Origin of the sequence: Paenarthrobacter nitroguajacolicus, assembly GCF_051027655.1 — a bacterium.
GTDB lineage: Bacteria > Actinomycetota > Actinomycetes > Actinomycetales > Micrococcaceae > Arthrobacter > Arthrobacter nitroguajacolicus.
Genome location: NZ_CP073234.1, coordinates 2,736,274 through 2,851,049, shown reverse-complemented (window position 1 = coordinate 2,851,049; position 114,776 = coordinate 2,736,274). Strand labels below are relative to the sequence as shown.

The following is a 114,776-nucleotide window of genomic DNA, read 5'->3' as shown; positions in this document are numbered from 1 at the left end:
ATAAGCGTGCGCAGGTTCCTTGTAGTCGTGCTGGCTTTGTAGCGTGCCTTGGCCGAGAGCTTGCTGAAGGGGCTGTCCAGCGTCCCGCCGGCGGGAGCCAGCCACGCGGAGGCTTCCGGGCCCAGCCGCACTTGTTCCACGCCGTCCACCGCTTCGCCTGCCTGAAAAAGTTCATCGAGCATGGCTGTATCGGAGGTGAGGGTGATGTAGCTGTGCGTGGTTTTGTCGTCCGCCGGGTACGGGCACGCGTCCACCAATTCCGCTACCCGTGCGGCAGTAAGGACAACCACCCAGGCATCGTAACCAAAGGTTTCACGTAGGCACTTCTCGAACTGGGCCTTGACGTCCTTGGCGCTGAGTTCACTCTGAAGCACCACATTTCCGCTGGCCAGCAGCGTCTTGACCTTGGTAAACGGGTAGTCCTTGAGGGCTGATGTGAGATCGGCCATCTTGATGTTGATGCCGCCCACATTGATGCCGCGGAGGAATACTGCGTAGCTACTCAGGCTAGTCATTGTTCTTGCGCAGGGCTTCGGTCAAAACCCGGGCGGCGTTACAGACTACCTCGGCGTGAAGGCGGCCCGGCTGGCGGGTAAGGCGTTCAATCGGACCTGAAATGGACACGGCCGCGATGACCCGGCCTGACGGTCCGCGAACGGGGGCTGAAACCGAGGCGACCCCGGGCTCGCGTTCGCCAAGGCTCTGACCCCAGCCCCGGCGTCGTACGCCTGCAAGGACGGTGGGCGTAAAGCGGGCGTTTTGCAGCCCTTCGAGAAGGCGGTCGTGGTCTTCCCACGCCAGCAGGACCTGTGCGGCGGAGCCGGCCTTCATGGAGAGCTGGGTCCCCACCGGAATGGTGTCACGCAGGCCGATGGGACGTTCCGCGGATGCCACGCAGACACGCCAGTCGCCCTGGCGGCGGAAGATCTGCGCGCTTTCGCCTGTGGCGTCCCGGAGCTGAATGAGAACGGGTCCTGCGGAGGCAATGAGCCGGTCCTCACCGGCAGCGGATGCGAGCTCCACCAACCGGCTGCCCAGGACGAAGCGTCCCTGGATGTCCCGGCTCACCAGGCGATGGTGAACCAGAGCCAGCGCAAGGCGGTGAACTGTGGGCCGGGCAAGCCCCGTGGCCGCTACGAGTTGCGCGAGAGTCGTGGGCCCTGCCTCAAGGGCATCGAGCACTTGGGCCGCTTTATCAATGACACCGACTCCACTAGAATTGTCCATGTAATGATATTGCCGTCTCAATATCTGAGATGCAAGTTGTTTCGCTGGCCTATTTTGCGGCAGTGCTGCTTCAGTGGAACAAGAACAACGCAACAAGCCAACCGCAGTGAAGGGAGCAAGGCCGTGGGAAAGACACTGGCCGAGAAAGTCTGGGACGCGCACGTAGTGCGCAAGGGTGAGGGCGAAGGAGCCAATGCCCAGCCAGACCTTCTCTTCATCGACCTGCACCTGGTCCACGAAGTGACGTCCCCGCAGGCGTTTGAGGGCCTGCGCCTGGCTGGCCGGCCCCTGCGGCGCGTCGACCTGACCATCGCCACGGAGGACCACAACACTCCCACGCTGGACATCGACAAGCCAATCGCGGACCTGACCAGCCGCACGCAGATTGAGACCCTGCGCGCCAACTGCAAGGAATTTGGCGTCCGACTGCATTCCCTGGGTGACAAGGAACAGGGGATCGTGCACGTCGTGGGGCCGCAGCTGGGACTGACCCAGCCGGGCATGACAGTGGTCTGCGGCGACTCGCACACCTCAACACATGGCGCCTTTGGTGCGTTGGCCATGGGAATCGGCACGTCCGAGGTGGAGCATGTCATGGCCACCCAAACCCTGTCTTTGAAGCCATTCAAGACCATGGCCATCAATGTTGAAGGCACCCTGCGTCCCGGCGTCACCGCCAAGGACATCATTCTTGCCGTCATCGCCAAGATCGGGACAGGCGGCGGTCAGGGTTATGTCCTCGAATACCGTGGTTCGGCTATCCGTGCGTTGTCGATGGATGCCCGGATGACCATTTGCAATATGTCCATCGAAGCCGGTGCCCGCGCCGGCATGGTGGCTCCGGACCAGACCACGTACGACTACATGCAGGGCCGCCCCCACGCGCCGGAAGGCGCGGACTGGGATGCCGCCGTCGAGTACTGGAACACGCTCAACACGGACGCGGACGCAACTTTCGACGTCGAGGTTGACCTGGACGCCGATACGCTCGAACCGTTCGTGACCTGGGGAACCAACCCGGGCCAGGGCGTGTCGCTGTCCGCCAAGGTACCGTCGCCGGAAGATTTCGGTGACGAGAATGCCAAGGCAGCTGCCGAGCGCGCCCTGCAGTACATGGGCTTGGAAGCCGGCACTCCCATGAAGGACATCCGCGTGGATACCGTCTTTCTGGGATCCTGCACTAACTCACGCATCGAGGATCTGCGCGCCGCTGCGGACATCATTCGTGGCCGCGAAAAGGACCCCAAGGTCCGCATGCTGGTGGTACCGGGTTCCGCCCGTGTCCGCCTGGAGGCAGAGGCGGAAGGCCTGGACAAGGTCTTCAAGGAATTCGGTGCAGAATGGCGTTTTGCCGGTTGTTCCATGTGCTTGGGCATGAACCCGGACCAGTTGGAGCCGGGGGAGCGCTGCGCCTCAACATCCAACCGCAACTTTGAGGGTCGCCAGGGCAAGGGCGGCCGCACGCACCTGGTCTCGCCTGTCGTGGCTGCGGCCACTGCTGTCCGGGGCACGCTGAGTTCGCCGTCGGACCTCGAGTCCGCTGCCGCAGGCACACTGACCGGAATCGCAGTCTAGGAGGATCCCATGGAAGCATTCACTACCCACACCGGCATCGGCGTTCCACTGCGTCAGAGCAACGTGGACACCGATCAGATCATCCCCGCTGTGTACCTCAAGCGCATCACGCGCACAGGCTTCGAGGACGCTTTGTTCGCTGCTTGGCGGAAGGACGAGTCCTTCATCCTTAATCAGGCCCCGTTCAATGCGGGCTCAGTGCTGGTGGCAGGCCCTGACTTCGGTACGGGGTCATCCCGTGAGCACGCTGTCTGGGCATTGAAGGACTATGGTTTCAAAGCCGTCCTGTCTTCCCGGTTCGCCGACATTTTCCGGGGAAACTCCGGAAAGCAGGGGCTGTTGGCAGCCCAGGTGGCACAGGATGACATCGAACTGATCTGGAAGGTCCTGGAAAACCATCCGGGAACTGAGGTCAAGGTTGACCTGGTGTCCAAAACGGTTGAGTGCGGCAACGTGGTGGCGCCGTTCGAGATTGACGACTACACCCGTTGGCGCCTCCTGGAAGGCCTCGATGACATCGGCCTGACCCTTCAGTATGAGTCGGACATCACGGCGTACGAGGCCACCCGCCCGGCTTTCAAGCCGAAGACGCTCCCGGCGAAAGTTGATGCCCGGTAGCCCCTTGTCTTGAGCCGCAACCTGCGGATAAACGGACCGGCAGGCCTCCCTCGGGAGCGTCTGCCGGTCCTTTTTCGTCGGTGTGCGGCTGAAGCCGGATACGGGGTGTGTCGGGCGGTTCCATTTCGGATCGGTAAAGCGAGCTTCTATGCTTAGCTGGAGCCTTTGTAAGTTTGGGGGGCGAGTAGTCGTGAGGAAACCGGTATAGATGAGTAGTGTTCTGACAATCCGCGGTGGCGTCCCTTTGACCGGGCGAGTGACCGTTCGCGGTGCCAAGAACCTGGTGCCCAAGGCCATGGTGGCGGCGTTGCTGGGCAGCGAACCATCGGTGCTGAGGAACGTGCCGGAAATCAAGGACGTCGAGGTTGTCACCAGCCTGCTGCAGCTGCACGGCGTGACCGTTGTGAAGGATCCGGTATCGGGTGACCTCACCCTGGATCCCAAAGATGCAAAGACGGCCTCCAGCACGGCAATTGATGCGCACGCCGGTGATTCGCGGATTCCCATCCTGCTGTGCGGACCGCTGATTCACGCGATCGGCGAGGCCTTCATCCCGGATCTGGGTGGCTGCAAGATCGGCGACAGGCCCATCGACTATCACCTGAATGTCCTGCGGCAGTTCGGTGCGGTGGTGGAAAAGCGCCCGGGCGGCATCCACATCTCTGCCCCGAATGGCCTGCATGGAGCCAAAATTTCGCTGCCGTATCCATCGGTTGGCGCCACCGAGCAGGTGCTCCTGAGCGCAACGCGTGCCGAGGGCATCACTGAACTCATTGGCGCGGCCACGGAACCCGAGATCATCGACCTCATCGCGGTCCTGCAGAAGATGGGCGCCATCATCAGCGTCCAGACTGACCGGACCATCCGGATCGAGGGCGTCAAGGACCTTCGGGGTTACAACCACCGTGCGCTCCCGGACCGGAACGAATCCGCATCCTGGGCCTCTGCTGCATTGGTTACCCGAGGCGACATTTATGTTGAGGGTGCTTCGCAGCGCGACATGATGACATTCCTGAATACCTACCGCAAAGTTGGTGGCGGCATGGACATCGGCGACGACGGTATCCGCTTCTACCACCAAGGCGGTAAGCTGTCCCCGCTCGTCCTGGAGACGGATGTCCACCCCGGCTTCATGACGGACTGGCAGCAGCCGCTGGTGGTTGCCCTGACACAGGCCGAGGGCGTTTCCATCGTCCACGAGACTGTCTATGAGAACCGCTTCGGATTCACGGAAGCCCTTGCCCGGATGGGTGCGAATATCCAGGTGCACCGTGAGTGCCTGGGTAGTGTTCCCTGCCGGTTCGGACAGCGGAACTTCCTGCACTCAGCAGTGATTTCAGGCCCCACTCCGCTCAGGGGCACAGACATTGACATCCCCGACCTCCGGGGTGGTTTCAGCCACCTCATCGCAGCGCTGGCAGCTACGGGCACGTCACGCGTTACGGGCATCGACATCATCAACCGCGGTTACGAGCGCTTTACCGAGAAGCTGGCCGGCCTGGGCGCCGATTTCGATATCACCACCACCAAGTAGCGGGGGCTCCTTTGAAGGAATCGGCCAAGAGCCGTGCAACGTTCATGCTGCTGGCGGGTCTCGCGCGTCCGTTGATGAATGTCCTGATGGCCAGGAAGTGGGAAGGCGTGGAGAACCTTCCACCCGGCGGCTTCATCGCAGTACCGAACCACTGCACCGAGATCGACCCCATCGTCATCGGACACATGGTGTACAACCAGAAGCGGCCACCGCATTTCCTCGCGAAGACGGGCCTCTTCAAAGTGCCCGTCCTGGGTGCCCTGCTGCACGCCACCAAGCAGATACCGGTTGAACGCTCGACGGCGGGAGCGAACCGCTCGCTTCAAGTCGCCAAAGAAGTGGTGGACGCCGGTGGTGCCATCATCATCTACCCCGAGGGCACTCTCACGCGCGATCCCGATTTGTGGCCCATGAAGGGCCATACCGGGGCCGCCAGGCTAGCCCTGCAGACCGGAGCCCCTGTGGTGCCCATGGCGCATTGGGGTGCACAAGAGGTTTTCCCCCGGTATGCCAAGCGGTTCCATATCTTCCCGCGGAAAACCGTCCGAGTGCTTATTGGGAAGCCCGTTGATCTCAGTGCCTTCAGCGAACGGCCGCTGGATCGCACAACGCTGACTGCGGCCACTGAAGTCATCATGGATGCCATTACCGAACTCCTTGAAACCCTTCGAGGCGAACAGGCCCCGGCTGAACGCTGGGATCCGGCTGTGCACAAGCAGTCCAAGCACGGCCGCTTCATTCAGGGTGGTTCTCCTGATGCCCACGAAGGCGGGGACGGCAAATGACCACGGTGGAAACGAATGTCTCCACGCCGGACATCGTGGCTGTTTTGGGCGCGGGTTCGTGGGGAACCACGTTTGCCAAGGTCCTGGCCGATGCCGCTGCGGCTACCGGATCTGAACGTAGTATCCGGATCTGGGGTCGTCGGGCGGAGGTCGTGGAGCAGATCAACTCTTCGCACCGAAACGAGCAGTACCTCAAAGACATTGAGCTTCCACCATCCGTAACAGCATCCACGGATGTGGAGAAGGTGCTCAAGGATGCCACCCTGGTGATCCTCGCCGTACCCGCCCAGTCACTTCGGCCGCAGCTCGGGGAGTGGAAGGCCTTCCTTGCGCCTGACGCCGTGGTTGTCTCCCTGATGAAGGGCCTGGAACTGGGCACGGACGCCCGGATGAGCGAAGTCATTGCCCAGGAGTTGGGTCTTCCCGCACCGCGTGTAGCAGTAGTCTCAGGCCCCAATCTGGCCATGGAGATTGCCAGGGAACAACCAACAGCGTCAGTTGTTGCCTGCAGTGACGCAGACACTGCTGCTGCCATAGCGCTGTGCTGCACGGCTCCGTACTTCCGGCCGTACACCAGCACTGATGTTGTGGGCGTGGAAATCGGCGGGATCGTAAAAAATGTGATTGCGCTTGCTGTGGGCATTTGCGAAGGCCGGCAGATGGGCGACAACACCAAAGCCTCGGTGATCACGCGCGGACTCGCTGAGACGTCCCGGCTTGCCTTGGCCCTTGGCGGAGAAGCTCACACAATGGCCGGTCTTGCCGGACTCGGCGATCTTGTTGCCACTTGCTCTTCAGCCCTGTCCCGGAATCACACCGCCGGCAGGTTGCTTGGTGAAGGCCTCAGCCTCGAGCAAGTGGCCGAACAGATGACGCAGACAGCAGAGGGCATCAAATCCGGCCCCGCTGTGCACGAGCTGGCCGGCAAATTGAATGTTGAAATGCCCATTACGGCTGCCGTCGTGGCAGTGCTGGAAGGCAGAATGTCCGTTGATGACCTGGGACCACGATTGTTGGCCCGGGCACTGAAGTCCGAAGGCGACTACTGATGGTGACTGACCAATCCACCCCCTTGACGGGCCGCCCCCGCGTAGCGATTCTCTTTGGGGGTCGCTCCAGCGAACATGCCGTCAGCTGCGTGACAGCGGCTGGTGTCATGGGTGCGATCGATAAGAACAAGTACGAGGTCATACCGATTGGCATCGCCAAATCGGGGCAGTGGGTACTTGCCTCGGGTGACACCAGCGACTGGTCCTTGACTTCGGCAGCGCTTCCCGAGGTGGCGCCCTCAGGCAGGACCGTGACCTTGGCCGAAGTGGGTGGTGAGCATCAGCTCATCGTTACCGAGCCCAACGCGGTTCCCCAGGAACTGGGTTCCGTGGACGTTGTCTTCCCCCTGCTTCATGGGCCATGGGGCGAAGATGGGACCATCCAAGGCCTGCTGGAGCTTTCGGACACGCGGTATGTAGGCGCCGGTGTCCTGGCCTCGGCCGTGGGGATGGACAAGCATTTCATGAAGGTGGTTTTTGAATCCGCCGGACTGAGCGTAGGACCGTACGTGGCTGTCACGGACCGCGAATGGACCACGGACGCCGAGGCCGTCCGTAAGCGCGTGGACAAGCTCGGGTACCCCGTGTTCGTTAAGCCTGCCCGCGCGGGTTCGTCCATGGGTATCTCCAAGGTCGACTCGATGGAAGGGCTCGACGCTGCCATCGAGGAAGCCCGCCGCCATGACCTGAAGCTGGTCATTGAAGCCGGCATCGTGGGTCGCGAGATCGAGTGTGCTGTCCTGCAGGGTCGTGGCACGGATGCGCCCCGTACTTCCATGCCTGGTGAGATTGCGGTGGCAACCGGTGAGCACCAGTTCTACGACTTTGCTGCCAAGTACGTTGAGGACGGTGCCGCAGCCCTGAGTTGCCCGGCTGACATGCCGGACGAGGCAATCGCACGCGTGCGTGAACTCGCCGCCGTCGCTTTCGACGCCGTGGGGGCGGAAGGCCTCAGCCGTGTGGATTTCTTCTACACCCCGGCCGGTGAACTGATCATCAATGAGATCAATACCATGCCGGGCTTCACGCCCAAGAGCATGTACCCGCAGATGTGGGCGGCATCCGGGCTGGCTTACGGGGACTTGATCGACGAACTGATCCACCTGGCTCTGACCCGCAAGACAGGGCTGCGCTAAAGCACTACTGCGGGGATGGCAGGTTCTGCAGATCTTCCTGGCCCACGCACTTTCCGGTCGCCTTGATCTTGCCAACCGCGGCTGCCAACTCAGTCAGGACAGTTGCTGAACTGATGTTTGCCGCCTCCAGCTTGACTGGATCTATCAAGATCTCCGTGGCTGGTTCGCGGCCGAACGTGGTCAGGGTGTAAACGGGATCGCCTTCCTTGATGACCCAGTCGATGTCATTGACGCTCACACAACGGTCCGTGGTGGGTCCGGGAACGTTCACTCCGCATCGGAGAATGACCTGCGAAGGATCTCCCCAGGCAGCTGTCGCCTGGCTGTTGGTTTTGCGGAGGGCAGCATCACCGATCTGGTCCGGCAGAGCAACCATCATTGGCGCGCAGGCAGGATTGGCGGCGTCGGAGGCTGCCGTGACGTCCACCGTAGGCGCACAGGCCGACAAAGCGGTGACGGATGCGGAAGCCAAGGCCATGGCCAGGGCGGTCCGGGGAAGGGTCTTTCGGTGCATTTATCCAGCCTATCCCGCAAGCGCCGGCAGGCAGATTCGCGTTGCCCGGGTCACATTCCCGCTGGAACTGCCGTCCGGAGAGCCGCATTTTTCTGTCGGTGGATCGCGATAGCGTAGAGCGGTGCCATGAGAAGACGCAGGCGCCGTGCCAAGAGAAGAGTTGACAGCAGTGCCAGAAGAACCGTTGACCGTCCAACACCTGTCGGAGTCAGAGCTCCTCGCGCGGATTTTTCCGCGCCTGCACCATAGCCCAGGCGTTCTGCTGGGACCCGGCGACGACGCCGCCCTGATAGCAGCGCCGGATGGCAGGGCGCTCATCTCCATCGACACCCAAACGCAGGACCAGGACTTCAGGCTTGAGTGGCGTAACGGCTACCGGACCACAGGATTCGACGTCGGCTGGAAGGCCGCAGCGCAGAACCTCAGCGACATCAACGCCATGGGCGGCAGCGCCACGAGTCTCGTGGTGAGCCTGACCATGCCGCCGGAAACGGCTGTCGAATGGGTTGAAGCGTTTGCTGATGGGCTCACGGCGGCAATTGTTGGCTTGGGCGCTTCGGATTGCTCGGTGGCAGGCGGAGACCTTGGGAGGGGCCGCGAGCTGGCGGTGACTGTCGCCGTCGTCGGGACGCTTGCCGGTGTTGCGCCAGTGCTGAGGTCCGGTGCCAAAGCCGGGGACGTCGTGGCGGTTTCAGGGACCCTGGGAAGGGCCGCTGCGGGCTGGGCGCTGCTGGAAAGCGACATTCCGTTCGACAACCTGTCTTCTGAATTGCGGAGCCTGGTGGACAACCAATGCCGGCCGATGCCACCGCTGGCCGCCGGACCGCTGGCTGCGCGTACGGGTGCCACGGCCATGATGGACATTTCCGATGGCCTGCTGCGGGATGGCAGCCGCCTGGCCGGAGCGAGCAACGTGATCCTTGATTTCGATCCGGTTGCTTTGAAGACTTATGCAGCCTCACTGGAACCAGCAGCGGCCGTTCTGGGAAGGGAAGCCATGCGATGGGTGCTTGGCGGGGGAGAAGACCATGGTTTGCTTGCTACGTTCCCGGCAGGAATTCAGCTGCCGCAGGGCTTCACTGCGATAGGCTCGGTGCAAGCCGTTGTCGAGCCGCCAGGCAGTGGCGTCCGGATTGCCGGGCAAACTGCTGACACCGTTGGATGGGATCACTTTGCAGACTAAGATCGCCGCGAATGCACACGCCATGAAACGTTGGCTCGGCAAGGCGGAGGTGGTCCTCGGCAACCACAGTGACCGTCTCAATGCGATCAACATCTTCCCTGTCGCTGACGGAGATACCGGAACCAACCTTTACCTCACTGTCCGGGCAGCTGTGGCTGCCCTTGGCGGAACTGCGCCGGACTCCACTGAAACCGGCAACGACGTCGGCGCCGTACTGTCCCGTGCCGGGCAGGCAGCCATGGAGCAAGCCCGAGGCAATTCGGGCACACTCTTTGCAGTGTTCCTCTGCGCCGCTGCTGAGCCCCTGGCCGGGAAAACCCGCCTCAGCGCGCCCCTGCTTGCCACTGCGCTGAACAGGGCACAGATCCGTGCCTGGTCTGCCCTGAGTGAACCTGTGGCAGGCACCATGCTTTCGGTTTTGGAAGCGGCCGCCCATGCTGCTCAAGCCGTGGACGCATCCCAAAGTGGCGACGACAGCAACCATGCATTGGGGCTCTCGCTCGACGCCGTGGTGGAGGCCGCCTACCAAGCCGTCGTCCGGACAGAGGATGAGCTCGCACAACTCCATGAAGCACATGTTGTGGACGCAGGCGGCGTGGGGATGCTGCTGGTGCTTGATTGCCTCCGAGCCGCCGTCCTCGGGGAAGAACTCCAGGAGGAGCTGCTCGACGGCCTCCACGGCTACAAATTGCAGGATCCCCACATCCACGAGCACATGCCGGCCGACGACGGCGTGGAAGTCATGTGCACCATCAACCTCTCGCCCCTGAATGCGGCCATCCTTCGGCAACGCCTGGACGAGATGGGCGATTCCGTCATCATGAGCCAAGTCGGCGGTGCCCAAGGCGCAGATGATGACGACGACGAATCCAGTGTGGAGATCAGTTACCGATGGCGCGTCCATGTGCACGTCGCCGACCCGGAACCGGCCGTCGCATTCATTCGTTCGCTGGGAGAACCGACTGATATAGCAGTAAGCCAGTTGGCAATACCCCGTGATGACGTGCAGCGCCCGGCTGTCACACAGGAACCCGAGGGCAGCGAATCCGAGGGCATCAGTGAAGCTTTCAATGTCTCAGGCCAGTCACGGCATGAATACTGAGCTGGACCTGCCCCTCGAACGCAGGATTGGCAAGCGGTCTGCGGCCGTCATAGACAAGCACTTGGGCCTAAAAACGGCCGGAGCCTTGCTGAATTACTTTCCTCGCAGATACTTGAACCGCGGTGAGTTGACGCCCATCAGCAAGCTCCCGCTGGATGAAGAGGTCACGCTGATTGCCCGGGTGCTGTCCAACAGTACCCGCCAGATGAGGGCCCGCCGTGGTTCGATCACCGATGTGGTGGTGACGGACGAAGCCGGTGGTAGCGGTGTTCCAGGTACGTTGAAGGTCAGCTTCTTCAACGGGTTCCGGGCAAAGGCTGAACTCCTGGCTGGTCGTCGGGCCATGTTTTCAGGCAAGGTGTCCCGTTACGGTGGAGCCCTCGGCCTGACCAACCCGGACTTCCTTCTGCTGGACGAGGACCCGGAAGCGGAAGGGTCTGTAGACCCCGAAAAACTCGCAGCTATGCCCATCCCCATTTATCCGGCAACGGCCAAGCTGACCAGTTGGTCCATCCACAAAGTGATCACTGCCCTGCTCCAGACCATGGACCTTGATTCGCTGGAAGATCCGCTTCCGGCAAGCATCGTCCGAAGGGACGGCCTGCTCAGTGTCGCTGAGGCCTACCGCTTGATCCATTCACCCGGGATTGCCAAGGACTGGCAACGCGCTCAGGAACGCTTCCGATACCAGGAAGCCCTGGTGCTGCAAACGGCCCTCGCACGCCGGCGCGCCCAGCTGGCTGCAGAAGAAGCCACTGCGCGCCGTCCGCGCGTGGGAGGTTTGCTCACTAAGTTCGATCAAAACCTGCCCTTTACCCTGACTGCCGGCCAATCCGCCGTCGGAAAGACGCTGGCTGAAGAGCTCGGGCGCGACACTCCCATGAACCGTCTGCTGCAGGGTGAAGTGGGCTCGGGAAAGACGATCGTCGCCCTGCGGGCCATGTTGCAGGTAGTCGATGCAGGTGGCCAGGCAGCACTCCTGGCGCCCACGGAGGTCTTGGCGGCCCAGCATTTCCACTCCATCCGCAAGACGTTGGGTGCGCTCGCCCGCGACCACATCTTTGGCGGTGCCGGCATGCTTGGCGGCGACTCCACCCAGGAAGCCGTTCAAGTGACGCTCCTGACCGGTTCCATGCCCACTGCTGCCCGGAAACAGGCAATGCTGGACGCGGCCTCCGGAAATGCGGGAATTGTCATTGGCACGCACGCTTTGCTGAGCGACAAAACCAGCTTCCAAGACCTCGGGCTGATCGTGGTGGATGAGCAGCACCGCTTTGGTGTGGAACAGCGCGATGCCCTCCGGGCCAAGGCGCAGCGGCCTCCACATTTGCTGGTCATGACAGCCACGCCGATTCCCCGCACGGTGGCCATGACGGTATTCGGGGACCTTGAGACTTCCATCCTTGATGAGCTTCCGGCCGGGCGTGCGCCGATTTCCACTCACGTCGTGGGGCTCGCGGAAAATCCCGGCTGGGTGGACCGCATATGGAAACGTTCCCGCGAAGAAATCGATTCGGGTCACCAGGTTTATGTGGTGTGCCCCAAGATCGGCTCGGACGACGACGGTGACTTCAGTCCGGGCGAAGCGGAACCCAGCGATGCCGACCTGGCGGACGAAGGCCCGGCGCGGGAACTCGCCTCGGTAACCGCCGTCGTCGAAAGCCTCCTGCAGGAGCCTTCACTGGCTGGCGTCCCGGTAGCGCCGCTCCATGGGCGGCAGGATCCGCAGGTGAAGTCGGAGACGATGGCCTCCTTCGCCGCCAACAACACCAAAATGCTGGTGTCCACCACCGTTATTGAGGTGGGCGTCGATGTTCACAACGCCACCCTCATGGTGATTCTCGATGCCGACCGCTTTGGAATCTCACAGCTCCACCAGCTGCGTGGGCGGGTTGGCCGTGGAGGTTTGCCCGGCACTTGCCTGCTGGTGACCACGCTGGAACCCGGACACCCGAGTCGTCGCCGGCTTGATGCCGTTGCTTCAACGACTGACGGCTTTGAGCTGTCCCAGGAAGACTTGAAGCTCCGCCGTGAAGGCGACATTCTAGGTGCTTCGCAATCCGGCGGACGCTCCACCCTGAAGTTGCTCCGTGTACTTGAACACGAAGACATCATTGCCCGCGCACGTACCGACGCCCAAGGCCTGGTGTCGGAAGACCCTGCCCTGCAACAACAGCCGGCACTTGCCGCCGCAATAGATGATTATTTGAACCCGGAGAAGGAGGCGTTCCTTGAACGCGGTTAGAGATCCATGGAAGCGCGCTCATGGAGAATCCCTGTGAGCCGGATCATCGCCGGAGTTGGTGGCGGGAACCCGCTGGCCAGCGTCCCGGGAACGGCCACGCGTCCCACAACGGACAGGGTCAAGGAGGCGCTCTTTTCCCGCCTGGAATCCTTGGCAGTCATTGACGATGCCCGGGTCCTGGACCTTTATGCAGGCTCTGGATCCTTGGGAATCGAAAGTGCCAGCCGAGGGGCCCGGACCGTGGATCTGGTGGAGTTCGATGCCAAGGCTAGCGATGTCTGCCAGCGCAATGCGGATTTGGTGAACCAACTCCTGGGCGGGAAAAGGGTCTCAGTCCATCGGTCCAAGGTGGAATCATTCCTGGAGCGAGCGGGTAACGCAGACATGTGGGATCTCGTCTTCCTTGATCCGCCCTACCCCTTGGATGAGCCTGCCTTGAGTGCTGTGCTGGCAAAGCTGGGGCCGCATTTGGACGATGCGGCCGTTGTGGTGGTGGAGCGGAGTTCGCGGAGCCCGGAGCCTTTGTGGCCAGACGCCTTGGAAAGTTTCGCCGACAAGAAGTATGGCGAGACCAAGCTGTGGTTCGCTGAGCCGGCCTAGCGGACCATCTCGTTAGCCTGTAATGCCGTCCAGCTCAACGCCCGTGAGGACGGTGGCGGGGTGGGGGCCACGTGCCAGCAGTTGCGCCGTCCAGTCCGGGGACCACGGTTTGCATGTGCCTACCAGGACGATGTTGCCCGGGTAGCGGCCAGCGAACATTCCCGTTTCAGCGAAGGCGGCGACGTCCGGCATGGCTTGGCGCAGCGCTGCCACCTGGCTGCGGACGAGCGTCAGCGCAGGTTCGTCACCCACATTGACGATCAACACCCCATCCGGCCGGAGCCTACTTGCTGCTTCCTCATAGAATTCCCGGCAGGCAATATGGGCTGGGGCCTCCGGCCCGGAAAAGATATCGAGAATCACGACGTCGAACATCACCTGTGCGGGAAGCTCCGCCAGTGCGTCGCGGGCGTCACCGATGTGAGTGGTCAACGAGGTGCCGTCAGGCATGGGCAGCTTCTGAAGTACGAAGTCCAAGAGCTCACGCTCAAGCTCAACAGCGTATTGCTCCGAGCCAGGACGGGTGGCTTGGATATATCGCGCCAGGGTGAGGGCGCCGGCGCCCAAATGCAGGGCGCAGATGGGCATTCCGGGTGCTGCAGCCAAGTCCACCACGTGCCCGATCCTGCGGAGGTACTCGTAGAAGATCTCCGAGGGATCGGCCAGATTCACGTGCGATTGTTCGGCTCCGCCGATGCTGAGGATGAAGCCGCCCTCAACGAGGGTGTCGTTCTCGATGGTGGCGTGCTGTCCCGTGGTTCGGAGGAAGCGCGTTGCCTGGGGCTGGCCGGAGCCTCTGGCGTTCAGAGCCGGTCCTTCAGGGTGGCGAGGCGTTCGGCGGCTTCCTGCAGGACGCCGGTCTTCTTGCAGAAGGCGAAACGCAGCAGGCTTCGCGTACGCTCGGCTCCCTCCGGATGGCAGAACACCGGGACCGGGATGGCTGCCACGCCGACGAGCCCTGGCAGCCGCCTTGCGAGGTCAACGGAGTCGCGAATGCCCAGCGGTGCCGTGTCCACGTTGATGAAGTAAGTGCCGCTCGGGTTGTAGACGCCGAAGCCGGCTGCCCGGAGGCCTTGGGCGAGAATGTCCCGTTTGCGGCGCAGTTGATCGGCGATTCCTGTATAGAACTCATCGGGAAGGCCAAGGCCCACTGCGATGGCGCTCTGGAAGGGGGTGCCTGAACTGTAGGTCAGGAACTGCTTCACCGTGCGAACTGCAGCCACCAAGTGTGCCGGTCCGCTGAGCCAGCCGATTTTCCAGCCGGTGAAGGAAAACGTCTTTCCCGCGGATGAAATGGTGATGGTACGTTCGGCGGCGCCGGGCAGCGAAGTAATCGGTAGGTGCGGTGCGCCGAAGGTGAGGTGCTCGTAGACTTCGTCGCTGACGATGATGGCGCCGTACTTTGCGGCCAGTTCCACAATCATGGACAGGACGGATTCCGGAAAGACCGCACCCGTGGGGTTGTGCGGGTTGTTCAGGAGGACAACTCTGGTGCGGGTGCTGAAGGAGCTTTCCAACATCGCGAGGTCGGGAAGGAAATCCGGGGCCAGCAGGGGAGCGGTGACGTGTTTGGCGCCGGCCATGCCGATGATGGCCCCGTAGGAGTCGTAGAAGGGTTCGAAGGTCAGGACTTCGTCCCCGGGCTGGATGAACGCGAGCAGCGTCGCTGCGATCGCTTCTGTTGCGCCCGTCGTGACAAGGACTTCAGTATCAGGATCCGGGTTCAGCCTGTAAAAGCGCTGCTGGTGGGAGGCGATGGCTTCCCTCAACGCGGGAACGCCTTTGCCGGGCGCATACTGGTTGGCTCCCGCGGCGATGGCGGACTGGGCTGCCGCTTTGATTTCCGCGGGGCCGTCTTCATCGGGAAAACCCTGGCCGAGGTTGATGGCGCCGGTGGACAGTGCCAAGGTGGTCATTTCCTCAAAAATGGTCACTCCCAGCGTTCCTTCGGGGGAGAGCAGGTTGGCTCCCGTGGCCGCCCGCTGCCATGGTGTTGCGTTGGTACCTGCGGTGGTGCCCGCGCTCATATCAAGGGAAGAATTGCTGCCTGCGGATGCCATGTCAGACATGGTATCCCGGCAAAGCCATGGGGTAGGTTCGTCTCATGAGACGCGCGGTATGCCCTGGATCCTTTGACCCTATCCACAATGGACATCTCGAAGTCATCGCCCGGGCCGCCGGCCTGTTCGACGAAGTCATCGTGGCCGTGTCCACCAACTACGCCAAGAAGTACAGGTTCAGTCTTGAGGACCGAATGGAGATGGCGCGGGAAACTTTGGCCTCTTTGCGCGGCATCATCGTTGAGCCGATGGGTGAAGGGCTCCTGGCGGAGTACTGCCGCCACCGCGGTGTCTCGGCCATAGTCAAGGGCCTTCGTTCATCGTCGGACTTTGACTACGAGTTGCCGATGGCCACCATGAACCGCCAGTTGGCCGGCGTCGAAACGGTCTTCCTGCCTGCTGAAGCGCATTACGTGCACCTTTCCTCCACCTTGATCAAAGAGGTCAATGTCCTCGGGGGCGATATCTCCGATTTCGTCCCCAAATCGGTACTGAGGAGGCTCCTTGCTGGCGAGCCGCCAACAGAACCGCCGCGCAAGGGGTAGGCTTGTCGGGTACCTTGCGCCATCGCGCAGAGTTCCCCAAGCTGAAACCACTGCGCGTTCACGCGCGCCCGGCGTCGGTTTGAGTCCTCAAGCGTGATCAGGCTAAGATGGTACGTCGGTCATATGTTCTACAGGAGTTCTCATTAAGCGAGATGCAAGTTCGCCCTTGGCGCTGGTAGTCAAGGACCTTGGACGCAGTCCAGGGACCATGCGGACACTCAACGAGCATGTACCTGCGCCAAGTGACCTTGGTGTGGCGCTCATTGGCGTAAAGGAAGGCTCGGATATCGAGCTGGATCTTCGTCTTGAGGCCGTACACGAAGGAATTCTGGTATCCGGAACCGTAGTCGTCGAAGTAACCGGCGAATGCGGTCGATGCCTGGATCCCCTTGCGTATGACCTTGAGGTCAATGTGCAAGAACTTTTCTTCTATGAAGGTGTTGAGCTTTCAGGCGAAGAAGACGATGAAGAGCAACGTCGAGTCGAGTACGATCTGATCGATCTTGAGCCGGTGTTGCGGGACGCAGTTGTCACTATGCTGCCGTTCCAGCCGGTGTGCCGGGAAGACTGCCAGGGCCTGTGTTCCGAATGTGGAGTGCGCCTGGAAGACGAGCCGGGGCACCACCACGAGGTCATTGACCCTCGCTGGGCTGCCCTAGCTGATCTGGCTAAGACTGACCGGCAAACCGATTAGTAAGTGTTCGTCTAAGAGAGAAATGAGATAGCCGTGGCTGTTCCCAAGCGGAAAATGTCTCGCGCAAATACACGCGCCCGCCGTGCCCAGTGGAAGGCAACTGCCCCCAACTTGGTCAAGACCATCGAAAACGGTCAGGTTACCTACAGCCTGCCGCACCAGGCAAAGGTCGTCACTGACTCTGCCGGCACCGCGCTGTTCCTTGAATACAAGGGCCGCAAGGTCGCAGACGCCTAATCTGCCGTACAGGCTGACTAAGGATGTCTTCAACTGAAGAGCTTCTGAAGCGTCTCGGTGTCTCGATTGACACCGAGACGCTTCGTCTTGCTCTGACACATCGCTCATACGCGTATGAGAACGGCGGGATTCCCACCAACGAGCGCCTCGAGTTCCTCGGCGACTCCATTCTGGGCTTCTCCGTGACCGATTCCCTTTACCGTGAGAACCCCTCGCTGCCCGAAGGTGAGCTCGCAAAGCGACGCTCGGCCGTCGTCAGTACGCGCGCGCTGGCCGGGATTGGCCGGCAAATCGGCGTGGGCGAGTTTATATATCTCGGGCAAGGTGAGAAGCTCACCGATGGCAAGAACAAGGCCTCCATCCTGGCTGACACCATGGAAGCCCTGATCGGGGCCACGTATCTCTCGAACGATATCGAGACCGCGCGGCAACTGGTCATGCGCCTGGTAGGACCGCTCCTCAAGGATGCAGGCGCACTGGGGGCGGGAACTGACTGGAAGACGAGCATCCAGGAACTTACGGCCAGCCGGCAGCTGGGCGCCATTCACTATGCCGTCGAAGGTTCAGGGCCGGACCATGCCCGGACGTTCGAGGCAGTTCTGAACATCGGCGGAACTCCCTACGGTCGGGGCTCGGGCCACTCCAAGAAAGAAGCGGAGCAGGAAGCCGCCGCTGATGCATGGCGTGCCCTGACCGCCCTGGACCCCACTACTGCCGGTCCTGCTTCCTCTTGAACCCAAAATGCCTGAACTTCCCGAAGTAGAGGTAGTCCGCCGCGGCTTGGCCCGTTGGGTCCGTGGCCGAACAATCACCGGAGTGGACGTCGTCGATCCGCGCTCCATCCGGCGACACACACTCGGAACCGAAGACTTCATCGGGAATCTTGAGCAAGCCACTGTCCTGGACGTCGTGCGGCGAGGGAAATTCCTCTGGATGCCCCTGGCCATGTCGAACTCGCCCGAAACCGACCCCGGAATAGCGCTGGCCCTCACAGCAGATCTCCCTAAAGTGGCGCTGATGGCGCATCTGGGAATGAGCGGCCAACTGCTGATGCAGGACCCCGAAGTACCGGATGAAAAGCACCTCAAAGTCAGAATCCGGCTCAGTTCCGCGGATGGTATGCCGGAGCAGCTGCGGTTCGTGGACCAGAGAATTTTCGGCGGCCTGTTCGTGACGACCCTGGTGCCGACTGTCGACGGCGGCCCTGGCGGCTTGGGCGAAACGCCCCTGCCGGAGATCGCAGAAGAAGCATCGCACATCGCCAGGGATCCGCTTGACCCCTACTTCTCGTTCGACGCGTTCTATCGGAAGATCAGGAGTCGCAAGACAGGGCTGAAACGGGCGCTGCTGGACCAGGCGGTTATTTCCGGCATCGGCAACATCTACGCGGACGAAGCGTTGTGGCGCGCCCGGCTCCATTACGCCAGGGCCACGGACACGCTTCGCCGTGCGGATGCTGAACGGCTGGTTGAAGCCGTGAGAGAGGTCATGAACGCTGCCCTTGCCGCAGGGGGGACGAGTTTTGACTCCCTCTATGTGAATGTCAATGGCGATTCCGGGTACTTCGCCAGGTCGCTCAATGCCTACGGACGTGCCGGTGAACTGTGTGGCCGTTGCGAGGCAATCGGATTGCACAGCGTCATGAAGCGGGAACAGTTTATGAACCGTTCTTCCTATACCTGCCCGGTGTGCCAACCGCGGCCGCGGAATGGACGTTGGTAGGGCCAAAACTGTTCCGGAATCGGGGTCGCAATGGCAGACTGTCCCCATGAACAGCTTGGCGCTTCGAATCGCCATCGCAAGGATCAACGCCACCACGATGCGGGTGGCGTCAGTTCTATCCGCTCTCCTTCGTGAAAGCGCCTCCCAACCTTTCAGCAACCCAGTCACCCCGGGTATGCCATGATGGCGCGGCGGTTGGTCATCGCGGGCATTTGCCTTGCTGTGCTGATCGCCGCCGTCGCCATAGTTCTGGACCAGATGGCCGGGAAGCCAGGGCCGTCTGCTGCCCAAAGCACATTCTCTTCCGCTCCGAGTACTGGCTCCAGCATCACCCCATCCGGGGGAGCAAGCCCTGGCGGCACGGGAGATCCCACCGGCGATCCTCAGCCCGGCAGCCCGGCGTCGGGGACTGAAGGCAGCGGCAATGGTGACGGCAGCGGTGACGGCGATGATGGTCCGTCCACTGCCAAGCCGCTCGAAGTCCTGCCGCCGGTGACTGCCACCCCAACAGGGCTGCCTCAACCATCTGCCCCCGCACCATTGGTCACCACCTTGCCTGACCCCGGCAGCGCAGCCGGCGAAGTGGTTGACGGGTGGCCTGCCGACATTCTGACGTTGCCCGAAGGAACAACGATCGGTTCCACGTCAGTGTCGACGTCGGGTGATGTCCTCCAGGTGGCTGCTGATGGCATCATCGCCAAGCCACAGGCAGAGGTCTTGGCGTCCTTCCGCCAGTCGTTGGTTGCCCACGGGTTCTGGTCTGAGGCTGCGCCGGCCGCAGAGGGCGCACTGGCCGAACGATTCGTGCGAGGCGCAGACACGGTCACGGTTTCAGTGTCGACGACAGGCACAGGCAACTCACGCTTCCAGCTTTTGGGCAGCCTGCACACGGCGGCGGACTAGGGGCAGCGATGTACATTTCACTTTCGGACCGGGGCAAACGGGACAAGCCGGAGGGAACAAGAACGGCACTATCGAGCGAAGTGCCGTTCCGTTTGTCTCCGGTCATTCTGTGGCTGGGCATTGTGAGTATGGTCACCGATGTTTCTTCGGAATCAGTCACAGCGATCCTCCCGTTGTACGTGACCGGCTTCCTGGGGCTGTCCACCATTGCCTTCGGGTTCATCGACGGAATCAACCAGGGTGCCAGTGCAATCGTCAGAATCGCGGCCGGCTGGGCTGCCGACCGCAGCGGACACCCCAAACGAATAGCTTTGGCCGGATACGGATTATCAATGCTTGCGCGGATCGGTTTCCTCTTCGCGGGCGGATTCTGGGCCATTGCGGCGATAGTTACCGGGGACCGGATCGGCAAGGGCATCCGCACGGCACCGCGGGACGCCCTCATTTCAGTTTCAGCACAGCCTGAACACCTGGCCCGTTCGTTCGGCGCTCATCGCATGCTGGACAACATCGGCGCCGCAGCCGGGCCTTTGATCGCCTTCTTCGTGTTGTTGATGATTCCCAACGGTTTCAGCACGGTGTTTGTAGTGTCGCTGGCGTTCGCCGTGATCGGTGTTGCCGTCCTTGCCTTGGTGGTGCCTGACATTAAGGCACATGGCGTTAAGGGCATGGAGGAGCGTGAAGGCCGCCGTCTTTTCGCTTTCTCTTGGTCCCACCTGAAGGAACCGGGCCTCGGCAAGCTGCTGATCGCTGCCGGGTTGCTGGGCTTAGTGACCATCGGCGACGGCTTCATCTATCTGGTGCTGCAGGCGCGGGATTCTTTCGCAGTCCAGTGGTTTCCGCTGTTGTTCGTAGGCACAAACGTGGTGTTCCTGGCTTTCGCCATTCCGCTGGGACGGCTGGCTGACCGGGTGGGAAAAATCCCGGTGTTCGTGGGTGGGCATATTGCACTGCTGGCAACGTACCTTCTCGCGGCGGCACCTTTTGGTGGGCTGTGGGCGACCGTCGGTTGCCTCATCCTTCTAGGGGCGTTCTATGCAGCCACCGATGGCGTGCTGGCCGCCTTGGCCAGCCAGCTGACACCTCCGGGAAAACTTGCTACGGGCATCGCGTCCGCCCAGACCGTAGTGGCGCTAACCCGGATGTTGGCATCCGCAGGTTTTGGTGTTCTCTGGTATGCGGTTGGTGCCCCAACGGCCATGGTGGTGGCGGGTGGATTGCTCGCTTGTGCTGTCGTGGCTGTGGCCTTTATCCTGCGTGGCGCAGGGGTTGCACCGGCAGGGAACCCGGATGACTCGAGCAACGAGGCATGAGCGGCGCGCTCGCTGAAGGCAAGCTGCGGTGGGGTGCACTCCTGGCCGTCACGGCACTCGTCCTGGTGGCGGCCGGTATATACGCGGTGGCGGCCTACCAGCGCTTTGAAGAAAGCCGCACTGCAGCTTCGTCCGTGGGCATCACGGCGAGCCAGCCGCTTCCAGCAGCGCCCTTCATCCTTTTTCGCAACACAGCATCGGGCCAAGGCTATGGCAACGCGGCCACTGTTCCGTTGGCATCTCCCGATGGCAACCGGGCCGTCAGCGGGCAGGAGTGCGACCGCGTATACGGAACGTCTGAGAAGGTGGTGTGCCTGAAGACAAACCGTGGACTGGTGACGGCGTTTGAAGCTGCTGTCCTGGACCGCAACTGGGAGCAGCAAAGGGCATGGCCGGTCCCGGGAATACCCAGCAGGACCCGCATCAGCCCCGACGGATCCATGATAGCCACCACCGTGTTCGTCTCGGGCCACTCCTACGCCACGGCAGGCTTTTCCACGGCCACCGAGATCAGCCTTCCGGATGGCACATCAGGCAACCTCGAGGACTTTGCTTTGATGGTGAACGGCGAAAGGCTTCTGGCTACGGACAGGAATATTTGGGGTGTGACGTTCGCGCCTGGCCAGAGCGATGTTTTCTACGCAACGGCCGCTTCCTCCGGGCGCATCTGGCTGGTTCGGGGGAGCCTGTCCGCGAAGACCCTGACTGCCATTCACGACAATGTGGAGTGTCCGTCCATTTCGCCTGACGGCACGAGGATCGCGTTTAAGAAGAACGACGGCGGGGCGCTGGCCGCACACTGGAAAGTCGCAGTGCTTGAGCTCGCTACGGGACAACAAACTGTGCTCTCCGAGAAGCGCAGTGTTGATGACCAGATCGAATGGCTGGATAACCGGAACCTGCTCTATGGCTTGGCAGCCGATGGCGGTAACGGTGACAGCAACATATGGAAACTCGGAACGGACCCGACCTCACAGCCGCGCCTGTTCATCGCCCATGGGTGGTCTCCCAGCGTCGTCCGCTGAAGGTAGTCGTCCGCTGAAGGTAGTGGGCTCAGAATTGGCTGGTACGTGGAACCGCTGGCGCCCGGCCCGGAGTTCGGGGGTCGGACACCAGCGGAAGTCGCCGTTTACGGCCGGCCGTCAGCAGGCCCGCAGCAACCCGCAGAGAAGCCCGCCGGTTTGCGTGGGACTGGGCGTCGGACTCGGCGTCGGACTGGGTGTGGCGGTCGCCGTCGCCGTCGGAGTCGCCGTCGCTGTTGGTGACGGCGTTGCCGTGGCGGTGGCAGTCGGAGTAGCTGTGGCTGAAGGTGCAGCCTGCTGCTGGGCCGGCGCCGCCGTGGAGTACACGACGTCAACGAAGTAGTTCGTGGCGTTCCAGGAGTTGGTTGGCATCACACCGCCGGATCCGTACCGGTAACGGCCATTGTTCGGGCCAGTGGCCGTAAAGACTCCGCTCGTCCACGTCTGGTTGAAGAAGCCCTGCGTTGAGGAGTAGCGGCCGTTCGGCGCCCGGTAGGACACGACGTAGGTTTGGCCTGTCGCCAGTGCCACTGGTGTGGCCAGGGTGGCGGTCTGCCAGCCCGTTGCCGTCTCGTTGGTGAAGGTTACTTGAGCCAGGCGGGTGCCGGCCGCATTCCAGAGTGAGCCCACATGGGTTCCGGTGTTACCGGTCCCCTTGTAGAAGCGGATGCCGGTCACATTTCCCGCTTGGGAGACAGTGAAGGCAGTACCGAGTTCCACAGATAGGAAGTCGGAGTTTGCGGCCACCTGTGGCACCAGCGATCCAAAGATCGTGGATTGTTGCATGGTTGGGGCGGCCGTGGTGAATTGCCAATTGCTCGGGGGCAGCGTCTGCCCTTGTGGAGTTGCCACACCTGAGACGCTGGCGGAAATCGCAGTGTTGGCCGGCAGTGCAGCCGTCGGCGTGAAGGTAATGGTCTTCGCGTCGGCGGACAAGGCAGCCGTCCCGGCGACGGACGAGCCGTTCGCGGTCAAGGTGAACGAGGCACCGGGTTTTATGGCCGTGGAGAACGTGATGGACGGTTTCACGTCAGTCGGAATGGCCGTTGCACCGGGTGCCGGCACCTGTGCCACCACGCTCAGTGGCGGTGCCGCTACGGTAAATACCAAATCCACGAGGTAGCTTGCCGTGGATGCGGTATTCGGGAAATCCCCGCTGTAGGAGTAAGACCCGGAATCCGGCTCGGTCTTCAGCGGCCCCCGGGTGAAGCCTTCTCCGAATCCTCCGGCCGTGTATGAGTACTTACCTGTAGGCGTCTTGTAGGCGGCCACGTACTCCGTATCAGCCTGGATGTTCACCGGTTGGCTGAAGGTGGCCGTCTGCCAGCCGGTGCTGGATTCATTGGTGAAGGTGACGGTAGCCAAAACCTGGCCGGCCGACGTGTACAGGTAGCCGGTGTGGGTTCCGGTGTTCCCGGCGGACTTGTAGAAGCGCACGCCGGTCACCTGGCCGGCGGTGTCACTGCTGAACCGGACGCCCAACGTCAAAGGGACTCCATCATTGACTTCGACAGTGGTCGGCGTCACCGTGTCCTCGTACAGGGTGCAGGGGCACGAACCAGGCGTGCCGGCGGGCGGGACAGTGGTGAACTGCCAGGTACCACCGGACGACATCGGTTGTCCGGACGTCGCCGTCGCAGTCACCGTTGCCGTGTACGTTGTACCGGCCGCCAAGGGGGCCGCCGGAGTGAACGTGACCTTGCGCGTTGCCGTGTCGTAGGCGGTGGTTCCTGAAACCGCAACGCCGGCGGCGGTCTTGAGGGACAGAGTAACGCTTGAGGCAACTGCGGCCTCGGAAAGGACTGCGCTCACGGTCGAGTTCAGTGGGACGCTGGAGGCGTTCGGGATCGGGTTATGACCGCCGACCGTGAACGGTGGCGCCGAAACCATGACCACCACGTCCACCAAGTAGCTGGCGGACGACCGCGAACCCGGGAAATCGCCACTGTACGTGTACGCGCCCGCGTCCGACACAGTCCGCAGGGGTCCAACGCTCATGCCGGACCCAAAGCCGTTGGACGTGGCCGAGTAGGCGCCCGTGGGTGACTTGTAGGACGCAATATATTCCGTGTTCGCCGCAATCTGGACGGGCTGGCTGAACATTGCGGTCTGCCAGCCGGAGCTGCTCTCGTTGGCGAAGGTAACTGTTGCCAGCTGCTGGCCCGTGGCCGTGTAGAGGGCGCCCGTGTGCGTGCCCGTGTTGCCGGCTGACTTGTAGAACCGGATGCCGGTGACCTCGCCTGCCGAAACACTCGAGAACCGCACACCCAATGTCAGCGGAACGCCATCACGGATCTCGGCAATCCCTGGCGTCACACTGTCATCGTAAAGACTGCAGGGGCAGGAACCGGGAACCGGCACCGTGGACGCTGTGGTGAACGTCCAAGTGCCGCCTGAGGTTACCTGGCCGCCTACCGTGTCGGTACCGGCAAGAGTCGCCGTGTACTGCGTACTGAAGGCCAACTGCGACGTCGGAGTGAACGTGGCGCGGCGGGTAGCAGCGTCGTAGGTCGTGGTGCCGGCCACGGGACCGGAAGCAGACCGCAGCGTCAACTGGACGCTGGCGGCGGTGACCGGCTTGGAGAACACCGCGCTGACCTTCGTGGAGACCGCGACGCTTGACGACGATGGGATCGGGGAGTGCCCGGACACCGTCATTGGGGAATTGTCAACGGTGCTGAAGATGGCGTCGGCGAAGTAGTTGCCGCCGTTGAAGCTGGTGGTCGGGAAGCTCTGGGAGGTGCTGTAAACACCCGCGGGTTCAGCGCCAAAGCCCCCCGCAACCGTCAGCGGGGCAGCAGTGGACCCGAAGCTCACCCACTGGAAGTCCTTGGTGGCATAGTGCCCCCGTGGAGCCCAATACGAGACCGTGTACTTTTGCCCGGCGGCGACCGCTACAGGTTGGCTGAACAGCGTGCTCTGCCAACCGCTGGCAGTCTCATTGCTGAATGTGGCGGTGGCCAGGCGCTCGCCGGAGGAGCTCCAGAGTGAGCCCGTATGCGTTCCTGTGTTTGCGGTGCTCTTGTAGAAGCGGACGCCGGTGATGAAGCCATCCACTGTGGGAGTGAAACGCAGTCCCATTTCGTAGGCGCCCCCATCACCGGAGTCCTGGATCGCGGGAACCGTTTGGCCGAACACACTGTACGGTCCGCTCAGTACGAGGTTGCGGGTGGTCGGAGTTCCAATGTTGGCGCTGTCGTCAATCGCCCGAACCTGGATGGTGGCATTCGCCAGGCCCTGCTGGATGTAACTGTAGGTCCAGTTCTGCTTGCCCGCGGCGGGGTGCCAAGTGCTGCCGCCGTCCGTGGAAACCTCGACGCCGGCAACCACGCCGCCGGTGTCGGCTGCGGTGCCGCTTACTGTGACTTTGCTGCCATGGGGGATGGTGGCCCCATTGGCCGGGGCGGTAACAGCAACCGTCGGCGCTGTCCGATCGCTGCTGGCGGCCGCGGCCACAAGGCCTGCTGCCCGCGAAGCCGGCTGCGCCCCCATGTCGGCAAGAAGGTTGACTTGGGCTTGGCGCATCCTCGGGTCAGCCGGAGCCCCGTTGCCGTCGTGTTCCTGATCCAGGCCCCAGGTCCACTGCACGCTGCCGGCTGAGAACACCAGGGCACCGCTCGCAGCGCGATACAGCGTGACGTTATGGGTGGTGGTTCCGGGCTTCACCGTGTTCCCGTAGTCCTGCAGATATTCAGCTACGCTGCCTACCGTTGTGGACAGGCGGATGAGGCCCGCCGGACGGAAGCCGTTGTCGATGTCCTCATTTGACTCATACCCCACGGTGTGCGGAGCCAATGCCGCCGACGAGCCCGCCGGCAGGGAAGCCAGAGTGGTATTACGCCATAGCCGCGTCTTGCCTTCCTCGGAGCTGACGGTCACGGGAAGGTCGGAGTAGTTGGACATGTACAGGGTTCCAGTCAGCCCGTTCTCCGGGAGTCCGCCGCCATTGGCCTGTGACGCGAAACGCGGGTCCCGCCAGGTGCCTGTCCACTGCGGGCTGGGGTCGATCTTGCCGTTGGACCACGTCTCCTTGTAGGAGGTCAGCGTGCGCCCGGCAGCGCCATCCACGATTGAGGGTTCGAAACGGGTCCTCCAATACATCTCGTTGCCGGACAAGAACTGCAGGTTGACGCCCGCATCGCGTGCCGCTGCAACGTTGGCGCGCTGTGGGCCGGACCAGTATTCATCGTGCCCCACGGACAGGAACACTTTGTGATTGAGCAGCAAACTCCCGCTGCGGTCGGTGTCGAGCCCGCTGATGTAGCTGACGTCATAGCCGTTTTGCTCCAGGAAGCGGACCATCGGGTACTCGTTGGCGAAGTAAAAGTCCCTGCCATCGGGCCCGCCGCGGCTGTTCATGGGCCGGTTGTAACTGATCTTGTAGGCCCTGCCATTGTCACCGCCCTCATAGAAGCTGGAGCCTCCGTAAGTGTTGTAGGCCTGCCATGTGGTGTCACTGGTTTGGAAGACCACGTCCGAGTGGCTGGCGTCTTGACGGACAACGAACGTTATGTGGCTTTGGCCGCCAGTATCAGGCCTTGTCAGCAGGGCAACGTAAACACCGGACACTGCTGTTGCCGGTACTTGCCACGTTGCCGACACACCCCACGTGCCGCAGTCGTACAGCTCCGTGGCGAGGTCGCTCCGGCAGGCAGGTTGGTTCTGGCGCAAGACCGATGGCACAACATCCGCGATCTTGCGCGCTCCGTTGCCGCCGTACCAACCTGTGCGGTAGATCGCTATGGTGTAGCTCGGCGCATTCGTGGCCACCTTAAAGCGGATGGGCTGGCCGGCATTGACGCTGATCTCGGTCGAGAAGCCTTGAATGCTGTCATCCCCGGCTCCAAGGATGTCCCACTCCGATGGGGGGCTGCCTGGTTTGGAGTTCTCGCAGACCACAGGGTTAACCACGGGGTCGCAGGGCCCTGCCGCAACGGCTGCTGGTGCTGTAAGAGGCAGCAGGGCTGCCACCATGGCAAGCACCAAGGGCACAAGAAACCCTTTGAAGACCCGCTGCGGTTGGGTAGCTGAAGGACCGGGCATGAGAACTCCTGGAGTGGTACGCCGATTGCTAAGACGGGGCCACGCATTAAGCGCAGCCCCTGCTTGCCGCTCCCCAGCCAGGGTCAAACCAAGATCTTCAGTTATGAAATACAGGATTATCACGGATGGATGTTCCGAAGATCGGGACCGGATCCGGCAAAGACCGAACAGAAGTTCAAGCCGAAGCCGGATCACAGGAACGAATCCGCCAAGTAACCCTTGGCAGGAGTGTAGGGGCGTGGCTTGCCGCCCGCAAGGGCTTACGCCTTCAGATCCGCGGATTTCGCACAAACCGCAGTAGATTTAGTGGATACAGACACCCGGGCCACCCAGGAGAACCGAAGCGCCTTGCACCTGAAAAGTTTGACTGTCCGAGGATTCAAGTCGTTTGCGTCGGCCACGACCTTCGACTTTGAGCCGGGCGTCACTGCCGTCGTCGGTCCCAACGGCTCGGGCAAATCCAATGTGGTGGATGCCTTGGCCTGGGTCATGGGAGAGCAGGGCGCAAAAACCCTCCGCGGCGGCAAGATGGAAGACGTCATCTTCGCAGGTACCTCAGGCCGGCCTCCGCTGGGCCGAGCCCATGTAGCCCTGACAATCGACAATGCGGACAACGCACTCCCCATCGAGTACAGCGAAGTCACCATCTCCCGGACCCTCTTCCGTACGGGTGGGTCCGAGTACGCCATTAACGGCGCACCCTGCAGGCTACTGGACATCCAGGAACTCCTCTCCGATTCCGGCCTCGGCCGCGAGATGCACGTCATCGTCGGACAAGGCCAGCTGGACCGCGTACTCCATGCCACCCCTGAGGACCGCCGCGGCTTCATCGAAGAAGCCGCAGGCATCCTTAAGCACCGCCGCCGCAAGGAAAAGACTGTCCGCAAGCTGGAAGCAATGCAGGCCAACCTCGCACGGCTCGGTGACCTCACGGCAGAGATACGGCGGCAACTAACCCCCTTGGGCAAGCAGGCAGAAATAGCCCGCCGTGCCCAAACAGTCCAGTTCGATGTCCGTGATGCCCGCGCACGACTTTTAGCTGACGACCTCGTGCAACTGACCACAACCCTTGAAAAGGACGTCGCCGACGAAGCGGCGCTCAAGGAGCGCCGCCAGGTGGTTGAAGCGGAGCTGGGTGCGGGGAGGCGGCGCCAAGCTGCCTTGGAGCAACAGGCCACCGAAGCCACACCGCGACTCAACGCAGCACGCGACCATTGGTACCAGCTCTCAGCAAACAGGGAACGACTCCGCTCGCTCGGATCACTGGCCACCGAGCGCAGGAGGCTCTTGGGTTCCTCGGAGGTCAGCCCGGACACAGGACGCGACCCCGAGCAACTCGAACGCCAAGCCGCCAGGGTCCGTGAGGAACAGGCTGCCCTTGAGCACGACATCCTTGCAAAGCAAGCGGCACTCCTGGAGGCCACAGTTGCCAAGGACTCGGCCGAAGCGCTCGCAGCTGCGGAAGACAAACGCTTGACGGCCATGCTGAGGGCAGCCGCCGACCGTCGGGAAGGGCTGGCCAGATTGGCAGGCCAGGTGGCCGCGGCCAGGTCCCGGGCTGAAGCTGCCGAGGCCGAACGTGGTCGCCTCAGGGAATCTCTCGCTGCAGGTGATGAACGGCGCCGCAAGGCCCAGAGCGAGTTCACTGCCCTCGAGTCGCAAGTGGCCGGTGTCGAGGATGGCGAAGAGAGCCTTGACGCTGACTATGAGGATGCCAATGACGTCCTGGACGCAGTCCTCGCGGAAATCGAGGAGCTCAAAGCATCTGAGCGGGAAGCTGTCCGTGAGCGGGACGCGCTGACGGCACGTCGCGATGCCCTTCAGCTTGGGCTCAACCGCAAGGACGGGTCCGCAAGTCTCCTCACGGCCGATGGCGTGCTTGGACCTTTGGCCGCGCTGGTTTCCATCGAGCCGGGATACGAGGCCGCCATAGCTGCCGCCTTGGGGAGTGCCTCCGATGCCTTGGTGGTTGCCGATAGGGATATTGCTTTAGCAGCCATTGGATTGTTGAAGGATAACGACGGCGGGCGGGCAGCATTGCTTCTAGCCGGCGGTACCGCTGTCGATGCAGAAAGCCGTGCCAACCCCGCGCTTCCCGGTGGCAGCCGCTGGGCAGCGGATGTTGTCAAGATTGCTGATCCCGCTGCCCAAGGCGCGCTCGGGCTCTTGGCCCGGACCGCCGTCGTCGATGATCTGGAGGCGGCGGCAGCCTTCATCGCGGAACATCCCGACCTCAGGGCCGTCACCCGGGAAGGTGACATCCTGACCTCCCTGACCATTACAGGAGGATCGGCCAACGCGCCGTCGCTGCTTGAGGTCCAGGCAGCAGTTGACGACGCCGTTGCCCGGCTTCAGGAGGTCACGGCCCGTCTGGAACGTGGACGCTTCGCCCTGGCCGGGGCCCAGTCCCGCCGCGCTGAGGCGCAGGACCGCGCCGATGCCGCGTTGGAGAGGCTGCACGAATCGGACGCCCGGCTTGCGGCGGTAGCCGAGCGCTTGGGTCACCTTAATTCGGTTCTTCGCAGTGCTGTTGGAGAAAGCGAACGGCTCGCTGCTTCCATGGCCAAGGCTGAAGCCAACATCGCCGATGCTCAACTGGACCTCGAAGTTGCGGCGGAGCGCCTCGCCGCGGCCCAGGAAGCTCCGGACGAGGAACCGTCCACCGACCAACGGGACGAACTCGCTGCCAAGGCCAGAACCGCCCGGGCACAAGAAACGGAGGCCCGCCTTGCCCTCCGCACGTCCGAGGAGCAAGTGGGGGCCATCAGCAACAGGGCTGCATCGCTGGAGCGGGCAGCAGCGACAGAACGCCGCGCCCGTGAAGAAGCCGCCCGCCGGGCCCAACGCCGACGCGCCCAGGCCCAGCGTGCCGCGGCAGTCGCGTCAGCGGTGGAGCAGACCCTCCGGTTCATCGATATTTCGGTGGACTTGGCGGGCTATGATCGTGACCTTGCCGAGCAAAAGCGGGAGCAGCTGGAGAAGGAACTCACCGAGGTCCGCACTGGTAACGATGCCTTGGCCCGGGAGCTTGCCCAACTTACCGATTCCGTCCACCGGGACGAGATGGCCCGGACACAGCAGCGGCTCCGTATCGAGGCCCTGGAGACGCGGTCCATCGAAGAACTGGGCCTCTCCGCTGAACAACTCATCGCAGATTATGGTCCCGATCAACCGGTTCCGTTGACTCCTGGAACCACCACCGATAAGTGGGCTGAACTGCGGGCGCCCGTTGATGAGAATGGCGAGGCCATCATTGAGGGAGTTCCGTTCGTCCGGGCGGAACAGGAGAAGAGGCTCAAAAAGGCCGAGCGGGAACTCGCGGCGCTGGGCAAAGTAAACCCGCTCGCGTTGGAAGAGTTCGCCGCCCTGGAAGAACGGCATCAGTTCCTTAGCTCGCAACTCGAGGACTTGAAATCCAGCCGCAAAGACCTGCTGGACATCATCAAAGAGGTGGACAACCGTGTCCAGCAGGTATTCACTGAGGCTTTTGCTGATACTTCCGCCCAGTTCGACCACGTCTTTGCCCGGCTCTTTCCTGGTGGTGAGGGCAGGTTGGTGCTCACGGACCCTGACGACATGCTGAACACGGGAATTGAAGTAGAAGCCCGGCCTGCGGGAAAGAAAATCAAGAGGCTTTCGCTGCTCTCCGGCGGGGAGCGCTCACTCACGGCAGTGGCGCTGCTGGTGGCCATCTTCAAAGCCCGGCCCTCACCGTTCTATGTCATGGACGAGGTGGAGGCGGCGTTGGACGATACCAACCTGGGCAGGCTCATCACCATCTTCGAGGAACTGCGCGAGTCCAGCCAGTTGATCGTGATCACCCACCAGAAGCGCACCATGGAAGTGGCGGATGCGCTTTACGGAGTCACCATGAGGGGCGACGGCGTCTCTACGGTCATCAGCCAGAGGCTCGGTGCCGGGGCATAGCTTTATGAGAAGGTAGGGGAGTGAACGATTTCCTACCCATAATTCTGTCCATTCTCGCTGCGCTCGTAGTGGTCGGCGGACTCGTGCCGGTACTGATGAAAGCCCGGAAGACCGGAGCCAAGTACCCCGGAACACGCGACGCGAACGATCCCGTCCAGCCATCAGCAGCAGGCGGCGGAACCCTTGTGGAGGACCGCCCGGATGCGGTGACCGCTCCGGCCCCGACCTTCGACGGGACCGTGGAGGATACGGATGTCCCTGATGACGCCGCCGGGCTCGAAACCATCGCGATTGATACTCCGGCGCCGGTGGAAGGCAGGCTCACCCGCCTCCGCGCGCGTTTGATCAAGTCCAACAACATCCTGGGCAAGGGCCTCCTGGCTCTCCTGTCGGGCGACAAGATCGATGAAAACGTCTGGGACGAGGTGGAGGAGACCCTCCTCCTGGCCGATCTTGGCACCGAACCCACCATGCAGCTGGTCGATGCACTGCGTGAGCGCGTCAAGGTGCTGGGCACGCGCAGCCCCGAGGACGTCAAGGCAATGCTCCGTGAGGAGCTCATCAAGCTGGTCGATCCCTCCATGGACCGCTCCTTGAACGTCGAGCGCAAAGCTGACCGTCCCGCCGTCGTGCTGGTTGTCGGCGTGAACGGCGTTGGCAAGACCACCACAGTGGGCAAGCTGGCACGTGTGCTGGTGGCCGAAGACAAGGATGTCCTGTTGGGCGCCGCTGATACTTTCCGCGCAGCTGCTGCGGAGCAGTTGGCCACTTGGGGACAGCGCGTGGGTGTGCCTACGGTCAAGTCCGACATCGACGGCGCCGATCCCGCGTCCGTGGCCTACGAAGCCGTGAAGGCCGGTATCGATCAGGAAGTCGATGTGGTCATGGTTGACACCGCAGGACGCCTGCAGAACAAGACCGGTTTGATGGATGAGCTTGGCAAGGTCAAGCGTGTTATTGAGAAGCTGGCCGAAGTTGATGAAGTCCTGCTGGTCCTGGACGCCACCACCGGGCAGAACGGCCTCAACCAGGCCCGCGTCTTCGCGGAGGTGGTGAACATCACCGGCATCGTGCTGACCAAACTGGATGGAACCGCCAAGGGCGGCATCGTCGTGGCCATCCAAAAGTCACTGGGCGTCCCGGTGAAGCTCATTGGCTTGGGTGAAGGCCCGGACGACCTCGCACCGTTTGACGCCGAGAGCTTCGTGGACGCACTGCTCAACTAACGTCGTCACCGGAGGGGGAGTGCTTTGAGGGTTCGCGCGCCGGCAGCCATGCCACTGCGGTGAGGATGAGCACTCCTCCGGTGATGCCGAACGCCCATCCGTAGCCGAGGCGGTCAGCGAGCAAGCCGGCCACAATCGGACCGACAATCGCGCCCGTGTCGGCCGCCATCTGGAAGATGGCGAGTACTTTCCCTCCCGAGCGTCCGCGACCGATGACATCCGCGACGGCGGCTTGTTGCGCCGGGCCCAGCAATCCGGAGCCGAAACCCGCCACTGCGGATGCGATGAGGAATGCAGTCAGGTCGGTGGTGAGTCCTATAACGCCGGTGGCTGCGCCCGTGATGAGCAAGCCTGGGATGAGCAGGGGCTTACGTCCCCAAGCGTCTGCGAGCCGCCCACTGAAGGTCAGCGCCAAGGCGTTGCCCACAGCAAAAATGGCCAGCGCCCAGGCAGCGGTCTCGGGCGCTGACTGCAGGACGGCCACGGCGAACAGCGGGATGGTGGCCATTCGGACGCCGAAGGTCACCCAGCCGTTGCCAAAGCTCGAAAATACGGCGGCGCGGTAAGCGGAGTCCGCCAGGGCTTCCTTGAGCGTCATGGCCGGGGCAGGTGTAGCGTTCTCTGCTGCGTTGCCTTCTCCGCTGAGCATGGTGTGCACCACCAAGGCCGCCACCAACAAGGCTCCTGCGTAGGCAAGGAACGGTACCCGGAGGCCGAAGCCTGCCAGCAAACCGCCCACGACCGGACCCAGGACGCTTCCGATCAGGAATGCGGAGGCGTAAGCCCCGGACACGCGGCCCCGACGCTCGGGCGGTGCGAGGCGGATGAGCAGTCCCATGGCGGCAACGGTGAACATCACAGAGCCGGCCCCTCCGAGGCCCCGGAAGATCAGTAGTTGCCAATAGTCCTGCGCGAAAGCGCATGCCGCGGTGGAGACGGCCACGATCAACAAACCGGTGACGTAGACGTTCCGCTCACCGAACCGTCCAATCAAGGCGCCGCCTGCAGGGGCGAAGACCAACCGCATGAACGCGAAGATGCTGACGATCACCGCGGCGGCCGTGGCACCAACATCGAACGTCGTAGCGAACTGCGGCAGTACGGGGGCCACCAAGCCAAAGCCCAGGGCGATCAGGAACGCTGCAGCCAACATCACCTTGATGTCGCGCGGAAGGGGAGCCTTATCCGGCCTGATCCTTGGGGCTTTGACGGATCTGGGCGACTCGGTCATACGGTGCTGGTCCTTCTGGTGGGATTTCTGGTGTTACTTCCGGGATATCGAGGTGCGTGTGGTCCAAAACCGGCTATTTCCGGTGAAGTCCGACGCCTGAAACATATCCGTAACACCGGGGATATGCACCATTTACGTTGGGGAGGTTGTTGTAACGAGCCCGCAATGTAAAACCTGCGCAGGTGAAACACGGCGGCACAAAACTCTTAAGCAGGACGCAAACGGCGTCAGGACAGCGGTTGAACCGCAGATCTAGCAAGAGAGGAACGTGCACCATGGAACTTACCGCAGGTCACGTATGGGTCATGGTGGCGGCGGCGCTTGTGCTGTTCATGACACCTGGTCTGGCATTTTTCTACGGCGGCATGACACGCGCCAAAGCAGCCCTGAACATGATGATGATGAGCTTCATCTCCATCGGCATCGTGGGCGTCGTCTGGGTGCTGTGGGGCGCTTCCATGAGCTCCGGTGAAGGTTTCATGCAGATTGTGGGTAACCCCTTTGCTGCCTTCGGTCTTGCCGGAGTTGAAACCACGCCGGACGCGATGATCAAGATCGGCTACGCAGCCACCTTCGCCATCATCACCGTCGCCCTTATCAGCGGCGCAATCGCAGACCGCGCCAAGTTCGGCGCCTGGAGCATCTTCGTTCCGGTCTGGGTCACCCTGGTTTACTGCCCGCTGGCCTACATGGTCTGGGGCGGCGGCCTGTTCGGTCCCGAAGGCGCCATTGGCAAGGTCCTCGGCCCGGCCATCGACTTTGCCGGCGGCACCGTAGTCCACATCAACGCGGGTGTCGCGGCCCTCGTTCTGGTCCTCATCATCGGTAACCGCCGCGGATTCGGCAAGGACCCGAACCACCGCCCCCATAACATCCCGTTCGTGATGCTCGGCGCTGCGATTCTCTGGTTCGGCTGGTTCGGTTTCAACGGCGGCGCTGCAACCACCGCGGAACAGGCGGGCCTGATCTGGATCAACACCCTGGCAGCCCCTGCAGCAGCCATGATCGGCTGGCTCATCACCGAACGCATTCGTGACGGCCACCCGACGTCGCTCGGCGCAGCGTCCGGTGTTGTAGCCGGGCTTGTAGCCATCACCCCGGCCTGCGCAAACGTAGATCCCATTGGCGCCCTCGGCCTGGGCGTAGTTGCAGGCGTTGCCTCTGCCCTGGCAGTTGGCCTGAAGTTCCGTTGGGGCTTCGATGACTCCTTGGACGTAGTTGGCGTCCACCTCGTCTCCGGCATTATCGGCACCGTGGCCCTTGGCTTCATCGCCAAGTCCACTGACGGAGTCGGTGGCGGCCTCTTCTACGGCGGCGGCATGACGCAGATGTGGGCACAGCTCGCAGCGGCCGGCATCGCCATCGCTTTCTCCGCCATCATGACCGCCATCATTGCCTTCGCCATCCACAAGACCATGGGCTTCAGGGTCTCCACGGAGCAGGAGAACGTTGGCGTCGACCTCAGCCTCCACGCTGAGACGGCATACGAGTTCGGCGTCAATGGCCACGGTGGGAGCTTCCAGCCGCTGCACAATGCAGTGACTGGAAAGTCCGACCCCGCCGCAGCCAAGACCCCCGCAGAAGGCAAGGAGAGTGTCCAGGCATGAAGCTCATTACAGCGATCGTCCGTCCCGAAAAGCTTGAAGCAGTCCGGGAAGGCCTCGAGTCGTACGGGGTCCAGGGCCTGACGGTCAGCGCGGCCAGTGGCTACGGCCGTCAGCGCGGCTACACGGAGGTGTATCGCGGAGCCGAATACAACGTTGACCTGCTGCCCAAGATCCGCATCGAGGTCCTGGCCACGGATGAGCAGGCAGACGACATCCTGGATGTCCTCATCGCCAGCTCAAACACGGGCCGCGCCGGTGACGGCAAGGTGTGGACCGTGGATGTCTACGAAGCAGTCCGGGTCAGGACCGGGGAGCGCGGCGCAGCCGCAATCTAAGTCCTTCAGTCAACACACAGCGGGCCGGGTACCAGTTCAAGGTACCCGGCCCGCTTGCCGTGTTGGCGGTGACTCTCCTTTACACCTTCTTTAGTCCTCGACGACGGTGGGCCAGTCCGCCGGCCCGGCGCTGCCGGCGTCGTACTCCTGAAGCGGGACGTCGCCGCCCTCCCAAGCGCGAAGAGCAGGCTCGATGATCCGCCAGCAGTCTTCGGCGGTATCGCCCCGAACGGACAACAACGGGTCGCCGTTGAGGAGGCCCTCCAGCACCTCTCCATAAGGCAGCATTCCGGCTGCGTTGAGCTGGGTCACCAAACTAGCGCGGTCCAGCGTGAAGATGTCGCCGGGGCCGTTCACATCGACGTCGAGTTGGAGCACGTCCGGACCGAAACCGATCCGCAGCTGGTTGGGGGAGTCCACGCCCGAAAATCCTTTGGGCAGGTGGGGGACAGGACGGAAGGTGATCACGGCCTCCTTGCGTCGGCGTCCCATGGCTTTGCCGGAGCGAAGGATGAACGGGACACCCTTCCAACGCCAGTTGTCGATGTCCACCCGGACCTCTGCAAGGGTTTCAGTGTTGCGGGCCGGGTCCACGCCTTCCTCGGCAGCGTAATCCGGCACCGTTCGTTCTCCGAGGGTTCCCGTGGTGTATCGGGCCCGGCGTGTGGAATCGGTGTACGGGGCTTTGATGCTGCTGGCTCGCAGGACCGTCGCCACGGCGTCGCGCAGGTCCCGTTCTTCGATGGTGGCCGGCGCGTCGATGGCCAGGAAAGCCATGATGTGCAGGAGGTGGCTCTGGATCATGTCGCGGAGGGCCCCGGCAGTGTCGTAGTACCGGGCGCGGCCCTCAAGTGCCAGGTCCTCGTCAAAGATGACTTCCACTTTCTCGATGTGATCGCGGTTCCACACCGGTTCCAGGAACCTGTTGGCGAAACGAAGTCCCAGGATGTTGAGCACCGTGGCTTTGCCCAGGAAATGGTCCACGCGGTGGATGTGGTCCTCGGGCACCAGTGCGGCCAGCGTCTTGTTCAGCTCATGCGCAGATTCTGTTCCCGAACCGAATGGCTTCTCCATCACCAAGCGTGTTCCCGCGGGCAGCTGATCCTTGTGGAGAACCTCGCAGGCCTTCTGGCTGATGTGCGGCGGCAGGGCGAAGTAGATGGCAATCGGGCCCTCCAACCTGGCCAGCAGCTCCGCCAGAGGCCCGTCTGCCGTGACGTCGAGCTGATGGTATTCGGTTGCTGCGGCTACAGCAGCCAGAGCAGCGCGGGCTCCTGCGTCGGCTGCATCCGACGCCGCAGCAAAGGCGCCATGAACCCGTTCCTGCCACTGTTCAGGGGACCAAAGGTCGGAACCCGCCCCGACCAGCCGAAGTCCGGGCGCCCGGCCGGAAGCCAGGAGTCCGGCAAGTCCGGGCAGGAGCAGCCTGCCTGTCAGGTCCCCGGACGCGCCGAGGATGAGCAACGTTTTTACAGTTGTTTTGCTGGTCACTGTGCCAGCATGCCATCTTGCAGGTGCGACTTGGTACCCTAGATAGTCGAGTCCCGTAGTTGAGACATATTTGCCGGGGCAAGAATCGTCAAGACTATGGCGTGCCGTATTGGCCGCCATTCGTAGACCATCGAAAGAAGTGCACGGCGCGTGTTCAATTCACTCTCTGACCGGTTGACAGCAACCTTCAAGAACCTTCGTGGCAAGGGCCGCCTCACCGAGGCTGATGTCGATGCCACCGTTCGCGAGATTCGCCGTGCCTTGTTGGATGCGGACGTTGCCGTATCCGTGGTCCGCGAGTTCACTGGCCGTATCCGCGAACGTGCGTTGGGTGCCGAAGTCTCGGGAGCACTGAACCCGAGCCAGCAGATCGTGAAGATCGTCAACGAGGAACTCAAGGAGATCCTCGGTGGCGAAACCCGCCGCATCCGCCTGGCCAAGACCGGTCCCACCATCATCATGCTTGCCGGCCTCCAAGGTGCCGGTAAGACCACCCTCGCCGGCAAGCTGTCCAAGTGGCTCAAGGCCCAGGGCCACAGCCCCATGCTGGTGGCATGTGACCTTCAGCGACCCAATGCAGTGACCCAGCTCCAGGTTGTTGGTCAGCGCGCGGGCGTCCCCGTATTCGCTCCGCACCCCGGTGCTACGTCCGAGCTCGAGCACCCTGCCGGTGACCCGGTAGCCGTAGCCAAGGCCGGCGTCGAGGAAGCGCGCCAGAAGCTGCACGACGTCGTGATCGTTGACACCGCCGGCCGCCTTGGCGTCGACGCCGAGATGATGGATCAGGCCCGCCGCATCCGTCAGGCGATCATCCCCAACGAAGTCCTTTTTGTCATCGACTCAATGATTGGCCAGGATGCCGTCAACACGGCGATGGCGTTTGATGAAGGCGTCAACTTCACGGGTATCGTGCTCTCCAAGCTCGACGGCGACGCCCGCGGTGGTGCCGCGCTTTCTGTAGCGTCCGTGACCGGTAAGCCGGTCATGTTCGCGTCCACCGGTGAAGGCCTGGACGATTTCGAACTGTTCCACCCGGACCGCATGGCCTCCCGCATCCTGGACATGGGTGACGTCCTCACCCTGATCGAACAGGCTGAGAAGGCGTGGGACAAGGACGAAGCCGCCCGGATGGCGAAGAAGTTCGCTGACCAGGAAGACTTCACCCTGGACGACTTCCTCGCCCAGATGCAGCAGATCCGCAACATGGGCTCCATGAAGAAGATGCTCATGATGATGCCGGGTGCGCAAAACATCCGGCAGCAACTGGAGAACTTCGACGAAAAAGAGATCGACCGCGTCGAGGCGATTGTCCGCTCCATGACTCCGCACGAGCGTGTGGCTCCGAAGATCATCAATGGTTCACGCCGCGCACGTATCGCCAGGGGTTCCGGTGTGCACGTGTCTGAGGTCAACGGCCTGCTGGAGCGGTTCGCCCAGGCCCAGAAGATGATGAAGAAGCTCGCTCAGGGCGGTGGCATGCCGGGTATGCCCGGGATGCCTGGCCTTGGCGGCCCCGGCGGCGGACGCAAGGGCGGCAAGAACGCTCCCAAGAAGAAGGCGCGCTCGGGCAACCCTGCCAAGGCAGCCCAAGAGCTGCGGGATGCCGAAGCCAAGCGGGCAAATGCAGCCTCGGCAGCCCCCACAGGCGCGGCTTTCGGCCAAGGCACAGCAGACTTCGATCCCTCATCGCTCAACCTCCCCAAGGGCTTCGACAAGTTCCTGGGCAAGTAGTCCGTGGCTGACATCCCAACCGCGTCGCAGTTGGGATGTCAGAGCCGTGGAATAGGCTGAACCAATGCATAAGCAGCGCGTAGTCTTCGTCCATGGCCTGGGAAGTTTCGGTGCTGCGGCATGGCCGAAGCAGCATGGCATGGCCCTTGCTTATGATGCACTCTTCCTTCGGCGGCACGGCTTTGACGCTATGGCCGAACCGGTGGAATCCAACGTGGCGGCGGACGTCGCAATACTGATCAATGCGTTGGTCGATTCCGGCGGCGGTCACATCGTTGCCCATGAACAAGGTGCAATATCCGCCATGCTGGCAGCCGTCGAGCGCCCGGACTTGGTGCACTCACTTTGCTTGGTAGAGCCGTCCTGTTTGTCCCTGACCGCTGAGCTTCCGGCGACTGCTTCCTATCGGGCCCTCATGGAGCCGCTGTTCGACGTGCGAAACCAGCTCAACGACGCCGATTACCAGCGTGAGTTTTACCGGCGTGCTTTCTCCGCCGAGACCGGCGGACTGGACACTCCGGAGGCGCGGCGGTCAGCACACAGGCTCCGGCTCCAAGCACCGCCATGGGAAGCTCCGCTTCACATTGTGCCGGGCGTTCCCACGCTGGTTCTCACTGGCGGTTGGGAGCCCTTGTACGAGGAAATCGCCGGCTATCTCCAGGAGACCGGCGCCCTCCGCCGCGTCGCAGCGGGTGGACACCGGCCCCAGGATTCAGTTGATGGCGATCAGGCAATCCGCTCATTCATCGCGGACGTCGGACGAGCCATGTCAGCTCAGGCTTCCTGAACTGCTTCCGTTTAAGTTCGTTGGGACCTGAAGTTCCGGCAGGTAGACCTTTCCGCCGGAGGCCAGGAACTCCTCGCTCTTTTCCCGCATCCCGCTGTACATCCCGGCGATTGCGGCCTGCGACTCTGCCGAACCATACTCGTCACGGATGTCCTGGCTGATGCGCATCGAACAGAACTTGGGGCCGCACATGGAGCAGAAATGCGCGGTCTTCGCTGGTTCGGCGGGCAGGGTCTCGTCATGGAAGGATTCTGCCGTGACCGGGTCAAGGGACAAAGCGAACTGGTCCCTCCAGCGGAACTCGAACCGTGCCTTGGAAAGAGCATCATCACGCTCATGGGCCCCCGGATGTCCTTTGGCGAGGTCAGCTGCGTGAGCCGCGATCTTATACGTGATGACCCCCGTCTTGACGTCGTCCTTGTTGGGGAGCCCCAGATGCTCCTTGGGGGTCACGTAGCAGAGCATCGCCGTGCCGTAGCGGGCAATCTCCGTGGCGCCGATTGCTGACGTGATGTGGTCATAGCCGGGGGCGATATCGGTAACCAACGGCCCCAACGTGTAGAACGGCGCACCCTTGCAGAGTTCCTGCTGACGCTCCACATTTTCCCGCACCAGATGGAAGGGAATGTGCCCGGGTCCCTCCACCATGACCTGCACGTCGAATTCCCACGCCCGCTGCGTCAGCTCCGCGAGCGTATCAAGCTCGGCGAACTGCGCGGCGTCGTTGGCGTCGGCGATGGAACCCGGGCGGAGACCGTCACCCAGGGAGAACGCGACATCGTATTTGGCGAAGATTTCGCACAACTCGTCAAAGTGCGTGTAGAGAAAGTTCTCCTGGTGGTGTGCCAGGCACCATCCGGCCATAATCGATCCGCCGCGGGAAACGATGCCCGTGACGCGGTTGGCGGTCAAGGGCACGTACCTCAGCAGGACGCCAGCGTGAATGGTCATGTAGTCCACACCCTGCTCGCATTGCTCGATCACCGTATCGCGGAAGATCTCCCACGTCAGCTGGTTGGCCTCCCCGTTTACCTTCTCAAGTGCCTGGTAAATAGGCACTGTTCCGATCGGAACGGGCGAGTTGCGGATGATCCACTCGCGAGTGGTGTGGATGTCATCTCCGGTGGAGAGGTCCATCACCGTGTCAGCGCCCCACTGGGCTGCCCACTGCAGTTTGTCCACTTCCTCTGCAATGGAGCTGGTGACTGCCGAGTTGCCGATGTTGGCGTTGATCTTGACCAAGAATGCCTTGCCAATGATCATCGGCTCGGATTCAGGGTGGTTGATGTTGTTCGGAATAATCGCCCTTCCCGCGGCGACTTCGCTGCGGACCAGCTCAACGTCACAGTTCTCCCGCAACGCAACGAACTGCATCTCCGGAGTCACGACGCCTTGTTTCGCGTAGTGCATTTGCGTGACGGTCTTACCCGCGACGGCGCGGCGCGGCACCGGTTGCGCACCCTTCCACTCCGCTGACGCGGCTCCACGCCGAACCGCGGACTTACCGTCGTCGAGCAGGTTCCTTTCCCGCCCCGAATAAGCCTCCGTGTCTCCGCGGGATTCGATCCATGGTGCACGGAAAGGCTCCAGGCCCACCACGGGATCGCTTCCGGGGCCCGCTGTTCGGTATACCTGCAGAGGTTTGTTTGCTTGCCCATTGGGAGAAGGCTCCAAGGCGATCTCCGTGACGGGGACCCGTATGCCGTTACCTGGGTCTTCCAGCCAAGCCAACGAATGGGACTTCAGGGATTGCGTTACAGTTTCCGCCGTATTTTGGACAGTATTCGTCTGGTTTTGGGCAGGGCTGTGCTGTGTTTCTGTGGTGCTCAAGGGAATACTCACTTCCTTCGCCGGCATTACCCGGACAGGTTCAACGGTCGCAGACTGCGTCAGTCCGATCTCAGCCCCTGCAGGGGCCCCCGTGTGGTCGTAGACGAAGCTACCACAGCTCCCGACGGGCTCCCAGTCACATGCAGGCACCAGGCTCCAACACGCCGCCCCCGCTACGCTTTTGCCATGGCCAACATCATCGAATTCAGCGGACCTGCGCTCGTATCGGCAGTCGAAGAGCGCCATGGGCTGTGGTCCGTAGACGGCATACTGACGTTTGAGCGTCCCGGTGCGACGCCGGACAGGATATTGGATGGCTGGGTCCTGCCAGGTTTGGTTGATGCCCACTGTCACATCGGACTCGGCCTTGGAGGAGCGGTGAATGAACAGGCAACGCTCGCCCAGGCCCAAGCAGACCTCGACGCCGGAACGCTGCTGATCCGCGATTGCGGATCGCCCGCCGACACCCGCTGGGTGCAGCAACGAACGGACCTGCCGCGACTGATCAGGTCGGGTCGGCATATCGCCCGGAGTCGGCGTTATCTTCGCGGTTTGGGTCATGAAATTGAGCCGCGGGAACTAGTGGAAACGGTCCGAAAGGAAGCCCGTGACGGAGATGGCTGGGTAAAACTTGTGGGCGACTGGATCGATCGCGGCGTTGGAGACCTCGCTGCCTCGTTCCCCGCGAAGACCGTCAAGGAAGCCATTTCCGCGGCCCATGATGAGGGAGCAAGGGTCACCGCGCATTGTTTCGGTGAGGACACCATCGATGACATGCTCGACGCCAATATCGACTGCATAGAGCACGCCACCGGACTCCTTCCGCGGCACCTTCCCCGTTTGGTGGAACAGTCAGTGCCCATCGTCCCCACCCTGGTCAACATCGCTACCTTCCCGGATATCGCAGCCCAGGCAGCGCCGAAGTTTCCGGAGTACGCGGACCACATGATGCGTCTCTGGGAGCGTCGTCGCGAGCGTGTGCTGGAGGCCTTCGAAGCGGGGGTTTCCGTCTATGCCGGTACTGACGCCGGTAGCGTGATCAAACACGGCAGGATTGCGGACGAAATGATGGAACTCCACGACGCCGGCCTTCCGCCGGCGGCGGTCCTGCACGCCGCCGCCTGGGGCGCCCGTGAGTGGCTGGGAGTCGAGGGCATCAGCGAAGGCGCAAGTGCCGACGTCGTGCTGTGCAGTGACGATCCGCGCCGTCATCCGGGTACCATCGCGGCGCTCAAACATGTCGTGCTCAGGGGTAATGTCGTTCGTTAGGAATAAATTGAAGCTTCAAGTAATTTAGATAGGTAAGAAGGTGCCGATGCGCGGCCACCTCAGAACCGGGAGCTTCACATGACCTCATCATTCAGCCAGGATCTTCTGCCTGCCGAACTCACCATGGGCACCGTCATGCTCAAGGTGGGCGACATGAAGGTCATGAGCGACTACTATCAGCGAGCACTTGGCCTGGAAGTCGTGGCTGAGCAGGATGGTGGCCTGTACCTCGGACGCGTAGCCAAGCCCGTTGTCCACCTTGCCCCCGCCGCGGGACTGCAGATTCCCGGGCGGGGAGAGGCCGGTCTGTTCCACACAGCAATCCTGTTCCAGGATCAGCCGTCGCTGGCCGCGACTATTGCTACGGCGGCGGAGTACGAACCTCGTGCTTTCGCAGGCAGCGCCGACCACCTGGTGAGCGAAGCGTTCTACTTCACTGACCCCGAAGGCAACGGAATTGAGCTTTACTACGACAAGCCGCGTGAGCTCTGGCAGTGGGACGGCAGCAACGTTGTGATAGACAATGTGGCCTTGCCCCCGCAGCGCTTCCTCCAGCAGCACCTGAGTGAAGCTGCCGTGACGGGTCAACGCGAGGCCGCTGCCGGGATCGGGCACGTGCACCTGCAGGTGGGTGACGTCGAAACTGCGCAAAAGTTCTATGTGGAGACCCTCGGCTTCGAGCGGACCGCAGGCTGGCATGGCCAGGCGTTGTTCGTTTCCGCCGGCGGCTACCACCATCACATGGCCATGAACGTCTGGAACAGCCGCGGTGCCGGCCCCCGAAAGGACACGCTCGGACTCGGGGAGGTTCTGATCGAAGTGCCCGGAAGTGACGACGTCGCAGCGTTGGCGGATCGTCTGAAGGTTGCAGGAGTGCAGCATCAGCACACCGGGGCTGAGCTTCAGTTCGAGGACCCTTGGCGGAACAAGCTGCGGGTTGCCGTCCGCTAGCAGCTGGCCGCTTCTCCTGCACTAGGCTGGGCAGTGACGGCACGGAGCCATTCGGATTCGCGCCGCCGCCCCGTCAGCACGAAGGAATGAGAGTACTCTCCATGGGCTTTGCCGAAATTTTTGTAGCCACCCACGATGAAGCACTCAAGCGGGCAGCTGCCCTCGAAAAGGGTGCCGATGTAACCGGCCCCGCCGTGAGGATTGAGGGAATCACCGACTTCGAGGTCGAACAGTTGGGCGACCTCGCAGGACAAGCTGTCCACGCCGCCGGAGCTGACTATGAGCTCGCCCTGGTTGATGTCACCAGTGATGCCCTTCTCGGGGTTCCTGAAGCCATGGTGAGGGCGCTGGCCGAACTGCTCACCTATGAAAGCGAAGGCGACGCGAACGTCCTTGATGACGTGGCTGCTGCCTGGGCCGCGCAGGACGATATGCCGTTTGATGCAGCCCGATCGCGCCAGTACGTCCAGCAGTTGGCTGCCCTCGCCACGGACGTCGAAAAGGCGGAACGCTCCGGACTCTTCGTCTGGTCTGAATGATGCATTGACGCGGACCACGCGGCACGTTTTATTCGGGGGAGTGGGCAAGAACACACCGCTCGGCGTGGGCTGAGTCGTATTTGCTCCGGGCATCTGGCACAATAGACAGGTACTCGATCGGTGCGGCCCCTCTCTCCGTGCTCGTATCTTGTCCTTCGAACCGTCAAGTATGGCCCGCCCCACGGGTGCAAAACGTCGGGTTCACCTCGTTTCAGAAACAGGAGTGACCACAAAAGTGGCCGTAAAGATTCGCCTTAAGCGCTTCGGTAAGATGCGCGCACCGTACTACCGCATTGTCGTCATGGATGCCCGCGCCAAGCGCGATGGCCGTGCCATTGAAGAAATCGGCAAGTACCACCCCACCGAAGAGCCGTCGTACATCGAGGTCGCTTCCGAGCGCGCCCAGTACTGGCTTTCCGTTGGCGCCCAGCCCACCGAGCAGGTTGCCGCGATTCTCAAGATCACCGGTGACTGGCAGAAGTTCAAGGGCCTGCCGGGCCAGGAAGGCACCCTGAAGACCAAAGCTCCGAAGGAAGCCTTCGTAGCCCCGGAGAAGGGTTCCGTCATCATTCCGGAAGCCATCACCAAGAAGGCCAAGAAGGACGAAGCCGAAGCTCCGGCCGAGGCTGAAGCAGAGACCACCGAGGCTGAGTAAGTTGCTGGCAGAAGCGCTCGAGCACTTGGTCCGTGGGATCGTTGACAGCCCTGAGGATGTCAAGGTCAGTGCCAAGAACAACCGCCGCGGGGAATCCCTCGAGGTGCGTGTTCACCAGGAGGACCTCGGACGGGTGATCGGCCGTCAGGGACGCACCGCACGCGCATTGCGCACTGTGGTTGCAGCCTTGGCTGGTGGCGAGCAGGTCAGGGTCGACGTCGTCGACACCGACCGTCGCCGGTAACGCGCTCAGCAATACTTGTCTTAGATCCGGCCCCTTCACCGAATATGGTGGAGGGGCCGGATTGCTTTATCCACATTTACCTGTCCGTTGCCGCCCGGTTGCGCGGACACTACAAGAATTCAGAGGAACCCATGCAGCTCCAGGTGGCCCGGATCGGCAAACCCCATGGCATCCGCGGCGAGGTTACGGTGCAGGTACTCACCGATGCCCCCTCCGAGCGCTTCGTCGCCGGAACGGAGTTCGTCGTTGAGCCCGCCTCCGCTGGACCTTTGACCATCCGCAGTGCCAGGTGGAACAAGGACATCCTCCTGCTTGGCTTCGAAGAAATTGCGGACCGCAATGCCGCCGAGGTCATCCGTGGGGCGAAGCTCTTCATCGAAACCGAGGAACTCGACGACGAAGACGATGATGAGGGCTGGTACGAGCACGAGCTCGTTGGCCTGGAGGCCCGGGTAGGTTCTCAAGTGGTGGGCAAGGTTGCCGCCCTCACCACGCTGCCCGTTCAGGATCTGTTGACGGTCAAGGCCGACAACGGCAAGGAAATCCTGGTTCCCTTCGTCGAGGAAATTGTGCCGGAGGTCAACGTCGAGGGTGGGTACATCCTTATCACCCCGCCCACGGGGCTCTTTGAGATCAACGACGAGAACCTCAAGGAGCCCACGGACGACGCCGGGGATGATGCCTGAATGAGGATCGATGTCGTCAGCATATTTCCTGAGTACCTCGCCCCGCTCGAGCTTTCGCTCATCGGCAAGGCCCGCCAGGACGGGTTGTTGGAGCTCAACGTCCACGATCTACGCACCTTCACCACGGACAAGCATCGGACTGTAGATGACACGCCGTATGGTGGCGGCGCTGGAATGGTCATGAAACCGGAGCCATGGGCGCAGGCCCTTGAATCGGTTGCCGCAGCGCGCGAAGGCTCCAAGCCGGTGCTGATTGTCCCTTCGCCGGCAGGGGAGAAGTTCAACCAGGCCTTGGCCTATGAGCTAGCCGAAGAAGAGCAGCTGGTCTTCGCCTGCGGACGCTACGAAGGCATCGACGAGCGAGTCATCGATTGGGCGCAGGAACACTTCACGGTCCGGCCCGTAAGTCTCGGTGACTACGTCCTCAACGGCGGAGAAGTGGCCGTATTGGCCATGGTCGAGGCCATTGGCCGCCTCCTTCCCGGCGTGGTTGGTAACCCCGAGTCCTTGGTAGAGGAGTCCCACTCCGATGGCCTCCTGGAGTATCCCGTGTACACCAAACCGTCGGCATGGCGGGAACACGACGTCCCCCCGATCCTCCTCAGCGGTAACCACGGCAAGATTGCACAGTGGCGGCGCCACGAGCAGTTTCGCCGGACGGCTGAGCGCAGGCCTGATCTTATGGAGGGGTTCGACGCCGGTGTGTTGAGTCGCGCGGACCGTACGGCCCTCGCGGACCTTGGGTACGACGTCGTTGACGGCCGCCTCCGTGCCAGGCCGGCCGGCGACGCCGAAAAGTAAGTCCACTTTCCGCCGTCGAACGTTCGGAACTCACGGCAGTTGGCCGGATGGTGGCGACTATGGCAGAATTAACCCTTGTGTCTGCTGGGCTGACACCTGCCACAGGGGGAGTTCAGCCAACAGTCGGACAACCCGGCGACGCCAATCAGTGGCGGAGCTGGACACTAAGAAACTTCGGCGGAGATTTCCGGTTGCTTTCATGCCCGGGCTTGTCTGCCGTAACCCAAAGTGAATGACCTGTGGCGTTCACCAGGAGTGGATTAATGCATATCCTCGATAGCGTAGATGCAGCCTCGCTGCGTAACGATGTTCCGGAGTTCCGCGCGGGCGACACCCTCAAGGTTCACGTCAACATCATCGAAGGTAAGAACTCCCGTGTCCAGGTATTCCAGGGCTTCGTCCTGGGCCGCCAGGGTGACGGCGTTCGCGAAACCTTCACCGTGCGCAAGGTTTCCTTCGGTGTCGGCGTAGAGCGTACCTTCCCGGTACACTCCCCGATCATCGACAAGATCGAGGTCGTCACCAAGGGTGACGTCCGCCGCGCGAAGCTTTACTACATGCGCGCACTGCGCGGTAAGGCTGCGAAGATCAAGGAAAAGCGCGACTTCGCCAAGTAAGTCCCGCGACTTACGCAACGGGTCCAGGATTCGTGCCCGGTAGTTCCGGAGCAATCCGCAACGCAACAGGGATGCGAGTCATGGACACAACAGAACGCCAGCCCCGTAAACAGGGCTGGCGTTTTGTTTTGCTCGCACTGGTGCTGGCCGTCGCGATCAGCGGCCTGGTCCGGTCCTTGTGGCTGGATGTCTACTACATTCCGTCCGAGTCCATGGAGCCCCTCCTCGTTGAAGGGGACAGGATCCTGGTTTCGCGGACTGCCTTCAGCGCAGAACCGATCCGCCGCGGGGACGTTGTGGTCTTCGACGGCCGCGGTTCCTTCGCACCCTTGAGCAGCGGTCAGAGCCCATTCGTTGACGCGGTGTCGGCTGCAAGCCAATGGTTCGGGCTCACCGGCAGTGACACGACATACGTCAAGCGGGTCATTGGGGTCGGGGGAGACCACGTCCAGTGCTGTGATGCAGCAGGGCATCTCACGGTCAATGGTCAGATTCTTGAGGAACCATATCTGTATGCGGGGGATGAGCCCAGCACGCAGAAATTCGACGTCGTAGTTCCTGATGGCCGTCTATGGCTCATGGGTGACCACCGTTCGCGTTCTGCTGACTCCCGTGGACTACTGGGTGCGCCGGGTGGCGGCATGGTCCCGGTCGAGCGTGTTATCGGGCGACCGGTCCAGATTGTTTGGCCACTTGATAGATTTGCAGAGATGCCTCGCTCAGCGAAGGTTGAAACATCATCGAAGAACGGACAGTAAATGCCGGACAAAGCTCCTGAGAATCCCGAGCGGCACGACGACGACGCCCGGCTCTCGGACGGAACGGCAAGTGCCGCCGCCGGTGTGGCTGAGCCGCGCCAGGTCGACGGCGTCACATCCGGCTCACGCCATGCCGCGGACGAGTCCCGTTCCCGTGATTCTGAAGGCGGCTCCCACGCTGCAGAGAAGCCGCGCAAGAATCCGGTGCTCGTGTGGGTCAAGGAGATCGTCACAGTGGTGGCGATTGCGCTGGTGCTGTCCTTCCTTCTCAAAACTTTCCTGTTCAGGGCGTTTTACATTCCTTCCGAGTCCATGGAAAGCACCTTGGACGTCAACGATCGCATCTTCATCAATCTCTTGGTTCCCGGGCCATTCGATCTTGAGCGCGGGGATGTTGTGGTCTTCAAGGATGCTCAGGCTTGGTTGCCTCCCGTGGCCAAGAAGCCGGCCGGGCCCATGGACTGGGTGGGAGATGGTCTGGAGTTCGTAGGTTTGGCTCCTGATGACAATGAGCAACACCTTGTTAAGCGCATCATCGGACTCCCGGGTGACAGAGTTTCCTGCTGCGATGCAGAGGGCCGTCTTTCGATCAACGGTGTGCCTGTCAACGAGACCTATATCAACCCGGCAGAAGTGCCTTCGCCCATGACGTTCGACGTCGTCGTTCCGGAAGGAAAGGTATGGGTGATGGGCGATAACCGAAACCACTCAGAGGACTCCCGGGCGCACCAGGAAGTCAATGGCGGCTTCATTAACATTGAGGACGTCGAAGGCAAGGCCACGGTCATCGCTTGGCCGATCAACCGCTGGACCATCCTCGATAACTATCAGGACGTTTTCCGTGACGTCCCTGAAAGCACCTCGTCAAAGTAAGGCATCCCGGCAAAGTAATGGCAACAACGGCTAGCGGCACGAAGGGCAAGGCGAAGGTCAAAGCCGCGTCCAAGACAACGGCGAAATCCACCACCAAGGCCAAGAACCCGGTGGGTTTCCCTACCCTTGATGTCGAACGATCCTTCTTGTCCTCCGGAGTGCGCTTGTTGGCCGGCGTGGATGAGGTTGGGCGGGGAGCGTTGGCTGGTCCTGTGAGTGTGGGAATTGCCGTGGTCAACCTCGAGAACCACGGCTTGTTGGCTGACGTCCGGGACAGCAAACTGCTCAAGCCTGAGGATCGCGACAGGCTGGAACCACTGGTTCGGGAGTGGGCCGTGGCCTCCGCCGTTGGGCACGCATCGTCCCGGGAGATTGACCAGATCGGCATCATCGCGGCGCTCCGTTTGGCCGGAACCCGCGCCTGGTTCGAGATCCTGGCTGGCGGCGTTACGCCTGATGCGGTGCTGCTTGATGGCAGCCACAACTGGTTGTCGCCCGAGGTTCAGGCCTCTCTCTTCGATACGCCCGACTCGGGACCGTGGTGCGAAGCGCCTGTCCATACCAAGGTCAAGGCCGATATGAGTTGCCTCAGTGTTGCCGCAGCCAGCGTCCTGGCCAAAGTGGCCCGGGACCGCATCATGGTGGGCCTGCATTCGGAACTTCCTGCCTACGGCTGGAACGAGAACAAGGGCTACGCCACCTCTGCCCACCGGGAAATGATCCGGCTGCAGGGCCCAAGCGCGTACCACCGGACGAGTTGGAACCTCACTGGGCCGGAACTCCTCTGACGTCACCCTGAGCGGCGCTCTCGGCTTCCATGGCGCGGGCCGCCCGGCTGATAGTGCAAGATGGAACTATGAGCGCCGAGGACCTTGAGAACTATGAAACCGACATGGAGCTTCAGCTCTACCGCGAGTACCGGGATGTTGTCGGTCTGTTCAGTTATGTAGTGGAAACCGAGCGGCGGTTCTACTTGGCCAACCATGTGGACCTGCAGGCGCGCAGCGCGGACGGTGAAGTCTATTTTGACCTGACCCTGCAGGATGCCTGGGTTTGGGACGTTTACCGCTCGGCCCGCTTCGTGAAGAACGTCCGGGTAATCACGTTCAAGGACGTCAACGTGGAAGAGTTGCCGCGAAATGAGGAGCTGGCCCTGCCGAAGGATGGCGGACTTGGGGATTTGGGAGATCTCGGTAACTAACGCCTGCCTCTGCCTGGAGTAGTCCTCCACAACCACCTTTTGGCCAGGTTTACCCACATAGCTTCATAGGTCTCTGCCGCCGCTTTCCACCAGCCTGAAAGCTGGTGAGCGGAGGTGGTGGTCATGAGAGCAAAAGACCTGCTTGGTCGAAACGGCGAAGCACTGGCGGCCGGTTTTCTGGAGAACCAGGGAATGCGGATCGTTGATCGCAATTGGCGGTGTCCGGACGGCGAGATCGACATTGTGGCGTTGGAGGGCGACACCTTGGTAATTGCCGAGGTGAAGACCCGGAAGAGCCTGGATTACGGACATCCTTTTGAGGCGGTGGACGCGGCCAAGCTGGCCCGTCTCCATCGGCTCTCATCGGCGTGGTGCCGGGAGCACGACCTCAACGCCCCGCGGAGGCGCATCGATGTCGTGTCCGTGATCGATAGCGGCGTCGGTGAGCCGCAGCTGGAGCATCTGCGGGGAGTCGGCTGATGGGGGTCGGACGCAGCTACTGCGTTGCCTTGGTAGGGCTCAACGGCTACATCGTGGAGGTCGAAGCTGACATTGGCCAAACTCTTCCGAACTTTGTGATCCTTGGGCTCCCTGATGCTTCCTTGAATGAGGCGAAGGAACGCATTCGATCTGCGGCGCAGAATTCCGGGATTCCGCTGAGCAGACGGAAGATCACGGCCAACCTGATTCCGGCTTCCCTCCCCAAGCGGGGCTCTGGATTCGATCTCGCCATAACCATGGCCGTGCTCCGCGCCGCCAACGACATCCGTGAAATTGGTGGAACCGTCTTCATCGCGGAGCTTGGCTTGGACGGCAGGTTGAGGCCGGTACGGGGCATACTTCCTGCCGTGATGGCCGCTGTTCAGGCTGGCTATCCGGATATTGTGGTGGCCGACTCCAACGCCGTGGAGGCCGCCCTTGTTCCCGGGGCAAAGGTCCGCGGTTATAAAACGCTGGCTCGGCTTGCCTTCGACTTTGGCGCCGATCCCAAGGACCTCGCCCTCGATTACAACCCCTTGGACGCCGATGCTCCGGACGAGGACGACGATGTTGCAGCCACGATGCCGGACCTTTGCGATGTGTCGGGGCAGGGCGAGGCGCGACGTGCCCTGGAGGTAGCTGCCGCCGGGGGTCATCACATGTTGCTGACCGGGCCGCCGGGGGCCGGCAAGACCATGCTGGCTGAGCGTTTGCCGGGCTTGCTCCCGGATTTGGCCGATACAGCGGCAATGGAAGTTACGGCTATCCGATCGTTGGCCGCTGTCCAGTCGTCTACGGTGCGGCTCGTCCGCAGGCCGCCCTTCGAAAATCCGCACCACAGTGCCACCGCCGCTGCCATCATCGGTGGAGGCTCAGGGCTTCCCCGGCCCGGGGCGGCCTCGCGTGCACATCGGGGCGTGTTGTTCCTGGACGAGGCCCCGGAGTATGAGCGCCGGGTACTGGATGCCCTCCGTCAACCGCTGGAGAGCGGAGAGCTGGTCATCCATCGCTCAGCGGGAACTGCGGCATACCCGGCACGGTTTCAGCTCATACTTGCCGCAAATCCCTGCCCCTGCGGAAAAGCCTCCGGCAAAGGCATGGACTGCACGTGCACGGCAATGATGCGGCGCAGGTATTTCGGACGAATCTCAGGACCGCTGTTGGACCGCGTGGATATTCAATTGCAGGTTGAACGGGTGTTCTTGGCCGATTTCGGCCATGCGGGTGAAGAAGAAGATACCCGCACCGTCGCGGAACGTGTATTGGCAGCCAGGGAACGCCAGCTTGAGCGACTGCTGGCCATGGGGCTTGAAACGAATTCCCAAGTGCCGGGGCGAACCTTGCGGGGTGAATTGCGGCTGCCTCCCGGGACCACTCGGATTCTGGACACTGCGCTGGAACGGGGCACCCTCACTGCGCGCGGCTACGACCGCGTCCTCCGGTTGGCATGGACGTTGGCAGATCTCGCGCACAGCGATACGCCGGACATGGATCACATAGGCCAAGCACTGGGCCTGCGCCAAGCTGCAGCTGCGACATGAGAAATACCGACACGAAGGGATTCACAGCAGTGGCCGAATTGGGGAAGCAAGACAAAGAACGCATAGCCAGGGCAGCATTGGCCCGGCTCATGGAACCTCAGGACTCCGTAGGCCTCGCATTGGTGAGGGCAGTAGGCGCCGTGGATGCCTTGGGGGTTGCAAGCGGCGAGCTGAGAACAGGTCAAACCTTGGAACAGGAGATCTCGTCATTGCTTGTTGACGGAGGAGGAGCATCGTCGTGGGCAGGACTTCCGGCCAGCCTTCGGCGATGGGCACCGCGCGTCGCCGACCTTGCGCCGGACCGCGATTTGGAGACCATGCGTCGTTTGGGTGGGAGATTGATCATCCCCGGTGATGACTTGTGGCCCGAGCAGTTGGCAGACCTGGGACTCCAGGAGCCGCTTTGTTTGTGGTGGCGGGGACAGGAGCAGCAGTTGCCCTCCGCCCGCCAAACCATCGCCCTGGTGGGTTCCAGGGACAGCACCAATTACGGAGCATCCGTCACAGGTGATCTCGCTTACGGCTTGGCGCAACGCGGTTATACCGTGGTTTCCGGTGGAGCCTATGGCATCGACGCTCACGCACATCGTGGAGCCTTGAGCGCCGGAGTCGCCAGCGTTCCCACCATCGCAGTCATGGCAGGAGGTGTGGACCGTTTCTACCCATCGGGTAACGAGGACCTTCTTCGCGCAGTGTCCATTCAAGGCGCTGTCATCTCTGAGGTACCACCTGGATCGGCTCCAACCCGTTACAGGTTCCTTCAACGGAACCGGATCATTGCCGCCTTGGCATCAGTGACGGTGGTAGTGGAGGCACGCTGGAGGTCGGGCGCCCTCAACACAGCCCACCATGCTGAAACCATTGGAAGGGTTGTTGCTGCTGTCCCGGGTTCCATCCACAGTGCCAATTCGGCAGGCTGTCACCGCCTACTCCGGGATGGGGGAGCAATCTGTGTTACCGACGTTGGCGAAATTGCCGAGCTTGCCGGCGCCATAGGAGAAGCCACAAGCGAGGAAAAGGACTCAGGGGCAGCGGTGCACGATGGCCTGTCCTTGGAGGACCTCATTCTTCTGGACGCACTGCCTCTCCGGTCCACCAGCTCGGTGGAAAAGCTGACTGTGGTGGCAGGACTGAGCGCGGATTCCGTGCGGGCCGGCCTGGGTCGGCTGGGGTTGCTGGGTTTGGCCGGCTCGGAAGGGGGAGGGTGGAAACGGGTCAAAAATGCTTAGTCCGTCAAGGAGAAGCATGTTGATGCACCTTCTTTGTGCTGGTAACTGGCACAGTGTGAAGAGTGGACGGACAATCGCTACCAGCACCCCTTCAAGATGCAGTCGATGGCTTTCGGCGGTATTTGGAGGGCGAACGTGCCAGGTCTGCGCATACAGTCCGTGCCTACCTTGCCGATGTCGAGAGTCTCCTTGGCTTCGCCGTGCAGGAAGGAGTCAAGGAACTTGGGGAATTGGAGTTGGGCTCCCTGCGTCGGTGGCTTGGCGCGCAGAGTGAGGCCGGCATGGCCCGGGCCACGTTGGCGCGCCGGGCCGCAACCGCGAGGTCGTTCACGGGCTGGGCGCTCCGGGAGGAACTTATCCAGACGGACCCTGCGGTCCGTCTGCAGGCACCCAAGCGGGACAAGTCCCTGCCCGGAGTCCTTCAGCAACAGCAGGTCTCCCGGATGGTGGATGACCTGAACTCTGCAGCCGCCGACGGGGACGCCATGGCTTTGCGCAACAGGGCCATGGTGGAACTCTTGTATGCGACGGGAGTCCGCGTGGGGGAACTAGCGGGGCTCGATATAGATGACCTTGATCCTGATCGTCGTACGCTCCGCGTGCTGGGCAAGGGTAACAAGGAACGCACTGTTCCGTTCGGCGTACCAGCGGCTGTTGCTGTGGACGATTGGCTCAGGCGGGGTCGACAGGCAGTGGTAACAGCCACGAGCGGACCTGCCTTGTTCCTGGGCGTGCGTGGCAACCGCGTTGATCCCCGCCAAATCCGGGCAGTGGTCAGCGAATTGCTGCAGGCGCTGGGCGACACATCCGCCACAGGGCCGCACGCACTCAGGCACAGCGCGGCCACCCACTTGCTGAATGGAGGAGCAGATTTGCGGGCTGTTCAGGAGATCCTTGGTCACAGCAGCCTGGCAACCACACAGATCTATACGCACGTGTCCGTGGACCGACTCCGGAAGAGCTACCAACAAGCGCACCCGAGGGCCTGAGTATGCCCCTCAAGGGCGCCACTGGCGGAAAAGTGCAGCGTACGGCAAAATGAAAGCACCACGGGGAAACCTTCAATTCACGGTTGAGGGTTATATCTGTGCCAATATCGTCTGTAGTACAAAAAACTGAATAGCCTGTCAGGGCCCGCATGAGTTTCATGGCATCCGGCAGCAACAGCAAAACATCCAGGCAGAGGTCGTTGGGGAAGACGTACCTACAGCTATGGAGGATGGAATGTCTGTTGCAACAACCCGCGGTGTCTTGTTCGTGCACTCGGCCCCAACGGCCCTTTGCCCGCATGTTGAATGGGCCATCGGATCGGTCGTGGATAAGCGAACCGATCTTGAGTGGACCCCTCAACCGGCTGCGCCAGGAATGTTCCGGGCGGAGTTGTCGTGGACCGGGGCGCCCGGTACGGGAGCGCAATTGGCATCAGCCCTGAGGGGTTGGGCCCATTTGCGCTACGAGGTGACCGAAGAACCCAGCCAAGGGGTGGATGGAGCGCGCTGGTCGCACACCCCCGAGCTGGGAATTTTCCATGCCGTCACGGACGTGCACGGCAATATCATGGTGACGGAGGACCGCATCCGCTACGCCTATGAGTCCGGTGCAGGGGATCCCTCCGCGGTTTACCACGAGCTCTCGTTAGCGCTCGGTGAAGCGTGGGATGAGGAACTTGAGCCCTTCCGCCACGCAGCTGAAGGTGCTCCCGTGCGCTGGTTGCACCAAGTCGGTTAACAGCAATCGATCCAGAGCACTGACTCACAAGCGTCTCCCATAGCAATGAGAAGGGCCCCACCTGTTGGTGGGGCCCTTCTCATGTCTCATCGAGGCAATGGTGAAAGCCGGACTTAGACGTTCCGGACTGCGATGACGGCGTTGTGGCCCCCGAAGCCGAAGGAGTTGCTCAATGCCACGATGTCGCCACTGGGCAAGTCACGGGCAGACGTCACAACATCGAGTGGGATCTCAGGATCCTGGTTTTCGAGGTTGATGGTGACCGGTGCCTTGCGTTCGTAGACGGCAAGTACGGTCAGAACAGCTTCAACGGCCCCTGAAGCGCCCAGGAGGTGGCCCATTTGCGACTTCGTAGCGGAGACTGCCACGTTGTCCACGTGGGTCCCCAGAGCGGCGCGCAGGGCCGTGTACTCGGGCTTATCGCCAACAGGAGTCGAGGTAGCGTGCGCGTTGACGTGGACCACGTCCTCCGCCTGGATCCGCCCATCGAACATAGCGGCCTTCAGTGCGCGGGTAGCGCCCAGACCCTCAGGGTCCGGTGCTGTGATGTGGTAAGCGTCTGCTGTCACGGACGTTCCGGCGAGCTCGGCATAAATGCGCGCGCCGCGGGCGATGGCGTGCTCCTCGGCTTCCAGTACCAGCGCACCGGCACCTTCGCCCATGACGAAACCGTCGCGATCAATGTCGTAGGGGCGCGAGGCGCGCTCCGGCTCGTCATTGCGACGGGACAAGGCCTGCATGGAAGAGAAGGCGGCCAGCGGCATCGGGTGGATGGCAGCTTCAGCGCCACCGCAAACCACAACGTCTGCTTTGCCGGACCGGATCAGGTCCAAGCCAAGGTGGAGGGCCTCGGTGCCGGAAGCGCAGGCCGAGACCGGAGTGTGCGCGCCGGCCCGGGCGCCGAGGTCGAGGCTGACTGCCGCTGCCACACCGTTGGGCATGAGCATGGGGACGGTCATGGGCAGGACCCTGCGGGGGCCCTTGTCCCTGAGCGTGTCCCAAGCATCGAGGAGCGTCCAGACACCGCCGATGCCTGTGGCGAATGCCACGGCGAGGCGGTCGTGGTCGATTTCTTGAATCCCCGAGTCGGACCAAGCCTCACGGGCTGCAATGACACCAAACTGGGTGGAGGGGTCCATGCGCTTGGCCTCTACGCGGCTCAGGACCTCAAGTGCCGGCGTCGAGGCCCGGGCAGCAAAGTGGACGGGGAGGTCGTACTTGGCCACCCACTCGTCGCCGAGCGTGCGGGCGCCGGAGACCCCTTTCAGCGCGTTCTGCCACATTGTGGGTACGTCGCCGCCGATGGGAGTGGTGGCCCCCAGACCGGTTATGACTACTTTGCGTGCCATGCGATCACTCTCTGTCGGATAGCCATCCCGCATGCGCGGTTCACAGGGGGAGGCATGAAAATCTATGGGTGTTACTGCGGCTGTGCCGGGCAAGGATAGGAATCCTGGCCCGGCACAGCTGGTGTCAGGACTAGGCCTGTGCGTTGGCGATGAAGCTGACGGCGTCGCCGACGGTCTTGAGGTTCTTGACCTCTTCGTCCGGGATGCGAACGCCGAACTTCTCTTCAGCGTTGACGACGATGGTCATCATCGAGATGGAGTCGATGTCCAGGTCCTCGGTGAAGGACTTGTCCAGCTCCACGGCTTCGGTTGCAAGGCCCGTTTCTTCGTTGACGATTTCAGCCAGGCCGGCCAGGATCTCTTCGTTGCTAGCCATTGTTGGCTCCTTTTCTTGTTGTACCGGCTACTGCCGGAAAGGGGGGCAAACCGCGGGTTGCGGCTTGGGTATGTAAGTCGTATTCAGTTGGCTGGTGGTAGCCGGGACGTGTCCTGGTCTACGGCAGAACCACAACCTGGGCGCCGAAGACCAGTCCGGCACCGAAACCGATCTGCAGTGCCAGGCCGCCGCTCAGCTCAGGATTCTCCTGAAGCAAGCGGTGCGTTGCCAAGGGGATGGATGCCGCCGACGTGTTTCCCGCCTGGGCGATGTCGCGGCCGATGACAACAGATTCGGGAAGCTTGAGCTTCTTGACCATCTCGTCGATGATGCGCATGTTGGCCTGGTGGGGAACGAAAGCAGCGAGGTCGCTGGCTTCGATGCCGGCGGCATCCAAAGCCTGCTGGGCTACCTTAGCCATTTCCCAGACTGCCCAGCGGAAAACGGTCTGGCCGTCCTGGCGCAGGGTGGGCCAAACGTCCTGAGTCGCCGAGAGGATGGCGGGGTCGTCGATTTCGTCCGAGTGGCGGGCAGATTCGCCGAGTTTCTTGACGTCTTCCAAGGAGTGGGTCATCCCGATCGCGTCCCACTTGCTGCCATCGGAGCCCCAGACCGAAGGTCCGATGCCAGGGGTGTCGGACGGGCCGACCACCACAGCGCCGGCGCCGTCGCCGAGGAGGAACGAGATGGTCCGTTCGTGGTTGTCGATGACGTCTGAGAGTTTCTCGGCGCCGACCACGAGAACGTACTCGGCAGCGCCGGAACGGACAAGGGCATCAGCCTGGGCCACGCCGTAGCAGTACCCTGCGCAGGCGGCCGAGATGTCGAAGGCCGGTGCCGGCGTCGCGCCCAATCGGTCGGTAAGCGCAGCGGCAGCGGAAGGAGTCGCGTAGGGGTGTGTCACGGTGGACACGATGACGGCACCCAGCTGGGACGGTTCAATTCCTGCCTGCTTGAGTGCCTCACGTGCGGCGCCTTCGGCCATGTCGATCACGCTGACATCCGCGGCTGCACGATGACGGGTGATGATGCCGGTGCGCTGGCGGATCCACTCGTCCGAGGAATCAATCCACTGGCACACGTCGTCATTTGTGACGATGACGTCCGGCCGGTAGGCACCGATGCCCAGGATGCGTGCATTCTCGTTGACAGCAGCCTTGTTGAGTACTGGAGTGCTCATGCCTGCCCCTCCAATTCAGCAAAGAGTGCAAGAGCCGCGGAGAGATCCTCCGGGGTTTTGACAGCAACCGTCTTGACGCCGGGCATCCCGCGCTTGGCGAGCCCTGCGAGCGTGCCGGCAGGGGCAAGTTCGATCACACCGGTGACGCCGCGTTCAACGAGGGTTTCCATGCACTGATCCCAGCGGACCGGGCGTGAGACCTGCGCGATCAGGCTTTCGACGGCGGCAGACCCTTCTGTGACTTCCTTGCCATCGTAGTTCGACAGCAGCGGAACTGCCGGGTTTCGCGGCGACAGGGACGGCTTGAGGGCCTCAAGGGCGCTGACTGCCGGTGCCATGTGGGAAGTATGGAAAGCGCCGGCCACCTTGAGGGGTATGACGCGGGCCTTCGCTGGCGGGTTGTCCGCCAAGGCCTTGAGTTGCTCGAAGGTACCTGCAGCGACTGTTTGTCCCGCGCCGTTGACATTGGCTGGTGTGGCACCCGCGGCAGTAATTGCCGACAGGACCTCGGCCGGGTCTCCGCCCACAACGGCGCTCATGCCCGTGGGGGTCACTGCGGCTGCTGCAGCCATGCTGTTGGCCCGCTCCCGAACGAAGCTCATGGCCTCGGCCTCGGTGAGGACGCCCGCGAGGGCTGAGGCCGTGATTTCGCCCACCGAGTGCCCGGCGAGGATGACGGGAAGGGTGCTGAGTTCGACATCGAACAAGGACTTGGCAGCAACCAGGCCGGCGGCGACGATCAATGGCTGCGCTACGGCAGTGTCCTTGATGGTCTCTTCATCCGAGGTGGTTCCGTGGGCCTTGAGGTCAATGCCTGCGATTTCGCTCAGTACGGCCAATTGGCCTTCGACGGAGGGGAGTTCCAGCCAAGGGGCCAAAAATCCGGGGGTCTGGGAGCCCTGTCCAGGGCAGACGATTGCAAGCACGTATCCAGCTTTCCAAATTGCCACGTGATCCACTGGTGTTTTGGTACACCAAGCTCACTGGGTCAGTTTGTAGGAAGTCTACAACGGTTCAGTTCTGTGAACGTGACGAGTGACGTTCGGCGGCGGCTTTCGGTTGGGCCGAAAGGCGGCCCACCACCAACGCCGTTTGCAGCACAAACGCCTCCCTGGGGAGGAGCGGATCCCAGCCTGTCACATCGCAGACACGCTTCAAACGGTAGCGCACGGTGTTGGCATGGACGAATAGTTCGCGTGCCGTGGCTTCCAGCGAGTGGCCGAGCTCCAAGTACGTGCCCAGGGTCTCCACGAGCCCGTTTGAGGCCGCCAGCAGGGGCCTGTAAATGTTCTTGATCAGTGACCTGCGCGCGGCGTCGTCACCGGAAACGACACGCTCGGGGAGGAGGTCGTCCGCAGCAACAGGCCGTGGCGCGGACGGCCATGCACGGGCTGCGGTCAGCCCTGCGAATGCCGCTTGGGCGGAACTGCTCGCCTCAAGCAACGAGCCTGCTTCCGGGCCGTAAACCACAGCCCCTGGTGCAAAGAGCTCACTGAGCTTGACATAGGCGGTGTCGCGGTCCTGCACCCCGCCAAGGATCAAGATGAGCCGGTCGCCCTGGATTCCCACCAGTGCGTCCTCGGCGAAGCGGCCGGCGGTACGGCGAAGCTCGCTGACATAGCTGGCGCTGGGCTCCGACGGCGAATTTCCCACCATCACGGTGAATCGCTCCTGCGCTTTCCAGCCAAGGGCTGCGATCCTGGACCTTAACGCATCGGTGTTCTCGCCTCGCAAAATGGCGTCAACGATCAACGCTTCCAACCGCGTATCCCAGGACCCGCGGGATTCCGCAGCCCGCGCATAAACATCAGCGGCCGCGAAAGCTACTTCCCGTGAATAGCGCAGTACGGCTTCCCGGAGTGACGGCTGGTCCGATTCCGGGGCGATTACGGGCACCTGGTCCTCGACGACTTCCACCACGATGCGGATCAGCTGCAGGGCCTTTTGCAGGCTGATGGAACGAGTCAGTTCCGTGGGGGCGTTGCCAAAGACGTCTGTGAGGATCCACGACGGCGAACTGGGCCGTTCGTACCACGTCACGAAGGCCGCGATGCCGTTCTGGGCCACCAGGCCCAAGGCCGAGCGTTCATCGGAGCTCAGGCGGCCATACCAGGGCAGCGATTTCTCGAGCTGGCGCATGGTGCTGGTGGACAGCTGGCCCACGTTGGCGCGGAGTTGCCGAAGGGTTTCAGCCTTTTCGGGTGACAATGCCTGGGATGCTGCCTTGCGCTTGGTGGTTGTTTTGCTCGGCTCTGCCATGGAACGAGCATACGGCCCATCACGGGCAAGCTCCATTTGTGAGAAGGCTACAACTCGTGTTGTTGCTGGTCACGTCCTTGGCATGTATGACCTAACCCGTTTAACCCCCGACGGCGGCCCCCACCTTTCGGTGAAAGCCGCCGTCGCGGATATTGCTGTCGCTGCTTTTGCCGCGAATTACCCGACGAACAGTTAGGCGTCGCCGCCTGCTCCGCCGGTGGTGCCGGCGTTCACATCCAGAAGCCGGTACTTTTCGATCGCCTTTTCCAGCGCACCTGCTTCAACTTCTCCCTTGGCGGCGAGGAGTTGGAGGGTTTTGGCGACGATGGAGTGGGTGTCGTTTTTGAAGTAGCGGCGTGCGGCTTGGCGGGTGTCGGAGAAGCCGAAGCCGTCTGCTCCGAGGGAGGCGAAGTCGTTGGGGATGAATTGGCGGATTTGGTCGGGGACGGCTTTCATGTAGTCGGACACGGCGATGACGGGTCCGGTGGTGCCGGCGAGTTGTTCGGTGATGAACGGGGTGCGGGCGGGTTGGCCGGGGTTCAGGAAGGCGTGTTCTTCGGCGGCGAGTCCGTCGCGTCGGAGTTCGTTCCAGGAGGTTACGGAGTAGATGTCGGCGGCGACGTTCCAGTCTTCGGCGAGGATCCGTTGGGCTTCGAGGGCCCAGGGTACGGACACGCCGGAGGCGAGGATGTTCGCGGTGGGCCGGTTCCCGGTGGTGCCGTCGCTTTGGGGAGCGGGGGCGAGGCGGTAGATGCCTTTGAGGAGCCCGTTGATGTCGAGGTTTTCGGGTTCGGCGGGTTGGGTGATGGGTTCGTTGTAGACGGTGAGGTAGTACATCACGTTCTGATCAATACTGTTCTCGCCGTACATTTCTTCGAGGCCGTGGCGGATGATGTGGCCGATTTCGTAGCCGTAGGCGGGGTCGTAGGTTTTCACGGCGGGGTTGGTGGAGGCCAGGATGGGGGAGTGTCCGTCGGCGTGTTGGAGTCCTTCGCCGGTGAGGGTGGTTCGTCCTGCGGTGGCGCCGATGATGAAGCCGCGGGTCATTTGGTCCGCGGCGGCCCAGAAGGAATCGCCGGTGCGTTGGAAGCCGAACATGGAGTAGAACACGTAGATCGGGACCAGGGGTTCGCCGTGGGTGGCGTACGCGGTGCCGGCGGCGGTGAACGCTGCGACGGCGCCGGCTTCGTTGATGCCGGGGTGGATCAGTTGGCCGGCGGGGGATTCTTTGTAGGCCAGGACGAGGTCGCGGTCCACGGAGAGGTAGTTCTGGCCTTTGGGGTTGTAGATTTTCGCGGTCGGGAAGAACGCGTCCATGCCGAAGGTCCGGGATTCGTCGGGGACGACGGGCACGAACCGGGCCCCGAAGTTCTTGTCCCGCATCAGGTCCTTCAACAAACGGACGAAGGCCATGGTGGTGGCGGCTTGTTGTTTCCCGGACCCGCGTTTGGCCACTTCGTAGGATTTGGCGTCCGGGAGGGTCACGGGGGTGTGGGTGCGGCGTCGTTCGGGCACGAACCCGCCGAGTTCGGCGCGGCGTTCCATCAGGTATTTGATTTCCGGGGCGTCCATGCCGGGGTGGTAGTACGGGGGCCGGTAAAGGTCAGCGTCGAGCTGGTCATCGCTGATCGGGATGCGGAGGTGGTCACGGAAGGCTTTGAGGTCGTCCATGGTCAGCTTCTTCATCTGGTGCGTGGCGTTACGGCCTTCGAAGTGCGGGCCCAGGCCGTAGCCCTTGACCGTTTTGGCCAGGATCACGGTGGGTTTGCCCTTGAACTCGGTCGCTGCCTTGTACGCGGCGTAGACCTTGCGGTAGTCGTGGCCGCCGCGTTTGAGGCCCCAGATCTGCTCGTCGTCCAGGTCCGCGACCATGTCCTTGGTCTGCGGGGACTTGCCGAAGAAGTGTTCACGAACGAACCCGCCGGACTCGGCCTTGTAGGTCTGGTAGTCACCATCGGGGGTTTCGTTCATGATCTTCACCAACGCCCCGTCCTTATCGGCTTCCAGGAGGGAGTCCCACTCCCGGCCCCAGACGACCTTGATCACGTTCCAGCCCGCACCGCGGAAGAACGCCTCCAACTCCTGCATGATCTTGCCGTTACCGCGGACCGGTCCGTCCAGGCGCTGGAGGTTGCAGTTGATCACGAAGTTCAGGTTGTCCAGGTTCTCGTTCGCGGCGAGCTGGAGCAGGCCACGGGACTCGGGCTCGTCCATTTCCCCGTCGCCCAGGAACGCCCAGACCTGCTGGTCGGAGGTGTCCTTGATGCCACGGTTCTGCAGGTACCGGTTGGACTGGGCCTGGTAGATCGCGTTCATCGGGCCGATACCCATCGACACGGTCGGGAACTCCCAGAAATCAGGCATCAGGCGCGGGTGCGGGTACGAGGACAGGGCATGACCGGCCTTGGACTTTTCCTGACGGAACCCGTCCAGATCCTCTTCCGTGAGACGGCCTTCCATGAACGCCCGGGCGTACATGCCCGGCGAGGCGTGGCCCTGGAAGAACACCTGATCCCCGCCCGAGGGGTGGTCCTTGCCGCGGAAGAAGTGGTTGAAACCCACCTCGTACAACGTCGCGGCACCGGCATACGTGGAGATATGCCCGCCGACACCAATATCCGAACGCTGCGCACGATGAACCATCACCGCGGCGTTCCACCGCATGTACGCCCGGTACCGGCGCTCGAACTCCTCGTTCCCCGGGAACGCAGCTTCCTGGTCCACCGGGATCGTGTTCACATAATCAGTGGTCGTCACCATCGGCACACCCACCGACCTCGCACCGGCACGTTGCAGCAACGAACGCATAATGTACTGGGCACGCTCGGTACCCTGCTCCGCGATCAACGCATCAAGGGACTCAATCCACTCCGCGGTCTCTTCCGGATCACGATCAGGCAGCTGGGCAGTCAACCCGCTGAGGATGTGTGAGGTCTCTTCTCCTGCAGCCACGTCCAACCTTCCTTTAGGCGCATGCATCGGCGCCTCAAGTCCGGCAGGGTAACTGCCCGTCGTGAACGCGTCGTGTGCGACATCTCTGTTTCAACAGCCCGGTCGGATGCGCCGGGCAGGTCTTGTGAGCGCTTGGCTGCCTGTGGAACTTCTCGGGGCGGTCGCCCTGCAGCCGTAGCGCTCATGGCCACTCTAGCTTTCGCGGCGTCGCGATGCGTAGCCGTGGGCGCCTGGGGGCGTTGTATGTCACACTCCCGCGGCCTCCGTGACGCAAAGCACGCAATCCTCTTGGCGTCGAAACACCGTGTGGAATGCGGAATATGGCCGCTGGCTGGGACAATAGCTTGAAGCACACGCCCAAAGGGTGTTGGCTGTTAGTAATGGAAGTCACTGCAAAAGGAGGAAACGTGAGCGAGGCCGACGCCGCCACATCGGTAAATGTGGCGGAAAGAATGGGTTTCAAAGATGGGGATCTGATTCAGGAACGCGGCTACGACGACGACGTCGATTTCGACTTGCGTGACGACATCGAAGATGTCACAGGCTCCGAGTTGTTGGATGAAGATGATCATGACGTCGTGGATGCTGTTGTTTTCTGGTGGCGGGATGGCGACGGTGACCTTGTTGATGCCCTGATGGATTCGCTCACCAACCTGAAGGAAGGCGGGGTTGTTTGGGTACTGACGCCAAAGTCAGGCCGTGACAACTACGTTTCTCCTGCAGACATCCAGGATGCCGCCCCCACTTCAGGACTACACCTGACTACATCGGCAGGGGTCTCAAAGGACTGGAGCGCCACGCGTTTGGTGCCCAAGAAGAACAAGTGACAGCAGTCCACCAGGCTCCGACCCAGGTGCTCGTTCCTGAAACGGGGCAGCTTGCACCGGATTTTGAACTGCTGAATCAGTACGGCGAGCCTGTCCGTTTGGCGGACTACCGGGGCCGCAATGTTGTCCTCGTGTTCTTTCCCTTTGCTTTCTCCGGCATTTGCACCGGCGAACTCTGTGAGATTCGCGACAACATCGCGGACTTCAAGTATTCGAATGCAACGGTACTGGCGCTGTCCGTCGACAGTAAGTTCGCACAACGGGCCTACGCGGAGCATGAGAACTTTGGCTTCGACCTCTTGGCGGACTTCTGGCCGCATGGGGCCGTGGCACGGGACTACGGCGTCTTCGATGAAGCGAGTGGAATGGCCCTAAGGGGGACGTTCATCATCGACGCTACAGGTGTCATCCGCTATGTCGTTGTCAATCCCCGCGGCCAAGCGAGGGACTTTGCCGAGTATCGCCGGGCGTTGTCGTCTTTGGCGGACCAGCCGTCATGAACCATCCCAGGCCCGGAGTCGGCATGACTGGATTTGCCAGCATGCCATCCGCGCCCGTAGGGCAACTTGACCCCGAAGAGTTGCAGGCGCTCGAAGTTGCCGGGAATCTCCTAAGCGGGAAGCGCTTAGCTGTACTCACCGGAGCCGGGTTGAGCACTGATTCAGGGATTCCTGACTACCGTGGGCCCGGTTCTGCGCCCCGGAACCCCATGACCTACCAGGAGTTCGTGGGAAGTGAGGCAAACCGGCGGCGCTATTGGGCGCGGAACCACATCGGTTGGTCCCACCTCAGGCATGCCGATCCTAATGCCGGCCATAAGGCAGTCGCGGTTCTGGAACGTCGCGGCCTGTTGTCCGGTCTCATTACACAAAATGTTGACAGGCTCCATGAGGACGCCGGAAGCATCAACGTGGTGGACTTGCACGGCCGATTCGACCAGGTGGTTTGCCTCAGCAATGGACACACCTTCACCCGGCGCTTGATCGCAGCAATCCTTGAAGAAATCAATCCTGGTTTCCTGGAGGCGGCACTGGAGTCCGGTGTAGTAGAGATGGCTCCGGACGCTGACGCAACAGTTGAGGACCACGAGCTCATTACCTCGTTCGTGATGGCGGTCTGTCCCATTTGCGGTGGGACGTTGAAGCCGGACTTTGTCTACTTCGGTGAGAACGTCCCCAAGGATAGGGTGGCCCGCGCCTACGAGATGGTGGATAACGCGGACGCCCTCTTGGTGGCGGGATCGTCGCTGACGGTTCAGAGCGGACTGCGGTTCGTGCGCCACGCCGCAAAATCGGGAAAACCAGTGGTCATCATCAACCGGGGAACTACCCGCGGCGACGACTTTGCTCAAGTGAAATTGGAACTGGGAGTCAGCGGCGCATTGGACTACCTTGCGCGCTCCTTGCCGGATCTTCCACAAGCTCCTGCGCCGATTGGTGTTTCGGGCGGTTGATCATGTAGAGTCATTGTTCGTTGGTTGAAGCGCGGAGGAAGTTACGAAGCACGGAAGCCGCGGTTTGGGTCTTTAGCTCAGCTGGTAGAGCGCCACGTTTACACCGTGGATGTCATCGGTTCGATCCCGGTAGGACCCACCAGGAAAACCCCGTCATTCAAGTCGAAAGGCTTGGAGGGCGGGGTTTTTGTTTGCTTCCTTCCAGCTGCCCGCGATCTTGAATGTCAGACCTGCACCCTACGGTTTCTTCCATGGAGCACGTACACATCGTCACAGTTGAGCCAGGCGCCCCGGCGGTCATCATGAGGGGCGGCCGGGAGTGGCGCATGGTGGTGGAACCAGTGCGGTGGTTTGAGCGGGTCGCCTGGTGGGAGCAGTCCCGCCGGATGCCCAGGGGGCAAGGGCGGGTTGATATTGAAGTCTGGCAGGTCCAGGTCCGTCTGGGGAGCAACCCACGGTCCGGCATCGCTACCTGGGAACTGGTGAGGGACGGAACTGGTGGGGGCTGGCGCCTCCGGGGCGAGGAACTCGCTGCTGCTTAGGCTGACGCCGGAAATGGATGAGCTCTCCACCACGACTATTGGGGGATGCCGCGGTGGAGAGCTCGAAGATGAATATACAGAGAACTTTTTGGTTTGGAAAGTACGGTCTCACCGGAGACGCCGCGTTGGGCCCAACTCACCCTGCTGAGGCGCCCCCTATTCCACTATGATGAGTATTGTTCAGCAGAATGAACAGTCTAATTGCGATGTCGAAGGAGAATCATGGCCGATTCCCGCACCTCCCGTTCCGAAGGGCTGGGCGCTTCGTCGCCGGCGCCTGCCGTCACCCGCGCTGCAGCCGTGTTGGAGGTGCTGGCCGAGTCGCCTACGGGCCGACTGACGCTGAGTGATCTCTCGCGTGAACTCGGAATTCCCAAGTCCTCCACGTCCAACCTGCTATTGGCGCTGGAAGAAGCGCGGCTCATTACCCGCCAAGGTGCCGACTTTGCCTTAGGGAGGAAGCTTGTGGAACTGGGAGCTGCATACCTCAGTCGCCTGGACGAGGTGCAGGAGTTCTACAAATACTGCGAGCAAGCGCCTACGCTCTCGGGAGAGACTGTGAGAATTGCGATGCTCGATGGCGACCATGTCATCTATTTGGCACGGTACGAGGGCCATCCAGCGGTCAGGCTGACGTCCAACATCGGCGACAAGATGCCTGTCTCGCTCTGCAGCGTCGGCAAGGCCCTGATTGCACAGCTTCACGACCACGATATCGACGCGATGTTCCCGGATGGCATGGAGTTGCCCACCATGACCGCGAACTCCCTCAAGACTGCGGAGGAGCTCAAGGCCCAGATTTCCACCATCCGCAAGCAGGGGTACGCCTTCGAGGATGAGGAGTCCACGGTAGGCGTAGTCTGCCTGGCCGTGCCGGTCCCTACCCACGGGGCGCATGGCCCAAGCCTTGGCCTGTCGGTGACAGCGCTTAAGGCCACCTACTCGGAGGAGCAGGGCGCCCTCATGGTCAAGGAACTTAAGGAATTGGCGCGTTCCCTGGGTAACCCCATGGGTTAGGTCCCTTCAAACGGTCTAAATAAATCTGATTACAACCTTGGCAGCGCGTTCAACAAGCTGTACGCTGTTCATCATAGTGATCTTGGCGGTGATGCCATCACTATCTCGCTGGGCCAACGGGGGCCCGGGGTGATTTTGAGGGAGTGCTTGTGATAACTCGTGCAAATGAAAAGCTCGCGGCCGAGGCCGTGGACGCTGTAGTCGAGCCGGAACAGCTCCGACGGGCTACGCTGGCCAGCTCTGTCGGCTCCGCACTGGAGTACTACGACTTCTACATTTATGGCTTGGCTTCGGCGCTGATCTTCGGTCCGCTGTTCTTTTCTCCGCTGGGCCCTGACGGCGCGTTGATTGCGTCGTTCGCCACCTACGGCGTTGGCTTTGCTGCCCGTCCGTTTGGCGGTTTGATCTTCGGCTACATCGGGGACAGGTTCGGAAGGAAAATGGTCCTCATCCTCACCATCGCTTTGATGGGAACTGCGAGTTTCGCCATCGGCCTTCTTCCCACCTTCGAACAAGCCGGAATGCTCGGCGCTGTATTGCTGGTCACGCTGCGAATCATCCAGGGGTTGGGGGCCGGAGCCGAGCAAGCCGGCGCTACGACCCTGATTTCAGAAGTGGCTCCGCGCCGTCGTCGTGGGTTCTTCGCTTCATTGCCGTTTGTCGGCATCCAGTTGGGCACGCTCCTCGGTGCCGGCACCTTCGCGCTCATTGCCATGGCGGACAAGGCCGTCCTTCAGGGGTGGCTGTGGCGGGTGCCTTTCCTGGCCAGTTTCATTCTGATCGCCGTGGCCATTTTCATCCGTCTCAAGCTCAAGGAAACGCCCGCGTTTCAGGAGTTGGAGAAGCACAAGAACGTGGTCAAGAACCCCATTGGCGCTCTCTGGAAGCACTCCAAGAAGAACGTGTTGCTCGGCATCGGTCTTCGCATGGGCGAGAACGGCAACTCTTCGATCTACTCCGCGCTTCTGGTGTCCTTCATGAGCATGCCGGCGGGCGTGTTCGCTGGTAACAACTCCATCGGTCCTGTGGGTTTGCTGATCGCGGCCGGTTTCGCCGCGGTCATGGTGGTAACTTTCGGTGCCTTGTCCGACAGGTTCGGCCGTGTTCCTGTGTACCGCTACGGCGCACTCTTCCAGGCGATCATCGCGGTTCCTGCCTTCTACTTGGTCACTTTGGGGAACGTCACGTTGGTATGGGTAGTCATGGCGGTAGGCATTGCAATCGGTGTTCAGTCCATGCTGGGCCCCCAGTGCCCTCTCTTGCCGGAACTGTTCGGATCCCAGTACCGCTTCACCGGCGTCGCCATGAGTCGCGAAATCTCGGCGGTCCTGGCTGGCGGACTTGCACCGCTGCTCGGCGCGCTGATGTTGGCCGCCACCAACCACTCATGGCTGGTCCTGGCCATCTACTCCCTGGTCCTGGCGCTCATCTCTTTCGTGACCACGTTCTTTACCCCTGAGACGGCGGGCAGGGACCTCGTCAGTACCGAAGACGCAAAGTAGGTTCCGCAGAAGCACCTGCACCAGGAACTCCCAAAACAGCGCGGCACCTCCTTCAAGAGGGGGCCGCGCTGTTTTGCGACTGAACACAAAAATGAGTGGCTCAGACTGTGGTGGAAATTCGCGGGTGGCAGTGCAGAATTGGTGCAGCGAAAGAGGAGCGTGTCGATGACGGCAACCAAGGGCCTTGCGTCACCGGAGAGTACCGGGCAGGTCCGGGCAGGGAAGACTACGTTTCGGCCTGAGATCCAAGGCCTGCGTTCCTTGGCTGTACTCATGGTCGTTTCATACCACATTTGGTTCGGCCGGGTTTCCGGTGGAGTGGACGTCTTCCTGCTGATTTCGGCGTTCCTGATGACGTTGCAATTCGTCAGCCGTTACGAGGACGCGCGGCCGGTATCACTGGTGCGGCACTGGCTGCACCTGTTCTGGCGGCTGCTGCCTGCCGTCGTCGTGGTCCTGCTTGGCACTCTCGCGGCCACGTATGTGTTCATTCCCCGCACACGCTGGATCGAAATAGTCAGCCAGGGATGGGCTTCGCTGTTCTACGTCGAAAATTGGCTGCTCCAGCGCCAGGTGGTCAATTACTACGCGGCAGACCACAGCTTGGCGAGTCCGTTTCAGCATTTCTGGTCGCTGTCCATCCAAGGGCAGGTCTTTATTGTCTGGCCGGCCATCTTCGTTGCCACGGCCTGGGTGTGTCGCCGCCTGAATCTGCGGTACCGGGCCGTGCTGCTTGGAGTCTTCGGACTGATCTTCGCAGTATCGCTGGCGTATTCGATCTACTTCACGGCGGCCAATCAGGAATTGGCCTACTTCGATACCTTTGCCCGGTTGTGGGAGTTTGCCTTGGGCACGCTGGTGGCGCTGTTGCTTCCGTATCTTCGGCCCGGGCGGGGACTGCGAAGCGTGCTTGGCTGGGCAGGGGTGGCCGCCATGCTGAGCTGTGGCGCCCTTCTTCAGGTGCAGACCGCGTTTCCTGGGTTTGTGGCTTTATGGCCTACCCTTGCGGCCGTGGCTGTCATTGTCGCGGGGCAATCGGGCAGTCGCTTCGGAGTTGACAGGATCCTTTCGTCCAAGCTGTTGGTGGGTCTGGGATCTACCTCCTATGCGCTCTACTTGTGGCATTGGCCGCTGTTGGTGATTACTTTGGTGTGGATCGGCCAAGACCATGCAGATGCGATCACCGGCACCTTGATCGTGGGTGCGTCGCTGCTGTTGGCGTTCCTCACTACCCGGTTCGTGGAGCAACCATTGCGTGCATGGCGATGGCCGGAGGCCAAGCGCCGGCGTCTGGCGTTGGCTGTATTTGTTTGTCTTGCGGTCGCTGCCGCTCCGATGGTGCAGTTCGGATACCAGCAACAAATGGCGAAGAACATTATCGCTTCGCAGAATGCCGACGATAACCCGGGGGCGCGGGCGTTGCTTCCCGGATATGTCGACCTTGTTAGCGAGGGCGCGCGGACGCTGCCCACCCCTGAGCAGCTGCCGGAAGATTGGGGAAGGCTCGACGGCGCGTGTACCGGAGATCTTCGTCCAACGGATCCGGTGCTGTTTGCAGAGTGCCAGCAGAACGACGTCGGTGCTGACGCCGAGAGGACCGTCTTTGTGGTGGGTCAGTCCCATTCGCTGCAGTGGCTTGGAGCCATCGGCCCCCTGGCCAAGGAGCACCAGTGGCGTGTCCAGGCCATCACGTTCGGGGCCTGCCCGTTCATGACCGAAACGGACGAGGTAGGGGACGAATGCAACGCCTTCAACCGAAACGTCCGGGAACACATCCGTATCCATCAGCCCGATGCTGTCTTCCTTGTGGGGACGGCAGCAGTTACAGACTCGCCGGATGAGGACCTCACTTGGGGTCTTGACGAACTGGTTGGCGAGATCACTGACCAGGGCATTGAGGTCATCGCCATGAGGGACAACCCGCGCTTCTCATTCAGCCCGAGTGAGTGTGCAATGGCGTCCGGCGTAGAGGACCCACGCTGCCGTCCAGCCCAGTCGTCGGTGCTTGCCGAAAGCAATCCCTTGGATCAGTTGGAGGGTACTTTCACGGGGTTGTCCATCCTGGACATGACGGACCTGATCTGCGACGGATCTTCATGCCCGGGCATCGTTGGCAACGTGTATGTCTACCTCGACGACAACCACCTCTCGAGTACCTATGTCAGGACCATGACCGAGACGTTGTCCGAGAGGTGGTTTGACGCCACAGGATGGTAGTTTCCGGCCTAGTAGAAGTGGACCGGATCAACCAGGTGGGGGAGTTCGCCACCGTCCAGGAATGTGCGCAGGTTGCTGCAGAAGCGTTCCGTGATGAGCCGGTTTTCCGCTGTGCTTAATGCCGAGGTGTGCGGTGACACCAGGACTTTGGGATGATTCCACAAAGGGCTGTCCTGCGGAAGTGGCTCCACCGCGAATACGTCGAGGCAGGCGTATGAGACCTGGCCGTTGTTCAGGGCTTCCAGCAAAGCGACCTCATCCACTACGGTGCCGCGGCCGACGTTGACGAATACGGTTCCCGGCTTCATGGCGGAGAAAATGTCCTTGTTGAACAGCTTCTCCGTGTATGGGGTGCCGGGCAGTGTGTTCACCACTGCGTCGGCGTCCGCCAGCAGGCCGGGGAGGCCCTCATTGGTGGTGACCTCGTCGATCCCCTCCACCGGTTCCACAGTGCGCTTCGTTCCACTGACCTTCATCCCCAAGGCCCGGGCGATTCGAGCAGTCTCCATGCCAATCTCGCCGAGGCCCGCGATGACCACTTTGGAGCCGTTGACCAGCTTGGTGGGCGTCCTCAGCTCGGGCCAGTTTTTGGTGGCCTGGTCCTGCGCCATTTCGGCGCTGCGCTTGAACCCGTTGAGGATGCCGAAGGCTGAGAACTCTGCCAGGGGCAGCGCATGGACACCCGCGGATGTCGTCACGCGGAACTTTTGAAGGGTTTCCGTGTCCAAGCCGGATGCCTTGACGGCGCCACCCGCTCCGGCCGCCATGGCGTGGATCCATTGCAGGTGGGGGTTGCTGTCGGCTATACGCGCCAGTCCGGCCGGGCTCTCGTTAGGGAAGCCGTACAGGACCTGGGCCCTGTTAAGCATGGCCCAGTAGCGTTCCTCCTGCTCCGGCGTGCGCTTGAACTCCGGATCGCCGGCGTGATCGGCGGGGAACCTTTCCGGCGGAAGAAGTTCGGGATCGTAAAGAACGGTTACAGAGGGATCTACAGCGCGGATCAGCTCTACGTGCTCTGCTTCGAGCGGCACAGCGATGGCGATGGTAAGTTCGTCAGTCGTCATGGTGTTCATCATACTGAATGGAGGCTAGGATATTGAACAGAAATCTCCTGGATGACCACAAAGAAGTGAGGTGTTACCTACCGTGACCAGCAAACGCGTGGGCTTCGTCGGCCTAGGACTCATGGGAGCGCCCATGGCTTCCAACCTCGCCGGTGCAGGATGGAATGTCACCGCCTGGAACCGCTCAGACACCGTTTTTGAGGACCTCTCCGGCGTCCGCCGCGCAGCCAGCGTCGCAGAGCTGCGCAGCGAAAACACCATCATCTTCATGCTCCCTGACCTGCCCTTCATTGAGGAAGCGGCCACGGAATTGCTCGAGTCATGGCGGAACGATCCACCCGAGCCGGGCACCGCTGTCGTCATCATGAGCAGCGTCTCACCAACCGCAGTCCGGCTGTTCGGCGAGACTGTTCACCAGGCATCCGGGGGCAACGCCGCGGTGGTTGATGCGCCGGTCAGTGGCGGCACCTCCGGGGCACAAAGCGGAAGCCTGGCCATCATGGTGGGCGCGACCGAAAGCCAGTTCGAAGCGCTCGAGCCGCTTCTGGGAACCATGGGGACCACGGTGCGGCGCATGGGTCCTCTTGGATCGGGGTCGCTCGCCAAAGCCTGCAATCAACTCATCGTGGGAACCACGACGGCGGCGCTGGCCGAAGCGGCCGAACTCGCGGAACGCTCCGGCATGGATGTGGTGGCGCTTTACGAGGTCCTCTCGGGAGGGCTGGCCGGAAGTCGGGTGCTGGACAACGTAGGCCCCCGCCTGGCTGCCAAGGACTATGCCCCGACAGGGCCGGCCAAGTTCATGCATAAGGACTTGGGCTTCGTGCTCACCAGCGCTGAAGCGGTTGGCTCCGCCGTCCCCATGGCTTCGGCGGCAATCGATTTATACGACGAACTCAAGCGCCAAGGACTCGGAGACCTGGACCTCGCCGTGGTCCGCCAGGCCATCGCAAACCTGAGCGTGGCAGCAACCGCGGGGTCGAACAGCAACTGACCGGGGCAACTGAAGAAGAACCGGCCCAACCGAAGAAGAAACGACGTACAAACTATGAATGGACTTTTTGATCTGACCGGCCGGGTTGCGTTGGTCACTGGTTCAAGCCGGGGGATCGGTAACGCCCTGGCCAGGGGGCTGGCGGATGCCGGAGCGACCGTGGTGCTCAATGGCATCAATGCCGAACGGCTGGAAGCAGCCCGGCAGGCCATGGCTGCTGACTACCCGGAGGGAAGGGTCCACAGCCTGGCCTTCGACGTCACCGACGCCACGGCCGCCGCTGAAGGAATGGCCTGGGTGGAGGAGAACGTGGGTCCTCTTGACATCCTGGTGAACAATGCCGGAATCCAGCACCGTGTTCCCATGCTGGACCTTGATGTGAAGGACTGGGAGCGTGTGATTACCACCAATCTCACCAGCGCCTTCCTTGTGGGCCGGGAAGCGGCCCGGCACATGATCCCCCGGGGACAGGGGAAGATCATCAATATCTGCTCTGTCCAGACGGACCTGGCCCGTCCCACCATTGCACCCTATGTGGCGGCCAAGGGTGGACTTCGCAACCTGACCCGCGCCATGACTGCAGAGTGGGCTGCCTCCGGCTTGCAGATCAATGGCATAGCGCCCGGGTACATCCACACGGAAATGACCCAGAACCTGGTGGATGATGACGATTTCAATTCGTGGATCCTGGGCCGGACGCCGGCCAACCGGTGGGGGACAGTAGCCGATCTTGCCGGGCCAACTGTGTGGCTCGCCTCGCAGGCATCCAATTTCGTGAACGGCCAGACGATCTTCGTCGACGGCGGAATGACGGTGGTGGTCTGATGGGCATCAATCTCCCGGCCTTCGGGCCGGCCGTAGTCGCCCACGGCAAGGGCGATCTCAGGATTGAAGACATTCCCTTGACGGCACCTGCTCCCGATGAGGCGGTGGTGGAGATCGCCTACGGTGGGATCTGCGGTTCAGACCTGCATTATTGGCTGCATGGTGCAGCGGGGGAGTCCGTACTCAAAGAACCCCTGGTCCTCGGGCACGAAATCGTAGGCGTGGTGGTACAGCAAGCTGTTGATGGTGCCGGCCCCGGGGTTGGCACACGTGTGGCTATCCATCCGGCTACCCCTGCCCCGGGCGACGTCAGGTACCCGGAGGACCGGCCAAATCTGTCCCCGGGCTGTACGTACCTGGGCAGTGCTGCCCGGTACCCGCACACGGACGGCGCGTTCAGCCGCTACGCCAACCTGCCCACGCGAATGCTGCGACCGCTGCCGGAAAACCTGGACCTTCGCACTGCTGCCCTGGTTGAACCTGCCAGTGTTGCCTGGCACGCGGTAGGACGCGCAGGAGACGTCAAGGGAAAGACCACGCTTGTGATCGGCAGCGGCCCTATTGGTGCGCTTGTGGTCGCCGTTCTCAAGCGTGCCGGTGCGGCCAGGATCGTCGCTGTCGACATGCATGACAAGCCCTTGGAAATCGCCCGGGCCGTTGGCGCCGATGACGTCCTTAAGGGTGATGATGCGGATGCCATCGCCGCCGTGGATGCCGATGTCGTTATTGAATCCTCTGGAAGCCATTTCGGGCTGGCCTCGGCTATCAAGGGTGCTACCCGGGGTGGCAAAGTGGTGATGGTGGGGCTCCTGCCGTCGGGACCGCAGCCGGTGTTCATCTCACTGGCCATCACCCGTGAGTTGGAACTGCTTGGCTCGTTCCGCTTCAACAACGAGATCGATGAGGTCATTGATGCCCTGGCTGATGGCTCGCTGTTTGTCGATCCTGTGGTGACACACGAGTTCGACCTCGCCCAAGCCCTGGAAGCCTTTGAGGTGGCGAAGAACTCAGCCGAATCCGGCAAGGTGCTGCTGAACTTCCGGCAGTAGCTGGCTCTTGGCGACAGTCAGTTCTGCGCGATGGGGACGAAGACGCGGGGCTGGTCATTCCAGCTGGGTGCCAACTCCGCGATGGTCTGCCGCATGATCTTGGCGGCGGCATCGCGCGCGACAGAACCGTCGCCGGCGTCGATCGCGTGTGCGACATCCATGTGCCACTGAAGCGCCTGCTTTTGGGGGTGTTCCGGCATGAGCCCATGGACGGTGCGACCGGTGAGGGTTTCAGTGACCTGCCCAATAAGGTTGGCAAACATTTCGTTCCCGGAGCCGGAGAGGACCAGCGCATGGAACCGGATATCGAGGTCAAGGAAGCGGGCCATATCGCCGGCATCACCGGCTTCCTTCATGGCCAGGGAGATGCCCACCAGCTCCTGCCGAAGACTTTTGGGTGCGTTTCCTGCGGCCAGCTCTGCTGCAACAGGCTCGACGGCGGAACGGAGTTCGGCCAGCGACCTCAACTGGGCGCCACGCCCCTCGCCGGCAAGCCGCCAACGGATCACCAGCGGATCGAAGGGATTCCAACGGTGGGCGGGGAGGACCCGGATGCCCACCCGCTTAATGGTCTCCACCAGCCCCAGCGACTGCAGTACACGGACAGCTTCACGGACAACGGAGCGCGACACTTTGAGTTCGTCTTCCAAATGCTCGGCCAGCATGACGTGGCCTGTAGGAAGGGCGCCACCGACAATCCTGGTGCCCAAATGCTCTACGGCGCGGTGGTGGAGGCTGGTTGACATAGAGGTAAGCATAGTGGCGCGGGGACGTCCCGTGCGCAGTCGGATCCGGGTCGGCATCATAGACTGTTTATGACGCGGCGCCGTTCCAAAACGTGGGCGCCGCTTTCCGGCCCACGGTTTTAATACGTATGGTTTATTACAGCCCCTGGTTTTGAATTCGCTTCCTGCGTGCCCCCAGGGGGGTAGGTGGGACTGTTTGCACACGAACGAATTGGAGTTTTGATGTCAGCACACATCGGTGTCACCGGCCTTGCGGTGATGGGCGCCAACCTGGCCCGCAACCTCGCCCGCAACGGCTTCACCGTGGCTCTCCACAACCGCTCCGTGGAAAAGACTGACGCCCTGCTCGAAAAGCACGGCACGGACGGCGACTTCATCCGCACGGAAACCCTGCAGGAACTCGTCGACTCCCTCGAAAAGCCCCGCCGCGTCCTCATCATGGTCAAGGCAGGCGCTCCCGTTGACAACGTGATCGAGCAGCTCGAACCGCTTCTCGAAGCCGGTGACATCATCATCGACGCCGGTAACTCGCACTACGAGGACACCCGCCGCCGTGAAGCCGCGCTGGCTAAGAAGGACCTCCACTTCGTAGGCGTCGGCGTATCCGGTGGCGAAGAGGGCGCACTGAACGGCCCGTCCATCATGCCCGGCGGCTCGCGTGAGTCCTACGACGCCCTCGGCCCGCTGCTGGAGAAGATCTCCGCGAAGGTCGACGGCGAACCGTGCTGCGCTTGGATCGGCACCGATGGCGCCGGCCACTTCGTCAAGATGGTCCACAACGGCATCGAATACGCCGACATGCAGGTCATCGGCGAAGCATTCGACCTCCTTCGCTCCGGCGCCGGCATCGAGCCCGCAGAGCAGTCCAAGATCTTTGCTGAATGGAACAAGGGCGACCTGTCCTCCTTCCTGATCGAAATCTCCGCCGAGGTCCTGGGTCACGTTGACGCCAAGACGGGTAAGCCGTTCGTGGACATCGTCGTGGACGCTGCTGGCCAGAAGGGCACAGGCCGCTGGACGGTCATCTCCGCCCTGGAGCTCGGTTCTCCGATCTCAGGCATCGCCGAATCCGTCTTTGCCCGCGGCCTCTCCTCCCAGGCCGAGCAGCGCAAGCTTGGCCAGGAACTGCTGGCCGGCGAAGAAGCCTCCGTGGAAATCCCCGAGACCTTCGTCGAGGACGTCCGCCAGGCACTGTACGCCTCCAAGCTGGTCTCCTACGCCCAGGGCCTGGACATGTTGACTTCCGCTGCCAAGGAATACGGCTGGGACCTCAAGCTGGACGAGATCGCTTCGCTCTGGCGCGCTGGCTGCATCATCCGGGCAGAACTGCTCAAGGACATCACCAAGGCCTACGCCGCCGAAGAGAAGCCAGCCAACCTGCTGTTCGCGCCGGCCTTCACCAAGGCCATCGCCGAGGCCCTCCCGGCATGGCGCCGCGTGGTAGCCACCGCAGTCCAGCTGGGCATCCCGGTACCGGTGTTCTCCTCCTCGCTGGCCTACTACGACGGCCTGCGCCGCAAGCGCGTTGCCGCTGCCCTGATCCAGGGCCAGCGCGACCTCTTCGGTGCCCACACTTACGGTCGCGTGGACACCGAGGGCACGTTCCACACCCTGTGGGGAGAAGACAAGTCCGAGATTTCGGCAGTCGACACCCACTAGCAGCAGCTTCCCGTCAAAGGCCGGTTCCTCCCAGTTACGCTGTGGAGACCGGCCTTTGCCGTACCCAGCTGAAGGAGACCAGTCATGGCATCCCGTATCGCGTTTGTCACCGGAGCTTCAACGGGAATCGGTTTCGAAACTGCCGTCGCCCTCAGGTCCGCCGGCTTCACCGTCTACGCAGGGGCACGCCGTGTGGACAAGATGGAGCCGTTGAAGCAGCATGGCATCACGGTGCTGTCCTTGGACGTCACTTCGGAGGAATCAATGGCGTCTGCTGTTGGCCTCGTTGAAGCGGCACATGGGCGAATCGACCTGCTCGTCAACAACGCCGGATACGGCTCCTACGGCTCACTCGAAGAAGTTCCACTGGCTGAGGGCAGGCGCCAGTTCGAGGTCAACGTCATGGGCCTGGCGAGGATGACCCAACTCGTCCTACCCGGGATGCGCCGCTCGCGTTCAGGCAGGATCATCAATGTGGCGTCGATTGGCGGCAAGATCCATGAGCCCTTGGGAGCGTGGTACCACGGCACCAAATTTGCCGTTGAGGGAATGAGTGATTCCCTGCGCCTGGAGCTGGGGCCGCACGGCATCGACGTGGTCATTATTGAACCGTCGGGAACGGACAGTGAATGGGGCACCATCGCGGGCGAGGGCCTGTTGGCTGCCTCCGGCGGAGGGCCCTACAGCGAGCAAGCCCACATAGTGGCTGCCGCACTGGCATCAACATCAGGAACCGGTCATGTGTTGTCGACCCCGGCGCGGGTTGTGGCGAAAACGATAGTACGGGCCGCAACGGCAAAACGCCCCAGGACCCGCTACCCGGTGGGTAGGGGAGCCTGGAGCGTCCTGGCATTGCGAAGGGTTCTTCCGGACCGCGCCTTCGACGCTGTCTTCTGGAATTTTTACAGAAGGCTCGCCGGCTAGATCCGGTATTCGATGTAGTACTCCGCCGGATCCACAGCGGGTTTGGTTTCCGACCGTGCATCGCGGTGTCGCCATGTGGCCGGAATGCCTGTGATGATGGATTCCGCTGGCGCGTCCTTGACCACCACGGCATTGGCGCCGATTGCGCTGCCGGCACCGATGGTGATGGGCCCAAGGACCTTTGCGCCTGCGCCGATGGTCACGCCGTCACCTATGGTGGGGTGCCGCTTGACCTTGGCCAGCGAACGTCCGCCGAGCGTTACTCCGTGATAAATCATCACGTCCTCGCCGATCTCTGCGGTCTCACCGATCACCACCCCCATGCCGTGGTCGATGAAGAATCGGCGACCGATGGTGGCACCGGGATGGATTTCGATTCCGGTAAGGAACCTGGCCAGCTGGGAGATCAGGCGCGCAGGAAAACGGAGCGCCGGATTCTGCCACAGCCGGTGCGTCACACGGTGGGCCCAAATGGCGTGCAGGCCGGAGTATGCGAAAAAGTTCTCAAAAGAGCCTCGAGCCGCCGGGTCGTGGGACCGGGCGGCATCGAGGTCTTCCTTAAGCCTTGCGAAGAAGCTCACAAAGACCTTTCTACAGGAAATGAAGGCGTGCGGGCGAAGTGTTAGCCGCGGATGTCGTCGAACAGCACCGTGGAGATGTAACGCTCTCCAAAGTCACACACGACGGCGACGATCAGCTTGCCGGCATTCTCGGGACGCTTGGCCAGTTCCAGTGCACCCCACACGATGGCGCCGGAGGAAATGCCGCCGAGGATACCTTCGCGAGCGCCGAGTTCACGGGCTACGCGGACCGAGTCCTCCAGAGTCGCGTCCAGGACTTCGTCGTAAACGTTGGTGTCCAGGATTTCCGGAACAAAGTTGGCGCCGATTCCCTGGATCTTGTGCGGACCGGGCGCTCCACCGTTGAGGATCGCCGAGTCCTTGGGCTCGATAGCGACAATCTGCACGCCGGGCTTGCGCTCCTTGAGGACCTGGCCAACACCTGTGATGGTGCCGCCGGTGCCTACGCCAGCAACAAAAATGTCTACTTCGCCATCGGTGTCCTCCCATACTTCCTCGGCGGTCGTGGTGCGGTGGATCGCCGGGTTGGCCTCGTTGGCGAACTGCTGAGCCCAGATGGAGTTCTCCGTGTTGGCGACGATTTCCTGTGCCTTCTCGACGGCGCCACGCATGCCCTCGGAACCGGGCGTCAGGACAATTTCCGCACCGTACGCACGCAGCATGACCCGGCGCTCAGTGGACATGGTCTCAGGCATGGTCAGGATGACCTTGTAACCGCGGGCTGCACCCACCAGAGCCAGTGCGATGCCGGTGTTGCCGGAGGTACCTTCGACGATGGTTCCACCGGGCTTCAGGGCTCCGGACTTCTCGGCGGCATCAATGATGGCCACGCCAATACGGTCCTTGACGCTGTTGGCCGGGTTGTAGAACTCAAGCTTGACTGCAACGGTGGCGTCGAGGCCTTCGGTCAGCCGGTTCAGACGGACCAGCGGGGTGCGGCCGACAAGCTGCGTGACGTCGTCGTAGATCCTTGCCATGAAAATTACGCCTATCTCTGAAGAGGGAATGCTGAGGTCAGCCTAACCAGCAGGATCGAAACCCTGCTAAGCAGTAAGCCACGCAGAGTAATATTTCCGGGCCTTAGCCAATTTCGGGTTAATGATCACCTGGCAGTACCCCTGATACGGGAACTTCGCATAGTAATTCTGGTGGACTTCCTCGGCCTCATGGAACTCGGGAAGGCGGCTGACCTCGGTCACAATCGGATCGGACCATAGGGCCTGGGCGCGCTCGATGGCTTCCTCGAACAGCACCTTCTCTTCCGTCGTTGTGTAGAACATCGAGGACCGGTACTGAGTTCCCACGTCATAGCCCTGACGGTTCAGCGTGGTGGGGTCGTGCAGGGCGAAGAACATGTCCAGGATGACTTCCTCCGGAACCACGGTTTCATCGAATGTCACCGCCACAACTTCTGCATGGCCCGTAGTACCGGAGCACACTTCGTAGTAATCGGGATTGCGGACGTGGCCGCCGGTGTATCCGGATACTACCGAGCTGACGCCGCGGGTCTTCTGGTATACGGCATCAAGGCACCAGAAGCAGCCGCCGCCAAGTACGAAAGTTTTCATGTTCTCTTCAATGGATCGGAGGGCCTGATGATTCCCGCTTCACCTTACGGGAGAATTACGGCACCAGGGAGGTGCTGCCGGTGCGGCAACCGCCCGATCGGGCCCAGTAGGGAAGAATAAGAGCATGGAAGCAGTAAACACCGACATTTCTGATGCGGATTTCGTCGAAGAAGACGAAACAGTTGACGCCAGCGGTGATCCTACGCTCGGTCAGGTGTTGCTGGCTGTCGAGGAACTCTGGCCGGAGTCCCTGGCTGAAGACTGGGACGAGGTGGGCCTTGTTGTCGGCCGACCCAACGCCCCCGTCACCAAGATCCTCTTTGCTGTGGATCCCACGCTGGCCGTGATCGATGAGGCCGTGGAGTGGGGAGCCGAACTGCTCATCACCCACCACCCCCTGCTTCTCAAAGGGGTGAACTCTGTGGCAGCCACGTCCGCAAAGGGCCTCGCTGTCCACCGGTTGATAGAGGCCGGTACGGGCCTTTTGACCGTGCACACCAATGGTGATTCAGCAGTGGGCGGGGTTTCCGATGTCCTGGCCGACGCTTTCGGATTGGAGAACGTCACTCCGCTGACTGCTGCAAGCAACGGCCTTCCGGAGGAGGGCATCGGCAGGGTGGGTGACCTCCCCGAACTTGAGACGCTCGGTGATTTCGCAGCGCGCGTCTTTGAGATGCTGCCCGCTGTAGCCGGGGGAGTCCGGGTGGCTGGCGATAAAGACGGCCTGGTCCGGCGTGTCGCAGTTTGCGGTGGAGCCGGGGACAGCCTGTTCGACGCCGTTCGGGCCAGCCATGCGGATGTGTACGTCACGGCAGACATGCGTCATCACCCGGCCTCGGAGGCGCGCGAAGGTGCCACTAACGGCCGCCCCTACCTGATCGATGTTTCGCACTTTGCCAGTGAATGGCTGTGGCTGCCTGCAGCCGCCGAAGCGCTGGGTAACGTGCTCGCAGACCAGGGCTACGACGTCGAGATCCGCGTCAGCGGCACCAACAGCGACCCATGGGACTTCATACTCACTCCCGGCGGGGACTAGAGTCTAGAAAGATACGGGCAGCCCTGACAGATAGTGGCGGTCCGGCCGGACCTGATCCCCAGGACCGGTGGCGATTAGCGGAGGTAAGCGTGGCGAAAGCAGCACCGGCAGAACAATTGAAATTGCTTGAACTGCAGGGGCTCGATGCCAAGCTCAGGTCGCTTGCCGGCCGACGGAAGGTTCTGGAAACAGATCCACGCATCACGGACCTCACGGATGCGTTGAACGTGGCCAACGGCGAACTTGGCGCTGCCAAGGTTGCCGTCCACGACGCCGAGGCCGAACTTCGCCGTGCGGAAGCCGACGTTGAGCAGGTAGCCACCCGCATTCAACGCGACGAGACCCGGCTCAACAGCGGCACCGGCCTGTCCAAGGACCTGGTGGCGCTGCAGAGCGACATTGCCTCACTCAATAAGCGCCGTTCGGACCTTGAAGACGTGGAGCTCGAAATCCTGGAGCGCCTGGATACGTTGCGGGAGCGTCAGGCTGCCCAGCAGGCGATCGTGGACGACATCCAGGGCTCGTTCGGGAGCATCCGAGCTGAGCTGGACGAGGCTATTGCAGAGATTGCCGCTGAAGAAACTGTGGTCCGCGGGCAACGCGCCGCCTTCGCGGAATCCCTGGACGCGGGAGTGCTTGCCATCTACGAGAAGACCATTACCAAGCGGGGAGTCGGTGCAGCCCGGCTGTTCCACGGTAAGTCCGAAGGCTCCGGCATGATGCTCAGCCCCGGCGACCTTGCCGAAGTCAAAGCAGCCGCAGAGGACGACATTGTTTTTTGCCCGGACTCAGGTGTCATCCTGGTCCGTTCGGCGGAGTGGAACTGACGCAGCCCAACCTCAGCTGTGCAGGAGCAGTCAGTTGGACAGGATGATGTTGAGCGCGTGCGGCTTTCGGGCCGTTCCCTCAACAAGTTCTGTTCTCCAGATTTCGCGCGCGGCCTTCAGGAGCTGATCCGGGGTTGCCGGCGCCTTGCCACGCCGGGTCAGCAAGTGTCGCGCCAGTTCCCCTCGGGTGTGTTTGGCGAAGTGGCTGACAACCGTGCGCTTGCCGTTCGCCTCGTTGAAGACGTTGACATTGACTGTCTGCGTCGCCGGGGGAGCCCAGGCCGCGGCGTAGGTGCTGGAGCGGCAATCGACCAGGAGCTCACCTTCAGCACGTGAGGCGAGGGCGGCGTTAAGCTGCGGCTTCCAGTAGGAGGCGAGGCGTCCGACGTCGGGCAGTGCAGTTCCCATGGACAACCGGTAGGCGGGCACATGGTCGCCAAAGCCGATGGCGCCCCACAGTGCGGAAACCACCAGGATGGATTCGTTCGCCTTCCGGCGCTGCGTCGGGGTCATGGTGTTGTAGCCAAGGGCGTCATACAGAACCCCTGAATAGACCTGATGCGCGGGAGCGGCCGGTTCGGCATGCAGCCGCGTATTACGTTCGACGTCGTCCCGCAGCGAGGCGCCGACCCCCAACAGCGCAAGTGCATCCTCGTGCGCGCTCACCGTGCCCAACGCTTCTAGTACTTTTGCCCGGTGCGGGTTCAGCTCAGGGAAGCTGAGCGATTCCCAGTTGATGGAGGGGCCGTTGGCAGCGGGGGTCTTGCCTTCGGAAGGCGGCAGCAGAATCAGCACCCGTCGATATTACCGGGGTCTTTGGGTGGTCCCAACGCCGGTAGACTGGACGGCGGATGGGTCGACCAGGCGGTCGCGCGTCACGAAAGTGGCTCGAGGAACGTCCGGGCTCCGTAGAGCAGGGTGGTGGGTAACGCCCACTCGGGGTAACCCGCAGGCCAGTGCCACAGAGAAGAGACCGCCTGCGCGTCGTGATGTTTGCATCGCAGCGCAGCAGGTAAGGGTGAAACGGTGGTGTAAGAGACCACCAGCTCCCTGGGTGACCGGGGAGGCTAGGTAAACCCCACCCGGAGCAAGGCCAGACAGGACACGCTTGAGGGCTGCTCGCCCGAGTGTCCGGGTAGGCTGCTGGAGGGCGTCGGCAACGGCGTTCGTAGATGGATGGCCGCCACTCCCTTTCCGGTAACGGCAGGGGATGACAGAACCCGGCGTATCGGTCGACCCATCCATTTATTACTCCCGGATTTCCGCCGTGTGAGTGATTTCACGCCGCGGGGCGGCCTTCACCCCTTCCTTCCGCCTTAGAATGGTTACTGAACGTAGATGTTCTGCCGCCGGGACTGCGTTCGCAGCCGGCGGATTTTCTTTGCTCTCGTTCAAGGCGCTGTGGGTGGACCGAAGCCCGCCGGCGCATGAGCCGCAGGACTACTCCGGGCGGCCGCTGCCATCTACATACGAGGACGTATGTGGTTGACCCAAGGAAGGTAGTTCTGTGAGCCAGACGTCAGATTCTTGTCTTGATAAGTGGATGGGCCGGGAGGCTCTCGCCGAGGCCATGATTCCGGTGATCGGCCGGTTGTACCGGGAAAACAACGTGGTCACGAGCATCCACGGCCGGAGCCTGATCAACAAGTCCACCATGAACATCCTGAAGGCCCACCGCTTTGCGCGCCGGATGAGCAACCACGAGCTGCTGCTCGAAGAGACCGCACCGCTGCTGAACGCCCTGTCCGAGCTGGAACTCGGCGCAGCCGCCATTGATATCGCACGTTTGACAGAGAAGTTCCGGGCCGAAGGCAACGGCGCCTCGCTGGATGAGTACCTCCGTGCCGAGCTCGCCGAAATCGTGGGAAAGCGTGGCGCAGACGACCGCACCAGCACCGACGTCGTTCTTTACGGCTTTGGCCGCATTGGCCGCCTCCTGGCCCGCATCCTCATTGAGAAGGCCGGTGGCGGGCACGGCCTGCGACTCCGCGCGATCGTAGTGCGCAAGGGTGCCGAGAACGATCTTGTGAAGCGCGCCAGCCTGCTGCGTCGTGACTCGGTGCACGGTTCCTTCGAAGGCACCATCCGCGTGGACGAGGAAGCCAACACCATCACCGCCAACGGCGTGCAAATCCAAGTCATCTACTCGGACAACCCGGCCACTGTGGACTACACGGCCTTCGGTATCAAGGACGCCCTGGTGGTGGACAACACGGGCCGCTGGCGCGACGCCGAGGGTCTCTCCCAGCACCTGCAGAGCAAGGGTGCTTCCCGTGTGCTGCTGACTGCACCGGGCAAGGGTGAGCTGAAGAACATCGTCCACGGCATCAACCACCGGGACATCTCCGATGATGACAAGATCGTCACCGCGGCATCCTGCACCACCAACGCCATTACGCCGGTGCTGAAAGCCATCAACGACAAGTTCGGGATCATCCACGGCCACGTTGAGACCGTGCACTCCTTCACCAATGACCAAAACCTGATCGACAACTTCCACAAGGGCGATCGTCGCGGCCGTTCCGCGGCCCTGAACATGGTCATCACGGAGACTGGTGCCGCCAAGGCCGTAGCCAAGGCACTTCCGGAACTGCAGGGCAAGCTCACGGGCAATGCCATCCGCGTTCCTACTCCGGATGTTTCCATGGCCATCCTGAACCTCAACCTTGAAAAGGGAACCACCCGCGACGAAGTCAACGACTTCCTCCGTGAGATGTCCCTGCACTCCGATCTTCGCAAGCAGATCGACTACATCGACTCTCCCGATGTTGTCTCCACTGACTTCGTTGGCTCACGCCGCGCGGGCATTGTTGATGGCCTCGCAACGATTTCCAACGACAAGAACCTCGTTCTGTACGTCTGGTACGACAACGAGTTCGGCTACTCCTGCCAGGTTGTCCGTGTCATGGAAGAAATGGCCGGCGTAAACCCGCCGTCGTTCCCGGCACGCGACGTGGTTGCTCCCATCGCAGTGCTTGAAGGCGCTGGAGCCTAAGCACGCCGAAGTATTCACGGGTTTCCCGGCTGAGTCACTGGTATCAGCCGGGAAACCTGACCAAAATGGGTTCATGGAAAACGAATCAACGTTGGAACATGAGACCACCTTGGAGCACGCCCTGGACGTCGCAAAGGCCAACCACAAACAGGCCCAAAAACTTCTGGATCAAGCTATCGCAGCCAACGCTTCCGGCGACGTCCCGGATCAGCGCGTGGAACAACTGCGAGGCCTCCTCGCGCTGGCAACAGAGGACCTGCAGCGCGTAATGCGTGAGCAATAACCCACTGAAGCATCCCATCTCCACAGTGTGACTTCTCCTGCACACTGTGGATATCGACTCTGACTGTCGGGGCCATGTCCTACGCTCGTAGGACATTGCTGTTTCCCCATTGGATGGAGTCCCTTGAGTATCACTTGGTCTGCCTACAAACGCGCGCGGCGGCGGTCACGTCAGGCGTGGGCCATTCTGGGACTGGCCGCCGCAACCGTGGTGGCAGGGCTTTCCTGGTATTTCACCACAGGACAATTCACGGCCGCTGAACCATGGGCCGCCGGCCCTAGTGAAGCGCCCGTCTACAATCCCGGCTGGATGAAACCCCTTCGCGGTGGGGTGCCCGTTGCCCCGGAAAAGGCGAGCGACGCCTTGGAGCGACTCCCGGTCAAAGGGCGCGCGGCCAAATCGGACTACGATAGGGCCGCATTCGGGCAAGCCTGGTCGGACGCTGACCGGAATGGGTGCGACACCAGAAACGACATTCTCCGGCGGGACCTCTCGGCGGTCGAATTCACGGAAGGTTCATCGTGCAAGGTTGCCGGTGGCAGCTTTCACGAACCATACACGGGGGCGCAGGTGACTTTCCGGAGAGGCCAGGACACCAGCGCTGCAGTTCAAATTGATCACGTGGTGGCCCTCGCCGACGCCTGGCAAAAGGGCGCCCAGCAGCTCACTGTGCAGCAGCGGCAAATATTCGCGAACGATCCGCTGAACCTGATCGCCGCCGACGGTCCCGCCAATGTTAAGAAGGGCGCAGGTGACGCGGCCACGTGGCTGCCGGCTAACAAGAATTTTCGCTGCCACTACGTGGCCCGGCAGGTCTCCGTGAAAGCGGCCTATAAGCTCTGGATTACGCAGGCCGAAAAGGACGCCATGAAGCGGGTTTTGTCCTCGTGCCCGGAACAGCAAACCATCTACAATGCCAGGTGACCGTGCCCCAGTTGCCAGATGCCGCCGTCGTCGATCCGCTCCAGGACCACGCGCTGGAGTGAGGTTTCCCGCGGGAGCTTATCCAAGTCATGGAGTCCCCGCTGCCTGAAAGTGAAGTAGATGGCATCCGTAGGTGCATCAGTGCAGCGGTCGAGCGTGAAACGTCCGGCAAACGACGCGATGTTGCTGTCCGGTAGGCGCTCGACGAGATACGGGTCCAACATCCATGAATCACACGTGGCTTTGCGCGCAGGCTTGTCAGGAAAATACCGGGGGAAGAAGGATCCCGCCTCCGCAAAACTGGCATCCACCAGCGCAGGGGAGAGGCCTCCATCTTCGGGTATATGGACGCCAAGAACCCAGCCTGAGCCCCGACCATCGGCCGGAACCAAATGAAACTGCAGTCGGCCAAGCCGGAACAAATTGCCGGCCATGTGCAACGTCAGCCAACTCCAGGTATCCAGGCCAAAACGGCCATGGACCCGCCTGTTGATACGAAGCTGCAAGCCCATGTCTGCCAAGGATGCGGCCGAGACAGCGGGACTGATTCCCAGCTCCAGATGGTAGGCGTGAACTGAGGGCGCGAAGCGGAGGAGTGCTTCGATCCACACCGTCTCCACAGCGCCGCCGGCCCGAATGCTGTCTACTGGAAAGGTCCCAAGCCTTTCCTGCATCGTCTGCATCGCCTGCAGAACAGGCTCGTCCGGGGGCGTCCCCAGAAGGTGCGCACATTCAGTGGCGTCTTCGCCGGTGATGTCCAAGAGCTCAAAAAGCTCTGCGTGAGGGCTGGCGGCCATGGCTTAGTGCCCGAACGGATCTGGGTCGACGCCAGGCATCCAGGTCAGGCCCGGCACACCCCAGCCGTTTTTCTTTGCTTGCTTGAGGGCCTTCTTTGAGTACCGGTCCACGAGACGATTGACGTAAAGTTTGCCGTCCAAATGGTCGAACTCGTGCTGTAGGATTCTGGCGAACCAGCCTGTCGCTTCGAAATCCAGGGGTTTGCCGTCACCGTCAAAGCCCTGAACCCGTGTCCATTCAGCGCGCTGCAGCGGGTAGTACTCGCCGGGGAAGGACAAACAGCCCTCAACGTGTTCATCGGGATCCGGGAGTGCGCCGGAGACCTTGGACAGTGTCAGCACGGGGTTGACTACAACACCCTGTTCGGGGACGTCGTCATCGTTGGCGTACTTGTAGACAAAAAGGCGTTTGCCCACGCCGATCTGGGGCGCGGCGAGCCCTACGCCGTTGGCAGCGTCATTAGTCTCGAACATGTCCGCGATCAAGGCGCGGAGTTCGTCGTCGAAAACCTCGACTTCACTTGCCCGGCGGTGCAATACAGGTTCGCCCCAAATGGTGACTGGCAGGACGGTCATCTCAGTTTTTCCTTCGTCTAGCGCTGCGGTCCGGAAGCGGCCTTGGTCCGCTTTTGGGTTAAAAGCAAAGGCCGCACCGGATAACCGGTGCGGCCTTTGTGGAAACCGGCTCTGGAGCCAATCTCGGTGGGGTGAGCTACGGGGGTTGAACCCGCGACCTCCTGGACCACAACCAGGCGCTCTGCCAACTGAGCTAAGCCCACCATGTGCCTTTTTGGGCTGAACCGTTTGACCGGCTTTCCTTCAAGGCAACGACAAATAGCTTACCTGCTGTTTTGGGGTGCAAAGTCCACTTTTGCCGGTTTTGGCAAAAAAACCTCAAAAAATGGTGCAGATCACACTTTTTCGCTGGACCCCAGGGTCTCTGCGGTAGCCATGATGTCCTTGGAAATGCGCTGTGCCGTTGCCGTGTCCGGTCCCGGCGCCGGCACGAAGACAGCCTGGCGGTAGTAGCGGAGCTCGTCAATGGAGTCCTTGATGTCGCCCAGGGCGCGGTGACCGCCATGCTTGGCCGGGGACTGGAAGTACGCGCGCGGGAACCAACGGCGTGAGAGCTCTTTGATGGTGCTGACATCGATCACGCGGTAATGGAGGTGCTCTACGATGTTGGGCATGTCCCTGGCAAGGAACATGCGGTCTGTTCCCACAGAGTTTCCACCCAGGGGAGCTTTACGGGGATCCGGGACCCACTTCTCAATGTATTCAAGGACCTGTGCTTCTGCCTCTGCCATGGTCTTCCCCTGGGGGAGCTCGTCCAGGAGCTTGGAGCGGGTGTGCATGTCCCGCACGAAGTCATTCATTTGTTCCAGCGCTGCGTCATCCGGCTTGATGACGACGTCAACGCCGTCGCCCAGAATGTTGAGCTCGGAATCCGTCACCAACGCTGCAACCTCGATCAAGGCGTCGTTCGTGAGGTCCAGGCCGGTCATTTCGCAGTCGATCCAGACGATGCGTTCATTAGTAATAGGCACGCGCCAAGCCTATCCCTCAGTGGCTTACAAGTGCTCCGATGGTACGATTTTTGAGCGCGGCAGTGTCGTTTCTTCCTGTTGCCGAAAGCCCCCATGACGCAGAATTTTGACCCGAACACAGCGGGTGAACGATTGGATGACGACTACATGACGGTGCCAGTACCCGCCGCCCAGTTGGCAGGGACAGCGACGCCGTCGGCTGACGCCGTTGCCGGCGAGGTAGATAACGCACGTTCGCCGCTGATCGCCGGCTTCGTTGGTTCCATGTTCATGGTGTTTGGCTCACTGGGGGTTGGCTGGCTTGCTCCGGTCTCGGAACTTCGCCGACTCCCGCTTTTCATCTGGATGCGCACCGAAGGTGTGGGCGTCGGACTTTCCATTGTTTTACTGGCCATCGGCGGTATGCTGCTCGTCCGCGCCTGGCTTCGTCTGGGCCAGCGGGTCCGGGTCTGGGGAATGGAAGCCCGAAAAGCCACGCTGCAGGCGGTGGTGGCCTGGGGTCTGCCCATGATGTTCACTGTTCCCCTCTTCAGCAGGGACGTTTACGCGTATATCGGCCAGGGCCGGTTGATGGTGGAGGGCATCAATCCTTATGAGAACGGCATATCGGCGCTGCCCAACTACTTCCAGTTGGGAGCTGACAAGCAATGGACAGAGGCGCCGGTACCGTACGGACAGCTGTTTCTTTGGATTGAACAGTTTGTGGTGTGGGTGACCAACGTCCAACCGGAAGCAAGCATCATGCTCTTCCGCCTCGTCGCTGCAGTGGGTGTGGTTCTCTGCATCATCTACGTGCCGAAGCTGGCCGAACTCCACGGTGTAAATCCCCACAGGGCACTATGGCTGACAGCTGCCAATCCGCTCTTTCTCACTAACTTCATTGCCAGCGTCCATAACGACGCCTTGATGATCGGGCTGGCACTGGCAGGCCTGTACTACTGCGCAACCCACCGCGTCATTCGCGGACTGGTGCTGGTAACGCTCTCCATCTCAGTCAAACCGATCACGGTGGTATTCCTTCCCTTCATTGGGCTTCTGTGGGCCGGCAAGCATGCCTCATGGCCGCGCAGATTTCTCTACTGGTTCCTGACAGCGGCTCTGAGCTTCGGGCTCCTCTATGCACTCAGCCTGGTCAACGGCTTCGGGTTCGGATGGATCAACGGCTTGTCGGCGCCCGGGAGCGTAGCAATCTGGTATGCGCCCGTTGGTCTTATCGGGTTGGCTGTCGGATCGATTTCCAGCGTTTTGGGTTTGGACGGCCAGGTCATGGCCAAGGTGGTTTATGACGCCGGCAAGGTCCTCATGGTTGCTGCTGTTGCCTGGATGATCTTCCGGGGAGACTACGACCGGCTCATGCGGCGGCTTACGTTGGCATTTGCTGCCATTGTCCTGCTGGCACCAATGATCCAATCCTGGTACGTGGTGTGGTTGATCCCCCTGTTTGCCGTGACCGGCATCCGCAACGACTGGCAGGTCAAGGCACTGTACTTCGTTGTGTCGTTCTTCATGGTCTACGCCATCTCCGACCAGTTGGACGTCTTCCCGTACCTTCAGAGTGAAGACCTGGGCTTGGCACTGTTGCTGGCCCGGATCGGGGCGGCCGTTATTGCGTTGTTCTTCGCCATTTACCTGATTTTCATGGATCCGAAGACCAAGAGCTTGTTCCGGGTGCGGGACGAATCCGGACTGCGTCCGATTATCTGAAGACCCGGCCCTGTCCGGCCTGCTAAGTTCCGCGTCAGTCGGACGGCAACAGCCGCAATGCCTCGCGGGTGGACAGCGGACTCAACGCCGCTGAGTTGTTGGCAGCGAACGCCTTGACCCATGCGGGATCTGTTTTGCTGTACTCACGGAGCGCCCACCCGATGGCCTTGCGGATGAAGAATTCATTGTCGGCGAGGTTCGCGGAGATGACTGCTGACAGGAGGCCGGTATCAGTCTCTGACTTGGCCCCTAGCTGTGCAGTGATCGCCGCCCGGCGAATCCACATGTCGTGGTCAGTGGACCACTGCAGCAGTACCGGCGTCATCGTGGGCCGGTGCGCAAGAAGAAGCGCGCAGATCCGATGTGAGACCCCATCGACGAGGTCCCACCATGCACCAGTCCGGATAATTTCCTCATATAGGGGGAGCATTTGCAGGTCTTCTTTGACCATTCGCAGGCCTGTCAGGTCGATGGCTGCGTATCGCTCTTCGCGGGCCTCCGCGTTGCGCCACAGCTCAAGAACGGCTTTTTGCAGCTCAGCTGGCGAGGTCACCGGGAACTGCTTTACTGCAACCTTCACTATCCTGCGAACCTCGGGAACCCGGACACCCCAAGAAGGCATGTCGGACTTCAAGTAAGCCTGGGCTCCGGCGCCGCGTTCGGCATCAGCGGCTGATCGGAGCGTTGATCGGATCGACTCCACGAGGACATTGGGGCTCATGCCATAACTCTAGGTCGGTGACGGACGACGGGGTGTGAGCCGCTGCGCGAGAACTGTGGTCCCCGCTGTTCGGCCACCGTAGAGTGGGCATATCCGGCCCGCTGTTCCTTTTCGCGGCCATCGGCTCCCGAACTCATATCGGCAACAACGAACTCCCGCCGGCAACAACCAACTACACATCGGCCACAACGAAGGAACCTTGATGTCAATGCTGAAATCACCGGACCAAATCGCGATGATGCGCGAGGCCGGTCGCGTAGTGGCCAATGCACTGTCCGCAGTCCGGGAGCAAGCTGCAGTGGGTGTTTCGCTTAAGGAACTCGACGACGTCGCTGCCGCCGTAATCTCCGATGCCGGGGCAAAGCCTGCCTTCCTGGATTACCACCCACGCTGGGCGGCTGTGCCGTTCCCCGGCGTCATTTGTACCAGTGTCAACGACGCCGTTGTGCACGGGATCCCCAATGGATACGTACTGGAGGACGGCGATCTGCTCAGCGTCGATTGTGGTGCCTTCGTGGAAGGCTGGTGCGGTGATGCCGCCGTCAGCTTCGTCGTAGGGGACGGAGACCCGGCGGATCACGAATTGGTGAAAGCAACGGAAGCCGCACTTGTCCGCGGTATCGACGCTGCCCGCATAGGAAACAAGATGGGTGACCTTGCCTATGCGATTGGTGGCGAGGCGAAACGTGCCGGATATGGGCTGTTGGCTGATCATGGAGGGCATGGCATAGGACGGACAATGCACGCCGAACCTCCTGTCCCTAACCTGGGACGACCTGGCCGGGGCATGAAGCTCGAAGAAGGCCTGGTCATTGCCATTGAGCCCATGTTGATCCTGGGCGGCAAGGACGACTACTACCACGACGAGGACGAATGGACTCTTCGTTCGGCAAACGGGCGACGCGCCGCCCACAGCGAACACACTGTGGCCGTCACGGCTGACGGGCCGATGATCCTCACTTTGCCGTAGTTTGCCGACCCTCCTTATCGAGCCGCACCACGCTTTTTGAGGCGTACCACCGGCCGGCCGGGAACTGATTCGGACACGGAACTGAAGCCGGCAGCCTTGAAAAGAGAAAGCGTGCCGTGGAACAGGTCCGAGGCCGTCGCTTTGGTCCTATGATCCGTATCCACCGGATAGGCCTCGATGACGTTCGCACCGTTGTTGAAAGCGTGATCCATCGCGGCAGCAAGCAGAGCGGACGACACTCCGGTGCGCCTGTGGTTCGGTGCTACAACAAAGCAACTGACGGCCCAAAGATCGAGGCCGTCCTCCGACCGGAGACCTGCCTCTCTGAGGACCTGGGATCGTTTCAGGCGCGGATACTTGGCTCGTGGTTCCACTGCGCACCAGCCGACCGGACGACCATCCCGGAACGCCAGTACGCCGGGCGCAGGACCTGTTTGGAACGATGACTTCAACAATTCCCTGCGGTCACCGGGCGATGTTCCGGCCCAATCATTGCCGGTAAGGGCGAACCACCGGCACCAGCACCGGGAGGGTTCGCCCTTGGTTCCGAACAATTCCTCAACAGCCGCCCAGGTGGCAGGAGCTGTCTCGATCTTCGAAGCAGGATGGCCGTGTTCCATGGACCCACAATAGGCCGGGCCCGCGTTGCTGGTCCCGTGGACGCCGGAATCGTGGTGCAACGATCACACGCCGGCACCCACCAGTTCGCCTGTTGTGGTGTTGACCAGTAGGGGACCGGTGCCATCAGGACCGTCAACGTCCCTCACGATGGACTCGTCTTCCGGTGGAACTTGTTCGTGGTCGTCCGAGTCCCAGTCATTGCTGCGGTCAGGGGTGCCGGGTGCCTCAACAGCAGGTGCTGCATCGGCAGGGGCTGAGGCGCCGGTCATTCGGGTGAAGTTGGCAGAGCCCCACATTAGGTCATGTCCCACTGATTCGGCGTCGATTTCGGCTACGTGGTAGACACGGCCCTCATGTTCCCATTGCCGCAACCGGAGCTTCCCAACGACGAGGACGCGCTGTCCCTTTTTCACGCTGCATCCAACGTGTCCGGCGAGGTAGCGGAATGACTGAACCGTGTACCAATTGGTGTTCCCGTCCACCCAGGTGTTGGTGGCGCGGTCGTAGCGGCGTTCCGTGGTGCCCAGGCGGAACGATGCCGTGGACGTGCCCCGTGTTGTGGTGGAACTCTTGACCTCCGAGGCCACGAAGCCCCGAACGGTGATCATGTCATTCATGGTGGTCCTTCTCGGTTTGGTGAAGTGCCTGTCCGGCTCCTTCAGCTTCATCCAGGGAAGTCAGTGAGGGCAGGGCCTCATGCGCCTATGTGGATAACGGCGGCTGTGGAGGAGTAGAGGCACCTTGCATGGGATGGCAAGCAGTTGGCTGATCGCACTGTAAACTCTTTGTGGCGCCAGCGGCCCATGTGGTCTTGGCGCGAGTGCGCCCCAGTAGCTCAGGGGATAGAGCAGCGGCCTTCTAATCCGCCGGTCGGGGGTTCGATTCCCTCCTGGGGCACCGAAACATCCCCCTTGGAACAGCGTCCAAGGGGGATGTCCGCGTTAGAAGGCACTCACTCGTTAGCGCCCTTACTCGAGAAATTCCTTGAGGTTTCGGAGCACCAACTCCCAGGTCGCGGTGGACTGCTCCACTTCCTCCACACTCGAATTGTTGCCCTGAATGATGGTCACTCTTGTTTCGTCAGATTCGTCAGTCACGTTGTATTCCACAGTGTGGTGGTTCTCGGGAACGTCAGGGAGCCCCGAGGATGGACTGTAATGAGTGGTCTTCAGCAACTTCGGGGGATCGAAAGACATTGGTTCCCAGGAAATACTGCCGAATGAGGGCCGGATCAGTCAGGGCTTCCCATACCTTTTCAGGAGGGGCAGCAATGGTGGTCGATGCGACCGCATCAGGTATTGGCCCGCTTCTTGGTCCACGCATTATGCAACTCCACCTATCGTTCTGCCCTGAAACGTCACTTGGAAGCGCTAAACCCTAACTGGGAAAACGCTACGCCCGTCAGCACGCCCTGTGAATGGCGCTCGCAGGTGAATGGCGCACTCGTTTGTGGATGGCAGAATGGCTAGGTGATCAGCAGGCGAACCGCACAGGCATATGGCAGGGCAGCAGACGCATCGAAAGTCCGCGTAGCCGGGTTGTCGCTGATGATCGCGGCGGCATTGACGATCACCGCTTGCACGGCAACGCCCACGTCATCCACCGTTCAGCCTGCGGTTACTGCCTCACCGTCCGCGAGTCCGGTGGCCACGGCCACCATTGATCCGGCTGTTGCAGCAACCACCTCTGCCGTGGAGTCAACGCTGAAAACCTTAGTAGCCAGCAACCCCAAGCCCGACCGCGAAACCCTGCGTGCGGCCCTGGTTGCTGCAGGCATCCCCAACGCCAACGTGGAGGTGTCCGTGAGCCGTACGCCCACGGGCCTTGATGTGGATGCAATGGAAGCCGCAGCGCTGACGGGGGAGAGCTGCATCATGGGGCAGATCCGCGACGGCGGGGTAGTGGTCACGGTGCTGCCGGTGCTGGCCACCGGAAAATGCTTCGTGGGAGACGCCCGCTAGCTCCACCGCAGGGCTCGAATGTGAGTTATGTACGCCTACCCATTAGATTTAAGGGCATGGCGGAATTCATTTACACGATGACCAAGGCTCGCAAGGCCGTTGGCGACAAACTTATTCTGGACGACGTCAGCATGTCGTTCTTCCCTGGCGCGAAGATCGGCGTCGTGGGTCCGAACGGTGCTGGTAAGTCCACCATCCTGAAGATCATGGCCGGACTGGACACCCCGTCAAACGGCGAGGCCCGCCTGAGCCCCGGCTACACCGTGGGCATCCTCCTGCAGGAACCGCCGCTGAACGAGGAAAAGACCGTCCTGGGCAATGTCCAGGAGGGTGTTGGCGAGATCTACGGCAAGATCCAGCGCTTCAATGAGATCTCCGAAGAAATGGCCAACCCGGATGCGGACTACGAGACGCTCCTGGACGAGATGGGCAAGCTTCAGGAAGCCATTGATGCTGCTGATGCCTGGGACATCGATTCCCAGCTCGAGCAGGCCATGGACGCACTGCGCTGCCCGCCGGCTGATTCCGATGTCACAGTCCTCTCCGGTGGTGAGCGCCGCCGCGTAGCACTGTGCAAGCTTCTCCTGCAGAAGCCCGACCTCCTGCTCCTTGATGAGCCCACCAACCACTTGGACGCCGAGAGCGTACTTTGGCTTGAGCAGCACCTGGCTCAGTACCCCGGCGCTGTCCTTGCCGTGACCCACGACCGTTACTTCCTTGACCACGTGGCTGAATGGATCGCAGAAGTCGACCGCGGCCACCTCTATCCGTATGAGGGCAACTACTCCACCTACCTGGAGAAGAAGAAAGCCCGCCTCGAGGTCCAGGGCAAGAAAGACGCGAAGCTTTCCAAGCGCCTTACCGAGGAACTTGAGTGGGTGCGCTCCAACGCCAAGGGCCGCCAGACCAAGTCCAAGGCCCGTCTGGCCCGCTACGAGGAAATGGCTGCCGAGGCCGAGCGCACCCGCAAGCTGGACTTCGAAGAGATCCAGATTCCGCCTGGACCGCGCCTGGGTTCTTTGGTCATCGAGGCCAAGAACCTGAAGAAGGGCTTCGACGATCGAGTGTTGATCGAAGACCTTTCCTTCTCGCTGCCCCGCAACGGCATCGTCGGCGTCATTGGACCCAACGGTGTGGGTAAGTCCACGCTGTTCAAGACGATCGTCGGTATGGAGCCTTTGGACGATGGTGAGCTCAAAATCGGCGAGTCCGTGAAGATCTCCTACGTGGACCAGTCCCGTGGCGGCATCGATCCCAACAAGTCCCTGTGGGAAGTTGTCTCCGAAGGCCATGACTTCATCCAGGTCGGCCAGGTTGAAATGCCTTCGCGTGCCTACGTTTCGGCGTTTGGTTTCAAGGGACCGGACCAGCAGAAGAAGGCGGGTGTCCTCTCCGGTGGTGAGCGCAACCGCCTGAATCTGGCTCTGACGCTCAAGCAGGGTGGCAACCTCCTGCTCCTTGACGAACCTACTAACGACCTCGACGTCGAAACCCTGAGCAGCCTTGAGAACGCCCTTCTCGAGTTCCCGGGCTGCGCCGTAGTGGTATCGCACGACCGTTGGTTCCTGGACCGGGTTGCGACCCACATCCTCGCCTACGAAGGTGACGACGAGAACCCCTCCAAGTGGTACTGGTTCGAGGGCAACTTCGACTCCTACGAGGAGAACAAGGTGGAGCGCCTCGGCCCCGATGCCGCAAAGCCGCACCGGGTGACCCACCGCCGCCTGACCCGCGACTAGTAGTAAGCCGCAAACACAAGAGGCCGGTCCCAGCAGGGATCGGCCTCTTGGCTTTAAGGCAAGGCTACGGAATCCGGACCATGCCTTCTTGGGCCACCGTGGCAACGTGCTGCCCGTCCCGGTTGAAGATGCGTCCCGTGGCGAGTCCCCTGGCACCTTGGGCACTGGGGGATTCCTGCACATACAGCATCCACTCGTCCACCCGCACGGGACGGTGCCACCACATGGCGTGATCGAGGCTGGCAACGCTCATGCCCGGCGTCATCCAGGCCAGGCCGTGCTTACGGAGGATGGGTTCCAGCAGCGTGTAGTCGCTGGCGTACGCCAAGGCGGCCCGGTGAAGGTTGGGGTCATCGGGAAGGGGGCCCATGGTCTTCATCCAGACAGCATTGGTAGCTACATGATCGGTGGGTGGGGACACGTAGAGCGCGGGGTCGATGTGGCGGACGTCGAAGGGCCGCTCTGAAGACATGTGCCGTGCCATGGGGTGATCGTAGTGGGACAACAGCTCGGCGGTGCTAGGCAGGGTTTCCGGATCAGGGATGCCCTCGGGCATCTGTGCCTGGTGGTCCAGGCCGCTGTCTTCCACCTGGAAGGAAGCGATCATTGAGAGAATCGGTACGCCGTCCTGGTAGGCATGTACGCGGCGGGCCGAGAAGGACCGGCCATCCCGCAGCCTCTCCACACCGAAGGTGATGGGTTTGTTGGCATCACCCGGACGGAGAAAGTATCCGTGCATGGAGTGCGCCACCCTGTCCGGCTCAACGGTCCTCATGCCGGCCATCATGGACTGCGCCAGCACCTGGCCACCAAAAACGCGGTGCCTGGGTTGCTTTTGGGACGGCCCCAGGAAAATGTCCTCGTTGGTGCGGGCTCCGTCAAAGTCACCAAGATCCAGCAGGCCAATCAGCACTTCCATGGGGTCTTCTACGGGTGCCTCCACCTCGAGGCCAGCGTTCGTGTCAGTCATGGTTCGACTTTAGACGGCACCCCAACCCCTCTCAACCGGGGACATGCCGGTAGAGTCGATGATGTGACAGACGTCTTGACCCAGTCCTTCCGCTTCGCCGATCCCCGCGACCTCGCTGACCTGCGAACCTTCGTTACGCGGGCAAAGAGCATCGACGACGGCGCTATCCGCCTTCAGGCCACGGGCAATGTCCTGGCTGCCTACGTGTGTGTGCTGAGGCCCCGCATCCTGGGCGAATCAACCCCTACGATTCTTGGCCTGCGAACCATGGCCCTGGCAGAGCCTGCGCAAGCCGACGTGACGGTGACGCTCGCGTCCGTTATGGACCGGCTGGCCCGCTCAGGGGCCGAGGATGTGGAACTGCCCATCCCGCCGTCGACAGTTTCTGAATCCTGGGCGGGCGTTGGCGCGCCGCGGACCGGCTGGGAAGCCCAAGGAACAGTTCCCGACGCCGACCTCAAGTCTGCGGCGGAGGCCGGCATTGCGGAGGTGGCGGGCGTCATTCCCGCTTTGGCGGGCGCCGCAGTGGTCAACACAGCCAGGGCAGCAGTGTGGGGCCGGGAACTACCCGGTCTGGACGGATTGCCGGCAGGTGCGGCTTTCGCCGCTTTCGCTTTGGGTTTCCTGGGCGGGTCCGAGCAGAAGGTCTTCCGCAATGGCCGCTGGTTCCGCCTGAGCGGCCCTCGCGGCCATGTGCTGGTCCGGACCGGAGCAGGCCTGGGGCTCGGTTTCTAGGACCTAGGCCTCAGGGCCGGTCGAAGGGCTATTGACCATGGTCAGCGCTGCGCGCTCCATGTAGTCCCACAGCGTGCCCTCATGCAACGGCGAGAGCTCCAAAGAGTCCACGGCCGTGCGCATATGAAACAACCAGCGGTCCTTGGCTTCGGGGGTCACCCGGAACGGCATATGGCGCATGCGCAACCGTGGGTGGCCGCGTTCTTCGCCGTAGGTGGTTGGACCGCCCCAGTATTGCTCCAGGAACATGAGGAAGCGGCGCTTTGCCGGTTCGAGGTCCTCTTCGGGGTACATGGGTCGAAGCAACGGGTCCGTGGCTACGCCGTCGTAAAAGACGTCGATGAGCTTGACGAACGTCTCATGGCCGCCAACTGCCGCGTAGAAGCTGTCCGTGTAGGCGGGCTGGCTGAACGGATCGTTCTGCATCAGCTGGCGTCGGGGGCCCGCCTGCGGTGCTGGTGGTTGCCCACCTGCAGTGTTACTCATTGGACTTCTCCTCGGCTTTGGTGACGCGCGGTGCGCCTGCTGTGACGGGCGCAGCTGCAGCGCCTGGTTCGTCGCTGGTGTCAGGTGTTTCCAACGGCACGTAGTCGCCCTGCGAACGGTTGCCCACGCGGAGGATTTCGCCGTTGCGAAGGTACCAGATGGCGCCGTCTTCAGCGCGGACCCGCGTGATGCGCAGGCCCACCGATTCAACGGTACCAATGACTTCACTGGTAACGATCACGTCGCCGATTCCGTATTGGTCCTCAATGGTGATGAAGATTCCCGCGAGGAAGTCGCGGATCAACTGCTGGGCGCCGAAACCGATGGCAACACCGAGGATGCCCACGCTGGTCAGGAGCGGTGCGACGTCCACGTTCATGTATTTGAGGACGTAGATGATCACGATCACCACCACCACAACGCTTACCAGGCTTGTCAGCAACGAGCCGATGGTCTCGGCGCGCTGGGAGCGTCGTTCATGGTCCAATGCACGGATTGCGGGTTGCACCCACTTGAAGTGCGGCTTCTTGAAGAAAGAACTGCCCGCCGAGACTCGTCGCGTAATGCGCAGGATGATGAACCGCGCCACGATCCACACTGCCAGGCCTACGCCCACTGTGATGAGGATCGACATGAGGTCGATTTTTTCGGGTTCGATGTTGATGGTTTCCGCCAGAGGGATGGAGGTCAAGGTGGAATAGCTCCTTGTCGTCGGCCCGTGTTCGCCGGGCGCGGAACACTCTGTCCACCTACAACCCTAGCGCCGTAGCGTGACGGTATGCGCATCCTGGTCTTGGGCGGTACCGCCTTCTTGTCAGCAGAAATCGCCCGGCAGGCTGTTGAAGCCGGGCATGAGGTCACCTGTTTGGCTCGCGGCAGTTCAACAAGCCCGCCCGACGGCGTCACTTGGGTCAGGAGCGACCGCGCGGCGGGTGCAACGGCCTTCGCGGAGATCGACGGACGCTGGGACGAAGTGGTGGATGTCTCCCGGGATCCGGTACAGGCGCGTGTGGCACTGGACGTGCTGGGCCCTTCCGCCGCTCATTGGAGCCTTGTTTCAAGTTGCTCCGTGTATGCGGACCACTCAGTGCCTGACGCGGATGAGAATGCGGCCCTCTTGGAGCCCTTGCCTGAAGGCCAGGCAGGCACCCCGGAAACGTATGGGGAGTCCAAGTCGGCGATCGAGCAAATGACGCTTGCCGCTGTGGGGGAAAAGGCGCATATCGTCCGGGCGGGACTCATTGGCGGACCCGGGGACGGCACCGACAGATACGGTTATTGGCCTGCCCGATTCGCTGCGAACACTGACACGGTACTGGTCCCGGACATCCCGGACGAAGCCACGCAGATCATTGATGTCCGGGACCTTGCGGCGTGGATCCTGCAGTCCGCGGAGGAAGGGCTGACGGGAATTTACAACGCCTTGGGAGAGGTAGTGCGGTTCGAGGACTACATCGCCGAGTCCCAGCGGGCGGTTGGAACCCCGGACGTCGTCGTGCCGGACGTCGATTGGCTCGTGCAGCACGGTGTCGAGTACTGGTCCGGCCCGGATTCCCTGCCTCTGTGGCTCCCGTCAGGCCATGACGGCTTTCAGACTCGGAGCAACCGGGCGGCACGTGAGCGCGGAATGGTCCTGCGGCCGTGGCAGGACACCCTGGCTGCCACGCTCGAGGATGAACGGGCGCGAGGCCTGGACAGGGAACGAAAAGCCGGCCTGAGCCGTGAAATGGAACAAAGGCTCGTGGCACTCTGGCAGCTCGAACAGCGTTAGGCTGCTGCCGCCGTCGTGATCGGTTCGTGGAGTACCGGGAAGTTGACGCTGCGGGCGATGAAGCAGACCTGGTTGGCTTCATGGTGAAGCTGCGGGACCAAGCTTTCGTGGGCGGGATCGGCAATGATGACGTGAGGCTTCAGGGTGACGCTTTCGAACTGCCCGCTGCCGTCCCGGTTGAGCTTCATGAGGCCTTCGGCGTTGTCCTCGTAGCCGGTCACTACCACCCCATGCTTGACGGCCACGTGCAGGAAGGACAACATGTGACATTGCGAGAGGGCCGCAAGTAACAACTGTTCCGGGTTGTAGCGTGTGCGGTCGCCGTGGAACGTCGGATCTGCTGAGCCCTTCAAGGTGGGCAAGCCACTGATTTCGACGTCGTGGTCCCTTGAATATCCCCGGTAGCTGGCCGTGCCTTCGCCGAGGTTTCCAGTCCAGCGGACGGTCAGTGCGTAATGGTGTTCGTGGAGGCCCATGCGGACAGTTTAGCTTTGGGGCCACAACCGTCCGCACGGGCCTCACGATCCTGCGGGCTTAGACGTCTGCTGCCCGTGCGCGCAGTGCCCGGGCTACGCTGTCCCGGTTTTCCAGCATCATGCGGCGCAGTGCTGCGCTCTCCTCCGGAAGACCGGCCAGGAATTGGTCCGTGCGATCCACTGTGGCCTGCGTGGTGAGCTGTGCCGGGTAAAGACCCACCACAATCTGCTGGGCCAGGGCGTGCGTTCGGTCCTCAACGATTCCAGGTACGGCCTCGAAGTACTTCTCCGCGAAAGGTTCCAACAAGCCGGTGTCCACGACTCGCATGAAGCCGGCCACGGCTGAGGCTTGCAAGGCGTTGGAGAGTTCTCCTTTGACCACGATCGAGTCCCAAGCTGCTGCCTTGGCCTCCGGCGTGGGGATGGCTGCTGTCGCCTGGGCTGCTGCATTTTGGCCGTTGGAAGTGTTGTCCCGGGAAAGCTCCTCGTCGATCCGGGCTTGGCCCTGCCGGCCGCCGGCAACAAGGGCCGTCAGCAGTTCCCAACGCATGTCTTGGTCGATGCTGAGTCCTTCGAGGGTCTCCGTACCGTCCAAAAGGGCCTGAAGACGGTCGAGCTGTCCGCCACTGCGGGCCAGCTGGGCATACGACTTGGCGAACTGCAGCTGGGCATCCGAACCTGCGACAGCTGCCGATGCGAGCTCCCACAACTTGTCCGCAGCCGCGGTCGTTGAGTCAAGCTTGTGATCGGCGGCCACGAAATAGGTCAAGGTGGTGGCGAGCTGGCGCAGCTGGACCAGGATCACGGAGGAGTCTGTTTCCGAGGCGATGTTCGCCAGGATCAGTTCTACGTAGCCGCGGGCCGGGGTTTCGCCGTCGCGGGCGGCGTCCCAGGCCGAACCCCACACCAATGTGCGGGGCAGGCTGGTGGCGAAGTCCTTCAGGTGGGCTTTGGCGGTGGCAAGGGAGTGCTCATCGAGGCGGACCTTGGCATACGCGAGGTCGTCGTCGTTCAACAGGATCAGGTCCGGCCGGGCTTTGCCAACCAAGGCAGGTACCTCGGTACGAGGGCCATCGACGTCGAGTTCCTCGCGGTGGGTCCGCTCCAGCTTGCCTTCGCCCGAGAGCGAGTAGAAGCCAACGGCCAGGCGGTGCGGGCGGAGCGTGGGCTGTTCGTCGACCGCGGTTTGCAGGATCGCGAAATCGGTAATGTTGCCGTCCGCGGCAACGGTCAGCTCCGGGGCGAGGGTGTTCACACCGGCAGTTTCGAGCCAGAGCTTGCCCCACGCGTCCAGGTCGCGGCCGGACGCAGCTTCGAGCTCCACCATGAGGTCCGCGAGCTCGGTGTTTTTCCAAGCGTGCTTGGCGAAGTACGTGCGGACGCCTGCCATGAACTGTTCAGGTCCCACCCAGGCCACCAACTGTCGTAGGACAGAGGCGCCCTTGGCGTAGGTGATGCCGTCGAAGTTCACCTCGACGTCTTCGAGGTTGTTGATCTCGGCGAAGATCGGATGCGTGGTGGGCAACTGGTCCTGCTTGTAGGCCCAGGACTTTTCCACGGAGGCGAACGTGGTCCAGGCCCGGTCAAATTCGGTGTTCTCCACGGCGGCCAGGTGAGACATGTATTCGGCAAAGGATTCGTTGAGCCAGAGATCGTTCCACCAACGCATGGTTACCAAGTCCCCGAACCACATGTGCGCCAGCTCGTGCAGGACCGTGATGGCGCGCCGCTCAATCTGTGCACCCGTGACCTTTCCACGGAAAACGTAGCCTTCCAGGATGGTCACGGCACCGGCATTCTCCATGGCCCCGGCATTGAACTCCGGGACGAAGAGCTGGTCGTACTTCTCGAACGGGTACGGGAACCCGAATTGTGCCTCGAAGAACTCGAAGCCCTGGCGCGTCAGTTCGAAGATGTTGTCCGCGTCGAGGTACTGCATGAGTGACTTGCGGGCGAATACTCCCAGCGGGATGACGCGGCCATCTGAGCTGGTGACCTCGGAACGGACCGACTGGTACGGTCCGGCGATCAAGGCCGTGACGTAGGAAGACAGACGGGGCGTGGGGGCAAATTTCCACACCGAACGCGCGGTGCCGTCCTCGGTGCCAGGGGCTTCAACGGGAACCGGCGTGGGGGAGTTGGAGATCACGTCCCAATGCGAAGGAGCGGTGACGGTAAACGTGAAGCTGGCTTTCAGGTCGGGCTGTTCAAAGACGGCGAACATGCGCCTGGAGTCAGGAACTTCGAACTGGGTGTAGAGGTAAACCTCACCATCAACAGGGTCAACGAATCTGTGGAGTCCCTCACCGGTGTTCATGTAGGGAGTGTCTGCCACCACCACGAGTTCGTTGTCCGCTGACAGATCCGGGAGCTGGATGCGGACGCCGTCAGAGACCTCAGCGGGGTTCAGCTCGGTGCCGTTGAGCGTCACGCTGTGGACCGCTGCGGTGATGGCATCGATGAACGTGGACGATCCGGGCTCCGCGGAAAACTTCACAACAGTGGTGGAGCCGAAGGTCTCTGCTCCCTGGGTCAGGTCCAGGGTGACGTTGTACGACTCGACGTTGAGTAGTTCGGCGCGCGTGGCGGCTTCATCGCGCGTAAGATTCAGGCCTGGCAAGTGGTGCCTCCGGAGATTTGGGATGGCCGGCCCGTCATGGCCGGTCGCTGGTGTGAAGTCATTCTTTCACTCCACGCCGTGAAGGCAAGGAGCGGGCACCACAGTGTCGCGCCACGGAGTAGCGTTGGATTATGGCATCGTTCCGGGACACCCTCGATTTCCGCGCATTGAGGTTTGCGGTCGCCTTTCCGTTGCTGCTCGCGGTCGGGTTTGTCGTGTGCGCCCAGATGCTGCGCAACGACCTCCCAAACCCGGTCGCCGTTATGTGGAGCGCCGACGGCGGCTCTTCCTTCGCTCCTTTCGGCGCCTACGTGGCAGGCGGCGCTGCCCTTATCACCTTCTGCGGTTGGGCAGTCTTCCTCCAAGCGGTGTCGATTTCCCGGCCGGTGGTCATGCGCCGCGTCATGATGGGTGTGGGCCTCATGGTCAGCCTTTTCATCACCACCGTGTTGGCTGCAGGTCTGGTCGGCCAGTCCGGGCTGGCGGACGCGCGCGAGTCCCACGTTGATCCGATCGTGCTGGCCATGGGCAGCGGAGCCGCTGTGGCGCTGGGCGTCGTCATGATGTTCGCCTTTAAGCCGGACCCTCGTTGGACCAGGGAAGATGACGTTGCGCTCGAGGAAGAGTTGAGACTTCTCGAAGATCCCGATCTCGCCCGCGACACGCTCCGGCTGTGGGTGCATGCCCGGAGTTCCGTTTTCGTCATGATCATAGTCTCGGCACTGTTCCCCGCTGCGCTGATAGCCGTGGCAGTTCCATGGCTGGGTGCCTTGGTAGCAGCGGCGGCCCTCATCGGCGCAGGTTTCCTGTTCGCACGGGTGCGGGCGGACAGGGGAGGGCTGCAGGTATTCGCCGGCGGGATCGTCCGCGTCCTGACCGTCCCCGCCGTCGACATCGCTGGGGCAGCACCTGCGGACGTAAAGGCGGCAGATTATGGTGGGTGGGGCTGGCGGCACCATGACGACGCGACAGCGATGCTCGTCAGCAGTGGCCCGGCCGTCGTCGTAAGGAAACTCAACGGAGGCCGCGTGGCACTCAGCGCAGGGACCCAGGCTTCCGCAGACAAGCTGGCCGGTGTTCTCAACAGGGCGGCGCATCGCGCCCATGGCGACGGGCAGGCCCAACAACCCGGGTAGCGGTACCCTAGGTAGCGCATCCCTCAACGCCGCGCCCGGCCATATGCCGTACCCGCGCGCCAGAAAGAAATGGACTTCCTGTGACTACACCCCGCGTCCACATCGCCACGGACCACGCCGGCATGGAACTTAGCGCCCACCTGGTCAGCCACCTCACGGCCAAAGGCTACGAAGTGGTGGATCACGGGCCCAAGGAGTATGACGCCCTGGATGACTACCCTTCCTTCTGCATCAATGCCGGCCTTGCCGTGGTGGCAGACCAGAAAGCCGGTGTGCACGCTCTCGGCATCGTGCTGGGCGGCTCGGGCAATGGGGAACAAATTGCTGCCAACAAGGTCAACGGCGTCCGCGCGGCCCTGGCCTGGAACCTCTCCACCGCGAAGTTGGCCCGCGAACACAACGATGCCAACGTTGTGGCCGTTGGCGGACGCCAGCACACCGTTGAAGAGGCCACGGAGCTCATCGAAGCCTTCCTGCAGGAACCCTTCAGCAACGACGAACGCCACGTTCGCCGGATCGGAAAAATTGCGGTGTACGAAACCACCGGCGAGATCGTCGAGTAGTGCCTGAGGGGCATTCGGTCCATAGGCTGGCCCGCCAGTTCCAGGATGTTTTTGGCGGCCGGTGTTTGGATGTCTCCAGCCCGCAAGGGAGGTTTGCCGCCGGCGCGGAGCTACTCACCGGGCACACCATGGTTGAAGCCACTGCCCATGGCAAGCAGCTCTTTCTCAGGTTTGACCACGAGCTCTTCCTGCACGTCCACCTGGGCCTCTATGGGGCCTGGAGCTTTGGCGGTGATAGTTCCTTCACGGGCGCCTCCAGCATCGGGGCTCCGCGTCGTATCGGCGAACGGGAGGCAGGTCCGGCTTCCGACGACGGCGATTACGCCGGCCCGCCTCCTCCCGTGGGCGCGGTGCGTGTCCGGCTGGTGTCCGGGCACGGCTGGGCGGATCTCCGTGGTGCCACCACCTGTGCCGCCATCACTGCGGCCGAGGCAGCCGCCGTGTTGGCGCGGCTGGGCCCGGATCCGCTGCACAATCGCCGGGGTGACCGTGAGGAGTTCATCCGCCGCCTTCGCCGCCGCAAGACTGCGGTGGCCCTGCTTTTGATGGATCAGTCCGTCCTGGCCGGCGTCGGCAACATCTACAGGGCCGAGGTTTTGTTCCGGCAAGCGGTCGATCCGTGGACACCGGGGAGCAGCATTGATGCGGAAACCGCTGGCCGTCTCTGGGACGACACCGTGGACACCATGTCCGACGGCGTCCGTGACGGACGTATTGTTACGACGCCCCCGACGCTGTGGACCGGCGGTGGTGCTGTAGCGCCCGACGCCGATGCCCACTTCGTCTATAAGCGGGACGGCATGCCCTGCCGGGCGTGCGGGACGCTCGTGGGGATGTCGGAAATCGGTGCGCGCAAGCTGTATTGGTGTCCCGGCTGCCAGGTGTAGGAGTTCATCTTTGAATAAGAAAAAAAGGGCCCCGATCCGTTGATCGGGGCCCTTTTTGCGTGGAGGGGACGACGGGAATCGAACCCGCGTAATCAGTTTGGAAGACTGAGGCTTTACCATTAAGCTACGTCCCCAGGACGGATATCCTTGTTCAGGACATCTTCCTGGTGGCTGTTGAAGCCGGGTACTACTAAACCTAATTCCGGCGGCAGTGTCAAATGTGCATTCTGGGCTCGCTTGCCCGTAGACTGTCCTGTGCGTTCGGGGTGTAGCTCAGCTTGGCTAGAGCGCCTGCTTTGGGAGCAGGAAGTCGCAGGTTCAAATCCTGTCACCCCGACTCTGTGTTTGTGTCCGCTTCAGGGGCACGACAGAAACCCATACCCACAAAATCAGGAGTACTTAGACTGTGAAGAGCGCTGTCGAGAACCTCACCGCAACGCGGGTCAAGCTCAACGTTGAGGTTCCCTTTGAGGAACTGAAGCCGAGCATCGATGCCGCGTACAAGACCGTTGCTTCGCAGATCCAGGTTCCCGGATTCCGCAAGGGCAAAGTTCCCTCCAAGCTGATCGACCAGCGCGTTGGCCGTGGCTATGTTCTGGAGACTGCCATCAACGATGGCCTCAACGGCTGGTACCAGGCTGCAGTTCAGGAAACGGGTGTTCGCCCCCTGAGCCGTCCCGAAGTTGAAATCACCGAGGTTCCGGACCCGTCCGCAACCGATGGCGAACTCAAGTTCCAGGTGGAGATCGACGTCCGCCCCGAGATCGAGCTGCCGGACTACGCCGGCATCAAGGTTGAGGTTGCGGCTGCTGAGTCTTCCGAAGCTGACGTTGACAAGGCGCTGGACGAACTGCGTGGCCGCTTCGGCACGCTGAAGTCCGTTGAGCGTCCGGCCAAGAACGACGACTTCCTGACCATCGACATCACCGCCACGATTGACGGCGAAGACATCGATTCCGCTTCCGGCCTTTCTTACCAGGTTGGTGCCGGCACCATGCTCGAAGGCCTCGACGAAGCCGTGACAGGCCTCTCCGCCGACGAAGAAGCAATCTTCGAGACCACGCTGGTTGGCGGAGACCACGCCGGCGAGTCCGCGCAGGTGAAGGTTGTTGTCAAGGCTGTCAAGGAGCGCGAGCTCCCCGAAGCAAACGACGACTTCGCTCAGCTCGCCTCGGAGTTCGACACCCTTGCTGAGCTCCGTGAGGACCTCGCCAAGCAGGCTGCGGACTCCAAGGTAGTCGAGCAGGGCGTTGAGGCACGCGACAAGGTCTTGGACAAGCTCGTTGAGCTCGTTGAAGTTCCCGTTCCGGATTCCGTCGTTGAGGAGCAGATCGAAGCTCACTTCAACCCGGAGAACGCACACGGCGAAGGTGAACACGACACCGAGGAGCACCGCGCCGAGGTCAAGGCCAACACCGAGCGTGCCTTCCAGAATGAGATCATCCTGGACGCCATTGCGGACAAGGAAGAAGTAGACGTCAGCCAGAACGAGCTGATCGACTACATCGTTACCACCGCAAGCCAGTACGGCATGGATCCCAACCAGTTCGCCCAGATCATTGATCAGAGCGGCCAGGTTCCCATGATGGTTTCCGAGGTTCGCCGCCGCAAGGCCCTTGCCGTTGTGCTGGGTCAGGCTGAGGTAGTCGACTCCGAGGGCAACAAGGTTGACCTCACTGACTTCGTCCGCCCCGCCGGCGAAGCAGCAGCCGAAGAGGCTGCAGCGGTTGAGGCAAACGAAGAAGCCGACGTTGTCGCAAGCGACGACCCCGCAGCAGTGAAGTTCTAGTCAACGACTTCAACCGGCCCCGGATCTCTTGATCCGGGGCCGGTTTGCTTTAAGGCTGAACATTGGTGCTGAACGCAGACGTGCGCCGTCAGCGAACAGTGCGATTTCGGCGAACAAATCACCCGCGAAAACGGTTAGTGTCCAAGTAGTGAAGTTCAGTGAGGTCACTGGCACCAGCGAGAGGTAAGTACTTATGTCACAGCAATCAGAGGCTCCCCGGATGGCAACTGTCGATCCCGCAGCCCAGGACAACTACATCTACAACCGCCTGCTGAAAGAGCGCATCATCTGGCTCGGCTCTGAAGTCCGTGACGAGAACGCCAACGCCATCTGCTCGCAGCTCCTCCTCCTCTCGGCCGAAGACCCGGAGAAGGACATCTACCTGTACATCAACTCACCGGGTGGATCCGTGACGGCCGGCATGGCCATCTACGACACCATGCAGTTCATCCCGAACGACGTCGTCACCGTGGCAACCGGCCTGGCAGCGTCAATGGGTCAGTTCCTTCTTTCCTCCGGCACCAAGGGCAAGCGTTACGCAACGCCCAACGCTCGCATCCTGATGCACCAGCCCTCGGGCGGCATCGGCGGCACGGCGTCGGACATCAAGATTCAGGCAGAACTGATCCTGCACATGAAGAAGGTCATGGCCGAACTCACGGCAGAGCAGACCGGGCAGTCCGTGGAGACCATCCTCAAGGACAACGACCGCGACAAGTGGTTTACGGCTACTGAGGCCCTGGAGTACGGCTTCTTCGACAAGATCTCGGCGCACGCCGGTTCTGTTGCCGGTGGCGGCGGAACGGCCAACCAGTCGAACTCCGAAAACTAACCGGCACAAAGAACCACTGAAACCCCAGGAGTAAAGAACATGAACTACAACTTCGGATGGTCTGCCGGTAATCTCCCGTCCAGCCGTTACGTCCTGCCCCAGTTCGAGGAGCGCACGCCTTACGGCTTCAAGCGCCAGGACCCGTACACCAAGCTGTTCGAGGACCGCATCATCTTCCTTGGTGTCCAGGTCGACGACGCGTCCGCTGACGACATCATGGCCCAGTTGCTGGTCCTTGAGTCGACTGATCCGGACCGTGACATCACCCTGTACATCAATTCGCCGGGTGGCTCGTTCACTGCCATGACGGCCATCTACGACACCATGCAGTACATTCGTCCGGAGATCCAGACGGTGTGCCTTGGACAGGCAGCCAGCGCCGCTGCGGTCCTGCTGGCTGCTGGTACACCCGGGAAGCGCCTGGCCCTGCCGAACGCCCGCGTCCTGATTCACCAGCCGGCTCTTTCCGGCGGCCAAGGCGGACAGGCCTCGGACCTCGAGATTCAGGCGGCCGAAGTCATGCGTATGCGCACCTGGCTCGAGGACACGCTGGCGCACCACTCAGGCCGTACGTCCGAGCAGGTAAACAACGACATCGAGCGAGACAAGATCCTCACTGCGGCGGACGCCCTGAGCTACGGTCTCATCGACCAGGTTCTGGACTCCCGTAAGATCAAGCCCCAGGCAATCGCCCGGTAGAGCACGGATTTCGACGCCGGTGCGGTTCACGAAATATGGACCGCACCGGCGTTCTGTTTCCACCCAAGCAGCCCATTGTGACCTAGAGTGGATGTTGTCACGGTGGTGCCAACCGCGGCGTGGCCGCACACCTGGGTACGGCGCGGAGCCGCATCACCCGTATGCAACGAAGGGATTCCCACATGGCTCGGATTGGCGAGAGCACGGATCTGCTGAAGTGTTCTTTCTGCGGAAAGAGCCAGAAGCAGGTACGGAAGCTGATTGCCGGGCCCGGTGTCTACATCTGCGATGAGTGCATCGAGCTTTGCAACGAGATCATCGAAGAGGAACTCGCTGAAGTCTCCGATCTCGGTAGTTTCGAGTTGCCCAAGCCTCGTGAGATCTTCGACTTCCTGCAGGAATACGTCATCGGCCAGGAACCCGCCAAGCGTTCCCTGGCGGTAGCGGTCTATAACCACTACAAGCGCATTCAGGCCGGTCACGCGCCCAAGGCCGGCAGCCTCGGCGAGGGTTCGCACCATGAGGATGTTGAGATCGCCAAGTCCAATATCCTGCTGATCGGGCCTACGGGTTGCGGCAAGACTTACTTGGCGCAGACACTGGCTCGTCGCCTTAATGTGCCGTTTGCCGTAGCCGACGCCACTGCGTTGACGGAAGCCGGCTATGTTGGCGAGGACGTCGAGAACATCCTGCTCAAGCTCATCCAGGCTGCTGACTACGACGTCAAGAAGGCCGAGCAAGGCATCATCTACATCGACGAGATCGACAAAATCTCCCGCAAGAGTGAGAACCCGTCGATCACCCGTGATGTCTCGGGCGAAGGTGTACAGCAAGCACTCTTGAAAATCCTGGAGGGCACAGTCGCCTCCGTTCCACCCCAAGGCGGCCGTAAGCACCCGCACCAGGAATTCATCCAGATCGACACCACCAATGTTCTCTTCATTGTGGCCGGCGCGTTCGCCGGGCTGGAAGACATCATCGGTTCGCGCTCCGGACGAAAGGGCATCGGTTTTGGTGCGCCGCTCAACGAGGCCCGGGACAACGTGGATACTTACGGCGAAGTCATGCCGGAGGATTTGCTCAAGTTCGGCCTCATCCCGGAATTCATCGGGCGGCTCCCTGTCATCACCACGGTGTCCAGCCTCGATCGGCCGGCGCTGATCCAGATCCTCTCTACCCCAAAGAACGCTTTGGTGAAGCAGTATCAGAAGATGTTCCAGTTGGACGGCGTAGAGCTGCAGTTCGACGACGACGCCTTGGACGCCATAGCGGACCAGGCCCTTGAACGTGGCACTGGTGCACGTGGCCTGCGGGCCATCATGGAAGATGTGTTGCTGCCCGTTATGTTCGATCTCCCCAGCAGGGATGACATCGCAACTGTGGTGATCACGGCGGACGTGGTGGCCAAGAAGGCCCAGCCAACCATGATCGCCCACGACGTCGTTGCCAAGCGCCGGAATAAGTCGGCTTAGCCTCCTGTTGGCCTAAACAAGACATGGTTCCGCTGGGACCTTGGTCATGCCACTTTCACACCTTTCAGAGGAGTACCCTGTGCCCGAGCAGACTTCGACCGAACAGCTTATGTCCGAAGAGAACGTCAACAAGGCCGATTTCTGGTTCGACCCCGTATGCCCCTTCGCGTGGATCACGTCGCGCTGGATCGGCGAGGTGGAGCAGGTACGGGGCATCGAGACCGAATGGCACGTCATGAGCCTCTCGGTGCTCAACGAGGGCCGAGACCTTCCCGATAACTACCGGGCCATGATGGACGATAGCTGGGGGCCTGTTCGAGTGATCATCGCAGCCCAGGAGCTCCACGGCAGCAGGTACGTCAAGCCTTTGTATGACGCCATGGGGGAGCAGATCCACCACGAGGGCAACAAGGACCGGGCTTCGGTGATCCAGAAGGCCCTCGCCGACACCGGACTGCCCGCTGACCTGGCACGCTTTGCCGGATCAGATGAATACGATGCCCAGCTGCGCGCCAGCCACGAAGCCGGTATCTCGCTTGTGGGGCAAGACGTCGGAACTCCCGTGGTAGCCGTGAATGGCACGGCGTTCTTCGGTCCTGTCCTTACACGGATTCCCCGGGGCGAAGAAGCAGGAAAGCTCTGGGATGCCACGGTGACTTTGGCTGGCTACCCCCACTTCTTCGAGCTTAAGCGCAGCCGAACTGAAAGCCCTGAGTTCAACTAGCGGCGTAGCCCTACTTCAGAAACCGTGAGGTCCTGCGGTCGGCGAGGATCTTCCCGTTGGTCTGGCATGTAGGGCAATACTGAAGTGAGGTGTCCGCGAACGACACCTCACGGACGGTATCTCCACACACAGGGCAAGGCTGGCCCGTCCTGGCATGCACCCGGAAATTGCTGCGCTTAGTGTCCTTGAGTTCGCTGGAAGGCTTGCCCGCAGCTGCGTTGACGGCGCCCACCAGAACTTCCTGCATGGCCTCATAGAGCCGGGCCACCGTTGCTTGGTCCAAGGACTTAGCGGTGGCAAAAGGTGAAATTTTCGCGGCGTGGAGTATCTCGTCGCTGTAGGCATTGCCGATTCCAGCGATCACGCTCTGGCTGCGGAGCAGACCTTTGATTTGTTGGGAACTTGAGCCGACGATTGCGGCCAGCGCTTCGAGATCAAAATCGGGACTGAGGGGTTCTGGTCCAAGGGTTGCTATTCCCGGGACGTCTAGTGGATCTTTCACCACGTAGATGGCTAGGCTCTTTTTCGTTCCGGCTTCGGTCAGGTCTACCCCAATGTGGGCATCGTCGGCGGGGCGGTGGAGTAAGAGTCGTGCTGATATGTTGCTTTTGCCCAGGCGCAGCCCGGCCGAGGACGGGTGCTCGGTGTACCTGACCCAGCCGGCTTTCGCTAAGTGGAACACGAAGAACAGTCCGTCAGCGTCAATGCACACGAACTTCCCGATGCGCTTTGCGCCACGAATGGCCCGTCCCTCAAGAGCCGTGTAGGGAGGATCTGCCGTCTTGAGTGCAGAGATGGAGTTGATGCGGACCTCGGTCAGCACGGCTCCATGGAGTTGGGTGTCCAAGTACATGCACAGGCCGTGCACTTCGGGGAGTTCCGGCATGGTCAATACTCTGCCACAGGTAGCCATCTTCCGGCAGGAAAACTACAGGTTTGTAGTTCTTTCGAACCCCTTGTGCATCGTCCTCAGCGGGACAACAATGGTTCTTACCCACTTCGAAAGAAGAGGGACACGGAAACCAAAGATTCAGTGATTGCAACCAACGCAGCCTTTGGCAAAGTTGGAAGCAACCTACCAGTGATGAGGTAGGAAGACCTGAAATTCCAAGGATTCCGCCAGACTGTCAAGACATCACCAGACAGCCGAAAAGTCGAAGCCCCACCAACGGCAAAACGCTGATGGGGCTTCCCCTTTGCCCTAAAACGGGCGGCTGACTATTTACTAGGACGCAGGCTGTTCCTCGGCGGGTGCCAGGACAACATCGCTGACCGTCAGTTCGCCTTCACCGGACTGGAGGGTGATCTCCTGAGCGTTTGCGGCTGCCTTCAGGTCGCCAAGGCCGGCCTTCAGCTGGGCGACGAGTAATTCCGAAGCCGTAATGGATGCCGACAACACCTCGGTGCGCTGCTTCACCTTCGCCTCAGACTTGGCCTTGCGGATACCGCTGAGTGCTATGCCCACGGTGCCAAGCATCGTGGTGTCGCCATCGGTGATTTCCAAGGCTGCAGGCCACTGGGCACGGTGAACTGATCCTGTGCGCCACCAGCCCCAGACCTCTTCGGTTGCGAAGGGCAGGAACGGTGCGAACAGGCGCAGGAGCGAGTCCAGTGTTGTTGCCAGGGCTGCCAGGACGGATGCCTGCTCTGTTTCGCCGGCGGCACCGTAGGCACGGTCCTTGATGAGCTCCACGTAGTCGTCCGTGAATTGCCAGAAGAACGACTCAGTGATCTGGAGCGCGCGGGCGTAGTCGTAGTTCTCGAACGCCTTGGTGGACTGGGCAACGACGTCGGACAGCTGCGCCAACAGCGCACGGTCCAAGGGGTTGGAAAGCACCGACAGGTCAGATGTCACCACTGAGTTCTCGGTGGCGCCGAGGTTCAGCACGAACTTCGAAGCGTTCAGCAATTTGATGGCCAGGCGGCGGCCGATCTTCATCTGGGCGATCTCGTACGCCGTGTCAGCACCGAGCTTGGCCGAGGCTGCCCAATAGCGGACGGCGTCCGAACCGTACTCGTTCAGCACGTCCGTAGGCACAACAACGTTGCCCTTGGACTTGGACATCTTCTTGCGGTCCGGGTCCAGGATCCAGCCGGAGATGGCGGCGTGCTTCCACGGGGCGTTCTTCTGCAGGGCATCTGCGCGAACGGCAGAGGAGAACAGCCAGGTTCGGATGATGTCGTGTCCCTGTGGACGGAGGTCGAAGGGGTAGACCTTGGAGAACAATTCCTCGTCACGGCTCCACCCACCCACGATTTGCGGGGTCAGCGATGACGTTGCCCAGGTGTCCAGCACATCGGCGTCACCTGTGAAGCCGTTGGCCTGGTCGCGCTGGGATTCCTCGAAGCCGGGAGCAGCGTCTGCGGCCGGGTCCACGGGGAGCATCTCGTCCGAAGGCAGGATGGGGTTGTCGTAGTCCGGATTGCCCTGGGCATCCAGCGGGTACCAGACAGGGATGGGCACGCCGAAGAAGCGCTGGCGGGATACGAGCCAGTCACCGTTCAGGCCCGCGATCCAGTTCTCATAACGGGACCGCATGAACGCTGGGTGGAAGGTGATTTCCTGCCCACGGCCGATCAGGCGTTCGCGGCGTTCCTCATCGCGCCCACCGTTGCGGATGTACCACTGACGGGAGGTAACAACCTCGAGGGGCTTGTCGCCCTTCTCGAAGAAGTTCACCGGGTGGGTGATCTTCTTTGGTTCGCCGTCCAGCAGCTCCGCTGCCTTGAGCAGTTCAACCACGGCTTCCTTGGCGGAGAACGCGGTCTTGCCGGCGATCGCAGCGTAGGCTTCCTTGCCGGCGTCGGTGGTGATCCATTCAGGGGTCTCGGCAATGATGCGGCCGTCGCGGCCCATGATGGCGCGGGTGGGCAACTGCAGTTCGCGCCACCAGGTGACGTCGGTCAGGTCACCAAAGGTACACACCATGGCGATGCCGGAACCCTTGTCGGCTTTGGCGAGCGGGTGTGCCTTAACCTCGAGCTCCACGTCGAACAGGGGCGACTTTACAGTCTTGCCGAAGAGCGGCTGGTACCGTTCGTCGTCGGGGTTCGCCACCAGGGCCGCGCAAGCAGCAAGAAGTTCCGGGCGCGTGGTTTCGATGAAGATCTTTTCGCCGTCTTCCGTGAAGAAGGGGTAGCGGTAGTAGGCGCCGGCAACTTCGCGGTCCTCAAGCTCGGCTTGGGCAACAGCGGTGCGGAACGTGACATCCCAGAGTGTGGGTGCTTCGGCCATGTACGCGTCACCGGCCGAGAGGTTCGCGAGGAAGGCACGCTGCGACACCGCACGCGAAGTGTCGTCAATGGTGCGGTAGGTGAGGTCCCAGTCCACCGACAAACCAAGGGTCTGGAACAGGTTCTCGAAGACCTTCTCGTCCTCAACGGCGAGTTCTTCACACAGTTCGATGAAGTTCTGGCGCGAAACGACGTCGAAATCGCGCTGGTTCTTGGCAGGCTGCGCCGGGGGCGTGTAGTCGGCCTTGTAGGGGATGGCGGGATCGCAACGCACACCGTAGTAGTTCTGGACGCGGCGCTCAGTGGGCAGGCCGTTGTCGTCCCATCCC

At 61.8% G+C, this 114,776-nt stretch carries 108 protein-coding genes, 5 tRNA genes, 1 other RNA gene and 1 riboswitch (2 of these 115 only partly in view); of the genes, 76 read left to right on the top strand and 38 right to left on the bottom strand.

Translation table 11 applies throughout. The features are described 5' to 3' along the window. Positions 1-506, bottom strand: partial view of a DUF1697 domain-containing protein gene (locus tag KCX59_RS13545; RefSeq protein WP_178997607.1) — the 5' portion only. It extends 31 nt beyond the left edge of the window; only the first 506 of its 537 coding nucleotides appear in the window; the start codon lies at positions 504-506; the stop codon falls past the left edge of the window. Position 507: 1 nt separating this feature from the next. Beyond that, complete coding sequence (locus tag KCX59_RS13540) at positions 508-1,227, bottom strand: IclR family transcriptional regulator (RefSeq protein ID WP_014922101.1); 720 nt, start codon at positions 1,225-1,227, stop codon at positions 508-510. Positions 1,228-1,350: 123 nt separating this feature from the next. On the opposite strand from KCX59_RS13540, the gene leuC reads away from it, so the two are divergent. The 6 genes from leuC (at position 1,351) to KCX59_RS13510 (ending at position 7,924) form a co-directional block, all read left to right on the top strand. Continuing rightward, on the top strand, positions 1,351-2,802 hold the full coding sequence (leuC, locus tag KCX59_RS13535) for a 3-isopropylmalate dehydratase large subunit (RefSeq protein WP_091468172.1): 1,452 nt from the start codon (positions 1,351-1,353) through the stop codon (positions 2,800-2,802). Between the two features lie 9 nt (positions 2,803-2,811). Then, the gene (leuD, locus tag KCX59_RS13530) at positions 2,812-3,420 is read left to right on the top strand and encodes a 3-isopropylmalate dehydratase small subunit (protein WP_179017222.1); all 609 of its coding nucleotides are present in this window, start codon (positions 2,812-2,814) and stop codon (positions 3,418-3,420) included. Between the two features lie 208 nt (positions 3,421-3,628). After that, entirely contained in the window at positions 3,629-4,954 is a 1,326-nt protein-coding gene (murA, locus tag KCX59_RS13525; protein ID WP_091468167.1) for a UDP-N-acetylglucosamine 1-carboxyvinyltransferase, read from the top strand. An 11-nt stretch (positions 4,955-4,965) separates the two neighbouring features. After that, entirely contained in the window at positions 4,966-5,739 is a 774-nt protein-coding gene (locus KCX59_RS13520) for a lysophospholipid acyltransferase family protein (RefSeq protein WP_178996748.1), read from the top strand. Next, a complete protein-coding gene (locus KCX59_RS13515; RefSeq protein WP_179017223.1) occupies positions 5,736-6,788 on the top strand; it encodes an NAD(P)H-dependent glycerol-3-phosphate dehydrogenase in 1,053 nt (350 codons plus the stop codon). Before KCX59_RS13520 ends, KCX59_RS13515 begins: the two co-directional genes overlap by 4 nt. Beyond that, positions 6,788-7,924 (top strand): D-alanine--D-alanine ligase family protein, encoded by a 1,137-nt coding sequence (locus KCX59_RS13510; RefSeq protein WP_179017224.1) that lies wholly within the window; start codon positions 6,788-6,790, stop codon positions 7,922-7,924. The genes KCX59_RS13515 and KCX59_RS13510 overlap by 1 nt, the downstream gene beginning before the upstream one ends. Before the next feature lie 4 nt (positions 7,925-7,928). Here KCX59_RS13510 and KCX59_RS13505 read toward each other — a convergent pair whose 3' ends face one another. Next, entirely contained in the window at positions 7,929-8,438 is a 510-nt protein-coding gene (locus KCX59_RS13505; RefSeq protein ID WP_179017225.1) for a DUF3515 family protein, read from the bottom strand. A 169-nt stretch (positions 8,439-8,607) separates the two neighbouring features. Here KCX59_RS13505 and thiL point away from each other — a divergent pair, with 169 nt between their 5' ends. The 4 genes from thiL to rsmD are packed head-to-tail and all read left to right on the top strand — an operon-like array spanning position 8,608 to position 13,568. Continuing rightward, positions 8,608-9,621, top strand: a complete 1,014-nt coding sequence (gene thiL, locus KCX59_RS13500) for a thiamine-phosphate kinase (RefSeq protein ID WP_179017226.1) — start codon at positions 8,608-8,610, stop codon at positions 9,619-9,621. Positions 9,622-9,643: 22 nt separating this feature from the next. Continuing rightward, positions 9,644-10,723, top strand: a complete 1,080-nt coding sequence (locus tag KCX59_RS13495) for a DAK2 domain-containing protein (RefSeq protein ID WP_179017227.1) — start codon at positions 9,644-9,646, stop codon at positions 10,721-10,723. After that, complete coding sequence (locus KCX59_RS13490) at positions 10,713-12,968, top strand: ATP-dependent DNA helicase RecG (protein ID WP_179017228.1); 2,256 nt, start codon at positions 10,713-10,715, stop codon at positions 12,966-12,968. Before KCX59_RS13495 ends, KCX59_RS13490 begins: the two co-directional genes overlap by 11 nt. A 33-nt stretch (positions 12,969-13,001) precedes the next feature. Further along, a complete protein-coding gene (gene rsmD, locus KCX59_RS13485; RefSeq protein ID WP_370629178.1) occupies positions 13,002-13,568 on the top strand; it encodes a 16S rRNA (guanine(966)-N(2))-methyltransferase RsmD in 567 nt (188 codons plus the stop codon). A gap of 12 nt (positions 13,569-13,580) precedes the next feature. On the opposite strand, the gene KCX59_RS13480 is transcribed toward rsmD, so the two are convergent. Continuing rightward, on the bottom strand, positions 13,581-14,240 hold the full coding sequence (locus tag KCX59_RS13480) for a spermidine synthase (RefSeq protein ID WP_370629179.1): 660 nt from the start codon (positions 14,238-14,240) through the stop codon (positions 13,581-13,583). A gap of 131 nt (positions 14,241-14,371) precedes the next feature. After that, the gene (locus KCX59_RS13475; protein WP_179017266.1) at positions 14,372-15,595 is read right to left on the bottom strand and encodes an aminotransferase class I/II-fold pyridoxal phosphate-dependent enzyme; all 1,224 of its coding nucleotides are present in this window, start codon (positions 15,593-15,595) and stop codon (positions 14,372-14,374) included. A 77-nt stretch (positions 15,596-15,672) separates the two neighbouring features. Here KCX59_RS13475 and coaD point away from each other — a divergent pair, with 77 nt between their 5' ends. From coaD to KCX59_RS13435, 8 genes are all read left to right on the top strand, one after another. Next, positions 15,673-16,173 (top strand): pantetheine-phosphate adenylyltransferase, encoded by a 501-nt coding sequence (coaD, locus tag KCX59_RS13470; RefSeq protein ID WP_179017230.1) that lies wholly within the window; start codon positions 15,673-15,675, stop codon positions 16,171-16,173. Positions 16,174-16,339: 166 nt separating this feature from the next. Beyond that, positions 16,340-16,867, top strand: a complete 528-nt coding sequence (locus KCX59_RS13465; protein ID WP_179017231.1) for a YceD family protein — start codon at positions 16,340-16,342, stop codon at positions 16,865-16,867. A gap of 33 nt (positions 16,868-16,900) precedes the next feature. Then, the gene (rpmF, locus tag KCX59_RS13460; protein WP_011775139.1) at positions 16,901-17,104 is read left to right on the top strand and encodes a 50S ribosomal protein L32; all 204 of its coding nucleotides are present in this window, start codon (positions 16,901-16,903) and stop codon (positions 17,102-17,104) included. A 23-nt stretch (positions 17,105-17,127) separates the two neighbouring features. Continuing rightward, positions 17,128-17,838, top strand: coding sequence for a ribonuclease III (rnc, locus tag KCX59_RS13455; RefSeq protein WP_017199629.1), 711 nt, complete (start codon positions 17,128-17,130; stop codon positions 17,836-17,838). Positions 17,839-17,845: 7 nt separating this feature from the next. Further along, the gene (gene mutM, locus KCX59_RS13450) at positions 17,846-18,826 is read left to right on the top strand and encodes a bifunctional DNA-formamidopyrimidine glycosylase/DNA-(apurinic or apyrimidinic site) lyase (protein WP_179017232.1); all 981 of its coding nucleotides are present in this window, start codon (positions 17,846-17,848) and stop codon (positions 18,824-18,826) included. Positions 18,827-19,006: 180 nt separating this feature from the next. After that, positions 19,007-19,729: a hypothetical protein gene (locus KCX59_RS13445; RefSeq protein ID WP_179017233.1), complete on the top strand. Its 723-nt coding sequence runs from the start codon at positions 19,007-19,009 to the stop codon at positions 19,727-19,729. 80 nt (positions 19,730-19,809) lie between these two features. After that, positions 19,810-21,042, top strand: coding sequence for an MFS transporter (locus KCX59_RS13440; protein WP_179017267.1), 1,233 nt, complete (start codon positions 19,810-19,812; stop codon positions 21,040-21,042). Then, on the top strand, positions 21,039-22,067 hold the full coding sequence (locus tag KCX59_RS13435; RefSeq protein WP_179017234.1) for a TolB family protein: 1,029 nt from the start codon (positions 21,039-21,041) through the stop codon (positions 22,065-22,067). The genes KCX59_RS13440 and KCX59_RS13435 overlap by 4 nt, the downstream gene beginning before the upstream one ends. A gap of 117 nt (positions 22,068-22,184) precedes the next feature. Here the strand turns inward: KCX59_RS13435 and KCX59_RS13430 are convergent, their stop codons facing one another. Then, positions 22,185-27,107, bottom strand: a complete 4,923-nt coding sequence (locus KCX59_RS13430) for a DUF4082 domain-containing protein (protein ID WP_179017235.1) — start codon at positions 27,105-27,107, stop codon at positions 22,185-22,187. Between the two features lie 348 nt (positions 27,108-27,455). Between KCX59_RS13430 and smc the strand changes: the two genes are divergently transcribed. Continuing rightward, positions 27,456-31,034 carry a chromosome segregation protein SMC gene (gene smc / locus KCX59_RS13425; RefSeq protein WP_179017268.1) on the top strand — a complete coding sequence of 1,193 codons (3,579 nt, stop codon included), beginning with the start codon at positions 27,456-27,458 and terminating at the stop codon, positions 31,032-31,034. Positions 31,035-31,054: 20 nt separating this feature from the next. Further along, on the top strand, positions 31,055-32,260 hold the full coding sequence (gene ftsY, locus KCX59_RS13420; protein ID WP_179017236.1) for a signal recognition particle-docking protein FtsY: 1,206 nt from the start codon (positions 31,055-31,057) through the stop codon (positions 32,258-32,260). Here the strand turns inward: ftsY and KCX59_RS13415 are convergent. Beyond that, on the bottom strand, positions 32,253-33,491 hold the full coding sequence (locus KCX59_RS13415) for an MFS transporter (RefSeq protein ID WP_179017237.1): 1,239 nt from the start codon (positions 33,489-33,491) through the stop codon (positions 32,253-32,255). The genes ftsY and KCX59_RS13415 overlap by 8 nt on opposite strands. A 275-nt stretch (positions 33,492-33,766) precedes the next feature. Between KCX59_RS13415 and KCX59_RS13410 the strand changes: the two genes are divergently transcribed. Together KCX59_RS13410 and KCX59_RS13405 are read left to right on the top strand one after the other, a co-directional pair. Further along, on the top strand, positions 33,767-35,098 hold the full coding sequence (locus KCX59_RS13410) for an ammonium transporter (protein ID WP_179017238.1): 1,332 nt from the start codon (positions 33,767-33,769) through the stop codon (positions 35,096-35,098). Then, on the top strand, positions 35,095-35,433 hold the full coding sequence (locus tag KCX59_RS13405; RefSeq protein WP_011775128.1) for a P-II family nitrogen regulator: 339 nt from the start codon (positions 35,095-35,097) through the stop codon (positions 35,431-35,433). Before KCX59_RS13410 ends, KCX59_RS13405 begins: the two co-directional genes overlap by 4 nt. Positions 35,434-35,523: 90 nt before the next feature. On the opposite strand, the gene KCX59_RS13400 is transcribed toward KCX59_RS13405, so the two are convergent. Then, on the bottom strand, positions 35,524-37,044 hold the full coding sequence (locus KCX59_RS13400; RefSeq protein ID WP_179017239.1) for a glucose-6-phosphate dehydrogenase: 1,521 nt from the start codon (positions 37,042-37,044) through the stop codon (positions 35,524-35,526). Positions 37,045-37,074: 30 nt separating this feature from the next. On the opposite strand from KCX59_RS13400, the gene ffh reads away from it, so the two are divergent. Then, positions 37,075-38,655: a signal recognition particle protein gene (gene ffh, locus KCX59_RS13395; protein WP_178996734.1), complete on the top strand. Its 1,581-nt coding sequence runs from the start codon at positions 37,075-37,077 to the stop codon at positions 38,653-38,655. Between the two features lie 64 nt (positions 38,656-38,719). Beyond that, positions 38,720-39,442 carry an alpha/beta fold hydrolase gene (locus tag KCX59_RS13390; protein ID WP_054808948.1) on the top strand — a complete coding sequence of 241 codons (723 nt, stop codon included), beginning with the start codon at positions 38,720-38,722 and terminating at the stop codon, positions 39,440-39,442. On the opposite strand, the gene thiC is transcribed toward KCX59_RS13390, so the two are convergent. Further along, the gene (thiC, locus tag KCX59_RS13385; RefSeq protein WP_179017240.1) at positions 39,425-41,272 is read right to left on the bottom strand and encodes a phosphomethylpyrimidine synthase ThiC; all 1,848 of its coding nucleotides are present in this window, start codon (positions 41,270-41,272) and stop codon (positions 39,425-39,427) included. The two genes, KCX59_RS13390 and thiC, sit on opposite strands and share 18 nt — an antisense overlap. After that, positions 41,268-41,375, bottom strand: a riboswitch (TPP riboswitch). It overlaps the preceding gene by 5 nt. A gap of 83 nt (positions 41,376-41,458) precedes the next feature. Here thiC and KCX59_RS13380 point away from each other — a divergent pair. From KCX59_RS13380 to KCX59_RS13300, 17 genes are all read left to right on the top strand, one after another. Further along, the gene (locus tag KCX59_RS13380) at positions 41,459-42,541 is read left to right on the top strand and encodes an amidohydrolase family protein (RefSeq protein ID WP_179017241.1); all 1,083 of its coding nucleotides are present in this window, start codon (positions 41,459-41,461) and stop codon (positions 42,539-42,541) included. 78 nt (positions 42,542-42,619) lie between these two features. Next, a complete protein-coding gene (locus KCX59_RS13375; protein ID WP_179017242.1) occupies positions 42,620-43,492 on the top strand; it encodes a VOC family protein in 873 nt (290 codons plus the stop codon). A 101-nt stretch (positions 43,493-43,593) separates the two neighbouring features. Beyond that, positions 43,594-44,031, top strand: coding sequence for a hypothetical protein (locus tag KCX59_RS13370; RefSeq protein ID WP_256870802.1), 438 nt, complete (start codon positions 43,594-43,596; stop codon positions 44,029-44,031). A 235-nt stretch (positions 44,032-44,266) separates the two neighbouring features. Continuing rightward, complete coding sequence (gene rpsP / locus KCX59_RS13365) at positions 44,267-44,686, top strand: 30S ribosomal protein S16 (protein WP_017199647.1); 420 nt, start codon at positions 44,267-44,269, stop codon at positions 44,684-44,686. 1 nt (position 44,687) lies between these two features. After that, positions 44,688-44,930, top strand: a complete 243-nt coding sequence (locus KCX59_RS13360; RefSeq protein ID WP_011775119.1) for an RNA-binding protein — start codon at positions 44,688-44,690, stop codon at positions 44,928-44,930. 131 nt (positions 44,931-45,061) lie between these two features. After that, positions 45,062-45,616 carry a ribosome maturation factor RimM gene (rimM, locus tag KCX59_RS13355; protein ID WP_179017243.1) on the top strand — a complete coding sequence of 185 codons (555 nt, stop codon included), beginning with the start codon at positions 45,062-45,064 and terminating at the stop codon, positions 45,614-45,616. Next, on the top strand, positions 45,617-46,417 hold the full coding sequence (trmD, locus tag KCX59_RS13350) for a tRNA (guanosine(37)-N1)-methyltransferase TrmD (protein ID WP_179017244.1): 801 nt from the start codon (positions 45,617-45,619) through the stop codon (positions 46,415-46,417). It begins immediately after the preceding gene. A 263-nt stretch (positions 46,418-46,680) separates the two neighbouring features. Further along, positions 46,681-47,034 (top strand): 50S ribosomal protein L19, encoded by a 354-nt coding sequence (gene rplS, locus KCX59_RS13345; RefSeq protein WP_014922079.1) that lies wholly within the window; start codon positions 46,681-46,683, stop codon positions 47,032-47,034. 80 nt (positions 47,035-47,114) lie between these two features. Then, the gene (lepB, locus tag KCX59_RS13340) at positions 47,115-47,792 is read left to right on the top strand and encodes a signal peptidase I (RefSeq protein WP_179017245.1); all 678 of its coding nucleotides are present in this window, start codon (positions 47,115-47,117) and stop codon (positions 47,790-47,792) included. Continuing rightward, positions 47,793-48,665: a signal peptidase I gene (lepB, locus tag KCX59_RS13335; protein ID WP_179017246.1), complete on the top strand. Its 873-nt coding sequence runs from the start codon at positions 47,793-47,795 to the stop codon at positions 48,663-48,665. It abuts the gene before it with no gap. A gap of 17 nt (positions 48,666-48,682) precedes the next feature. After that, positions 48,683-49,453, top strand: coding sequence for a ribonuclease HII (locus KCX59_RS13330; protein WP_179017247.1), 771 nt, complete (start codon positions 48,683-48,685; stop codon positions 49,451-49,453). A gap of 68 nt (positions 49,454-49,521) precedes the next feature. Further along, positions 49,522-49,866 (top strand): DUF2469 domain-containing protein, encoded by a 345-nt coding sequence (locus KCX59_RS13325; RefSeq protein WP_026005632.1) that lies wholly within the window; start codon positions 49,522-49,524, stop codon positions 49,864-49,866. Between the two features lie 114 nt (positions 49,867-49,980). Continuing rightward, positions 49,981-50,346, top strand: a complete 366-nt coding sequence (locus tag KCX59_RS13320) for a YraN family protein (protein ID WP_091468094.1) — start codon at positions 49,981-49,983, stop codon at positions 50,344-50,346. Then, positions 50,346-51,887 (top strand): YifB family Mg chelatase-like AAA ATPase, encoded by a 1,542-nt coding sequence (locus KCX59_RS13315; RefSeq protein WP_179017248.1) that lies wholly within the window; start codon positions 50,346-50,348, stop codon positions 51,885-51,887. The genes KCX59_RS13320 and KCX59_RS13315 overlap by 1 nt, the downstream gene beginning before the upstream one ends. Continuing rightward, complete coding sequence (gene dprA, locus KCX59_RS13310) at positions 51,884-53,116, top strand: DNA-processing protein DprA (RefSeq protein WP_179017249.1); 1,233 nt, start codon at positions 51,884-51,886, stop codon at positions 53,114-53,116. The genes KCX59_RS13315 and dprA overlap by 4 nt, the downstream gene beginning before the upstream one ends. Before the next feature lie 62 nt (positions 53,117-53,178). Next, entirely contained in the window at positions 53,179-54,105 is a 927-nt protein-coding gene (locus tag KCX59_RS13305) for a tyrosine recombinase XerC (RefSeq protein WP_179017250.1), read from the top strand. 235 nt (positions 54,106-54,340) lie between these two features. Then, a complete protein-coding gene (locus KCX59_RS13300; protein ID WP_018776197.1) occupies positions 54,341-54,844 on the top strand; it encodes a DUF3145 domain-containing protein in 504 nt (167 codons plus the stop codon). A 113-nt stretch (positions 54,845-54,957) separates the two neighbouring features. Here KCX59_RS13300 and KCX59_RS13295 read toward each other — a convergent pair whose 3' ends face one another. From KCX59_RS13295 to aceE, 6 genes are all read right to left on the bottom strand, one after another. Then, complete coding sequence (locus KCX59_RS13295) at positions 54,958-56,193, bottom strand: beta-ketoacyl-[acyl-carrier-protein] synthase family protein (RefSeq protein ID WP_179017251.1); 1,236 nt, start codon at positions 56,191-56,193, stop codon at positions 54,958-54,960. A gap of 130 nt (positions 56,194-56,323) precedes the next feature. Continuing rightward, positions 56,324-56,569, bottom strand: coding sequence for an acyl carrier protein (locus KCX59_RS13290; RefSeq protein ID WP_011692310.1), 246 nt, complete (start codon positions 56,567-56,569; stop codon positions 56,324-56,326). A gap of 118 nt (positions 56,570-56,687) precedes the next feature. Then, the gene (locus KCX59_RS13285; protein ID WP_091468082.1) at positions 56,688-57,749 is read right to left on the bottom strand and encodes a beta-ketoacyl-ACP synthase III; all 1,062 of its coding nucleotides are present in this window, start codon (positions 57,747-57,749) and stop codon (positions 56,688-56,690) included. Beyond that, a complete protein-coding gene (locus tag KCX59_RS13280; protein ID WP_178997597.1) occupies positions 57,746-58,675 on the bottom strand; it encodes an ACP S-malonyltransferase in 930 nt (309 codons plus the stop codon). The genes KCX59_RS13285 and KCX59_RS13280 overlap by 4 nt, the downstream gene beginning before the upstream one ends. Positions 58,676-58,763: 88 nt before the next feature. Next, positions 58,764-60,008 carry a PucR family transcriptional regulator gene (locus tag KCX59_RS13275; RefSeq protein WP_179017252.1) on the bottom strand — a complete coding sequence of 415 codons (1,245 nt, stop codon included), beginning with the start codon at positions 60,006-60,008 and terminating at the stop codon, positions 58,764-58,766. A 192-nt stretch (positions 60,009-60,200) separates the two neighbouring features. Beyond that, a complete protein-coding gene (aceE, locus tag KCX59_RS13270) occupies positions 60,201-62,987 on the bottom strand; it encodes a pyruvate dehydrogenase (acetyl-transferring), homodimeric type (RefSeq protein WP_434122452.1) in 2,787 nt (928 codons plus the stop codon). A 380-nt stretch (positions 62,988-63,367) separates the two neighbouring features. Here aceE and KCX59_RS13265 point away from each other — a divergent pair, with 380 nt between their 5' ends. The 8 genes from KCX59_RS13265 (at position 63,368) to KCX59_RS13230 (ending at position 70,518) form a co-directional block, all read left to right on the top strand. After that, positions 63,368-63,787, top strand: a complete 420-nt coding sequence (locus KCX59_RS13265) for a DUF3052 domain-containing protein (RefSeq protein WP_026005795.1) — start codon at positions 63,368-63,370, stop codon at positions 63,785-63,787. Continuing rightward, positions 63,784-64,287 (top strand): peroxiredoxin, encoded by a 504-nt coding sequence (locus KCX59_RS13260; protein WP_179017824.1) that lies wholly within the window; start codon positions 63,784-63,786, stop codon positions 64,285-64,287. Before KCX59_RS13265 ends, KCX59_RS13260 begins: the two co-directional genes overlap by 4 nt. Beyond that, positions 64,284-65,240, top strand: a complete 957-nt coding sequence (locus KCX59_RS13255; protein WP_179017825.1) for an NAD-dependent protein deacetylase — start codon at positions 64,284-64,286, stop codon at positions 65,238-65,240. Before KCX59_RS13260 ends, KCX59_RS13255 begins: the two co-directional genes overlap by 4 nt. A gap of 66 nt (positions 65,241-65,306) precedes the next feature. Beyond that, positions 65,307-65,382 (top strand) — tRNA-Val (locus KCX59_RS13250). Between the two features lie 109 nt (positions 65,383-65,491). Continuing rightward, entirely contained in the window at positions 65,492-65,782 is a 291-nt protein-coding gene (locus KCX59_RS13245; protein ID WP_091468068.1) for a hypothetical protein, read from the top strand. A 222-nt stretch (positions 65,783-66,004) separates the two neighbouring features. After that, positions 66,005-66,799: an IclR family transcriptional regulator gene (locus KCX59_RS13240; RefSeq protein ID WP_091468065.1), complete on the top strand. Its 795-nt coding sequence runs from the start codon at positions 66,005-66,007 to the stop codon at positions 66,797-66,799. Between the two features lie 143 nt (positions 66,800-66,942). Beyond that, a complete protein-coding gene (locus tag KCX59_RS13235; RefSeq protein ID WP_179017826.1) occupies positions 66,943-68,301 on the top strand; it encodes an MFS transporter in 1,359 nt (452 codons plus the stop codon). Between the two features lie 165 nt (positions 68,302-68,466). After that, on the top strand, positions 68,467-70,518 hold the full coding sequence (locus tag KCX59_RS13230) for an acyltransferase family protein (protein WP_179017827.1): 2,052 nt from the start codon (positions 68,467-68,469) through the stop codon (positions 70,516-70,518). A gap of 8 nt (positions 70,519-70,526) precedes the next feature. Here the strand turns inward: KCX59_RS13230 and KCX59_RS13225 are convergent, their stop codons facing one another. Beyond that, the gene (locus KCX59_RS13225) at positions 70,527-71,594 is read right to left on the bottom strand and encodes a D-2-hydroxyacid dehydrogenase (protein WP_179017828.1); all 1,068 of its coding nucleotides are present in this window, start codon (positions 71,592-71,594) and stop codon (positions 70,527-70,529) included. Between the two features lie 70 nt (positions 71,595-71,664). On the opposite strand from KCX59_RS13225, the gene KCX59_RS13220 reads away from it, so the two are divergent. The 3 genes from KCX59_RS13220 to KCX59_RS13210 are packed head-to-tail and all read left to right on the top strand — an operon-like array spanning position 71,665 to position 74,450. After that, the gene (locus KCX59_RS13220) at positions 71,665-72,576 is read left to right on the top strand and encodes an NAD(P)-dependent oxidoreductase (RefSeq protein WP_178994875.1); all 912 of its coding nucleotides are present in this window, start codon (positions 71,665-71,667) and stop codon (positions 72,574-72,576) included. 54 nt (positions 72,577-72,630) lie between these two features. Then, a complete protein-coding gene (locus tag KCX59_RS13215) occupies positions 72,631-73,401 on the top strand; it encodes an SDR family oxidoreductase (protein WP_179017829.1) in 771 nt (256 codons plus the stop codon). Beyond that, complete coding sequence (locus KCX59_RS13210) at positions 73,401-74,450, top strand: L-idonate 5-dehydrogenase (RefSeq protein ID WP_179017830.1); 1,050 nt, start codon at positions 73,401-73,403, stop codon at positions 74,448-74,450. The genes KCX59_RS13215 and KCX59_RS13210 overlap by 1 nt, the downstream gene beginning before the upstream one ends. A 17-nt stretch (positions 74,451-74,467) precedes the next feature. On the opposite strand, the gene KCX59_RS13205 is transcribed toward KCX59_RS13210, so the two are convergent. Continuing rightward, on the bottom strand, positions 74,468-75,196 hold the full coding sequence (locus tag KCX59_RS13205; RefSeq protein WP_179017831.1) for a FadR/GntR family transcriptional regulator: 729 nt from the start codon (positions 75,194-75,196) through the stop codon (positions 74,468-74,470). A gap of 222 nt (positions 75,197-75,418) precedes the next feature. Between KCX59_RS13205 and gndA the strand changes: the two genes are divergently transcribed. Together gndA and KCX59_RS13195 are read left to right on the top strand one after the other, a co-directional pair. Continuing rightward, the gene (gndA, locus tag KCX59_RS13200) at positions 75,419-76,855 is read left to right on the top strand and encodes an NADP-dependent phosphogluconate dehydrogenase (protein WP_178994868.1); all 1,437 of its coding nucleotides are present in this window, start codon (positions 75,419-75,421) and stop codon (positions 76,853-76,855) included. Positions 76,856-76,939: 84 nt separating this feature from the next. Next, on the top strand, positions 76,940-77,779 hold the full coding sequence (locus KCX59_RS13195) for an oxidoreductase (protein ID WP_179017832.1): 840 nt from the start codon (positions 76,940-76,942) through the stop codon (positions 77,777-77,779). Here the strand turns inward: KCX59_RS13195 and epsC are convergent. The 3 genes from epsC to msrA all read right to left on the bottom strand — a co-directional run bounded on the left by epsC (position 77,776) and on the right by msrA (position 79,928). Beyond that, complete coding sequence (epsC, locus tag KCX59_RS13190; RefSeq protein WP_091468037.1) at positions 77,776-78,360, bottom strand: serine O-acetyltransferase EpsC; 585 nt, start codon at positions 78,358-78,360, stop codon at positions 77,776-77,778. The two genes, KCX59_RS13195 and epsC, sit on opposite strands and share 4 nt — an antisense overlap. Before the next feature lie 41 nt (positions 78,361-78,401). Next, on the bottom strand, positions 78,402-79,337 hold the full coding sequence (gene cysK / locus KCX59_RS13185; protein ID WP_017200618.1) for a cysteine synthase A: 936 nt from the start codon (positions 79,335-79,337) through the stop codon (positions 78,402-78,404). Between the two features lie 66 nt (positions 79,338-79,403). After that, the gene (gene msrA / locus KCX59_RS13180) at positions 79,404-79,928 is read right to left on the bottom strand and encodes a peptide-methionine (S)-S-oxide reductase MsrA (protein ID WP_011775087.1); all 525 of its coding nucleotides are present in this window, start codon (positions 79,926-79,928) and stop codon (positions 79,404-79,406) included. Between the two features lie 124 nt (positions 79,929-80,052). Between msrA and KCX59_RS13175 the strand changes: the two genes are divergently transcribed. Together KCX59_RS13175 and KCX59_RS13170 are read left to right on the top strand one after the other, a co-directional pair. Beyond that, the gene (locus KCX59_RS13175) at positions 80,053-80,964 is read left to right on the top strand and encodes a Nif3-like dinuclear metal center hexameric protein (protein ID WP_179017833.1); all 912 of its coding nucleotides are present in this window, start codon (positions 80,053-80,055) and stop codon (positions 80,962-80,964) included. Between the two features lie 89 nt (positions 80,965-81,053). After that, a complete protein-coding gene (locus tag KCX59_RS13170) occupies positions 81,054-81,791 on the top strand; it encodes a zinc ribbon domain-containing protein (protein ID WP_178994862.1) in 738 nt (245 codons plus the stop codon). Positions 81,792-81,821: 30 nt separating this feature from the next. On the opposite strand, the gene KCX59_RS13165 is transcribed toward KCX59_RS13170, so the two are convergent. Then, complete coding sequence (locus KCX59_RS13165; RefSeq protein ID WP_091468031.1) at positions 81,822-82,586, bottom strand: YaaA family protein; 765 nt, start codon at positions 82,584-82,586, stop codon at positions 81,822-81,824. A gap of 57 nt (positions 82,587-82,643) precedes the next feature. Between KCX59_RS13165 and rnpB the strand changes: the two genes are divergently transcribed. From rnpB to KCX59_RS13145, 4 genes are all read left to right on the top strand, one after another. Then, an RNA gene (rnpB, locus tag KCX59_RS13160) (RNase P RNA component class A) lies at positions 82,644-83,035 on the top strand. Between the two features lie 299 nt (positions 83,036-83,334). After that, positions 83,335-84,786 (top strand): glyceraldehyde-3-phosphate dehydrogenase, encoded by a 1,452-nt coding sequence (locus KCX59_RS13155; protein WP_218649360.1) that lies wholly within the window; start codon positions 83,335-83,337, stop codon positions 84,784-84,786. 73 nt (positions 84,787-84,859) lie between these two features. Beyond that, on the top strand, positions 84,860-85,069 hold the full coding sequence (locus KCX59_RS13150) for a hypothetical protein (RefSeq protein ID WP_091469568.1): 210 nt from the start codon (positions 84,860-84,862) through the stop codon (positions 85,067-85,069). 123 nt (positions 85,070-85,192) lie between these two features. Further along, a complete protein-coding gene (locus tag KCX59_RS13145) occupies positions 85,193-85,993 on the top strand; it encodes an HNH endonuclease family protein (protein WP_179017834.1) in 801 nt (266 codons plus the stop codon). Here KCX59_RS13145 and KCX59_RS13140 read toward each other — a convergent pair. The 4 genes from KCX59_RS13140 to orn form a co-directional block, all read right to left on the bottom strand. Beyond that, positions 85,978-86,790, bottom strand: coding sequence for an acyltransferase domain-containing protein (locus tag KCX59_RS13140; protein ID WP_179017835.1), 813 nt, complete (start codon positions 86,788-86,790; stop codon positions 85,978-85,980). The genes KCX59_RS13145 and KCX59_RS13140 overlap by 16 nt on opposite strands. 3 nt (positions 86,791-86,793) lie before the next feature. Further along, positions 86,794-87,366, bottom strand: coding sequence for a peptide deformylase (gene def, locus KCX59_RS13135; protein WP_178994857.1), 573 nt, complete (start codon positions 87,364-87,366; stop codon positions 86,794-86,796). Positions 87,367-87,493: 127 nt separating this feature from the next. After that, positions 87,494-87,569 (bottom strand) — tRNA-His (locus KCX59_RS13130). A 132-nt stretch (positions 87,570-87,701) separates the two neighbouring features. Beyond that, complete coding sequence (gene orn, locus KCX59_RS13125) at positions 87,702-88,295, bottom strand: oligoribonuclease (protein WP_218649362.1); 594 nt, start codon at positions 88,293-88,295, stop codon at positions 87,702-87,704. Positions 88,296-88,484: 189 nt separating this feature from the next. Here orn and mptB point away from each other — a divergent pair, with 189 nt between their 5' ends. Continuing rightward, the gene (mptB, locus tag KCX59_RS13120; protein WP_091469565.1) at positions 88,485-90,041 is read left to right on the top strand and encodes a polyprenol phosphomannose-dependent alpha 1,6 mannosyltransferase MptB; all 1,557 of its coding nucleotides are present in this window, start codon (positions 88,485-88,487) and stop codon (positions 90,039-90,041) included. A 34-nt stretch (positions 90,042-90,075) separates the two neighbouring features. Here the strand turns inward: mptB and KCX59_RS13115 are convergent, their stop codons facing one another. Then, entirely contained in the window at positions 90,076-90,762 is a 687-nt protein-coding gene (locus KCX59_RS13115; protein ID WP_179017837.1) for a DNA alkylation repair protein, read from the bottom strand. A gap of 202 nt (positions 90,763-90,964) precedes the next feature. Here KCX59_RS13115 and map point away from each other — a divergent pair, with 202 nt between their 5' ends. Further along, positions 90,965-91,732 carry a type I methionyl aminopeptidase gene (gene map, locus KCX59_RS13110; protein ID WP_091469563.1) on the top strand — a complete coding sequence of 256 codons (768 nt, stop codon included), beginning with the start codon at positions 90,965-90,967 and terminating at the stop codon, positions 91,730-91,732. A gap of 14 nt (positions 91,733-91,746) precedes the next feature. On the opposite strand, the gene KCX59_RS13105 is transcribed toward map, so the two are convergent. Together KCX59_RS13105 and KCX59_RS13100 are read right to left on the bottom strand one after the other, a co-directional pair. After that, positions 91,747-92,352, bottom strand: a complete 606-nt coding sequence (locus KCX59_RS13105; protein ID WP_178994853.1) for a GNAT family N-acetyltransferase — start codon at positions 92,350-92,352, stop codon at positions 91,747-91,749. Between the two features lie 63 nt (positions 92,353-92,415). Beyond that, positions 92,416-92,970 (bottom strand): single-stranded DNA-binding protein, encoded by a 555-nt coding sequence (locus KCX59_RS13100; RefSeq protein WP_178994851.1) that lies wholly within the window; start codon positions 92,968-92,970, stop codon positions 92,416-92,418. Positions 92,971-93,177: 207 nt separating this feature from the next. Here KCX59_RS13100 and KCX59_RS13095 point away from each other — a divergent pair. After that, positions 93,178-93,250, top strand: a tRNA-Arg gene (locus tag KCX59_RS13095). 71 nt (positions 93,251-93,321) lie between these two features. Here KCX59_RS13095 and KCX59_RS13090 read toward each other — a convergent pair. Then, positions 93,322-93,549, bottom strand: coding sequence for an SRPBCC domain-containing protein (locus KCX59_RS13090; protein WP_256871473.1), 228 nt, complete (start codon positions 93,547-93,549; stop codon positions 93,322-93,324). Next, the gene (locus tag KCX59_RS13085) at positions 93,485-93,676 is read right to left on the bottom strand and encodes an SRPBCC domain-containing protein (RefSeq protein WP_256871474.1); all 192 of its coding nucleotides are present in this window, start codon (positions 93,674-93,676) and stop codon (positions 93,485-93,487) included. The genes KCX59_RS13090 and KCX59_RS13085 overlap by 65 nt, the downstream gene beginning before the upstream one ends. Before the next feature lie 146 nt (positions 93,677-93,822). Here KCX59_RS13085 and KCX59_RS13080 point away from each other — a divergent pair, with 146 nt between their 5' ends. Together KCX59_RS13080 and ettA are read left to right on the top strand one after the other, a co-directional pair. Then, positions 93,823-94,314: a DUF6993 domain-containing protein gene (locus KCX59_RS13080; protein WP_370629196.1), complete on the top strand. Its 492-nt coding sequence runs from the start codon at positions 93,823-93,825 to the stop codon at positions 94,312-94,314. Positions 94,315-94,370: 56 nt separating this feature from the next. Continuing rightward, positions 94,371-96,053 carry an energy-dependent translational throttle protein EttA gene (ettA, locus tag KCX59_RS13075; RefSeq protein ID WP_011775070.1) on the top strand — a complete coding sequence of 561 codons (1,683 nt, stop codon included), beginning with the start codon at positions 94,371-94,373 and terminating at the stop codon, positions 96,051-96,053. A 64-nt stretch (positions 96,054-96,117) separates the two neighbouring features. Here ettA and KCX59_RS13070 read toward each other — a convergent pair whose 3' ends face one another. Then, entirely contained in the window at positions 96,118-97,023 is a 906-nt protein-coding gene (locus tag KCX59_RS13070; protein WP_091468004.1) for an acyl-CoA thioesterase, read from the bottom strand. Between the two features lie 63 nt (positions 97,024-97,086). Between KCX59_RS13070 and KCX59_RS13065 the strand changes: the two genes are divergently transcribed. Next, on the top strand, positions 97,087-97,758 hold the full coding sequence (locus KCX59_RS13065; protein WP_178994848.1) for a hypothetical protein: 672 nt from the start codon (positions 97,087-97,089) through the stop codon (positions 97,756-97,758). A gap of 3 nt (positions 97,759-97,761) precedes the next feature. Here the strand turns inward: KCX59_RS13065 and KCX59_RS13060 are convergent, their stop codons facing one another. Together KCX59_RS13060 and KCX59_RS13055 are read right to left on the bottom strand one after the other, a co-directional pair. After that, positions 97,762-98,244 (bottom strand): globin, encoded by a 483-nt coding sequence (locus KCX59_RS13060; RefSeq protein WP_306294131.1) that lies wholly within the window; start codon positions 98,242-98,244, stop codon positions 97,762-97,764. Further along, positions 98,237-98,935 carry a mechanosensitive ion channel family protein gene (locus KCX59_RS13055; RefSeq protein ID WP_017200600.1) on the bottom strand — a complete coding sequence of 233 codons (699 nt, stop codon included), beginning with the start codon at positions 98,933-98,935 and terminating at the stop codon, positions 98,237-98,239. The genes KCX59_RS13060 and KCX59_RS13055 overlap by 8 nt, the downstream gene beginning before the upstream one ends. Before the next feature lie 87 nt (positions 98,936-99,022). Between KCX59_RS13055 and KCX59_RS13050 the strand changes: the two genes are divergently transcribed. Continuing rightward, positions 99,023-100,015, top strand: coding sequence for an NAD-dependent epimerase/dehydratase family protein (locus KCX59_RS13050; protein ID WP_179017838.1), 993 nt, complete (start codon positions 99,023-99,025; stop codon positions 100,013-100,015). On the opposite strand, the gene KCX59_RS13045 is transcribed toward KCX59_RS13050, so the two are convergent. Together KCX59_RS13045 and pepN are read right to left on the bottom strand one after the other, a co-directional pair. After that, entirely contained in the window at positions 100,012-100,491 is a 480-nt protein-coding gene (locus KCX59_RS13045; protein ID WP_091467995.1) for an OsmC family protein, read from the bottom strand. The genes KCX59_RS13050 and KCX59_RS13045 overlap by 4 nt on opposite strands. Before the next feature lie 58 nt (positions 100,492-100,549). Beyond that, complete coding sequence (gene pepN, locus KCX59_RS13040; protein ID WP_179017839.1) at positions 100,550-103,111, bottom strand: aminopeptidase N; 2,562 nt, start codon at positions 103,109-103,111, stop codon at positions 100,550-100,552. A gap of 131 nt (positions 103,112-103,242) precedes the next feature. Here pepN and KCX59_RS13035 point away from each other — a divergent pair, with 131 nt between their 5' ends. From KCX59_RS13035 to KCX59_RS13025, 3 genes are all read left to right on the top strand, one after another. Further along, complete coding sequence (locus tag KCX59_RS13035; protein WP_178994841.1) at positions 103,243-104,247, top strand: hypothetical protein; 1,005 nt, start codon at positions 103,243-103,245, stop codon at positions 104,245-104,247. Between the two features lie 122 nt (positions 104,248-104,369). Beyond that, on the top strand, positions 104,370-104,810 hold the full coding sequence (locus KCX59_RS13030) for a ribose-5-phosphate isomerase (protein ID WP_167532122.1): 441 nt from the start codon (positions 104,370-104,372) through the stop codon (positions 104,808-104,810). After that, the gene (locus tag KCX59_RS13025; RefSeq protein ID WP_178994839.1) at positions 104,810-105,697 is read left to right on the top strand and encodes an Fpg/Nei family DNA glycosylase; all 888 of its coding nucleotides are present in this window, start codon (positions 104,810-104,812) and stop codon (positions 105,695-105,697) included. Before KCX59_RS13030 ends, KCX59_RS13025 begins: the two co-directional genes overlap by 1 nt. Before the next feature lie 60 nt (positions 105,698-105,757). Here KCX59_RS13025 and KCX59_RS13020 read toward each other — a convergent pair. Beyond that, a tRNA-Gly gene (locus KCX59_RS13020) sits at positions 105,758-105,831 on the bottom strand. Between the two features lie 128 nt (positions 105,832-105,959). Here KCX59_RS13020 and KCX59_RS13015 point away from each other — a divergent pair. From KCX59_RS13015 to KCX59_RS12990, 6 genes are all read left to right on the top strand, one after another. Continuing rightward, a tRNA-Pro gene (locus KCX59_RS13015) sits at positions 105,960-106,034 on the top strand. Between the two features lie 69 nt (positions 106,035-106,103). Further along, positions 106,104-107,486 carry a trigger factor gene (gene tig / locus KCX59_RS13010; RefSeq protein WP_178994936.1) on the top strand — a complete coding sequence of 461 codons (1,383 nt, stop codon included), beginning with the start codon at positions 106,104-106,106 and terminating at the stop codon, positions 107,484-107,486. A 220-nt stretch (positions 107,487-107,706) separates the two neighbouring features. Further along, entirely contained in the window at positions 107,707-108,318 is a 612-nt protein-coding gene (locus KCX59_RS13005; RefSeq protein ID WP_014922040.1) for an ATP-dependent Clp protease proteolytic subunit, read from the top strand. Between the two features lie 39 nt (positions 108,319-108,357). Continuing rightward, complete coding sequence (locus KCX59_RS13000; RefSeq protein WP_011775058.1) at positions 108,358-109,017, top strand: ATP-dependent Clp protease proteolytic subunit; 660 nt, start codon at positions 108,358-108,360, stop codon at positions 109,015-109,017. Positions 109,018-109,199: 182 nt separating this feature from the next. Further along, complete coding sequence (gene clpX, locus KCX59_RS12995; protein WP_026005788.1) at positions 109,200-110,489, top strand: ATP-dependent Clp protease ATP-binding subunit ClpX; 1,290 nt, start codon at positions 109,200-109,202, stop codon at positions 110,487-110,489. Between the two features lie 109 nt (positions 110,490-110,598). Then, positions 110,599-111,213 carry a mycothiol-dependent nitroreductase Rv2466c family protein gene (locus tag KCX59_RS12990; protein ID WP_166660314.1) on the top strand — a complete coding sequence of 205 codons (615 nt, stop codon included), beginning with the start codon at positions 110,599-110,601 and terminating at the stop codon, positions 111,211-111,213. A 10-nt stretch (positions 111,214-111,223) separates the two neighbouring features. Here the strand turns inward: KCX59_RS12990 and KCX59_RS12985 are convergent, their stop codons facing one another. Together KCX59_RS12985 and valS are read right to left on the bottom strand one after the other, a co-directional pair. Continuing rightward, positions 111,224-112,099 (bottom strand): Fpg/Nei family DNA glycosylase, encoded by an 876-nt coding sequence (locus KCX59_RS12985; RefSeq protein ID WP_179017840.1) that lies wholly within the window; start codon positions 112,097-112,099, stop codon positions 111,224-111,226. A gap of 339 nt (positions 112,100-112,438) precedes the next feature. Then, a protein-coding gene (gene valS / locus KCX59_RS12980; RefSeq protein WP_179017841.1) for a valine--tRNA ligase crosses the window boundary here: on the bottom strand, positions 112,439-114,776 show its 3' portion. 284 nt of this gene lie beyond the right edge of the window; the window shows 2,338 of its 2,622 coding nt (coding positions 285-2,622); its start codon lies off the right edge, out of view — the gene reads right to left on this strand; the stop codon is at positions 112,439-112,441.

Coding starts and splice junctions, on each gene's coding strand:
- KCX59_RS13540 (WP_014922101.1), bottom strand. CDS start 1,227: ATGGACAATTCTAGTGGAGTCGGTGTCATTGATAAAGCGGCCCAAGTG.
- leuD (WP_179017222.1), top strand. CDS start 2,812: ATGGAAGCATTCACTACCCACACCGGCATCGGCGTTCCACTGCGTCAG.
- murA (WP_091468167.1), top strand. CDS start 3,629: ATGAGTAGTGTTCTGACAATCCGCGGTGGCGTCCCTTTGACCGGGCGA.
- KCX59_RS13515 (WP_179017223.1), top strand. CDS start 5,736: ATGACCACGGTGGAAACGAATGTCTCCACGCCGGACATCGTGGCTGTT.
- KCX59_RS13510 (WP_179017224.1), top strand. CDS start 6,788: ATGGTGACTGACCAATCCACCCCCTTGACGGGCCGCCCCCGCGTAGCG.
- KCX59_RS13505 (WP_179017225.1), bottom strand. CDS start 8,438: ATGCACCGAAAGACCCTTCCCCGGACCGCCCTGGCCATGGCCTTGGCT.
- KCX59_RS13495 (WP_179017227.1), top strand. CDS start 9,644: ATGAAACGTTGGCTCGGCAAGGCGGAGGTGGTCCTCGGCAACCACAGT.
- KCX59_RS13490 (WP_179017228.1), top strand. CDS start 10,713: ATGAATACTGAGCTGGACCTGCCCCTCGAACGCAGGATTGGCAAGCGG.
- KCX59_RS13475 (WP_179017266.1), bottom strand. CDS start 15,595: ATGAGCGCGGGCACCACCGCAGGTACCAACGCAACACCATGGCAGCGG.
- coaD (WP_179017230.1), top strand. CDS start 15,673: ATGAGACGCGCGGTATGCCCTGGATCCTTTGACCCTATCCACAATGGA.
- rnc (WP_017199629.1), top strand. CDS start 17,128: ATGTCTTCAACTGAAGAGCTTCTGAAGCGTCTCGGTGTCTCGATTGAC.
- mutM (WP_179017232.1), top strand. CDS start 17,846: ATGCCTGAACTTCCCGAAGTAGAGGTAGTCCGCCGCGGCTTGGCCCGT.
- KCX59_RS13445 (WP_179017233.1), top strand. CDS start 19,007: ATGATGGCGCGGCGGTTGGTCATCGCGGGCATTTGCCTTGCTGTGCTG.
- KCX59_RS13435 (WP_179017234.1), top strand. CDS start 21,039: ATGAGCGGCGCGCTCGCTGAAGGCAAGCTGCGGTGGGGTGCACTCCTG.
- KCX59_RS13430 (WP_179017235.1), bottom strand. CDS start 27,107: ATGCCCGGTCCTTCAGCTACCCAACCGCAGCGGGTCTTCAAAGGGTTT.
- KCX59_RS13415 (WP_179017237.1), bottom strand. CDS start 33,491: ATGACCGAGTCGCCCAGATCCGTCAAAGCCCCAAGGATCAGGCCGGAT.
- KCX59_RS13410 (WP_179017238.1), top strand. CDS start 33,767: ATGGAACTTACCGCAGGTCACGTATGGGTCATGGTGGCGGCGGCGCTT.
- KCX59_RS13405 (WP_011775128.1), top strand. CDS start 35,095: ATGAAGCTCATTACAGCGATCGTCCGTCCCGAAAAGCTTGAAGCAGTC.
- KCX59_RS13400 (WP_179017239.1), bottom strand. CDS start 37,044: ATGGCGGCCAATACGGCACGCCATAGTCTTGACGATTCTTGCCCCGGC.
- KCX59_RS13390 (WP_054808948.1), top strand. CDS start 38,720: ATGCATAAGCAGCGCGTAGTCTTCGTCCATGGCCTGGGAAGTTTCGGT.
- KCX59_RS13380 (WP_179017241.1), top strand. CDS start 41,459: ATGGCCAACATCATCGAATTCAGCGGACCTGCGCTCGTATCGGCAGTC.
- KCX59_RS13375 (WP_179017242.1), top strand. CDS start 42,620: ATGACCTCATCATTCAGCCAGGATCTTCTGCCTGCCGAACTCACCATG.
- KCX59_RS13370 (WP_256870802.1), top strand. CDS start 43,594: ATGGGCTTTGCCGAAATTTTTGTAGCCACCCACGATGAAGCACTCAAG.
- rimM (WP_179017243.1), top strand. CDS start 45,062: ATGCAGCTCCAGGTGGCCCGGATCGGCAAACCCCATGGCATCCGCGGC.
- trmD (WP_179017244.1), top strand. CDS start 45,617: ATGAGGATCGATGTCGTCAGCATATTTCCTGAGTACCTCGCCCCGCTC.
- rplS (WP_014922079.1), top strand. CDS start 46,681: ATGCATATCCTCGATAGCGTAGATGCAGCCTCGCTGCGTAACGATGTT.
- lepB (WP_179017245.1), top strand. CDS start 47,115: ATGGACACAACAGAACGCCAGCCCCGTAAACAGGGCTGGCGTTTTGTT.
- lepB (WP_179017246.1), top strand. CDS start 47,793: ATGCCGGACAAAGCTCCTGAGAATCCCGAGCGGCACGACGACGACGCC.
- KCX59_RS13330 (WP_179017247.1), top strand. CDS start 48,683: ATGGCAACAACGGCTAGCGGCACGAAGGGCAAGGCGAAGGTCAAAGCC.
- KCX59_RS13325 (WP_026005632.1), top strand. CDS start 49,522: ATGAGCGCCGAGGACCTTGAGAACTATGAAACCGACATGGAGCTTCAG.
- KCX59_RS13315 (WP_179017248.1), top strand. CDS start 50,346: ATGGGGGTCGGACGCAGCTACTGCGTTGCCTTGGTAGGGCTCAACGGC.
- dprA (WP_179017249.1), top strand. CDS start 51,884: ATGAGAAATACCGACACGAAGGGATTCACAGCAGTGGCCGAATTGGGG.
- KCX59_RS13300 (WP_018776197.1), top strand. CDS start 54,341: ATGTCTGTTGCAACAACCCGCGGTGTCTTGTTCGTGCACTCGGCCCCA.
- KCX59_RS13295 (WP_179017251.1), bottom strand. CDS start 56,193: ATGGCACGCAAAGTAGTCATAACCGGTCTGGGGGCCACCACTCCCATC.
- KCX59_RS13290 (WP_011692310.1), bottom strand. CDS start 56,569: ATGGCTAGCAACGAAGAGATCCTGGCCGGCCTGGCTGAAATCGTCAAC.
- KCX59_RS13285 (WP_091468082.1), bottom strand. CDS start 57,749: ATGAGCACTCCAGTACTCAACAAGGCTGCTGTCAACGAGAATGCACGC.
- KCX59_RS13275 (WP_179017252.1), bottom strand. CDS start 60,008: ATGGCAGAGCCGAGCAAAACAACCACCAAGCGCAAGGCAGCATCCCAG.
- aceE (WP_434122452.1), bottom strand. CDS start 62,987: ATGCATGCGCCTAAAGGAAGGTTGGACGTGGCTGCAGGAGAAGAGACC.
- KCX59_RS13255 (WP_179017825.1), top strand. CDS start 64,284: ATGAACCATCCCAGGCCCGGAGTCGGCATGACTGGATTTGCCAGCATG.
- KCX59_RS13245 (WP_091468068.1), top strand. CDS start 65,492: ATGGAGCACGTACACATCGTCACAGTTGAGCCAGGCGCCCCGGCGGTC.
- KCX59_RS13240 (WP_091468065.1), top strand. CDS start 66,005: ATGGCCGATTCCCGCACCTCCCGTTCCGAAGGGCTGGGCGCTTCGTCG.
- KCX59_RS13230 (WP_179017827.1), top strand. CDS start 68,467: ATGACGGCAACCAAGGGCCTTGCGTCACCGGAGAGTACCGGGCAGGTC.
- KCX59_RS13225 (WP_179017828.1), bottom strand. CDS start 71,594: ATGATGAACACCATGACGACTGACGAACTTACCATCGCCATCGCTGTG.
- KCX59_RS13215 (WP_179017829.1), top strand. CDS start 72,631: ATGAATGGACTTTTTGATCTGACCGGCCGGGTTGCGTTGGTCACTGGT.
- KCX59_RS13210 (WP_179017830.1), top strand. CDS start 73,401: ATGGGCATCAATCTCCCGGCCTTCGGGCCGGCCGTAGTCGCCCACGGC.
- KCX59_RS13205 (WP_179017831.1), bottom strand. CDS start 75,196: ATGTCAACCAGCCTCCACCACCGCGCCGTAGAGCATTTGGGCACCAGG.
- gndA (WP_178994868.1), top strand. CDS start 75,419: ATGTCAGCACACATCGGTGTCACCGGCCTTGCGGTGATGGGCGCCAAC.
- KCX59_RS13195 (WP_179017832.1), top strand. CDS start 76,940: ATGGCATCCCGTATCGCGTTTGTCACCGGAGCTTCAACGGGAATCGGT.
- cysK (WP_017200618.1), bottom strand. CDS start 79,337: ATGGCAAGGATCTACGACGACGTCACGCAGCTTGTCGGCCGCACCCCG.
- msrA (WP_011775087.1), bottom strand. CDS start 79,928: ATGAAAACTTTCGTACTTGGCGGCGGCTGCTTCTGGTGCCTTGATGCC.
- KCX59_RS13175 (WP_179017833.1), top strand. CDS start 80,053: ATGGAAGCAGTAAACACCGACATTTCTGATGCGGATTTCGTCGAAGAA.
- KCX59_RS13155 (WP_218649360.1), top strand. CDS start 83,335: ATGGGCCGGGAGGCTCTCGCCGAGGCCATGATTCCGGTGATCGGCCGG.
- KCX59_RS13150 (WP_091469568.1), top strand. CDS start 84,860: ATGGAAAACGAATCAACGTTGGAACATGAGACCACCTTGGAGCACGCC.
- KCX59_RS13140 (WP_179017835.1), bottom strand. CDS start 86,790: ATGGCCGCCAGCCCTCACGCAGAGCTTTTTGAGCTCTTGGACATCACC.
- def (WP_178994857.1), bottom strand. CDS start 87,366: ATGACCGTCCTGCCAGTCACCATTTGGGGCGAACCTGTATTGCACCGC.
- orn (WP_218649362.1), bottom strand. CDS start 88,295: ATGACCGGCCTGGACCTCACGAACGACGCCTTGATCGAGGTTGCAGCG.
- mptB (WP_091469565.1), top strand. CDS start 88,485: ATGACGGTGCCAGTACCCGCCGCCCAGTTGGCAGGGACAGCGACGCCG.
- KCX59_RS13115 (WP_179017837.1), bottom strand. CDS start 90,762: ATGAGCCCCAATGTCCTCGTGGAGTCGATCCGATCAACGCTCCGATCA.
- map (WP_091469563.1), top strand. CDS start 90,965: ATGTCAATGCTGAAATCACCGGACCAAATCGCGATGATGCGCGAGGCC.
- KCX59_RS13105 (WP_178994853.1), bottom strand. CDS start 92,352: ATGGAACACGGCCATCCTGCTTCGAAGATCGAGACAGCTCCTGCCACC.
- KCX59_RS13100 (WP_178994851.1), bottom strand. CDS start 92,970: ATGAATGACATGATCACCGTTCGGGGCTTCGTGGCCTCGGAGGTCAAG.
- KCX59_RS13090 (WP_256871473.1), bottom strand. CDS start 93,549: ATGTCTTTCGATCCCCCGAAGTTGCTGAAGACCACTCATTACAGTCCA.
- KCX59_RS13085 (WP_256871474.1), bottom strand. CDS start 93,676: ATGCGTGGACCAAGAAGCGGGCCAATACCTGATGCGGTCGCATCGACC.
- ettA (WP_011775070.1), top strand. CDS start 94,371: ATGGCGGAATTCATTTACACGATGACCAAGGCTCGCAAGGCCGTTGGC.
- KCX59_RS13070 (WP_091468004.1), bottom strand. CDS start 97,023: ATGACTGACACGAACGCTGGCCTCGAGGTGGAGGCACCCGTAGAAGAC.
- KCX59_RS13060 (WP_306294131.1), bottom strand. CDS start 98,244: ATGAGTAACACTGCAGGTGGGCAACCACCAGCACCGCAGGCGGGCCCC.
- KCX59_RS13050 (WP_179017838.1), top strand. CDS start 99,023: ATGCGCATCCTGGTCTTGGGCGGTACCGCCTTCTTGTCAGCAGAAATC.
- KCX59_RS13045 (WP_091467995.1), bottom strand. CDS start 100,491: ATGGGCCTCCACGAACACCATTACGCACTGACCGTCCGCTGGACTGGA.
- KCX59_RS13035 (WP_178994841.1), top strand. CDS start 103,243: ATGGCATCGTTCCGGGACACCCTCGATTTCCGCGCATTGAGGTTTGCG.
- KCX59_RS13030 (WP_167532122.1), top strand. CDS start 104,370: ATGGAACTTAGCGCCCACCTGGTCAGCCACCTCACGGCCAAAGGCTAC.
- KCX59_RS13005 (WP_014922040.1), top strand. CDS start 107,707: ATGGCAACTGTCGATCCCGCAGCCCAGGACAACTACATCTACAACCGC.
- KCX59_RS13000 (WP_011775058.1), top strand. CDS start 108,358: ATGAACTACAACTTCGGATGGTCTGCCGGTAATCTCCCGTCCAGCCGT.
- clpX (WP_026005788.1), top strand. CDS start 109,200: ATGGCTCGGATTGGCGAGAGCACGGATCTGCTGAAGTGTTCTTTCTGC.
- KCX59_RS12990 (WP_166660314.1), top strand. CDS start 110,599: ATGTCCGAAGAGAACGTCAACAAGGCCGATTTCTGGTTCGACCCCGTA.
- KCX59_RS12985 (WP_179017840.1), bottom strand. CDS start 112,099: ATGCCGGAACTCCCCGAAGTGCACGGCCTGTGCATGTACTTGGACACC.